The sequence below is a fragment of the Nitrobacter sp. Nb-311A genome (assembly GCF_000152905.1).
Classification (GTDB): Bacteria; Pseudomonadota; Alphaproteobacteria; order Rhizobiales; family Xanthobacteraceae; genus Nitrobacter.
In genome coordinates, this window is record NZ_AAMY01000008.1 from 1 (window position 1) to 114,449 (window position 114,449).

The 114,449-nt window shown below is 60.9% G+C and carries 104 protein-coding genes, 1 tRNA gene and 4 pseudogenes (1 of these 109 running past the window's edge); 58 read left to right on the forward strand and 51 right to left on the reverse strand.

Going from position 1 to position 114,449, the window contains the following annotated elements; translation table 11 throughout:
• Positions 1–526, reverse strand: a pseudogene (locus tag NB311A_RS04190) (IS21 family transposase); the annotation flags it as partial.
• 90 nt (positions 527–616) lie between these two features.
• Positions 617–2,068, reverse strand: a complete 1,452-nt coding sequence (istA, locus tag NB311A_RS04195; protein WP_009797212.1) for an IS21 family transposase — start codon at positions 2,066–2,068, stop codon at positions 617–619.
• Between the two features lie 108 nt (positions 2,069–2,176).
• Between istA and NB311A_RS22400 the strand changes: the two are divergent.
• Positions 2,177–2,441, forward strand: a pseudogene (locus NB311A_RS22400) (flagellar protein); the annotation flags it as partial.
• A 288-nt stretch (positions 2,442–2,729) separates the two neighbouring features.
• On the opposite strand, the gene NB311A_RS04200 reads toward NB311A_RS22400, so the two are convergent.
• A complete protein-coding gene (locus tag NB311A_RS04200; protein WP_009797213.1) occupies positions 2,730–5,129 on the reverse strand; it encodes a heavy metal translocating P-type ATPase in 2,400 nt (799 codons plus the stop codon).
• A 54-nt stretch (positions 5,130–5,183) separates the two neighbouring features.
• Here NB311A_RS04200 and NB311A_RS04205 point away from each other — a divergent pair, with 54 nt between their 5' ends.
• The 7 genes and pseudogenes from NB311A_RS04205 to NB311A_RS04235 all read left to right on the forward strand — a co-directional run bounded on the left by NB311A_RS04205 (position 5,184) and on the right by NB311A_RS04235 (position 11,662).
• Positions 5,184–5,459 carry a metal-sensitive transcriptional regulator gene (locus tag NB311A_RS04205; protein ID WP_009797214.1) on the forward strand — a complete coding sequence of 92 codons (276 nt, stop codon included), beginning with the start codon at positions 5,184–5,186 and terminating at the stop codon, positions 5,457–5,459.
• Positions 5,460–5,556: 97 nt separating this feature from the next.
• Complete coding sequence (locus tag NB311A_RS04210; RefSeq protein ID WP_009797215.1) at positions 5,557–5,925, forward strand: hypothetical protein; 369 nt, start codon at positions 5,557–5,559, stop codon at positions 5,923–5,925.
• A 97-nt stretch (positions 5,926–6,022) separates the two neighbouring features.
• Positions 6,023–6,415, forward strand: a complete 393-nt coding sequence (locus NB311A_RS04215; protein WP_040673956.1) for a FixH family protein — start codon at positions 6,023–6,025, stop codon at positions 6,413–6,415.
• 80 nt (positions 6,416–6,495) lie between these two features.
• The gene (locus tag NB311A_RS04220; protein WP_040673957.1) at positions 6,496–7,917 is read left to right on the forward strand and encodes an efflux RND transporter periplasmic adaptor subunit; all 1,422 of its coding nucleotides are present in this window, start codon (positions 6,496–6,498) and stop codon (positions 7,915–7,917) included.
• A complete protein-coding gene (locus NB311A_RS04225) occupies positions 7,914–11,087 on the forward strand; it encodes an efflux RND transporter permease subunit (RefSeq protein ID WP_009797218.1) in 3,174 nt (1,057 codons plus the stop codon). The genes NB311A_RS04220 and NB311A_RS04225 overlap by 4 nt, the downstream gene beginning before the upstream one ends.
• 58 nt (positions 11,088–11,145) lie before the next feature.
• Positions 11,146–11,477: pseudogene (locus tag NB311A_RS04230) on the forward strand (DUF3597 domain-containing protein); the annotation flags it as partial.
• Positions 11,459–11,662 (forward strand): cold-shock protein, encoded by a 204-nt coding sequence (locus tag NB311A_RS04235; protein WP_040673935.1) that lies wholly within the window; start codon positions 11,459–11,461, stop codon positions 11,660–11,662. The pseudogene NB311A_RS04230 and the gene NB311A_RS04235, both read left to right, overlap by 19 nt.
• 234 nt (positions 11,663–11,896) lie before the next feature.
• On the opposite strand, the gene NB311A_RS04240 is transcribed toward NB311A_RS04235, so the two are convergent.
• The 4 genes from NB311A_RS04240 to NB311A_RS20010 form a co-directional block, all read right to left on the reverse strand.
• Positions 11,897–12,424 (reverse strand): DUF488 family protein, encoded by a 528-nt coding sequence (locus NB311A_RS04240; protein ID WP_009797221.1) that lies wholly within the window; start codon positions 12,422–12,424, stop codon positions 11,897–11,899.
• A 1,215-nt stretch (positions 12,425–13,639) separates the two neighbouring features.
• Positions 13,640–13,918: a hypothetical protein gene (locus NB311A_RS04250; RefSeq protein ID WP_009797224.1), complete on the reverse strand. Its 279-nt coding sequence runs from the start codon at positions 13,916–13,918 to the stop codon at positions 13,640–13,642.
• A gap of 386 nt (positions 13,919–14,304) precedes the next feature.
• Positions 14,305–16,287, reverse strand: coding sequence for an ATP-binding protein (locus NB311A_RS04260; protein WP_009797225.1), 1,983 nt, complete (start codon positions 16,285–16,287; stop codon positions 14,305–14,307).
• A gap of 188 nt (positions 16,288–16,475) precedes the next feature.
• The gene (locus tag NB311A_RS20010; protein WP_083780376.1) at positions 16,476–16,688 is read right to left on the reverse strand and encodes a hypothetical protein; all 213 of its coding nucleotides are present in this window, start codon (positions 16,686–16,688) and stop codon (positions 16,476–16,478) included.
• Between the two features lie 254 nt (positions 16,689–16,942).
• On the opposite strand from NB311A_RS20010, the gene NB311A_RS22870 reads away from it, so the two are divergent.
• The 20 genes and pseudogenes from NB311A_RS22870 to NB311A_RS04375 all read left to right on the forward strand — a co-directional run bounded on the left by NB311A_RS22870 (position 16,943) and on the right by NB311A_RS04375 (position 32,121).
• Complete coding sequence (locus NB311A_RS22870) at positions 16,943–17,353, forward strand: DUF3489 domain-containing protein (RefSeq protein ID WP_040673943.1); 411 nt, start codon at positions 16,943–16,945, stop codon at positions 17,351–17,353.
• A 3-nt stretch (positions 17,354–17,356) separates the two neighbouring features.
• A complete protein-coding gene (locus tag NB311A_RS04280; RefSeq protein WP_009797228.1) occupies positions 17,357–17,851 on the forward strand; it encodes a DUF2924 domain-containing protein in 495 nt (164 codons plus the stop codon).
• Positions 17,848–18,762, forward strand: a pseudogene (locus NB311A_RS04285) (recombinase family protein); the annotation flags it as partial. The gene NB311A_RS04280 and the pseudogene NB311A_RS04285, both read left to right, overlap by 4 nt.
• A 126-nt stretch (positions 18,763–18,888) precedes the next feature.
• Positions 18,889–19,182 carry a hypothetical protein gene (locus NB311A_RS04290; RefSeq protein WP_009797230.1) on the forward strand — a complete coding sequence of 98 codons (294 nt, stop codon included), beginning with the start codon at positions 18,889–18,891 and terminating at the stop codon, positions 19,180–19,182.
• Positions 19,179–19,361, forward strand: a complete 183-nt coding sequence (locus tag NB311A_RS04295; protein WP_009797231.1) for a hypothetical protein — start codon at positions 19,179–19,181, stop codon at positions 19,359–19,361. The genes NB311A_RS04290 and NB311A_RS04295 overlap by 4 nt, the downstream gene beginning before the upstream one ends.
• Complete coding sequence (locus NB311A_RS04300) at positions 19,358–19,540, forward strand: hypothetical protein (protein ID WP_009797232.1); 183 nt, start codon at positions 19,358–19,360, stop codon at positions 19,538–19,540. The genes NB311A_RS04295 and NB311A_RS04300 overlap by 4 nt, the downstream gene beginning before the upstream one ends.
• Positions 19,541–19,590: 50 nt before the next feature.
• Positions 19,591–20,499: a hypothetical protein gene (locus tag NB311A_RS04305; protein WP_131522877.1), complete on the forward strand. Its 909-nt coding sequence runs from the start codon at positions 19,591–19,593 to the stop codon at positions 20,497–20,499.
• Positions 20,489–20,815, forward strand: a complete 327-nt coding sequence (locus NB311A_RS04310; protein WP_009797234.1) for a hypothetical protein — start codon at positions 20,489–20,491, stop codon at positions 20,813–20,815. The genes NB311A_RS04305 and NB311A_RS04310 overlap by 11 nt, the downstream gene beginning before the upstream one ends.
• Before the next feature lie 210 nt (positions 20,816–21,025).
• The gene (locus tag NB311A_RS04315; protein ID WP_245256924.1) at positions 21,026–21,232 is read left to right on the forward strand and encodes a hypothetical protein; all 207 of its coding nucleotides are present in this window, start codon (positions 21,026–21,028) and stop codon (positions 21,230–21,232) included.
• A complete protein-coding gene (locus NB311A_RS04320) occupies positions 21,229–22,605 on the forward strand; it encodes a phage portal protein (RefSeq protein WP_009797236.1) in 1,377 nt (458 codons plus the stop codon). Before NB311A_RS04315 ends, NB311A_RS04320 begins: the two co-directional genes overlap by 4 nt.
• A complete protein-coding gene (locus NB311A_RS04325) occupies positions 22,602–24,419 on the forward strand; it encodes a prohead protease/major capsid protein fusion protein (protein ID WP_009797237.1) in 1,818 nt (605 codons plus the stop codon). The genes NB311A_RS04320 and NB311A_RS04325 overlap by 4 nt, the downstream gene beginning before the upstream one ends.
• Positions 24,420–24,421: 2 nt before the next feature.
• Positions 24,422–24,643, forward strand: coding sequence for a phage head-tail joining protein (locus tag NB311A_RS04330; protein WP_009797238.1), 222 nt, complete (start codon positions 24,422–24,424; stop codon positions 24,641–24,643).
• Between the two features lies 1 nt (position 24,644).
• Positions 24,645–24,968 carry a DUF2190 family protein gene (locus NB311A_RS04335; RefSeq protein WP_009797239.1) on the forward strand — a complete coding sequence of 108 codons (324 nt, stop codon included), beginning with the start codon at positions 24,645–24,647 and terminating at the stop codon, positions 24,966–24,968.
• A gap of 142 nt (positions 24,969–25,110) precedes the next feature.
• On the forward strand, positions 25,111–25,461 hold the full coding sequence (locus tag NB311A_RS04340) for a hypothetical protein (protein WP_009797240.1): 351 nt from the start codon (positions 25,111–25,113) through the stop codon (positions 25,459–25,461).
• Positions 25,462–25,597: 136 nt separating this feature from the next.
• Positions 25,598–27,517, forward strand: coding sequence for a phage tail tape measure protein (locus tag NB311A_RS19575; RefSeq protein ID WP_050752061.1), 1,920 nt, complete (start codon positions 25,598–25,600; stop codon positions 27,515–27,517).
• Positions 27,518–27,698: 181 nt separating this feature from the next.
• On the forward strand, positions 27,699–28,262 hold the full coding sequence (locus NB311A_RS04355) for a phage tail protein (protein WP_009797243.1): 564 nt from the start codon (positions 27,699–27,701) through the stop codon (positions 28,260–28,262).
• A gap of 253 nt (positions 28,263–28,515) precedes the next feature.
• Positions 28,516–28,971, forward strand: a complete 456-nt coding sequence (locus NB311A_RS04360; RefSeq protein WP_009797244.1) for a hypothetical protein — start codon at positions 28,516–28,518, stop codon at positions 28,969–28,971.
• A gap of 98 nt (positions 28,972–29,069) precedes the next feature.
• Positions 29,070–30,746 (forward strand): phage terminase large subunit family protein, encoded by a 1,677-nt coding sequence (locus NB311A_RS04365; protein ID WP_371256457.1) that lies wholly within the window; start codon positions 29,070–29,072, stop codon positions 30,744–30,746.
• Positions 30,746–31,279, forward strand: a complete 534-nt coding sequence (locus NB311A_RS19580) for a hypothetical protein (protein WP_009797246.1) — start codon at positions 30,746–30,748, stop codon at positions 31,277–31,279. Before NB311A_RS04365 ends, NB311A_RS19580 begins: the two co-directional genes overlap by 1 nt.
• Positions 31,280–31,722: 443 nt before the next feature.
• Positions 31,723–32,121 carry a hypothetical protein gene (locus tag NB311A_RS04375; RefSeq protein WP_009797247.1) on the forward strand — a complete coding sequence of 133 codons (399 nt, stop codon included), beginning with the start codon at positions 31,723–31,725 and terminating at the stop codon, positions 32,119–32,121.
• Between the two features lie 22 nt (positions 32,122–32,143).
• On the opposite strand, the gene NB311A_RS04380 is transcribed toward NB311A_RS04375, so the two are convergent.
• The 3 genes from NB311A_RS04380 to NB311A_RS04395 all read right to left on the reverse strand — a co-directional run bounded on the left by NB311A_RS04380 (position 32,144) and on the right by NB311A_RS04395 (position 34,399).
• Positions 32,144–32,434, reverse strand: coding sequence for an STAS-like domain-containing protein (locus NB311A_RS04380; RefSeq protein ID WP_009797248.1), 291 nt, complete (start codon positions 32,432–32,434; stop codon positions 32,144–32,146).
• Positions 32,428–33,333 carry an ATP-binding protein gene (locus NB311A_RS04385; RefSeq protein WP_009797249.1) on the reverse strand — a complete coding sequence of 302 codons (906 nt, stop codon included), beginning with the start codon at positions 33,331–33,333 and terminating at the stop codon, positions 32,428–32,430. The genes NB311A_RS04380 and NB311A_RS04385 overlap by 7 nt, the downstream gene beginning before the upstream one ends.
• A gap of 682 nt (positions 33,334–34,015) precedes the next feature.
• Positions 34,016–34,399 carry an Arc family DNA-binding protein gene (locus NB311A_RS04395; protein WP_009797251.1) on the reverse strand — a complete coding sequence of 128 codons (384 nt, stop codon included), beginning with the start codon at positions 34,397–34,399 and terminating at the stop codon, positions 34,016–34,018.
• Between the two features lie 114 nt (positions 34,400–34,513).
• Between NB311A_RS04395 and NB311A_RS20015 the strand changes: the two genes are divergently transcribed.
• From NB311A_RS20015 to NB311A_RS04415, 5 genes are read left to right on the forward strand one after another with little or no spacing between them, the layout of a single operon-like run.
• On the forward strand, positions 34,514–34,735 hold the full coding sequence (locus NB311A_RS20015; protein ID WP_040673948.1) for an Arc family DNA-binding protein: 222 nt from the start codon (positions 34,514–34,516) through the stop codon (positions 34,733–34,735).
• Positions 34,716–35,453, forward strand: coding sequence for a hypothetical protein (locus tag NB311A_RS04405; protein ID WP_009797252.1), 738 nt, complete (start codon positions 34,716–34,718; stop codon positions 35,451–35,453). Before NB311A_RS20015 ends, NB311A_RS04405 begins: the two co-directional genes overlap by 20 nt.
• Entirely contained in the window at positions 35,450–35,656 is a 207-nt protein-coding gene (locus NB311A_RS04410; protein WP_009797253.1) for a hypothetical protein, read from the forward strand. Before NB311A_RS04405 ends, NB311A_RS04410 begins: the two co-directional genes overlap by 4 nt.
• Complete coding sequence (locus NB311A_RS21510) at positions 35,634–36,101, forward strand: helix-turn-helix domain-containing protein (protein ID WP_131522878.1); 468 nt, start codon at positions 35,634–35,636, stop codon at positions 36,099–36,101. The genes NB311A_RS04410 and NB311A_RS21510 overlap by 23 nt, the downstream gene beginning before the upstream one ends.
• Positions 36,098–37,114, forward strand: coding sequence for a hypothetical protein (locus tag NB311A_RS04415; protein ID WP_131522879.1), 1,017 nt, complete (start codon positions 36,098–36,100; stop codon positions 37,112–37,114). Before NB311A_RS21510 ends, NB311A_RS04415 begins: the two co-directional genes overlap by 4 nt.
• Positions 37,115–37,138: 24 nt before the next feature.
• Here NB311A_RS04415 and NB311A_RS04420 read toward each other — a convergent pair.
• Positions 37,139–37,213, reverse strand: a tRNA-Val gene (locus NB311A_RS04420).
• A gap of 73 nt (positions 37,214–37,286) precedes the next feature.
• Positions 37,287–37,649, reverse strand: coding sequence for a cell cycle two-component system response regulator CpdR (cpdR, locus tag NB311A_RS04425; protein WP_274533938.1), 363 nt, complete (start codon positions 37,647–37,649; stop codon positions 37,287–37,289).
• Positions 37,650–37,820: 171 nt separating this feature from the next.
• Here cpdR and NB311A_RS04430 point away from each other — a divergent pair, with 171 nt between their 5' ends.
• Together NB311A_RS04430 and hisN are read left to right on the forward strand one after the other, a co-directional pair.
• Positions 37,821–38,708: an N-formylglutamate amidohydrolase gene (locus NB311A_RS04430; protein ID WP_009797256.1), complete on the forward strand. Its 888-nt coding sequence runs from the start codon at positions 37,821–37,823 to the stop codon at positions 38,706–38,708.
• A gap of 521 nt (positions 38,709–39,229) precedes the next feature.
• Complete coding sequence (gene hisN, locus NB311A_RS04435; RefSeq protein WP_009797257.1) at positions 39,230–40,015, forward strand: histidinol-phosphatase; 786 nt, start codon at positions 39,230–39,232, stop codon at positions 40,013–40,015.
• Positions 40,016–40,148: 133 nt separating this feature from the next.
• On the opposite strand, the gene NB311A_RS04440 is transcribed toward hisN, so the two are convergent.
• Positions 40,149–41,093 (reverse strand): alpha/beta fold hydrolase, encoded by a 945-nt coding sequence (locus tag NB311A_RS04440; RefSeq protein WP_009797258.1) that lies wholly within the window; start codon positions 41,091–41,093, stop codon positions 40,149–40,151.
• Between the two features lie 213 nt (positions 41,094–41,306).
• Here NB311A_RS04440 and NB311A_RS04445 point away from each other — a divergent pair, with 213 nt between their 5' ends.
• The 4 genes from NB311A_RS04445 to NB311A_RS04460 all read left to right on the forward strand — a co-directional run bounded on the left by NB311A_RS04445 (position 41,307) and on the right by NB311A_RS04460 (position 49,136).
• Positions 41,307–41,768 carry an Hsp20 family protein gene (locus NB311A_RS04445; protein ID WP_009797259.1) on the forward strand — a complete coding sequence of 154 codons (462 nt, stop codon included), beginning with the start codon at positions 41,307–41,309 and terminating at the stop codon, positions 41,766–41,768.
• A 467-nt stretch (positions 41,769–42,235) separates the two neighbouring features.
• Complete coding sequence (gltB, locus tag NB311A_RS04450; protein WP_009797261.1) at positions 42,236–46,984, forward strand: glutamate synthase large subunit; 4,749 nt, start codon at positions 42,236–42,238, stop codon at positions 46,982–46,984.
• 136 nt (positions 46,985–47,120) lie between these two features.
• Complete coding sequence (locus NB311A_RS04455; RefSeq protein ID WP_009797262.1) at positions 47,121–48,575, forward strand: glutamate synthase subunit beta; 1,455 nt, start codon at positions 47,121–47,123, stop codon at positions 48,573–48,575.
• A 225-nt stretch (positions 48,576–48,800) separates the two neighbouring features.
• Entirely contained in the window at positions 48,801–49,136 is a 336-nt protein-coding gene (locus NB311A_RS04460; protein ID WP_009797263.1) for a hypothetical protein, read from the forward strand.
• A 208-nt stretch (positions 49,137–49,344) separates the two neighbouring features.
• On the opposite strand, the gene NB311A_RS04465 is transcribed toward NB311A_RS04460, so the two are convergent.
• Positions 49,345–50,958, reverse strand: a complete 1,614-nt coding sequence (locus NB311A_RS04465) for a DUF459 domain-containing protein (protein WP_040673965.1) — start codon at positions 50,956–50,958, stop codon at positions 49,345–49,347.
• 321 nt (positions 50,959–51,279) lie between these two features.
• Positions 51,280–52,716, reverse strand: a complete 1,437-nt coding sequence (locus NB311A_RS04470) for a lytic murein transglycosylase (protein ID WP_009797265.1) — start codon at positions 52,714–52,716, stop codon at positions 51,280–51,282.
• A 333-nt stretch (positions 52,717–53,049) separates the two neighbouring features.
• Between NB311A_RS04470 and NB311A_RS04475 the strand changes: the two genes are divergently transcribed.
• The 5 genes from NB311A_RS04475 (at position 53,050) to NB311A_RS04495 (ending at position 56,175) form a co-directional block, all read left to right on the forward strand.
• On the forward strand, positions 53,050–53,925 hold the full coding sequence (locus NB311A_RS04475; protein ID WP_009797266.1) for a UTP--glucose-1-phosphate uridylyltransferase: 876 nt from the start codon (positions 53,050–53,052) through the stop codon (positions 53,923–53,925).
• A 4-nt stretch (positions 53,926–53,929) separates the two neighbouring features.
• On the forward strand, positions 53,930–54,199 hold the full coding sequence (locus tag NB311A_RS04480) for a hypothetical protein (RefSeq protein WP_009797267.1): 270 nt from the start codon (positions 53,930–53,932) through the stop codon (positions 54,197–54,199).
• Positions 54,200–54,429: 230 nt separating this feature from the next.
• Positions 54,430–55,149 carry a peptide-methionine (S)-S-oxide reductase MsrA gene (msrA, locus tag NB311A_RS04485; RefSeq protein ID WP_009797268.1) on the forward strand — a complete coding sequence of 240 codons (720 nt, stop codon included), beginning with the start codon at positions 54,430–54,432 and terminating at the stop codon, positions 55,147–55,149.
• A 17-nt stretch (positions 55,150–55,166) separates the two neighbouring features.
• Complete coding sequence (gene msrB / locus NB311A_RS04490) at positions 55,167–55,580, forward strand: peptide-methionine (R)-S-oxide reductase MsrB (protein WP_009797269.1); 414 nt, start codon at positions 55,167–55,169, stop codon at positions 55,578–55,580.
• A gap of 307 nt (positions 55,581–55,887) precedes the next feature.
• Positions 55,888–56,175 carry a hypothetical protein gene (locus NB311A_RS04495; protein WP_009797270.1) on the forward strand — a complete coding sequence of 96 codons (288 nt, stop codon included), beginning with the start codon at positions 55,888–55,890 and terminating at the stop codon, positions 56,173–56,175.
• A gap of 167 nt (positions 56,176–56,342) precedes the next feature.
• Here NB311A_RS04495 and NB311A_RS04500 read toward each other — a convergent pair whose 3' ends face one another.
• On the reverse strand, positions 56,343–56,888 hold the full coding sequence (locus NB311A_RS04500) for a DUF4112 domain-containing protein (RefSeq protein WP_040673966.1): 546 nt from the start codon (positions 56,886–56,888) through the stop codon (positions 56,343–56,345).
• A gap of 282 nt (positions 56,889–57,170) precedes the next feature.
• Between NB311A_RS04500 and NB311A_RS04505 the strand changes: the two genes are divergently transcribed.
• Positions 57,171–57,386 carry a hypothetical protein gene (locus tag NB311A_RS04505; protein ID WP_009797273.1) on the forward strand — a complete coding sequence of 72 codons (216 nt, stop codon included), beginning with the start codon at positions 57,171–57,173 and terminating at the stop codon, positions 57,384–57,386.
• 146 nt (positions 57,387–57,532) lie between these two features.
• On the opposite strand, the gene NB311A_RS04510 is transcribed toward NB311A_RS04505, so the two are convergent.
• Together NB311A_RS04510 and NB311A_RS04515 are read right to left on the reverse strand one after the other, a co-directional pair.
• Entirely contained in the window at positions 57,533–59,065 is a 1,533-nt protein-coding gene (locus tag NB311A_RS04510) for a hypothetical protein (protein WP_009797274.1), read from the reverse strand.
• A 50-nt stretch (positions 59,066–59,115) separates the two neighbouring features.
• Positions 59,116–60,408: an adenylosuccinate synthase gene (locus NB311A_RS04515; RefSeq protein WP_009797275.1), complete on the reverse strand. Its 1,293-nt coding sequence runs from the start codon at positions 60,406–60,408 to the stop codon at positions 59,116–59,118.
• 419 nt (positions 60,409–60,827) lie between these two features.
• On the opposite strand from NB311A_RS04515, the gene NB311A_RS04520 reads away from it, so the two are divergent.
• Entirely contained in the window at positions 60,828–62,381 is a 1,554-nt protein-coding gene (locus tag NB311A_RS04520; protein WP_009797276.1) for a S10 family peptidase, read from the forward strand.
• A gap of 149 nt (positions 62,382–62,530) precedes the next feature.
• On the opposite strand, the gene serA is transcribed toward NB311A_RS04520, so the two are convergent.
• The 14 genes from serA to NB311A_RS04590 form a co-directional block, all read right to left on the reverse strand.
• Positions 62,531–64,120, reverse strand: a complete 1,590-nt coding sequence (serA, locus tag NB311A_RS04525; RefSeq protein ID WP_040673968.1) for a phosphoglycerate dehydrogenase — start codon at positions 64,118–64,120, stop codon at positions 62,531–62,533.
• A gap of 201 nt (positions 64,121–64,321) precedes the next feature.
• Positions 64,322–65,494: a phosphoserine transaminase gene (locus NB311A_RS04530; protein WP_009797278.1), complete on the reverse strand. Its 1,173-nt coding sequence runs from the start codon at positions 65,492–65,494 to the stop codon at positions 64,322–64,324.
• Between the two features lie 212 nt (positions 65,495–65,706).
• A complete protein-coding gene (locus NB311A_RS04535; RefSeq protein ID WP_040673949.1) occupies positions 65,707–66,537 on the reverse strand; it encodes an outer membrane protein in 831 nt (276 codons plus the stop codon).
• A gap of 201 nt (positions 66,538–66,738) precedes the next feature.
• Positions 66,739–67,590 (reverse strand): outer membrane protein, encoded by an 852-nt coding sequence (locus NB311A_RS04540; RefSeq protein WP_009797281.1) that lies wholly within the window; start codon positions 67,588–67,590, stop codon positions 66,739–66,741.
• A 313-nt stretch (positions 67,591–67,903) separates the two neighbouring features.
• Positions 67,904–69,151 carry an MFS transporter gene (locus NB311A_RS04545; protein ID WP_009797282.1) on the reverse strand — a complete coding sequence of 416 codons (1,248 nt, stop codon included), beginning with the start codon at positions 69,149–69,151 and terminating at the stop codon, positions 67,904–67,906.
• Positions 69,152–69,382: 231 nt separating this feature from the next.
• The gene (gene glmM / locus NB311A_RS04550; protein WP_009797283.1) at positions 69,383–70,729 is read right to left on the reverse strand and encodes a phosphoglucosamine mutase; all 1,347 of its coding nucleotides are present in this window, start codon (positions 70,727–70,729) and stop codon (positions 69,383–69,385) included.
• 230 nt (positions 70,730–70,959) lie between these two features.
• Entirely contained in the window at positions 70,960–71,139 is a 180-nt protein-coding gene (locus NB311A_RS20020) for a hypothetical protein (RefSeq protein ID WP_009797284.1), read from the reverse strand.
• 350 nt (positions 71,140–71,489) lie between these two features.
• Positions 71,490–73,370 (reverse strand): ferrous iron transporter B, encoded by a 1,881-nt coding sequence (locus NB311A_RS04560; RefSeq protein ID WP_009797286.1) that lies wholly within the window; start codon positions 73,368–73,370, stop codon positions 71,490–71,492.
• Complete coding sequence (locus tag NB311A_RS20025; RefSeq protein ID WP_009797287.1) at positions 73,367–73,684, reverse strand: FeoA domain-containing protein; 318 nt, start codon at positions 73,682–73,684, stop codon at positions 73,367–73,369. The genes NB311A_RS04560 and NB311A_RS20025 overlap by 4 nt, the downstream gene beginning before the upstream one ends.
• Positions 73,685–73,807: 123 nt before the next feature.
• Positions 73,808–74,665 (reverse strand): shikimate dehydrogenase, encoded by an 858-nt coding sequence (locus tag NB311A_RS04570; RefSeq protein WP_040673971.1) that lies wholly within the window; start codon positions 74,663–74,665, stop codon positions 73,808–73,810.
• Positions 74,666–75,174: 509 nt separating this feature from the next.
• The gene (locus NB311A_RS04575) at positions 75,175–75,993 is read right to left on the reverse strand and encodes a formate/nitrite transporter family protein (RefSeq protein ID WP_009797290.1); all 819 of its coding nucleotides are present in this window, start codon (positions 75,991–75,993) and stop codon (positions 75,175–75,177) included.
• Between the two features lie 239 nt (positions 75,994–76,232).
• On the reverse strand, positions 76,233–79,475 hold the full coding sequence (locus NB311A_RS04580) for an ATP-binding protein (protein ID WP_009797292.1): 3,243 nt from the start codon (positions 79,473–79,475) through the stop codon (positions 76,233–76,235).
• A 464-nt stretch (positions 79,476–79,939) separates the two neighbouring features.
• On the reverse strand, positions 79,940–80,227 hold the full coding sequence (locus NB311A_RS04585) for a hypothetical protein (protein ID WP_009797293.1): 288 nt from the start codon (positions 80,225–80,227) through the stop codon (positions 79,940–79,942).
• Positions 80,228–80,350: 123 nt separating this feature from the next.
• Positions 80,351–80,977, reverse strand: a complete 627-nt coding sequence (locus NB311A_RS04590) for a DUF2478 domain-containing protein (protein ID WP_245256925.1) — start codon at positions 80,975–80,977, stop codon at positions 80,351–80,353.
• Positions 80,978–81,316: 339 nt separating this feature from the next.
• Here NB311A_RS04590 and NB311A_RS04595 point away from each other — a divergent pair, with 339 nt between their 5' ends.
• Positions 81,317–82,303 (forward strand): nitronate monooxygenase family protein, encoded by a 987-nt coding sequence (locus tag NB311A_RS04595; protein ID WP_009797295.1) that lies wholly within the window; start codon positions 81,317–81,319, stop codon positions 82,301–82,303.
• Between the two features lie 48 nt (positions 82,304–82,351).
• On the opposite strand, the gene NB311A_RS04600 is transcribed toward NB311A_RS04595, so the two are convergent.
• The 5 genes from NB311A_RS04600 to NB311A_RS04625 form a co-directional block, all read right to left on the reverse strand.
• Entirely contained in the window at positions 82,352–83,668 is a 1,317-nt protein-coding gene (locus NB311A_RS04600; protein WP_009797296.1) for a DUF3422 family protein, read from the reverse strand.
• Between the two features lie 244 nt (positions 83,669–83,912).
• Positions 83,913–84,125 carry a SlyX family protein gene (locus tag NB311A_RS04610; protein WP_009797298.1) on the reverse strand — a complete coding sequence of 71 codons (213 nt, stop codon included), beginning with the start codon at positions 84,123–84,125 and terminating at the stop codon, positions 83,913–83,915.
• A complete protein-coding gene (locus NB311A_RS04615; protein WP_009797299.1) occupies positions 84,118–84,885 on the reverse strand; it encodes a rhodanese-related sulfurtransferase in 768 nt (255 codons plus the stop codon). The genes NB311A_RS04610 and NB311A_RS04615 overlap by 8 nt, the downstream gene beginning before the upstream one ends.
• 232 nt (positions 84,886–85,117) lie before the next feature.
• The gene (locus tag NB311A_RS04620) at positions 85,118–85,333 is read right to left on the reverse strand and encodes a CsbD family protein (RefSeq protein ID WP_009797300.1); all 216 of its coding nucleotides are present in this window, start codon (positions 85,331–85,333) and stop codon (positions 85,118–85,120) included.
• A 207-nt stretch (positions 85,334–85,540) separates the two neighbouring features.
• A complete protein-coding gene (locus NB311A_RS04625; protein ID WP_040673974.1) occupies positions 85,541–87,637 on the reverse strand; it encodes a methyl-accepting chemotaxis protein in 2,097 nt (698 codons plus the stop codon).
• A gap of 404 nt (positions 87,638–88,041) precedes the next feature.
• On the opposite strand from NB311A_RS04625, the gene NB311A_RS04630 reads away from it, so the two are divergent.
• From NB311A_RS04630 to glpD, 6 genes are all read left to right on the forward strand, one after another.
• Entirely contained in the window at positions 88,042–90,324 is a 2,283-nt protein-coding gene (locus NB311A_RS04630) for an acyl-CoA dehydrogenase (RefSeq protein ID WP_009797302.1), read from the forward strand.
• A complete protein-coding gene (locus tag NB311A_RS04635; RefSeq protein ID WP_009797303.1) occupies positions 90,324–91,607 on the forward strand; it encodes an acetyl-CoA C-acetyltransferase in 1,284 nt (427 codons plus the stop codon). The genes NB311A_RS04630 and NB311A_RS04635 overlap by 1 nt, the downstream gene beginning before the upstream one ends.
• A 7-nt stretch (positions 91,608–91,614) precedes the next feature.
• Entirely contained in the window at positions 91,615–93,705 is a 2,091-nt protein-coding gene (locus NB311A_RS04640) for a 3-hydroxyacyl-CoA dehydrogenase NAD-binding domain-containing protein (RefSeq protein ID WP_009797304.1), read from the forward strand.
• 43 nt (positions 93,706–93,748) lie between these two features.
• A complete protein-coding gene (locus tag NB311A_RS04645) occupies positions 93,749–94,183 on the forward strand; it encodes an acyl-CoA thioesterase (protein WP_040673976.1) in 435 nt (144 codons plus the stop codon).
• Positions 94,184–94,389: 206 nt separating this feature from the next.
• A complete protein-coding gene (locus NB311A_RS04650; RefSeq protein WP_040673952.1) occupies positions 94,390–94,626 on the forward strand; it encodes a hypothetical protein in 237 nt (78 codons plus the stop codon).
• Positions 94,627–94,905: 279 nt separating this feature from the next.
• Positions 94,906–96,444 (forward strand): glycerol-3-phosphate dehydrogenase, encoded by a 1,539-nt coding sequence (gene glpD / locus NB311A_RS04655; RefSeq protein ID WP_009797308.1) that lies wholly within the window; start codon positions 94,906–94,908, stop codon positions 96,442–96,444.
• Between the two features lie 79 nt (positions 96,445–96,523).
• Here the strand turns inward: glpD and NB311A_RS04660 are convergent, their stop codons facing one another.
• Both NB311A_RS04660 and NB311A_RS04665 read right to left on the reverse strand, forming a co-directional pair.
• Positions 96,524–97,027: a DUF1993 family protein gene (locus NB311A_RS04660; protein WP_009797309.1), complete on the reverse strand. Its 504-nt coding sequence runs from the start codon at positions 97,025–97,027 to the stop codon at positions 96,524–96,526.
• 310 nt (positions 97,028–97,337) lie between these two features.
• Positions 97,338–98,789 carry a short-chain fatty acyl-CoA regulator family protein gene (locus tag NB311A_RS04665; RefSeq protein ID WP_009797311.1) on the reverse strand — a complete coding sequence of 484 codons (1,452 nt, stop codon included), beginning with the start codon at positions 98,787–98,789 and terminating at the stop codon, positions 97,338–97,340.
• Positions 98,790–98,974: 185 nt separating this feature from the next.
• On the opposite strand from NB311A_RS04665, the gene aceA reads away from it, so the two are divergent.
• From aceA to NB311A_RS04680, 3 genes are all read left to right on the forward strand, one after another.
• A complete protein-coding gene (gene aceA / locus NB311A_RS04670; RefSeq protein WP_009797312.1) occupies positions 98,975–100,282 on the forward strand; it encodes an isocitrate lyase in 1,308 nt (435 codons plus the stop codon).
• Between the two features lie 26 nt (positions 100,283–100,308).
• Positions 100,309–100,515 (forward strand): hypothetical protein, encoded by a 207-nt coding sequence (locus NB311A_RS04675; RefSeq protein ID WP_040673977.1) that lies wholly within the window; start codon positions 100,309–100,311, stop codon positions 100,513–100,515.
• 226 nt (positions 100,516–100,741) lie between these two features.
• Positions 100,742–101,287: a hypothetical protein gene (locus NB311A_RS04680; RefSeq protein ID WP_040673953.1), complete on the forward strand. Its 546-nt coding sequence runs from the start codon at positions 100,742–100,744 to the stop codon at positions 101,285–101,287.
• Positions 101,288–101,416: 129 nt separating this feature from the next.
• On the opposite strand, the gene NB311A_RS04685 is transcribed toward NB311A_RS04680, so the two are convergent.
• The 4 genes from NB311A_RS04685 to NB311A_RS04700 all read right to left on the reverse strand — a co-directional run bounded on the left by NB311A_RS04685 (position 101,417) and on the right by NB311A_RS04700 (position 105,067).
• The gene (locus NB311A_RS04685) at positions 101,417–102,595 is read right to left on the reverse strand and encodes a PQQ-dependent sugar dehydrogenase (protein ID WP_116394710.1); all 1,179 of its coding nucleotides are present in this window, start codon (positions 102,593–102,595) and stop codon (positions 101,417–101,419) included.
• 53 nt (positions 102,596–102,648) lie between these two features.
• Positions 102,649–102,828, reverse strand: a complete 180-nt coding sequence (locus NB311A_RS20030; RefSeq protein ID WP_083780377.1) for a hypothetical protein — start codon at positions 102,826–102,828, stop codon at positions 102,649–102,651.
• Between the two features lie 148 nt (positions 102,829–102,976).
• On the reverse strand, positions 102,977–103,627 hold the full coding sequence (locus tag NB311A_RS04695; protein WP_009797317.1) for a glutathione S-transferase family protein: 651 nt from the start codon (positions 103,625–103,627) through the stop codon (positions 102,977–102,979).
• A 222-nt stretch (positions 103,628–103,849) separates the two neighbouring features.
• Positions 103,850–105,067 carry a glycosyltransferase family 87 protein gene (locus NB311A_RS04700; protein ID WP_207382343.1) on the reverse strand — a complete coding sequence of 406 codons (1,218 nt, stop codon included), beginning with the start codon at positions 105,065–105,067 and terminating at the stop codon, positions 103,850–103,852.
• Between the two features lie 234 nt (positions 105,068–105,301).
• Here NB311A_RS04700 and NB311A_RS04705 point away from each other — a divergent pair, with 234 nt between their 5' ends.
• On the forward strand, positions 105,302–106,504 hold the full coding sequence (locus tag NB311A_RS04705) for a pyridoxal phosphate-dependent aminotransferase (protein WP_009797319.1): 1,203 nt from the start codon (positions 105,302–105,304) through the stop codon (positions 106,502–106,504).
• A 204-nt stretch (positions 106,505–106,708) separates the two neighbouring features.
• A complete protein-coding gene (locus tag NB311A_RS04710) occupies positions 106,709–107,257 on the forward strand; it encodes a DUF992 domain-containing protein (RefSeq protein ID WP_009797320.1) in 549 nt (182 codons plus the stop codon).
• Positions 107,258–107,752: 495 nt separating this feature from the next.
• Here the strand turns inward: NB311A_RS04710 and NB311A_RS04715 are convergent, their stop codons facing one another.
• The 8 genes from NB311A_RS04715 to NB311A_RS04755 form a co-directional block, all read right to left on the reverse strand.
• Positions 107,753–108,439: a hypothetical protein gene (locus NB311A_RS04715; protein WP_009797321.1), complete on the reverse strand. Its 687-nt coding sequence runs from the start codon at positions 108,437–108,439 to the stop codon at positions 107,753–107,755.
• A 334-nt stretch (positions 108,440–108,773) separates the two neighbouring features.
• Positions 108,774–109,397, reverse strand: a complete 624-nt coding sequence (locus NB311A_RS04720) for a GNAT family N-acetyltransferase (protein WP_009797322.1) — start codon at positions 109,395–109,397, stop codon at positions 108,774–108,776.
• 36 nt (positions 109,398–109,433) lie between these two features.
• Positions 109,434–110,723 carry a pitrilysin family protein gene (locus tag NB311A_RS04725; RefSeq protein WP_009797323.1) on the reverse strand — a complete coding sequence of 430 codons (1,290 nt, stop codon included), beginning with the start codon at positions 110,721–110,723 and terminating at the stop codon, positions 109,434–109,436.
• Positions 110,720–112,138 (reverse strand): threonine synthase, encoded by a 1,419-nt coding sequence (gene thrC, locus NB311A_RS04730; protein ID WP_040673954.1) that lies wholly within the window; start codon positions 112,136–112,138, stop codon positions 110,720–110,722. Before thrC ends, NB311A_RS04725 begins: the two co-directional genes overlap by 4 nt.
• 483 nt (positions 112,139–112,621) lie before the next feature.
• Positions 112,622–113,476 (reverse strand): cytochrome c oxidase subunit 3, encoded by an 855-nt coding sequence (locus tag NB311A_RS04740; protein WP_009796679.1) that lies wholly within the window; start codon positions 113,474–113,476, stop codon positions 112,622–112,624.
• A gap of 94 nt (positions 113,477–113,570) precedes the next feature.
• On the reverse strand, positions 113,571–114,221 hold the full coding sequence (locus tag NB311A_RS04745) for a cytochrome c oxidase assembly protein (RefSeq protein ID WP_009796678.1): 651 nt from the start codon (positions 114,219–114,221) through the stop codon (positions 113,571–113,573).
• A gap of 6 nt (positions 114,222–114,227) precedes the next feature.
• Entirely contained in the window at positions 114,228–114,398 is a 171-nt protein-coding gene (locus tag NB311A_RS04750; RefSeq protein ID WP_009796677.1) for a hypothetical protein, read from the reverse strand.
• Positions 114,399–114,413: 15 nt separating this feature from the next.
• Positions 114,414–114,449, reverse strand: partial view of a heme o synthase gene (locus tag NB311A_RS04755; protein ID WP_040673752.1) — the 3' end only. Its footprint extends 903 nt past the window's final position; the window shows 36 of its 939 coding nt (coding positions 904–939); the start codon falls outside the window, past its right edge; the stop codon is at positions 114,414–114,416.

The window sequence follows — 114,449 nt, forward strand, 5'->3', positions numbered from 1 at the left end:
CCATCTCCTGCGTCTCCCGCGGATAGGCCCGCACGAACAGCATGCGGCTGTGGCACAGCCGGACATGAGCGACCTTCACGATCGCCGTCACGCCGTTGAGGAGAACGATCTCATGGCTCCAGTCGAACTGGTAGGCTTCGCCCGCCGCAAAGCTCAACGGAACATAGGCCGCCGCGGTCGATTGCCCGCGCTCCTTGCTCCAACGCCTGGCGTAACGCCGTACGGCATCGTAGCCGCCGTCATAGCCGCGTCCGCGCAACTCTTCGAAGATCCGGATCAGCGTCAGCTGTTCGCGAGCCGATTTGGCCGCGTTCGCCGCCAGCAGTTCATCAAGCTCCGCCGCCCAACGCCCGAGTTTGGGGCGCGGCTGGATCGAACGCTCATACTCGAACAAGGTCTTGCCCGACCTCAGCACCTTCCGGACCGTGTTCCGCGACACCTTCAGGTCACGGGCGATCTCCTTGATCGTCTTGCCCTTGATGAAGTGTTCGCGCCGTATCCGCGCAATCGTCTCCACGATCAGCATCCCCGACCACCTGCTTCATGACAAAGCAGGCAGCGCAACAGCCAACCTGTAGGGGGTCAATTTTGGACGCCGATCCCCCGGCTTACGGGGTCAATTTTGCATGCCGAATGACAGATACGGATAGATCGTCATGTCGAGGCGTGGCGGACGCCGCTCGATACGGCACAGCACCAGATGCTTCACGGCATCGAAGCCGACCGCACCGCGCGCGATCGCGTCGCGCACGGCGGCGGCCACGTCGTCGATCTTGAACACCTCCATCAATCGCAGCACCTGCACGAACTCGCGTTTGCCGGACTTGCCCATACGGGCCTCTAACAGGCGGCGCAGCGTCGCGAACTCCTCGGGCAATTGCCAATCGGCGAGCGGAGCGGCCTGGTCGAGCGCATTGGTTTTCTGTTCGATGAGCGCCAGGTAGTGCAGCGGATTGAACACGAAGTCCGCACGCTCGTAGGAGCGCAGATGGCGCGCAATCACCTCGACCCCACAGGAGATGACGACCTCGTGCACGTAGCCACGGACCAGCACCTTCTGGTGCCCATAGGCCGTCGGCACCGAGTAGTCGTTCAGCCGATAGCGCACCAGCGAGAGCGAGTTGACGCTGCCCGGCTTCTTGTCGCAAGCGTCGTAGGGAGCCGGCAGCGGCTTCTGGAAGGTGGCGAGATCGTGCTCCAGGCGCTCACCGATGGTGCCGTCATGGCCGCGCAGTCGGTCCGCAAGGCGCTTCCGACACCCCTCCAGAAGATGCGCGTTCAATGCCGCGAAGTCAGCGAACACGGGGATCGGCACCAGGAAGTTCCGCCGCGCGTATCCAACAAGCCCCTCGACCTTGCCCTTGTCGTTACCCTTGCCCGGGCGGCCAAACCGATCCGTGAACAGGTAGTGCGATTGCAACTCGCTGAACACGCGCGTGCGCTGGCGCTTGCCGTTGCCGAGAATGCGGGCAACCGCGATCCTGGTGTTGTCATACAGGATCGACCGCGGCACCCCGTCGAAGAACGCGAACGCTCGCACGTGCCCGTCGCAAAACGCTTCCGTCGTCTCTGCCGGATAGCCCACCACGAAGATCGCGTCGGAGTGCGGCAGGTCCATCGCGAAGAAGTGGATCTTGCACTCGACGCCGCCGATCACACCGATCGCTTCGCCAAAGTCCGCCTGGGCATGCCCCGGTGGATGCACAAGCGGAACGAACATCTCCTGTGTCCGCTGGCGCCAGCCGGCAACGTAGTCCTTCACGATCGTGATCTTGCCCGTAAACCCGTGCTCGTCGCGGAGCCGTTCGAAGATCCGCTTTGAAGTATGCCGCTGTTTCTTCGGCCGCTCCCTGTCGGCCGCCAGAATCCCGTCAATAACGCCGGTGAACTCGTCGAGCTTCGGCCGCAACGGCGGCTTCCTGCGCACGTATCCTGGCGGCACTGAGAACTTCAGCATCTTCGAGACCGTTCTGGCGTTGATGCCGAACCGATCTGCCGCAGCACGCTCGCTGATCCCCTCGATCAGAACGGCGTGCCGGACCCGCGCGTAAAGCTCCACTGTCTTCATCCCCCGCCCCCTGCCGACTCAGGCAAAGGACTCTAACTGCCGCAGTTTTACTCCGGCGCAGCCAAACCAATCGGCCGTTTCAGTGAGGGATTATTGCTCCGGCTTTTACACAATGCGGTGATCAACCAGATCAAGACTACCGCGTAGGGATTCGTCCTTCAACGGCATCAACCTGATCAACGGCGATCAGCTCAAGCTGGGTGTTCAACGAAACCGGCAAGTCCACCCTGACCATACAGGGCGTGACCTTCGATCCGGCGGCCTCGGCCTGGCATCGCTGGTCAAAGGCACCGACTTCCTCGACAACGCCTCGACTAACAAGGTTTTGGACTCGCTAAACAACGCGTCCGGCACACTGCGCTCGCAGGCTTCGACGAGAAGAACCGCTCCAGTAGCCGGGAATGATCGTCTAGCTAATTTTCAGCGTTCAAGAGCGGCTTAGCAAAGCAAGACGGCACCTGTTTCAGCGGTTCCGTTAAGGTACCTTCTGTGGCGATAAATCCCTGCGAAGGCCCATTGGACAGGGCGGGTGGGAAGCGTTACGGAACGAGCTTTTCAATGCGTCGTCGGTTTTGTCCGCGCACCTGCGATGCGTGCTGATCATTTGCTGCGCGTACACGCTCGTCCATTGAATCGAGCGCTAGTTTGCCGTCCGAGTATGTCAGACCCGCGCCGTCCGCAGCCGCAGGGCATTACCCACGACACTGACGGAAGAAAGAGCCATCGCCGCCGCCGCCACAATCGGCGAGAGCAGGAGACCGAAGGTCGGATAGAGCACGCCAGCCGCGATCGGAATGCCCGCGGCGTTGTAGGCAAAGGCGAAGAACAGATTCTGCCTGATGTTCCTCATGGTCGCGCGCGATAGCCGCCGCGCGCGAACGATGCCAGTGAGATCACCCTTTAGCAGCGTGACGCCGGCACTCTCCATCGCGACGTCGGTCCCTGTACCCATCGCGATCCCGACCTCGGCAGCAGCCAGCGCCGGCGCATCATTCACGCCGTCGCCCGCCATCGCCACGATCCGACCTTGCTTCTGCAGCCTCGCGACAACCGCGCTCTTTTGATCGGGCAAAACTTCGGCTTCCACGTCGGCAATGCCTAGTTGCCGCGCCACCGCCAGGGCGGTGGTGCGGTTGTCACCTGTGAGCATGATCACCTTCACGCCGTCGGAAGCTAGGTCGCGCAGGGCCTCCGGAGTTGAGCTCTTGACCGGATCGGCAATTGCCATGATGCCCGCGAGCTGGCGGTTCACCGCCATGTTGATGACGGTGGCACCTTCCCCGCGTTGACGTTCCGCCTCGGCTTCCATGGCGGAGGTGTCAACTCCCTGAGAGCGCATAAACGCTGCATTACCAAGCAGCACTTTCCTGCCTTCGACCGTCCCGAGCGCACCCTTGCCCACGGGCGAGTCGAAGTCCTGGACGTCGGCGACCTGGATGCCCCGATCCCTAGACTCGTTCACGATTGCGTCGGCGAGCGGATGCTCGCTAGCGCGTTCGACGCTTGCGGCGAGCCGCAGCACCTCGGCCTCGGTGTAATCCGAGGTGGCTTTTACAGCGACAACCTTCGGCCTGCCTTCGGTCAGCGTGCCGGTCTTGTCTATGACAAGGGTATCGATGCGCTCCAGGCGCTCGAGCGCTTCGGCGTTCTTAATAAGTACGCCGGCGTGTGCCCCGCGTCCAACGCCAACCATGATCGACATGGGAGTGGCCAGACCGAGCGCGCATGGGCAGGCGATGATGAGGACGCTGACGGCGGCGACGAGACCGAATGCGAAGCGTGGCGCAGGACCGTACGCCGCCCAAACCGCGAAGGCCGCGACCGCGACCACGATGACCGCCGGCACGAACCAGCCTGCGACCTGGTCGGCGAGACGCTGGATGGGAGCGCGGGAGCGTTGCGCCTGCGCGACCATCTGCACGATCTGAGACAGCATAGTGTCGGCGCCGACCTTCTCGGCGCGCATGATGAAGCCACCGGAACGGTTAAGCGTACCGGCAAGGACATTCCCGCCGACCTCCTTGCTGACCGGCATGGATTCGCCCGTCACCATGGACTCATCGAGCGACGAGCGCCCCTCGGCGACTTCGCCATCAACCGGCACCTTTTCGCCTGGCCGGACGCGAAGCCGATCGCCGACCTGCAGGGCTGCGATCTCTACCTCTTCGTCAGTCCCGTCGGCCCGGATCCGGCGGGCCGTCTTCGGCGCGAGGTCTAGGAGCGCTTTGATCGCGCCCGAGGTCGCCTCTCGCGCCCTGAGTTCGAGCACTTGGCCAAGGAGAACCAGTACGGTGATCACCGCGGCCGCCTCGAAGTAAACGGCAACGGCGTCATGAGCCTTGAAAACAGCTGGGAAGACACCGGGCGCGACGGTGGCGACGATGCTGTAAACCCAGGCGACACCAGTGCCCATTGCGATCAGCGTGAACATGTTGAGGTTGCGGGTCATCAACGATTGCCAGCCTCGCACGAAGAATGGCCAGCCTGCCCAAATCACCACCGGCGTCGCGAGAACCAACTGAACCCAATTCGACAGCGTTTGGTCGATCCAACCGTGGCCCCCGACGAAGTGGCCGCCCATCTCCAAGATGACGACAGGTACGGAGAAGGCGAGGCCGACCCAAAAGCGGCGGGTCATGTCGATCAGCTCCGGATTCGGGCCGGTCCCCGCCGTCGCAAGCTCGGGTTCGAGCCCCATGCCGCAGATCGGGCAATTGCCAGGTCCGACTTGTCGGATCTGAGGGTGCATCGGACAGGTATAGATGGTGCCTGCCGGCGCGTGTGCGACCGGTTGTTGCTGCGGGTTTCCGTTGATGTACTTGGCCGGCTCAGCTTCGAATTTCGTACGGCAGCGTTCCGAACAGAAATAGTAAGTTTGTCCGCTGTGCTCGAGCTTGTAGCGAGCCGTCGCTGGTTCGACCTTCATGCCGCAGACCGGATCAACCGCGCTCGCTGCGGCATGATGATGATGAGTATGCCCGGCATCGTCATCCCCGGCCGAATGCGAATGCCCGCAGCAGCTTCCACGAGCCTCTTCGGATTTGTTATGCTGCTCGTCCATTGCGACTCCATATCATCTCTTGCGGAATGTACCCTATGGGGGTATATACGAACCATGAGGAACGACATCAAGGCTTCGTGCCAGAAACGCTTGAACCGCATCGAAGGCCAAGTTCGCGGGCTGGCGAAAATGGTCGATGAGGACCGGTACTGCATCGATATCGTCACGCAGATCTCAGCGGTCCGTTCTGCCCTCCGGCGGGTGGAAGAACAGATCCTTAAAGATCACGTGGCCCACTGCGTGGAACACGCCATCAACAGCGGCGATAAGGCCGATCAGCGCCGCAAGATCGCGGAACTGATGGACGTAGTGGGGCGGGTGGATAGGTAGCGATGGCGGTGGTCACAAATACCTGAGCGGGATCGAACTGCAGTCCTCGCCGAAATATGCTACTCAGATTAGGTCGGCTTGAAAGGTAAGTAGCCAAATGCGGCTCGTCCGCATCATCCTTGCACTCGCGGTCGCCATTTCGCTGGCGATGTTGCCGCTCGGCGCATCGGTCGCCGTCGGTCACGCAATGCCGTCGAACAACATGCAGAACGCCATGCACATGGCAGATCACGGCGACATGTCGATGGACGATTGCTGTCCGGACAACATGCAGGGAACGATGTCGCACAAGGACGGCAAGTGCGGGATGGGTTTCTGTTGCATTGGCGGAGCCTTCGCGATCGGCGACGTTCGTCCCGGTGCACTCGCGCTCTTCGCTGTCGCCGCGGCAGAGATCGCCATTCCCGTCGATCAGGTCCTGTCCTCCTGCGTCAACAGTCCTCCCTTCCGACCTCCTCGAAGCTGATCTCGCAAAATCCGCGCGCGCACGCTTGCTCGCGCAGACGACTGACGTGCGGGCTCTAGAAGCGCCACGGCGGGAGATCAATTATGAGGACAAGACCATGCTTTCCAAATTCACGACCGCGGCTGTTGCTGCCACCCTTTCACTTGCCGCTTCTGCCACCATGGCAGGCGCCGACGACTACTCTTTCGAGCCGGTCAATCCGGAGATGAAGAAAGGCGACGACGTCACGCTCGCCGTCCGGCTGACCAACAAGCAGACCGGCAAGCCGGTGTCGGACGCCGTTATCTTCAAGACCCGCGTCGATATGGCTCCCGACGGTATGGCGGAGATGGAGTCGCCGGTCACACCGCTGCCCTCGAAGGAGCCGGGGGTCTACGCCTTCAAGACGGACCTGCCAATGGTCGGCCGATATCAGTTGACGCTCTCCGCGAAGGTGCAGGGCGAGTCGGAGACCGTCACCGGCAAGGTGATTGTCAAGGCGACCAAGTGAGCCTCTGGGCGCCGCTCGACGGCGCCCGCAGTCCTCTTTCCGATTCACATAATGCGCGCTTGGGCGCGCTGGATAACGCCATGAACACGCAGCGTCTTCTGACGGCACTCGCACTCACGAGCAGTCTCGCCTTCGGCAGCTTCTGGTACTGGGCCGGCGAACACTGGTCCGTATACGCGACCACCGCGGCGGCCACGGACCGAACTCCGCTCTATTATCGCGATCCGGACGGCGCGCCACTCTGGTCGGCAGGTCCTAAGAAGAACGACAGCGGGCGGGACTACCTGCCGGTCTACGACGACGACAAGGCCACCCCAGCCCCCCTCAAGCCGAAGCAGCAGGCGGAGGATACGTCGCGAAAGGTTATGTACTACCGCAATCCCATGGGCCTGCCGGACACGTCCCCAGTACCGAAGAAGGATTCGATGGGGATGGACTACGTTCCCGTCTACGAAGGCGACGACACCGACGACGGCAGCGTCAAACTATCGCTCGGCAAGATCCAGCGCACGGGAGTGAAGTCGGAGCCTGCCGAGCGGCTTCCGATCCGTGTCTCAATCAAGGCTCCCGGCACCATCCAGCTCGACGAGCGCCGGGTGTCGGTGATCGCGATGCGTGCCGAAAGCTTCGTACAGAAGGTCGCCAACGTGACCACTGGCACCCACGTGAAGGCGGGACAGCCGCTGATGGAGATCTACAGTGCGGCGGTTGCCTCCGCGGCGGCGGATTATCTGGCGACGATCACCTCAGATAAGGTGGGCCAGGTAGAGAAGTACAGGAGCGGGTCGCGACAACGGCTGACAAATCTGGCCGTGCCAGAGCAGGTCATCTCCAAGATCGACAAGTCTCATGTTGCGCCAGTGACCGTGCAGTGGTCGTCGCCGCGCGACGGCATCGTGCTGGAGCGCAACGCCATCGAGGGGATGCGGGCCAATCCGGGCGACGTGCTGTTCCGGATCGCTGACATCTCGGCGGTCTGGGCTTTGGTCGATGTTGCCGAACGGGATCTCGGCAGCATCGAGGTCGGCCAGCCGGTTTCGATACGCGCCCGCAGCTTCTCGGGCCGAACCTTCTCGGGAAAGATCTCTGTCATCTATCCTCAGGTGAACCGCGACACGCGCACGGCCCGCGTCCGGATCGAGCTGGACAACCCGGACTTCGCGCTGCTGCCCGACATGTACGTCGATGCCGAAATCGACACCGCGGATGGTGCGCCGGTGCTGGCGGTGCCGGAGAGCTCCGTGCTTGACACCGGCAGCCGCCAGGCCGTTCTCGTCGATAAGGGCGAGGGGCGTTTCGAACCGCGGGTAGTGAAGGTCGGCCGTCGCGGCGGCGGCTTCATCGAGATCAGAGACGGCCTTGCCGCGGGCGAGGCGGTAGTCACCTCGGCCAATTTCCTGATCGACGCGGAAAGCAATCTGAAGGCCGCGCTCAAGGGTTTCGCTGAGGCGACGCAGCAGCCGTCGAACGGCGCGTCAGACGCGATGGGAGATCATAAATGATTGCCCGCATCATCGCGTGGTCGGCCCGCAACCTGGTGCTGGTGCTGTTCGGCACGGGTTTCGCGGCCGCCGCCGGCCTGTATGCACTTGTTCATCTTCCGCTGGACGCGATCCCCGATCTCTCCGATACGCAGGTCATCGTCTACACTGAGTACCCTGGGCAGGCGCCTCAGGTCATCGAGGACCAGGTCACGTACCCGCTGACGACGGCCATGCTGACGGTGCCGAAGTCCAAGGTGGTGCGCGGCTTCTCATTTTTCGGCGTGTCGTTCGTTTACGTGATCTTCGAGGACGGCACTGATATCTACTGGGCGCGGTCGCGCGTCATGGAGTTTCTAAACGGCGCCGCCTCGAGACTTCCGGCAGGCGTCACGCCGACGATCGGCCCAGACGCGACCGGCGTCGGCTGGGTGTACCAGTACGCCGTCATGTCCAAGGAATTGAACCTGGCGGACACGCGCACGATTCAGGACTGGAACCTGAGGTTCGCCTTGGCCAAGGCGGAAGGCGTGGCCGAGGTCGCTAGCATCGGCGGCTTCGTCAAGCAGTACAACGTCGTCCTTGACCCGCAGCGGATGCGCGATCGCGGCATTAGCTTGCAGAAGATCCGCGACGCGATCCGTTCTAGCAACGCCGACGTCGGCGGCCGCACCGTCGAGCTCTCGGAGTTCGAATACGTGATCCGCGGCCGGGGGTACATTAAGAACATCAACGATCTCGGCAACATCGTGCTGAAGACAAGCAACGGTACACCCGTGCTGCTGCAAGACGTAGCCCATGTCGAGCTCGGCCCGGACGAGCGGCGGGGCATCGCCGAACTCAATGGCGAGGGCGAGGTCGCGAGCGGCATCGTGCTGCAGCGCTTTGGCGTCAACGCTCTCGACGTGATCGAGAACGTCAAGAAGCGCTTTAAGGAGATCGCGAGCAGTCTACCGAAGTCCGTCGAGATCGTGCCGGTCTACGACAGGTCGAACCTGATCTACTCCGCCATCGACACGCTCAAGCATACGCTGTTGGAAGAAAGCATCGTCGTCGCGCTGGTCTGCATCGTGTTTCTGCTGCATGTCCGCAGCGCGCTGGTCGCGATCCTCATGCTGCCGGTCGGCGTGCTGATGGCCTTCGGCGCCATGAAGCTGTTGGGGCTAGGATCCAATATCATGAGCCTCGGCGGCATCGCGATCGCGATTGGTGCAATGGTGGACGCCGCCATCGTCATGATCGAGAACGCCCATAAGCACCTCGAACGGGCCGAGCCCGAGCAATCGCGGGTCCAGGTCCTGATCGACGCGGCGTCCGAGGTAGGGCCGGCACTGTTCTTCAGCCTCTTGATCATTACCGTGTCGTTCATGCCAATTTTCACTCTAGAATCACAGGAAGGTCGGCTGTTCAGCCCGCTCGCGTTCACCAAGACATTCGCAATGGCCGCCGCGGCCCTGCTGTCAGTGACCCTGGTGCCGGCGCTGATGGTGATCTTCGTCCGCGGCAGGATCGTTCCGGAGCACAGGAATTTCATCAACCGCTTCCTGATTTGGATCTACCGGCCCGTGATCAAGGCCGTGCTGCAGGCGAAGACCCTGGTGATCCTCGCCGCCGTAGCGGTACTGGCTGTCACGATCTGGCCCGCACGGCAGCTCGGCACCGAATTCATGCCGACGCTCAACGAGGGCACGCTGCTGTATATGCCGACGACGCTACCCGGCATCTCTGTCACGAAGGCGGCCGAACTGATGCAGACGCAGGATCGGATCATTAAGTCGTTCCCGGAGGTCGCCTCGGTCTATGGCAAGGCGGGACGCGCCGCGACCGCGACCGATCCGGCGCCAACCGAGATGTTCGAGACAGTGGTCAACCTGAAGCCGAAACAGCAGTGGCGTCCTGGCGTGACCCTCGACGGCCTGGTCGCCGAGATGGACAAGGCGCTGCAATTCCCCGGCGTCTCAAATGCGTGGACGATGCCGATCAAGGCCCGCATCGACATGTTATCCACCGGCATCCGCACGCCGGTCGGCATCAAGGTTATGGGCACAGATCTGGTCGAGATAGACCGCCTAGCCAAGCAGATCGAGAGCGTCATCAAAACTGTGGCCGGCACATCGTCGGCCTACGCCGAACGGGGCATCGGCGGGTACTATCTCGAAATCATCCCGGACCGCGAGGCACTTGCCCGTTACGGGATCCTGGTCCAGGACGTCCAGGACACCATCGCGGCCGCCCTTGGTGGGCAGACGGTGACCACGACTGTGGAGGGCCGGCAGCGCTTCACGGTGAACATGCGCTACCCGCGCGATCTCAGGGACAATCCAAAAGCTATCGCTACCGACATCCTGGTGCCGATGCCCGCAGGCGGCGCCGTGCCGCTCGGCGAAGTGGCCAAGGTTGAGCCGGCGCGGGGACCGACGTCAATCCGAACCGAGAACGGACAGCTCGCGACCTACATATACCTCGACGTCCGTGATCGGGACCTGGGCAGCTATGTCGCCGACGCTCAGCGCGCCGTTACCGAGAACATCCAGTTTCCCGCCGGTTACTATGTGGTCTGGAGCGGTCAATACGAATATCTGCAGAGGGCTGCCGCTCGCTTAAAGATCGTGGTCCCGGTCACGCTCGCGGTCATCTTTCTGCTGCTGTACCTAAACTTTGGGGCGATGACTGAGACCCTGATCGTCATGCTCTCGCTGCCCTTTGCCCTGGTCGGCGGACTTTGGATGATGTGGTTGCTCGGCTTCAATTTGTCCGTCGCCGTCGCTGTGGGCTTTATCGCGCTCGCTGGCGTCGCCGCCGAGACCGGCGTCGTGATGCTCATTTATCTCGATCAAGCGCTTGCCGAGATGAAAGCTAGGCGCGACGCCGAGAGCCGAATGTTGACTCGGCAGGATCTCCACGATGCCATTATGCTGGGTGCGGTCGAGCGTGTTCGCCCCAAGATGATGACGGTCGTCGCCATCATGGCGGGCCTTCTGCCTATCATGTGGAGCACCGGCAGCGGATCGGAGATCATGCAGCACATCGCGGCGCCGATGATCGGCGGGATGACCTCCTCGACGCTCCTCACCCTCATCGTGATTCCGGCGATTTTTGGCGTCGCGAAGGGGCGCGGACTACCCCGCGACGGCAAGGCCGCCGACACGCTGTCGAATGGTACTCCGCAAAACGTACCAAAGGCGGCATGAGCGAGAGTATCGAGCAAAAATAGATTTCCAGAGAGCATGACTTGCAAATGCAGCGGCCGCCGGCAGCAATATTGGCGTTGCAGCCATTCTCCACAAGGCTTTAGCCAAGAAAAGCGAACAGCTAGCCTGGCGGACTTCGATCGTTGATCTCATGAAGGCACTTGATGTCGATTCTAACCTGAGCGCTCCAAGGAACTGGCGAAGGATCTGGGCTATCCAGGCGACATGAATGACTCCGCGACGATGAACATTTGGCTGCATAAGCAAATGATGGCACAGCCGGCGGCTAACGGCGGCAAATTACTGCCGATCTTACCCGCGCAGCTTAGCGAGGGTTCGCATCGTTATTCATTCCAACAGGAGTTCGGCAAGTGGCGATCGGTACTGTGAAGTGGTTCAACGGGCAGAAGGGCTATGGGTTCATCGAGCCTGAGAGCGGCGGCAAGGACGTGTTCGTCCACATCTCGGCGGTCGAGCGAGCAGGCCTTGGTTCGCTCAACGAAGGCGACAAGGTTTCCTACGAAGTGGTGACGAACCACGGCAAGGAAAGCGCGGAGAACCTTCGGGTCGGTTGATCATTGACCCGGCGAGCTGAGCCGGATGTACGCTCGCTCGCGATGTGGATGGCCCCGGGCAATGCTTCGAGCCATTTGCATGTTCGGGTGACGTGATGGCGGCGCTCTCCCGCCTCCAAACCATTTTTTAACGGATCTCGTGGCCGCTTTGCGAGAGGGTCGGATTCGTTCTTGAGAACGAAGGGGAGTCAAACGGAGAACTCTCGGCATAACCACCAGCATCGCGCCGGAGTCCTACGCAGGGTAGCTTATGACCGCTCCTCGGCGCTCCGCAGAGAGCGTCATCTGAGCCTCAACAATCTTGCCGGGTCCGAGTATATGCCGCACCGGAATCTGACGTGAGATGAGGTAGTCGGCGATAATTCGGCGGTGACATCGCCACCAAACGGCTTCCGCACACATGATCGCGGTCAATTCGTGCTGACTCGTTTCAATGATACGTTCCAGGCCGGCTAGGAAGGCCTCGCTCATCGCGTAATCGGCGTAGTTGTGAAAGCTTTGATTTTCCCAGAACGCGTTGATCTCTTGAGCAATCATCTTGCTCTTTCCTCGGTGGCCGCCCAACGCGGCGCAATAGACATATCCGATCTGGAGGCTTTCCAGAGCATCCGAGAGAGGCTCGCGGTTGAAATGCGGAAACCTATGCGACGATGGCGAGCTTCGGACGTCAACCAATGTGCAAATTTCCGCAGCAATCAAGAGCTTGGCAAACTCGTCGATGGTTCGGGTGGAATGTCCAACGGTGTAAACGGGATTCGTCACGCTTGCCAACCGCGCCCCGCTGAGAAAAGTTCCTCGCCTTCTGCCCCGACGTTGCTGTCGAACCAAGGGGGTCGCGTCGGCGCGCATGCGAGAAGTTGCGTCTTCGCCGTCACGGTCCGGGTTGGTCGTGCTGATCGAGCTGTTGCTTGTGGCAATTCTTCCGGGAGCCGTCTGAAGTTTCAGCTGTACGAGCCCGCATTAGCGAAGCGCGCTTACGCAAGACTCCTATTTTACCCGACCGACCATTACATTTTCCGCGTCGCATGTGGAGTATCGCGATGGCATACCGCAGTCCGAAAGATTTGGCCGATCGGACGATGAAGCGGCTGCTGAGCGCGGATTAAGAGCGTTCGGCCCCAAAAAGGAGACCCGCCAGTTTCCCGGCGGGTCAAGTCTTGGGGTCGAGCTCCGGACAGGCTGATGACCCGTCCGGGGCGGATAATGCCTGCGGGAGATGACCCAGTCAGACTAAACTGTGTGCACAAAAATCCCGCTGAACATGGCGGGATGAGGTTTGATGCTGATCGAAAGGATCGGCAGCAGCGGCTTCTTCGGTAATCGCGTAAACCAAACCCCGCGCTCCGCCGGTTTTCTTATGAGAAAAAGGCCGCCCGTTGGGCGGCCTTCTGTAAGGTGGATGGGACTGCACGACGCTATTAAGTGCCGCCGCTGTAACCAACTTTTTCCTGCCCCTGCGATTTGTTGTCCGGATTATCTTCCTTTACGGCCTTCCTGATTTCGGCCTTTCGGATGTCTTCATTCTGCTGTTGCTGAACTCGCGGCCTCTCGCCTCTGTTCTGTCGTTGGTCGGGATTTTTTTGGTTTATGGTCATTTGGTCCGGATATCCAGGATCCGGATTTGGCCCACCGGCGGGAGCCGAGTTGCTGGACGGCCGCATATTATCGGGAGCGGGCGGTGGATGGCGACCGCGCGGGTCCTGGTATACGTCTTTGCCTACACTGGGACGCGTTTCAGATCGTAGCTCATCGAGAGCTCCTTTCATTCTGTTTTCCGCGGGATGTAGACCAACCGACGTGCTTCCGACACGTTCCGAAAGAACTGCTGTTCCTTCGTTACAGTTGGTTCACCTTTCGTATTGTGACGCAGCTGCGTTGCCGGCTTAGTTGATCGCTTCGGCATTCTGCAGCCACGAAATGAGCGCATGAAAAAGCCCCGCCGGCGAGAGAACCGGCAGGACTCAAAATGGATGCAGCTCAATCGTCGTCGTGGTCGTTCACCGGCTCGTCCGTCTCGCAGACTTCCATGGTCTTCATGCCGGCCTCGGCTTCGGTCCGGGTGCCGAAGATGCCGTGGTCGACGATGCTCGTCGTAACGGTTGGCTTCTGGTCCACGATGGTGCACCGCTTGGTCGCCGGATCGCGCACCGCGTAGTATTCCTCATGAACTGTCGCCGTTTGCGCCAGCGCCGACGTGGTCGCCAATGCCGCGCTACCCAGCGGCGAAACTTCAATTTCGGGGGCTTCGTCAATCATGCGTCGAACTCTATTGCTTGCGCGCCTTCAGCCCCAGCTCGACCAGGCGGATGGATTCGGAGCGGGAAACATCGTTTATTTGTCGTCCAAGCATCTACCGCCTTGGTGGTCTCAGGCGTCAGCCTGGCTGGAATGTTTTCCGTATAGGCAACGCCAGGGGGGCGACCTCGCGTTTTTTGTGGACAGTTTTTTTCTTGCTTTGCCATGATTATTAGCCGGGGCAAGGCTGTCACCTCGCACCCCGGCCAATGGCTCAGGCTACCCAACGACATACCACAAAACGGTCTTCAGCGGCTCAGATCATCAGCGAGTGCAAGCCGTCCGCGTTGCCAACGTTCCCGCCGAGCCACGGTGACGCCGATGCTGCTCGCTAGAATAGCGCCGCGTTACATCAGCCCGATCTTTTCGAAGAAGGCTTTGTTTCGAAGCTTGGCCGAATCCAGCACGTCCTTAAAGGACGAGATCTCGATGAAAATGTTGAAGGCGTCGTCCCAGCGGTAATAGGTGCCTGACCCGACTTTCTGATGGAACGGCCCCAATGCCTTCATGACCGTCCGGAGCGAGGGCGTTACGTCGGCGATGACGTGGCAAACAAATGGAGTTGTTTCGGCAATTTGACGAAGCGGAGTGCCATCGTATTTGATGGCCTCGCCAGACTTTCTCATATCATCGACGTATTTTCTCACTTGAGTGATCGGATTTTTCTCAAGGGTGTAATCATCTCTTTTTGGGCGCTTGAACTCAATGATCGTGATCGGCTGCGACTGGTCGATATTCTGGAATCCAAGGCTAACGTCGAAAACCGAGATATCGGGGCGATCAACAGGGTTGGCGGGGTTGGCGATTTGGGTCTTCATTTGTTTATCGGAATTGAAATATGAGAAGAAGGCGAGACGGTCGTCGACAATCCAGAGATTGTGATCTTCATAATCAAGTTCTTCTGACGTCGATCGCAGCGGGCACACGATGTCATGAACAACGTCTTCATAGTCCGAAAGTTTGGCCTGGATATCAGTGTATTTGAGGCTCTCCTCAAAGACTTCCAAGATCATTTTGCGCTTCATGACGTACTCGGCCAGCGAAGAGACCGATTCACTCTGAAGCCCGGCCACATATTCTTGAGCTTTGGCCGTGATGTCCGGCAATTTCTTCTTAACGGACGTCAGGAATGCCTTTTTGCGCCGTTTGTATTGCCGAAGCGATTGCCGTGAAAGTTCGACGAATACATCCTCTTCCTTCTGCATAGAGAGGTGCAGATTGTTGGCGAACTCCTTGCTGTCGCGTGCAACACTTAGAAATCGAGGATGTTCGACCCTCAATGATGCGACAACTTTCTCCTGCCGCTCGCGAATATCCGTGATCTCCGGCGCCAGGAACTCCCTAGCTTTCGCCTTGGCAGCGTTGACGATTATTTCGAGATCATCGTCAGAGAGCGAAAATTCAGTGCGGGTGTCATTGGCCGTGTCATTCAAAATCTCAGACTCAACGTAACTGAGATAGGCATATTTATCGTCGATTGCTCTCATGCCCAGAACCGCATCCAGCTCGTAGCGTTTAACCGCCCGGCCGTTAGCACCCAGATACAAGGCGTTCGTGCTGTTCTCGTCGTCTGAAATCGACTTGGGAAGAAGAAAGCAATGGCAGACAAACTCAAACTCTCCTGTCGAGAGTGTCAGCACAAATCTGAAATCTTGATCGCGTTCAGTAACCGATGTGAATTGATCGAACAGATCGATGCTTTTGGCGCCGTCGATAATCTCGATCTTTGGCTGACTGATATTCACGAAATAGCTGATGAAATGGGCAAGCACGCGGCTAGCGATCGTTGCGACCTTTCGCGGGATCGGTCTCGCGTAGGTGTCCTTATAGGGAAACAGTTCGATGGTCGTTCCGATATGTTCGACCGCCGCGCCATCGGAGTACTCAATATTCCGAATAGGGTCGTCGAGGCAGAAGTCGAAGACCACACGGCTTACGCCCTGTGCGTCAGAGAAGAGGCTTTCAATTCGAACAGAGTCGACGACTTTCAACCATAAAAGCCGCCCGACGCCTTTGCCGCCTATGGACGCCTTCTTTTGAGAGTCCATTTTGACAAACGAATCGAGGTTTTGCTGATTGAATCCGATTCCGTTGTCGCTGACTGTGAAGCCTGTACAGTCCCCATCCCCAGTCCGGATGACTGTAACACGAACATTCCCCGACGAAATCTGGTCGCGACCGAAACGCTCCTCGATCGCCTGAATCGAATTCATGATCGCTTCGAAAAGCGGAAACAGGGAGTTCTTCTGGTTGGGAGCCAGAGATATGTTGGCGATTCTTCCAGCCGGATCGTTCCGCCAGTTGTTACTGGTCCCAACAATTGCATCCATAAGTTACAGCCCCCGCGAAGGACACGGAGTATATCGCGTGACCACACTGGGGCAATGCGGGCTTAGCCGAAGATACAATGCTAATGCGAGATCCGAGGGCAGCGGCTTGCTCTTCTTGGCGTTCGCCGTCGATACGAAAACCGGGGCGATTCGCTAACAGGGGGGCAAACAATGTCTTGAGAACAGTATCACGCCGCCTCCAAACAAGGGCGGTAAAGACCTGCCACAAGCTTTTCGGCCGAAGTCATAAGATGCGAAATCTCAGGATCGTTCGGATAGGCACGAACGGCTTCAAACATTTGAGGATACTCGAAGACCTTGCCGGCGTAGTAAGCGTCGGCGCGCTTGATCTCCTCCCACTCCAGAGCCGATAGGGTAACCAATTCGTGGAGATCATGCATGGCGCGCCCGAAGAGATTCGAACTCCTGACCCCCAGATTCGTAGTCTGGTGCCGGTCCGAGATCGCCGACATCAAATCCAAGAAACGCGCAACAAGATTGCTAAGAAAGGACTGGCTTTGCTGTGGCAACGGAGCGTTACTACGGCTGTTATAGCGAGCGAATAGGCTCGTCAGGATCCTGACCCGCCGGCCTTGGCCATTGCGGGGCCGCGGCGGTGGGGCGCGATGGATGCCCCGCAATGTCGGAGATCCCCATGACGAAGGCCAAAGCAAAGCAGCCAGCCGCGACCAGGCAACCTGCCTCAAAATTAGCCGCGACCCGATCGGCCAAAGCCAAACGAGTTGGCACTAAGATAAAGAGGCCGGCGGCATCGAAGGCATCGCCGACTGCTGGCTCATCCGCCTTGCCAACCAAAGCATCGGAAGCTCGCACTGATTCCAAGCAAGCTCGAGTGCTCGCTCTGCTGCGATCGCCAGACGGTTGCACGATCGACGCCATCGCAAAGGCGACGGGTTGGCAGTCGCATTCGGTGCGCGGCTTCTTTGCCCGTGTCGTTCGCAAGAAGCTGAAGCTCAATCTTGAGTCCGAACTGGTTGACGAGGTCCGGCGCTATCGCATCAAACCTGCAGCGGATGAGGTCGGCAAATCGGCTACGGCCGCCTGATCGATGGCGCCGCGCAGACAATCACGTCGCACCGTCGATGCAGCCTCTCTTGAGATCGAAATCGAGCGTCTCCGTGATCTCGATCTCAAGGCCCTTCGTCTCCGTTGGCAGGGCGTGGCGGGTCGCTCAGCTCCCGTTCACCTGCCCAAACATCTGTTGTTCGCCATGCTCGCCTATCGCATTCAGGCCGATGCCTTCGGCGACCTCGATGCGGGGATGGTACAGATCTTGAAGACTGTCGTAGGATCAGAGGGATCGGCTGCAATCACCAGGCTGACCGACAAGGTCGATCAGCGCAACCAGGAGCTCACGCCGGGCGCCATCCTGACCCGCGAATGGAAGGGCCGTGACCATCGGGTCATGGTGCTCGCCGATGGCTTTGGGTTTGAGGGCAAAACCTATGACAGCCTGTCCAAGGTCGCCCTTGCCATCACCGGGACCAGATGGAACGGGCCGAGGTTCTTTGGCCTGCGAGCTGCAACTGCGAAGCCGCAATGACGTCTGGTAAATCGGTGTCTGGCAAATCCGTCCGGTGTGCGATCTATACCCGGGTTTCGACCGATGCCGGGCTCGATCAGGAATTCAACTCGCTCGATGCTCAATACGATGCATCCGAGGCCTATATCCGTAGTCAGACGCATGCGGGCTGGACGCTGATCAGGGCGCGCTATGACGATGGCGGGTTTTCGGGCGGATCAACCGACCGCCCTGCCCTGCAAAAGCTACTCGACGATGTCCGGGCCCGCAAAATCAATGTCATCGTTGTCTATAAAGTCGACCGCCTGACACGCTCTCTGGCCGACTTCGCCAAGTTGGTTGAGCTGTTCGATGCTCATAACGTGTCATTTGTCTCGGTGACCCAGCAGTTCAACACCACAACATCGATGGGCCGTTTGACCCTGAATGTTCTTCTGTCCTTCGCCCAGTTCGAGCGCGAGGTCACTGCCGAGCGCATCCGCGACAAGATCGCCGCCTCCAAGCGCAAGGGCCTCTGGGTTGGAGGCATTGTGCCGCTCGGTTACGCGCTGAGCGATGGCAAGCTCTCCATTCACCCAAACGAGGCAAAAACCGTTCGGCTCATATTCGAGCGCTACCTTGAACTAGGAAGCGTCAATCGCCTGGTCGCCGATCTCAAGAGCAAGGGACTGACCTCCAAGGTCCGCAAGCTCTCGACCGGTGCCGTCAGGGGCGGCGTTCCCTTCACCCAGGGGCCGCTGTTCTACATGCTGCGCAACCGGTTCTATATCGGCGAAGTGGCATTCAAGGGTGAGGTGCTGCCCGGGCCGCAACCGCCTTTGCTCGAGCGATCCCTGTTCGAGGCCGTCCAGGCGAAACTGACCGAACAATGGTCTCATCGGACCAGAGCCAGGCAAAAATCCAAAGCACTTCTCTCCGGATTGCTGTTCGACGGAACTTAGGGCCATCGCAGAGGCTACCCGGCGCGGTCCTAATAGGAAGTGGCCCTCGTACCGTTGCTTGAGCTTCTGGGCCGATCTTGCCGACCGCCTTGACCGTATCGCGGCGGAGGCGTGGTCATGAGCGAACAGCGCAAAAACGTTCGCGAGATGCTGGAACTGAAGTCCGGCGCATTCATACGGACGCGCGAAATTAAGGACGCGGCCACGGCCAATAGCGCCTTAGCGGTCGTGAAAATGGAATTGAAGGAGGCTCTCTGCGGATTGTCTCCGCTGTTCACAAAGGAGGTGCTGCTGGCGGTCTGCATGGCGGTGATGGACGAGGACGACGACCCCGACGGCCCGCAGACAAAACTCTATTGTGATCACAGCGACGAGCAGGCCGAGGCGTTGGCCAATGGGGCGACGCCATGAAGCGCACCGCCTCAAAGGTCATTGTCGACCTTGCTGTCTACGAGGGCCGCCAGCTTCTAGGCCACGTCCTCGAAATGGACGACGGGGAGCACCAGGCCGTCACTGTAGACGGTGAGATCATCGGCTCATTCCGATCCCGCATTGAGGCCTCCAAGGCCATCAGTGGGGTGGCGGCATGAAGGCCAAACCCGACGTCATCGGCAGCTACACCGTAGCGTGCGACAACCAGATCGTCGGCTTCATCGTTGCCTTGGATGACGGCACCTTTCGGGCCGTTGACTCGGATGGAGAGACCCTTGGCACGTTCAGGAAGCTGAAGGTCGCGTATCGGCGCGTCGCAGCGTTGCTGGTCGCCTGATCATGGTCCCTTCCCTGGAATCAATGGCAGCGAGGGCCGGAGGCCGCGTTATGCGCGGTCGGAAGGCGTATGTCGCCGCGCCGTTCCCGGGGAAGAAGAAGACCGACCGCAGCGTCCACATCTGGGACAATGGCGACGATATCGGGATCAAGGTGTTCCGCGACAACGTCGATGAGATTGCCTTGAAGGACCACTACCGCCGTCTGTTCGGCATGCCCGCGTGGCAGCCCAGGCGCCGGAAGCCTCGCAAGCCCAAAGCCGTTCCGTTTGCCGTCAGGAACCACTTCTTTGGCGAAACGCTGGCCGTGTGTCGCTTCCGCAAGAAGATAACCCCGGACCAGTTCGCGCTACTCATCAACGACCTGCGGCTCCGTGGGGATGCCAGGGACGCCATCAAATACGTCCGCGAGTTCGGTTTGCCGATGTCAGACCTCGAGCAGTGCATGCGCGCGACGCCTCGGCATTACACCGCCGACGAGCGCGCGAAGATCCTCAACCTCACCTATGCGGAGCGGCAGCACCTGGGGTTGCGCCGGACTGGCTCCATTGATCTCGACAAGGCCGGACGCGAGCGTGCCCGGCGAGACCGTTACAACGAGAAGCGACGCGCTATCCGCGCAGGCGCTCGACGTGCTGGCGTCAATAAGACCAGCCAAGTTCAGGGAAGACTACCTAAGAAGAAGGTAGAGGTTAAATCATCAACAATCAGGATCGTTAGTATGGATGATTACCGAGAGGATAGGCCGAAAGAGCAGCCGTTGCCGGCAATTCCGCATGAGCAGCTTGCCGAAATGCGATTACTCGACGAATTGGGCGACGGAGATCCGGATCGAGGCGTTCGAATTGCGATTGCCATGGGCGACGCGAAGTTCTGTTGGCTGCGGCGAGAGTTGATGCGAGGGTCGCTGTACCCGAGCACGATCCGGGCGGCCGCGAGAGGTCGACGGCATGCAGCATGAGGCCCTCCTCCCGCTGGATATTTTGCCCCCGGCCCCGATCCTCGTCGAGAACGACGACGTGATCGTGTTGAAGAACGCTGTGCGGCTTGTTGCTCGGAACGAACGAACGATCCGCCGGTGGTGCCATCGTTACGGTATCGCCCGCCAAGCTGGCCCTGCCGCTCCGCTGGAGATCAGCGCTCCGGCGTTGGTGATGGTCGCACATGGTGACATCGTTGCCTTAGAGCTTCTCCGCTCCGGTGACCGAGAGCATCCCCGCGTGCGCCGCTATTTCGATCACGTCGGCATGTCGGTGCACCGGCCTCGGCCGCTCTAAATGAATGTGTGCCAAGCGTGGCACACTTTCGCAGGCCCCGGTCAGACTATTTATCAAACTTGATAAACATATCCCGCTCCCCCATCCGCCGAACTGCCCTCTGAAAGTTTGCAGAGCTCTGCAAACTCTCCGATGTCGCCCTCTAAATCGTCCGAACGTGTCCACACGTGTCGAGTATGCGCGCCAAAGATGATGTGTTCGATTGTGGCCATGAGCCGTCGGACATCAATCGTCAATCTCTCACTTGCCGGAGCGCGCGTAACAGCGCCATGCCGCGATGCGATCTTCGCCGCCGCTGATCGCGTTGGCGTCGGTGTTTCCGAGTTTTGCATCAGAGCCGCTGCCGAGAAGCTGATCGAAGACGGCGCCGAGATTCCCGGGGTGTTCGAACCCGGCGATGTGGGCGGCATTCGATGAAGATGCCGCGCCTGATCGCCAGGATCTTTCAGCGCAGTTACGAAGGAGCCGCCGGTGGTCGACGCTGGCGCGGTCAGCCGGACATGCCGGTCACCTTGGCCGCGATGAATGCGGCACGCGGCCCTCTCGCTCGACGCGCTCGGTATCTCGCCGCCAACAACGCACTAGCAGCGTCCGGCGTTGAAGCCTGGGTCTCCGCACTGGTCGGCAGCGGAATTAAGCCACAGAGCGGACATGCTGATCCCGCGGTCCGTGGCCGCCTTAATCTCGCGTTCGAAGCCTGGACCGATGATGCCGACGCCGACGGCCTCACCGATTACTACGGACTGCAAGGCGTCCTTGTTCGCCGCATGGTCGTCGACGGTGAATCCTTCGCTCTGAAATTAAACGCCCCCGAGGGCCTGCGGCTTCGCCTGATCGACTCCGATCAGGTCGACGCAAGCTTGAACCGCGAACTGGCGGGCGGTGCGCGGATCATCCAAGGCGTCGAATTCGATACCAGCGGCCGGCGGGTCGCCTATCACATCCTGCCAGACCGATCGGGAGCCCCATTCGCTCAACTGGCGCTGACGCCACGTCGCGTTCCGGCGGAAGATGTCGTGCATATGTTCAGGCCGGAAACGCCCGGACAGGTACGCGGCATCAGCTGGTTTGCGCCGGTGTTGCTCCGCATGGTGGACCTCGATAGTTGGCGCGATGCGCAGCTCGTCAGACAAAAGATCGGGGCTCTGCTCACCGGCTTCATCACCAACGGCGACGGAAGTGGTCAGCCATTCGAAGGCGAGCAGAACGGATCGAACCTGGTCGGAGGTCTGGAACCTGGCACCCTGAAATTCCTCGATCCGGGCCAGAGCGTGACGTTCAGCACGCCGGCCCGCATCGGTACAGAAGTTATTGACTTCGCGAAAATCACCGAACGTGAGATCGCGGTTGGCCTCGGCCTGCCGGCATCGGTACTGACCGGCGACCTATCAGACGTGAATTACAGCAGCATCCGCGCTGGCTTGGTCGAGTGGCGTCGTCGCGTCGAAGCCATCCAGCACAATGTCATTGCGTTTCAGGCTCTCCGCCCAATCTGGCGCCGATGGGCGGCAACCGAAGTCCTGAGCGGTCGCGTGGCGACTACGCTCGATGCCGTGATGCCGGTGAAATTCATCACTCCGAAACAGCAATGGGTGGATCCGTGGAAAGACGTCCAGGCCGAGCTTGATGCCATCGCCGGCGGCCTGATGTCCCGACGCGAGGCAGTCACCTCCCGCGGGGTCGACATCGAGGCGCTCGACGCTGAAGTTGCCGCCGACAATGCCAGGGCCGATGCGCTCGGCTTGACCTTCACCGCACCGACGAAGCCTCAAACAGTGGTGGCCGCATGACGGAAATTCTCACCCGCGAAGCGCCGGTCAAGGCATCGAGCTGGAACGCCGAGCAGCGCACGTTCGACGTCGTGCTCTCGGTCGGCGTCGCGGTGGAGCGTCACGACTTCTCCGGTCCGTACGACGAGATCCTGGACTTGCGCGGCGCAACGGCGCCTTCGCTCTTGCCCCTGCTCGACAGCCACAACCGGTCCGGTCTGGAAGGCCGGCTCGGCGAGGTCAGCAATGTCCGCCTCGAGCGAGGCAAGTTGATCGGCACGGCGCGGCTCTCGGCTCATTCTCCAATGGCACAGCGCATCGCCGCAGAGCTTGGCGACGGAACGAAATACGGCGTCTCGATCGGCTACAGCGTGTCGGCCTGGGCCGAGCAAATGAACCCCACCACCAAACGGCGCGAGAAGCGGGCGACGGCCTTCAACGTGCTCGAAGCTTCACTCGTCGCCGTGCCGGCCGATCAGGCCGCTACAACTCGGAGTCTTCCAATGCCTGAAGCGAACGCAAAAACCGAACCCACGCCGGCGGCGGCCACTGTACCGGCCACGACGGAGCCCACCACCATGACGCGCGCTGCCATTAACGTCGAGATCCGCAGCATCGCTCGCACCGCGGGATTGGATCAGGCATGGATCGATCGGCAGATCGACGCCGACGCCAGTCTCGATCAAGTCCGCGCCGCCGCGTTGTCGGCGATGTCGGAGCGATCGTCCGCAGCGGCTTCAATCCGCAACACGGGCGCCGTCATCATCAACGATCACACCGATCCGGTGGCGATCCGCTCGGCTATGGCCGACGCTCTGGCTCACCGTATCGCACCGGCCGCCTGTAAGCTGGAAGGTCGATCGGTGGAGTTCCGCGGTCACCGTGTGCTGGATATGGTCGGTGACTTGGCCGCCGCTGCCGGCGAGCGCATCAACCTTCGCGACCAGGACGCGCTCCTGCAGCGAGCGGTCGGCGCTCATTCGACCAGCGACTTCCCGCTGTTGCTCGCCGATGCTGCGAACAAGGCGCTGCTCGCCAACTACCAGGTTGCGGCGCCGACCTATAGAAAGTGGGCGGCTCGCAAGCCGTTCTCCGACTTCCGCGATCACAGCTTCCTGCGCGTCGGCGATTTCCCGTCCTTCAAGGAGATCAACGAGGGCGGCGAGGTCAAGTACGGCACGATCAGCGAGAACGCGGAGAAGGTTCGGGCGAAGGAGTATGGTACCGGAATCGCCATCGGCCGCCGCGCGCTGATTAACGACGACCTTTCCGCGCTGTCGGACTTCTCAAGCATGATCGCCACCCGAGCGGCGGCTGACGAGAACGCTAAGGCCTACGCGGTCCTCGCGACCAACGCGGCGCTGTCGGACACGAAGGCGCTCTTCCATACCGATCACGCCAACCTCGCCAGCTCGCCTTCGACGATCGATACGACGAACGTCGCACTGGCGGTGGCGCAGCTTCGGGCACAGACAAGCCTCGATGGCCTGAAGCTCAATTTGCAACCTACCTATCTCATTTGCGGGCCGGCAAAGGAAGTCGCCGCCCGTCAGCTTCTCGCCGCGATCGTGGCCGCCAAGGCGTCGGATGTAAACGTTTGGTCAGGCTTCGCCGAGTTGGTGGTCGACGCGAACATCACCGGGAATGAGTGGTACATCTTCTCCGCTCCCGGTGTCGCGCCGACCGTCATCTACGGCTATGTCGCAGGCTCTGAAGGTCCGCAGGTCCGCACCGAACGTGACTTCGACACTCAGGCGATCAAGGTGGCCGCGTCGCTCGACTTCGCAGTCGGTGCGATTGACTTCCGCGGCGCCGTGAAAAACGCTGGCGCATAGCGATGTCGGTCGACGTCCTCCAGGCGCAGCTTGAGACGCTCCGTAAGGCTCGCGCCTCTGGTGTGCGGCGCGTGGAGGTTCGCTCGGCCGACAGCACCCAGATCGCGGAATACAAATCGGACGCCGAAATGGCCGCCGCGATCTCTGATCTCGAGCGACGGATCGCGGCCATGACCAACACCCGCGTCCGAACGTTCATGCCCTTCACCTCCAAAGGACTCTGACATGAAGAATTTTATCCAACCCGGAGACATCGTCCCGGTGACTGCGCCCGCCGATGTTGCATCCGGTGATCTTGTCGTCGTCGGCACGTTGTTCGGCGTCGCCACCGCCGACGCTGCGAACGGCGCTGTCGTCGAGATCAAAACCACTGGAATATTCGTGCTCCCGAAGACCAGCGCGCAAGCCTGGACGCAAGGCGCGAAGGTTTATTGGGACGCTGGGAATAGCGTTCTAACGACGACCGTCTCGACAAACTTATTTATTGGCAACGCCGTTGAGGGCGCCGACAATCCCTCGGCCACCGGCGTCGTTCGGCTCTCGATCTGACCTGATTTCGCGCGGAGCCTTTCTTGACGGCGACGCAGCCAGTCGAACAACGAAAAGCTGGCCTCCTCTTTCCGCGCGATGGCGTACTCAGTGAGGTCAAGGCCGGCAAGGCTGCAATTCATTCTCACGTGGCAGGATAGTCATGGCTGAAAGCGAAACCAAAGAGCGATTTAGCATCGAACCGGACGGCACGCGGGTTTGCCGCCTGCACGTACCGATGCGGGCGCATGGTGGACGAACCATTGATGTCGTTCGCCTCCGGCCGCCCAAATACAGAGACATCATGAGCTTTGGCGATCCCGCCGCAATGATCGTCTTTAACGGCGCGATCCTCCCGCACGAAGACATGGGGATTATCGAGAAATACCTCAACGCGTTGTTGCTCGATGACAAAGGCGAGGTGATCGATACGGGGCTCCTGGCTCAAGTCGACTACCGGGACGCTCTGGCGCTGAAGGATGCTGTCCTCAGTTTTTTCAAGGCGGCGGCGTAGGAGACATCTTCGACGCCGCTGACATTCTCGTTTTCGATCTCGGTTTCGATCCGTTCTCCGTGCAGGGGATGACCGTCACCGAAATCTTCAACTGGCTTGATCGCGCGATTGCGTTCAGGAAAAGGAAGTCCGCCAAGTGACCAGAGTGATCGAGGCAAAGGCCGTCATCACCGCCAAGGACGCGACGGGCGGAGTCTTCGATCATGTCGCGCGACGGCTTCGCAATCTGATGCATACGGCCGAAACGGCCAACCGCAGAGTGAACAGTGCGGCCATGCGCGCAGGTGGTGCAGGCAGAGCCGCGGCCGGTGTAGTAGGCGCGCGTGGGATGTCACGCCGCGAAGGCGGTGTATTCCCGCCGATCATCCCGCCGATTGGACTCGGTGTGCTTGGCCCCGCAGCGGCGGCCTATGGCGGCGTTCAGGCGGTCAAACGCTATGCCGACACCGACCTCGCGCTCACCCGCATCGGCATCACCGCGGACGCCACGAAAGAACAGATCGACGGCCTCAATAAGTCGGTCCGTGACCTGGCTTATGGCAGCGGCAAGTCCTTCGACGAAGTAACGAAGGGTCTCGAAAGCCTGGTCGCCGGCGGCCTCGATCTCGACAAAGCGATGCCGGCGCTACCTGCCATCGCCAAGACGGCTCAGGCGGCCGGCGCCGAAGTTCAAGACATGGCGACCACAACGCTGGCACTCAATCAGTCTCTCGGCATCTCGACCACCAAGATGCAATCCGCCTTCGACGTCTTGGTCACGTCAGGCAAGGCCGGAAAGTTCGAGCTGAAGGACATGGCCAGGTATATGGCCTCGATCGCACCGGCAGCGGCAGCGATCGGCCTCAAGGGCGAGGAAGGTTTGAAGCGCATTGTCGCGGTGCTGCAGACCATTCGCGCCGGTACCGGCTCAACGGAAGAAGCCGCGTCGTCCGTCCAGAACATCTTCGCCAAGATGGAGAGCGAGGAGACATCCAAGCGGTTCAAGAAGTTCGGTATCGACCTGCGCAAGGAGATGAAGGAGGCGCGTAAAGAAGGCAAAGACCTGCTGACCGTGTTTACCGAGCTGACCGAGAAAGCCACGAAGGGCGATCTGTCCAAGATCCCGCAGCTGTTCAGCGACATGGAGTTCGCTCGTGGCATGCGGGCGCTTCTGACCTTCAAGGACGTTTTCCAGGACGTGATGAATCGCGTCTCACACTCGGCCGGATCGGCGATGAAGGACTTTGACAAGGTCATGGAGCGCCCCCAGGCCGCGATCAACCGAATGGCCGAGAGCTTCGACCGGTTGAAAGAAAGCATCGGCAAGGCAATGGCTGCTGCCGGCGCCGCGAAGGCGATGGACTGGTTTTCCAGCAAACTTGAGGAAGGCGCTCGAATTAAAAGCCTGCCGGCGGCTGAGCGTGCGCAGTTTGAAGCCGATAAGCGCAAGCGCCAAATCATCGATCCGCAGATCCGCGAGCTGGACGATAAAATCAGGCAAAAGGAAGAGGCGGAGCGCAAAAAGACGGAGCCATCATGGTGGGAGAGGATGCGAGGCAAAAAGAAGCTCGATCCCCTTGAGGACCGTCTGCGCAACGACCCTCAGCTTCAAGAATGGCGGATGAAGCGGTTCAACCTCGATGCCGGCCGCGTCGCTCTGCATGGCGGGGAGATGCCGCCCATCTTTACCGACGACGAAGTCAAGAAGATGCGGGAGGCCGAGGCCGAGAAGGCCCGCGCCGCCGACAACGCGAAGCCTGAGCCGCTGCCGTCCGGCACTTCACGCATGATCCCCAGACCAGACCTGCGCGAACGGCCGAAGCGGCTGGAATTGCCGCCCGTGCAGGGCCTCGATGCCGGTCCTAGCAAGGTCGACGTTCAGGGAACGGTAGACGGCGAATTGAATGCCAAAATCACGATCGAGGACGGCACGGGGCTGCTGAAGATGAAAAGCGACCTTGAACGGGTCGTGAAGGTCGTCGGCTCGCTTCAAGGCGCCAGCAATGGACCTGGCTCTGCAGGTCACTCCTCCCCTGACGCGGGTGCGGCTTCGGCAGGATCGGCAGGTGCGCAATGAGCTGTGGAGGCTGCGCAGAGCGCGCCAAGGCAATCAGCACCGGCGTCAAGGCCCTCGTTCGCGGTGACGTCAGAACGGCGGCGGAGAGATCGCGGTTCGTCGTCAAATCAGCGGCGACCGACGCAGCATCCTCTCTCAGGATCAAGGTAAGCGCGGCTCGCGCCAGATTGGGGAGGCACAAATGACGCTCTCGATCCACTTCGACGCCTCATCGATCGTCCGCGCCAGCAACCTATTCCATGCCGCAGGCAAGGACGCGCCTAAGGCTCTCGTGCGAGCGATCAATCACACCGGCGACAAGGCCCGAACCCAGATGCGCCGAGTGCTCGTCAAGCAAACCGGCTTGCCCATGAAGACGATCCGAAAGGCCATCACATCGAAGAAGGCATCGTTCGCCGGTGGATCGTATGAGATCAAATCGGAGGGCGGCAACGTTCGTTTGAAATATTTCAAGCCGCGAGAGACCCGCAAGGGAGTAACTGCAGCGCCGTGGGGCAAGCGGCAACTTTATCCCGGCACCTTCATGAAAGGCGGCGCTTTCCCGAACCGTAAGGTGGTCGCGAAGTTCGACGGCCACGTCTATCGGCGACTCAACAAGTCGGGCACGAAAATCACGCAGAAGCGATCCGGTCTCTTCATCCCGACCGAGATGGTCACCGGCTCGTCCGGGGCCGCGTTCTATTCGACGCTCGATCGCGAACTGCCCAAGAGGATCGCGCACGAGCTGTTCAGGGTGATCGGATGACCAGCGCGACCGCAGCACAGCGAGGACGTGGCGAATGGGCAACACCGTTGCCGATCTGCCTCGCCCGCGTGGGTCCTTCCCAGCCGCCTGGGGGAGCGGGGACGCGTCAGCCCGAGATTTCACTCAGTGCATAAATTCCTAGAGGAGGTTTTTCATCATTGAAATGATTTGAGTTTTCTGAGTTGGCTCTTTCAGCAATGGGATCAATATCCTAATCAGGGCTTGATCCGCCGGCAACGATGCGAGTTATGCGATGGACAACGTGGTGACCGCGAAGCAATTGGCCGATCTGATCGGCATCACCACGGAGCACGTCCGGCGGCATCAGCAGGCTGGCGTCGTCTTCAAGACGGGGCGCGACAAGTATCTCCTCCGTGAGAGCATCCGTGGCTATTGCGAGCATTTGCGGGGCGTGGCCTCAGGCCGGGGTGGTGATTCTGCGGTTGCGACCTTGACCGCAGAGCGGGCAAGGCAGGCCCGGGAGCATGCCGACAACACCGCGCTGAAGAACGCCGCTCTCAGGAAGGAGCTTGTCCCAGCCACCGACGTCGTCCGAGGCTGGGCAGATATCCTAACCAAAGTGCGAGCGGCCTTGTTGGCGGTGCCTTCGAGGGTGTGGCAGCAGGCGCCGCACCTCACCGCCGAAGACAAAAATATAATCGACGCTGAACTGCGGCTCGCCCTGGCTGCCCTGGGAGAGGGCGAATGAGCGAGCGTCTGACACGCGCGGCGCTGCGATCGCTGATCCCGCCGCCCCGGCTACAGCTTTCCGAGTGGATCGAGCGAGAGATTTGCCTGCCAGACGATGTGTCGGCGCTTCCGGGACCTATTCGGCTCTACCCGTTCCAGCGTGGCATTGCCGACGCCATCAGCGACCCTGCGGTCGAGAGAATCACCGTCGTGAAGTCGGCGCGCATTGGCTACACCACGCTGCTGATCGGAACGCTTGCCGCTCACGTGGTCAACGAGCCGGCCGCGGTGCTGTTTGTTCTGCCGACCGCCGATGACTGCCGCAACTTCATGGTCAGCAACGTCGAGCCGACGTTTGAGGCTTCACCCTCCCTTGCCGGCAAGCTGTCAGGCGACCAGCCCGGCAAGAATGACAGAAATACCATGCTCTCGCGCCGCTTCCTGGGCGGCTCGCTCAAGATCGTGGCGGCGAAGGCACCTCGTAACCTTCGGGCCCACACCGCTCGCGTGCTGATCGTCGACGAAGCCGATGCCATGGAGGTTACGGCCGAGGGCTCGCCGATCATGCTGGCTGAGAAACGGACGCTCTCGTTTCCGGATCGGAAGATCATCGTCGGCTCGACGCCGGTGTTCGAGGATACCTCTCACGTCCTGCGCTCCTATGCCCGTTCGGATCAGCGGATCTTCGAGGTTTGCTGTCCGGAGTGCTCAGGCTTTCACGAGGTCGCATGGAAGGACATCCAGTGGCCGGAAGGTGAACCGGACAAGGCGGCCTGGTGCTGCCCGGGCTGTGGTGTGGTGATCGAGGAACGGCATAAGCCAGCGATGGTCACGGCGGGCCGGTGGCGCGCCACCGCTCCCGAGGTGAAGGGGCACGCAGGTTTTCGGATTAACGCACTGGTGAGCCCGCTGGCGAACGCGTCGTGGCGAAAACTGGCAGCCGAATTCCTGCAGAGCAAAGACGACCCCGCGACACTGCAGACGTTCGTCAACACGATCCTGGCCGAGGGGTGGCGCGAGGCCGGCGAAGAGCTGGACGACAGCGCCCTTGCAGAGCGCGCTGAGAACTTCTCCCTCAATGACCTGCCCATGAACGTGCTGATGATCACGGCAGGCGTCGACGTGCAGCGCGACCGACTGGAGATCACCTTCATCGGCTGGGACAGCGGCGGGGCCGCGTACGTCCTGGGCCATCGCATCATCTGGGGACTGCCGACGGACGATCTGACCTGGCGCGATCTGGACGATCTGCTGAAGGAGCGCTTCCGCCATCCTTTCGGAGGATCGCTCGGCATCGAAGCTGCGGCCATCGATAGCGGCGACGGCGAGACGATGGAGCGCGTGTATCGCTTCTGCTTCCCCCGCGCACGCCGTCGGATCATGGCCATCAAGGGCGTCGCCGGGAATCGGCCGTGGATCGAGAGATCGAAGCAGAAGATCCAGGGCGGATGGCTGTGGATCGTCGGCATCGATGGAATCAAGTCACATCTGATCGCGCGGCTATCCCGCAGCGGGAACGTCCGGTTCTCGAACAGCTTGTCGGCCGCTTGGTATGAGCAGCTGGCCTCCGAGCGTGTGGTGGTGCGCTACAATCGGGGCCAACCCATGCGCCGGTTCGAACGGATCCCCGGCCGCCAGGCGGAAGCCCTCGACACCGTCGTCTACGCCATCGCCGCCCGGCAGCAGGTCAACGTCAACTGGTCCGCGCGCGAAGAGCAGCTTCGCAATCCCATCGTAGCCGAGCAAGTCGCGCAAAGACCGCGCGTTGTGCAGTCAGACTGGATGGCCCGCTGATGCTGATGCGAACGCCAGGGCCCGAGGACAAATTGCCGGATTTTCCGGCAATAAGAATTGCGCCCAAGAAGAAGCGCTTCAAAGTCAACAAGGATCGCCGGGCGCATATCGTGCGCGTGGTGACATCCATCCTTGCTGGCGGTGAGCCCACGCGGTTCGCCTTCGAGGCGACATGTCGGCACGCCGTGAGGTCGCGTCTGTGCCTCAACGGCTGGTCATGGGCGGCGGCAGACGACCTGGCGGCGGACGTCGTGAAGGACGCGCTCAGGCGGCTCGGCGCGAGGCGGCCGACGTGGAAAGAGGGCCAGCCGGAGTGGGCGCAGGATGGGTTCGCGCCGATCCTCCGAACGCGCTGCATCCGTTGCCATCGCACCCTAGAGGGCGAACGATGGAAATTTTGTAGCGAGCTTTGTGACCAGTCGCATCGAGCTTTGATCTATCGAATTCGCGATGCCGAGCAGTTGGCGGCCTACGATATCGTTGCGAAGGGCGTGACCAGCTTAACCAGCGCGCGAGGTCCCAATGCGATTTGATGACCTTCGGGGGAGCGCGTGCGAGTGGTGCGGCAAGCCGCTCCCGGACAGTGGCAGGATCGACAAGGTATATTGTAATAACCGATGCTTTCACCAGCACGTGGGGGCGCTCAATCGCGAAGCCCTTCGAGAATCCAAGCGGGGGCGGATCTGCATCGTTTGCCAAAAGCCAATCTCCGTGGAGCTGAAGGCGGGGGCTGTATATTGCGGCGACGTGTGCGGCCGGAGGTTCAGGGGCAGGAGATCCCGGTCCCGTGAACGCGATGCTGTTCGAGCCTCCCGGGCCGATCGGACTTGTATTGTCTGCAAAGATCCGATGCCGGTTGAGCGGCCTAAGAACGCTCTGTATTGCGCGTCATGCAGACGTCGGAGGATCAACGAATTCCGAAAGCTCGCTCATGCACGTGATAGACTGCGGGCGGCGAGCAGCAAGGATGTGAACCATGACAACGCCGTTCGATGATCTTGCTGCTATGCTCTCGGACACCGTGAACGACTGCTTCGGCGAGACGTTTCGGTTCGAGGCGTTCAAGCCCGTCGATGACGTCGACCTGCCGACGGTTGCGGATGCTACCCGGCCAACGTTCGAGGCCGTCGGCATCTGGGCTGATCAGTCATCCTCCGAGCTGCCGCATGCCAGAATGGGGCCGGATCGTCGCGCACACGGATGGACTGCCGGGCACCCGACGGTGCTGATGGCAGACGCAAGGATGCCATGGCGTCCCCGAGCAGGCGATCAGATCACGCGGCTCGCAGACGGCACCGTCTACCGGATCAGTAAGCCGCCTCGGCCTGATGGGATGGGCCACACCACGATTCCGCTCACGGATAGGAAGCGGTGACGACTAAGCCGGTGGACGCCCGCTAGGCGTCCACCAAAGCCACCCGCTCGAGGCGGGTTTTAATCATCTGGTTGATTTGTCGAGTTGAGTCAGTAACCCGTATCTGCGCCTTGATGGCCGCGAGCGAAAACTCTTTGAGCAAAGGCACAAATGACGCGTTGACGAACGACGAAGTCGCGGTCTGAACCTTACTGAACGACACAACGAAGGGTTCTCCGGCCGCCATGGCTGATCGAAGGTGAGGCAACACGTTGGCCCCTTGGTCGGCGGTATTTGCACCGGCCACGAGATCGTGAATCTGAATTGTTACCATTCCAGCTCCTCTCTCTCTTCCGGAAGTTCCTCGATTAGATCCGTACGAAGGTTAATATCTATGGTCGTTCCCGGACTAAAACCTGCAGTTTTAAGGGCCCGATGTTCAATTTTACCTGATCCGTTACGGTAGAACGTCACCATCGCATAACCGGTGTATATAGTCACCTGTCCGGCATTGGTTCCAATGACAACTTTTAGCAGTAGATCAAGGCCCAATCCCGCATTCCCGGGGATGGATTTGGTAGTGAATCCTTCCTGAACGGCCAAAAGGACGGTATCAGGGTCAGGAAGCCCTGGCCGCACTTCTCGGACCTTGGCGGGGATACCCAACCCAAAATCCGCCAACGAAATGTTGATCCGATCCTGCCTGGGATAGTGCTGCACGAAGATGCTGCCGATATCCAACCGGGTGTGTTCCCGAATGTTGTTGAACAGCTCGGATAGACATGTTTTGAGATCATAAAACGAGGCTTGTGTCTTCCCGACTCTACTTGAGAGCCACGGCAGGAATGTGTGCTCCAACCAGTCGTGGCTTTGATTGGGGGCAATACGCTGCAACGGAATGGTCGTCTCTCGCGGGCACGAATTTTCCCGAACTTTGGCGCCGCAGTGTTGTTCGAAAAAGCGGGAGTCGTCGAGATACCGCAGGGCCCCTACGTTTTTGTCGATGCTCGTCAGGCGCACAACGGTTCCATTTTGATGAAGCCACCAAATTAGGTTGCTGAGAAAAACCACTCCTGCCGGCTGAATGAAGTTTAGCCTCTGAAAATCCAGGACGAGATTTGAGGGAAGCCCGCTTGGGCAGCCCGAGGCAATCGACTCGGCTAAAGTAGAAAGAGTAGCGCCTTCAAATTTTGTAGGGATGAAAAAGCTCGGTACTGTCGCAGAATCATTCATCCGGCGACTTTACGGCAAGAGGTTCATTTGACGAAAGATCCCGAAAGCTACCGCTCCGCCTCAACCCGCTCCGGCGGGTTTTTATTGGAAGGTCGCAAAAAGGCCCGCCGGAGTTGGAGGCCACAGCGGGCCAATTCGGGTCCGGGATCGATGGGTGCGGAGCTCCCGTCCGGTGAATCAATGCCGCACGCGGGAGAGCGTTCCTCAATCCTTCAATAGTGAGACGTTTGGGCGCCGGGGTTTTGAACCCCTAGTTGCGATTATTTTTTTTGTGCGGAAAGTTGGGAAATCCCATGTTAGCGGGAAAATCGGAGCGTCTTCAGCTCTGTGCAGGCGCGAGCCATTCACCCGCCCAAGTCATTCCACTGTGAGATGTCTGCCGGTAAAATCTCCGAGGCTTTGAAGCCGAGCTCTTTGTCGTAAGAGCCGCTATAGAGGTTTGAAGCATCACTGGAGATGAACCCGCCTCCGTATCCGAGGGGCCTATCGTTGAAGAGTACTTCGGTAGTAGGAGGCTGCCCTGGCGTGCACGGGCGGATTGTAAACGTGCCGCGCGATGTCCAGTGCGTAATCTTCGGCGCTGGATCATCGCCATTCCAGTACCAAAACTGCTTGGCTTTCCGCTCTAGGTCCGCACTTGAAAGTCCCGGCGTGTTCATCGACCCTTACCTTCAGCCCTCGCTCATTTGTCGAAGGGCGGTGACCGCTTGATGGCATAGCCTTTACTGGAAAGATAATCGCGCATTATAAAATCGACCGCCTCGGCTCGAAAATGCATCTTGTTTCCAGCTTTCGCCTGATCCGCCATGAACTGTTCGAGATCGAATTCTCGTATGTTGTAAAAGACGCTTTCTAGGGCTTCAGTCGTGGCCTGCATACGCGTTGCGAGCGCCTGAATGCCCAGGGCGTTCAACACTTCTTCGAAGGTATACTCGAGCCTCGCGACAATCTCAGCGTTCAGTGATCGCCCGTTCTGTTCCGCCTCAGCCTTCAGAGCATCGCGCATCCCTTCCGGAAAGCGGACAATATACTGATCCAACTTTCGGCTCTTTGACTTCTGGGCCATCCGGATTCTCCTGACTGGAGTATATCGCACTAGGCGATAAAGTCCCTTGACTCAATTATCGCACTAGGCGATAAGGTTAATCGTTATCGCATTAGGCGATATCGGAGACCTTTTATGTCAAGAGCCGACCCGCAGGTAGCTGTGCGCCTGCCGCCCGATGTCAAAGCCTTCATCCAGGCCGAGGCCCGGGAAAACTCCAGTTCTCAAAACTCAGAGATTGTCCGCGCCATTCGGGAGCGGATGAAAGCAAAAGGCCCGGCCAGCGTTGGAGCGCTGCCGAGCCATGGTTCCAGCCAAACCCACGAAGGTAAAGCCAATGAACTCATCAGAGAATAGCACACCAAATCGCAGTCGCGCAATCAGAACCGTTGCCGAGCCGCTTCGCGCACTCACCGAGTTCACCACGCTGCCGCACGGCCATATGACTTTCCGGATCGAGGAGGACGGCTCCGAACCGCACCTCAAGGAAGGCGAATACGCTGTCATCGACATGACGGACCGCAGCGTCCAGAACGGCGAACTTTTTCTGATCCAGTACCAGAGCGGCAACCGGGCGCGGCGTATCGTTCAGGTTAAATCGACGATGACGCAAATCACTCCGCCCCCGTCGCCAAAACGGCTGGTGTGGTGGTGCTGCAGTCTGCGAGGCTTCCGGCCGCTTCATATCCCGCCGGCCGGTTCGGGAGGAATCCCCGAATACACGGGCTTATCTGACGGGCCATATCTGGCCGAGGGCTTAGAGAAGAAGTTGCTCGGCCGGGTTGTCGGCTATTCAACACGGTCGCTGAGCAAGGCTCTCTCTCAAGCTGCAGGCTATGAAGACGAAGACATCGGCAACGCTCAATTCGATGCCGGAGAATACATCGATGTGCTGACGCGCTGCGGTTACAGGCTCGTGGTGGAGCGTGACTATTACTGGGAGCATCTGCCCGATCGCGCCCTGACCAAAGAAGAAGACGCCGCCGTGACCGAGGTGCGGTGGAAATACTGCAGAGCTTCCAAAGCGCTGCAACTCCTAAAGGACGAATGCGAACGGCGAGGACTGGTCGCATGATCATCGTTCCCCCGCGCCCCGTCGAGGCGATTGACTTGGTCGACGAAGTCATCGCGGCGGTCCAAACCATCCACGTTGCATTGAACGCACCGGACATGATCGACGACGACGCGCTTCGTAGTCTGGTGGTGGCCCACGAAGATGTGCTCCGAAAACTGATCCCTATAAGGGAAATGATCAATGAGCAGCATGCGCGCTCATAATCCCGGCCACGCAACGTTAGACGGGTTTCCGGGCAACCCGTCTAACGCGCTCGCTCGATACGATGAGCTGATGACGGAGGCGGAAGTCTGCCGCCGCTACGCCCATCTGGTAAGCGAGAAGGAGTTGCGGTGCGCGAGGCAGCGCGGAGAGATTCCCTTCTACAGCGGCAAGCGCGGGATGGTGCTGTATCACCCCGACGCCATCGCCAGCTATCTGCAACGAAAGGAAAGCCCGTGTCGTCGAGAATGTGGGAGTACGGCGGCTACTGGATCGGATCTGCGAACAACACCTCAAAGCTCTACGCCTATTGGTATGACAAGCGAACAGGCGCAACTCGTCGCCGAACGCTTGGGACAGAAATACTCTCCGAAGCGCAAGAAAAGCTCATCGAGCTTGTCGGAGAATCTCGGCTCGACGGAAGCAAATCTCCGAGTAGTGTCATGATCCGCGTTGCGCTGGACCACTACTACGAGAACGACGCCAAGAATAAGCCGTCCGCAGATCAGGCTTTCAGAGCCATTGTCTTGGTCAACGAATATCTGTCGGAGAAGATCGTGCCGATGGCTGCGGTGTCGGCATTCGGGCCGCTGAGGCAGAAAGAGTTTATGCTGTGGTGTGCGTCGAAGCACAGCCATACAGCCGGCACCATCGCGCGCAATCTCGCCGTCGTGTCTGCAGCCTTCCGGTTCGGTCGACGTCTGTCCGTCGTAAGGGATGGCTTCGGCAACGAGCATGAAATCCAACTTCTCGAGTCTGCTCCCGACATCGTCACCCAGCCCAAGCGCGTGGCCGAGCTTACATCGCTGGCACCATCGGCGCCGCGCGACTGGCTTCCCAGCTTCCAGCAACTCGGGCAATTCATCGATGCGATCGACAGGCGGCAAGAAAACCTCTTCCGCTTCGTGATCTTGGCGCTGAACACCTGGGCGCGACCGGAGGCTGTTTTAGATTTCCGACCTTCCGTGCAGGTCAATCGAGAGTTCGGGACGCTGAACCTCAACCCGCCGGGTCGCAGGCAGACCAAGAAATATCGCCCCACGATTCGGCTCACAGACAATCTGACCGGCTGGCTGGATGAGTGGGGCGAAGGTGCGCCGATGATTTGGGACGGCAAGCCGGTCACGACCATGAAGCGGACCTTCAAACGACTGGCCGTCGACTGCGGGATGGATCGCTTCACGCAAGACACCCTCCGCCACTTCATGGCGACGTACGTTCGCAGGTCAAAAAACCCGCCAGTGTCACAAGAACAGCGAGATATGTGGCTCGGTCACGACGAGAGCCGGACGGCCAATTGGTACGAGCACAATGACCCGGACTACCTGTCCGAGGCCATGCAAGCCACCGACAATATCATCCGGGACCTGCAGGCGTACTGCTCCCGTTCTCTGTTTTCGTGCAAGGGACGTGCAAAAGCGCCGCTCCGCGCAATCAAAGGAGGTCGCGATGTCGCATAAAGTGCCGATGAATAGGGCGGAAAGTGGTGGGCGCGACAGGGATCGAACCTGTGACCCCTACCATGTCAAGGTAGTGCTCTCCCGCTGAGCTACGCGCCCGTAAACTCCCACAAGGGTCGCCGGTCCTATATCGGCTCCCGCGCGAACAGGCAAGGATCAGCGGACACCAGAATCAAGCCGCCAGCATCTTGTTCACTTCGCTCACCAACTCGCGCAGATGCACCGGTTTGGACAGCACCTTGGCATTCTTGGGCGCCTCGGAATCGGAATTCAGCGCGACGGCGGCGAAGCCGGTGATGAACATGATCTTGATGTCGGGGTCGAGTTCCGAAGCGCGGCGCGCCAACTCGATGCCATCCATTTCCGGCATGACGATATCGGTGAGAAGCATTTCAAATGGCTCCTCGCGCAATCTCTGATAGGCTGACAAGCCGTTGTCATAGGACGACACCTTGAAACCGGCGTTCTCCAGCGCCTTAACCAGAAATCGGCGCATGTCGTTGTCGTCTTCGGCGAGGAGGATTTTATGCATGATGGAGGTCATCGGAGCCCGGCTGGAGGAGCACTCAATATAAGCTAAATCTGGTAAATTTGGAGTGAAAACGAACTTTGGCTTGGCAGAACGGGCGCGATTATCGACAATGCAAATTCAGAAACGCCTGTCCAGACGAATTCGACAGGCGGCTGCGCAGGGACGACGCCGGCGATGAGCCAGTTTGACGGTGACCAACCGCCTCCTTTCGAGATCGCTGAGCCGGCGATGTGGCGATCCCCCATCATCTTTAACTCTCCGCATTCCGGTTCGGTCTATCCGGAGCAATTTCTGTCCGCGTCGCGAATCGATCTCGCCGGCCTGCGCCGGTCAGAAGATTCGTTCATGGATGAATTGATCGATGGCCTGACCGATGCCGGCTTTCCGGTGGTCCGGGTCAACTTTCCCCGCTCCTACGTTGACGTCAACCGCGAACCTTACGAACTCGATCCGCGAATGTTCACCGGACGGCTGCCGAGTTTCGCCAATACGCGATCGATGCGGGTCGCGGGTGGTCTCGGCACTATCCCGCGCGTGGTCGGCGACGGCGAGGAAATATATCGCGAGCGTCTGGGCGTGGACGATGCGCTCGGCCGGATCGAACTTCTCTACAAGCCCTATCATCGCGCGCTGCGACGGCTGATCTACAAGGCCCACCAGACATTCGGAACGGTCATCCTTGTGGATTGCCACTCGATGCCATCGACCGGCATCTCACCCGACGAACCCAGGCGGCCGGACATCGTGATCGGTGATCGCTATGAGACCAGTTGCGCGCAGCAGATACCGAACGTCATCGATGACGTGACCAGCAGCCTCGGCTACTCGGTCGCCCGCAACAAGCCCTACGCGGGCGGATTTATCACCGAACATTACGGCAATCCGGCCAGCGGACTGCACGCGGTCCAACTCGAACTCAACCGAGCGATCTACATGGACGAAGAGCGGCGCGAGCGCGGACCCCGCTTCAGCCAGGTTGCAGCCGATTTCCTGACGCTCGCCGATGCCCTGGCCGCCATCCCGCTCGGTGATCTCGGCTCCTTCCGGTCCGCCGCAGAGTAGATTCCCGACGCGCAATCAAAGTTCGGAAGCTGGATCGGCGAGAGCCCGAATTCCCCTGCAAAGCGGTTGCAAAGAAAAAGGGCCGCTCGTCGAACAAGCGACCCAAGTTATAGGGAGGAAACGCCCAAGGAGGGCAAGCGATAGCGCGACTTGGCTACCGCAGCGCACAATATGTAACCGCGCTGCACAAAATGCAAGGGATTTCGACCAAGGCCCCGTTTAAATTAGGTCTACTTCCATCCTTTCCATCCGGCGTTTCCATCTATCAGCCTCTGCAGGATTTCATATTTTATTATTTAATTTCAATATCTTATATTCATATTGCGTCCATCCTCCCGCGATCCGGCCCAGGCATTCAAGACCGCAACATCCGATCCACGATCGATGCGGCCGATAATTACGAGTACGGGAAAACTATGCATCGATGGAACGGCAGACGATGCGGTATCCGATCCGGCCATGTATAGGAGGCGGCTTAGCTGGCGGGCGCGACGCCCGAACATTGCCCGGTGAGGTATAGCGTGACGGTGATTGACTTTACCGCCTTTATTGACCGTCTCGCGACGGCGTCGGGCGAAACGATCCTGCCGTTTTTCAGAACGACCCTTCTCGGCGTCGAAAACAAGAGTGTCAGTCGCGATTTCGATCCGGTAACGGAGGCCGATCGCGCGGCCGAGGCGGTGATGCGACGGATGATCCAGGCGAATTTTCCGGAGCACGGCGTCGTCGGCGAGGAATTCGGCAATCGGAACGAAGACGCCGACTATGTCTGGATGCTGGATCCCATCGACGGCACGAAATCCTTTATCGCAGGTTTTCCGATCTGGGGCACGCTGATCGCACTGCTCCATCGTGGAATGCCGGTGTTCGGCATGATGCATCAACCCTACATTGGCGAGCGATTCAGCGGTGACAATCGCTCCTCTCGCTATCGAGGACCGTCGGACGGACGCAAACTCGCTGTGCGGCGATGCGCGTCGCTGAAGGAAGCAACTTCGTTCACGACAAGCCCGCTCCTGATGAATCCAGACGACCGCGCGGCCTTCAGCAAGGTCGAAGCCGAGGTGCGGCTGAGCCGCTATGGAGGCGACTGCTATTCCTATTGCATGCTGGCCGCTGGCCATCTCGATCTCGTCATCGAGACGGAACTGAAACCTTATGACATCGCGGCTTTGATACCGATCATTATCGGGGCTGGTGGCGTGATTACGACATGGGAAGGCGAGCCGGCGCAGGGAGGCGGCCGCGTCATCGCCGCCGGCGACCCCCGTATCCACGAGGCCGCGCTGAAGTTGCTGAATTGCTAGAACCTTCCCCCGCTTCACGGCGACGGTGGAAAGACTTTAGAGTCTGTTTCAACTGCACCAGACTCGTCGCTTATCTTTTTTGTTTGAACATGATCTTTTCCGAAAACCGGTTTCCACTTTTCGGGATCATGCTCTAGAACAGTGGCGTGCCAGGGACAAAGGCGTCGAAGGCTGCCCAGAACTGGGCACGATAGCGGTCCTGTTCCTGCAGGATTTCATGCTTCGATCCGGCGATCACAAGGTGCAAACCGCTGCGCAGATGACAGGCAAACTGCTCGATGGCCGGGGTGGAGACGATGGCGTCGTTGCCGGCCGCGATCAACAGCAGCGGCTGACGAATCTGCGAGGGGTAACTTGCGGCGCGAAAAGCCTGCATCGTCTGGAAGGCCGTGTCGACCCACGCCACCGTCGGAGACCCAATTCCCAGCGAAGGGTCTTCCTCAAGGATTGCGACATTGCGGGCAAACCGCACGGGATCGCTGGTCAGGGGATTGCCGGCGAAACTGGCAACGCCGGTGATTTGGTCGCTCCCACCGGGAACGTAACGGCCGCCCTGCCCCAACAGTCGCATCGCACGCAGCAACGCACGCGCCGGGAACGAGGTGCGATGTCCCGGCAGGTCGATCATCGGCGCCGACAGCACCATGCGGTCGAACCAGCGCCTACCGGCGTGCGCCACCCGCAACAGCACCGTACCTCCCATTGAATGCGCCAGCGCAAAGTATGGCGGCGGGCAATCCGGCAGCACCACCTGCTTTACGAAGGCGCGAACGTCGTTTTCGTAGTCGGAGAAGCGACGCACATATCCCTTGCGCGGATCCAGCAACTGTCGCGACGAATGCCCCTGTCCCCGCCAGTCAATCATCGCCACCGCGAAGCCCCGGTCGCGCAGGTCTCGGACGGTCTCGAAATACTTTTCGATCTGCTCGCCGCGTCCGGTAAACACGCACACGGTCCCCTTGCGCCCGTGTGTCGGCGGCCAGCGCGCGAAGCGCAACTCGACCCCGTCGGAAGTTCTCACGGCGCCGCTAACGCAATTCTCCGGAACCGGATTTGCGGGGATTGAAACAAGCCTCATGACCGAACCGGCTGGAGGAGAAGCCCGAGAGAGCGGGTCGTCTGGAGGCACGCGTGTCCCCGCCCTTGAACCTGCCTGAAGGTTCTCCCATATCACTTTCGTGCAGGCCGCTACCAGTGGTCTGAACCATGGATCATCAGGCTGCACACAGACGAAAGCCCGGCCCGACTGGCGGGCGGGTTCATTTGACGTCGCTCAATGGAGGACTGAACCATGCGTACTTTCGACCTAACCCCGTTTTACCGCTCTACTGTCGGCTTCGACCGCCTCTTCAATCTGCTTGATCAGGCCAATGGCGACGCGCCGGGCTACCCGCCCTACAACATCGAGCGCACCGGCGAGAACGCGTATCGTATCAGCGTCGCCGTCTCCGGCTTTGCCCCGAACGAACTCTCCATCGTCGCGAAGGAAAACACGCTGACGATCAAAGGCGAGAAGGTCGCCAATGAGAACGGCAAGGAAAAGGCCGAGGTGCTATATCGCGGCATCGCGGCCCGCGCCTTCGAACGCGCATTCCAGCTGGCCGATTACGTTCAGGTGAAGAACGCATCGCTGGAGAACGGGTTGCTGCATGTCGATCTGGTTCGTGAAATTCCGGAGGCCAAGAAGCCCCGGAGCATTCCGATCTCGACCAGCACGCCTGCCACACCGGCGGTCGAGAAGGCGGCCGCCTGATCCGGGCTTCGGCGATTATAAATTTGCCGAGCATGGAAAGCGCTCCGGTTCCACCGGGGCGCTTTTTATCGGGCAGCGCTTGAGGGAGGCGAGACGGCGCCCGGTCCATTTTTCCGCCGTCGCGTTTTGGGCATAACCTCCACGCCATCAGCGACTCCCTGGCGCTTGTATGATAGAGAAAAATTTGGCAATGTGACGGTTAGGACAGCAAAGCTGTCTTATATTTTGAAGATCGGCTTGGCACCGAGGTGTTGCCGCGTATACAGGCGTCTGATGTCCGTTTACGGGCATGGCAGGCTCGCTGTCCCCGCGGATGTCGGGCAGCCAGGTTTGAATTCTCAAAACTTCGGCTCGCGGCTTGCGAGTGGCGGCCCCAAGGTTGTCGATCGGGGCGCCACGGCCGCCCAAGGTGTGCCGAAGGCGCGGACATTTTCGGGATATCACATCCTGGCCGGGAAAGGACTGAGATGAGCGGGCCATCGTTCGAGCGGGAGACCATCGGGTCTCATTCACCGGCAGCGGAGTCGGCCCCGAAACCGCTTGAACCCGCGCATCAGCATGCAGGCTATGAACATACCTGGCGGCCTCCGGCAGAAGGCTTCTACGACCTCGCGCTGGAAAAAGATTCCTGCGGCGTCGGTTTCATCGCCAACATCAAAGGCAAGAAGTCCCATCAGATCGTCTCCGACGCGATCAGCATTCTCTGCAACCTGGAACATCGCGGCGCTGTCGGCGCCGATCCGCGCGCCGGAGACGGAGCCGGCATACTCTTACAGATCCCGCACGTTTTTTTCGCACGAAAGGCAAAGGAGCTTGGTTTCACGCTGCCGAAGGCCGGAGAATACGCGGTCGGAGCGCTGTTCATGCCGCGCGAAACCGCCTGGCGAGAAATCATCCGGAACATCATCGCCGATCAGATCAAGGCCGAAGGCCTGACCCTGCTCGGCTGGCGCGAGGTGCCGACCGACAACTCCTCGCTGGGTGAAACCGTCAAGCCGACCGAACCAGCCAACATGCAGGTGTTCATCGGCCGCAACGGCACGGCCGCGACCGAGGACGAATTCGAGCGGCGGCTCTACATCCTGCGCAAGTCGATCTCGCAGTCGATCTTTGAACGGCGCGAACGCGGTCTCTCCGGCTATTATCCGGTATCGATGTCGTGCCGCACTGTGATCTACAAGGGAATGTTCCTCGCCGACCAGCTCGGCAGCTACTATCCCGACCTGCATGAGCCGGATTTCGAATCGGCCTTGGCGCTTGTCCATCAGCGCTTCTCCACCAACACCTTTCCCACCTGGTCGCTGGCCCATCCCTATCGCATGGTCGCGCACAACGGCGAGATCAACACGTTGCGCGGCAACGTCAACTGGATGGCGGCGCGGCAGGCGTCAGTGCATTCCGATTTGTACGGCAAGGACATCAGCCGGTTATGGCCAATCTCCTATGAAGGCCAGTCCGACACGGCCTGCTTCGACAACAGCCTCGAATTCCTGGTGCAGGGTGGTTATTCGCTCGCGCATGCGGTCATGATGATGATCCCCGAAGCGTGGGCGGGCAATCCCTTGATGGATAAGCAACGACGCGCCTTCTACGAATATCATGCGGCGCTGATGGAGCCGTGGGACGGTCCGGCGGCGCTCGCCTTCACCGACGGGCGCCAGATCGGGGCCACGCTCGACCGCAACGGCCTGCGCCCGGCGCGCTATCTCGTCACCAGCGACGATCGTATCGTGATGGCGTCCGAGATGGGCGTGCTCAAGATTCCGGAAGATCAGATCGTCACCAAGTGGCGGCTGCAGCCCGGCAAGATGCTGCTGGTGGACCTCGAACAGGGACGCCTTATCCCTGACGACGAAATCAAGGCCACTCTGGCGAACAGCCATCCCTACGGGGAGTGGCTCGGCCGCACCCAGATTCAGGTCGAGAATCTGCCGGACGCAGCAGCAAAAACCGCCCGTTCGAACCTGCCGTTGCTGGATCGTCAGCAGGCATTCGGTTATTCGCAGGAGGACATCAACATCCTTTTGACGCCGATGGCCTCCATCGGCGAGGAAGCGTCGGGCTCGATGGGCAACGACACGCCGCTCTCGGCGCTGTCCGATCGTCCCAAGCAACTTTTCACCTATTTCAAGCAGAATTTCGCGCAGGTCACCAACCCGCCGATCGACCCCATTCGCGAAGAGCTGGTGATGAGCCTGGTCTCGATCATCGGGCCACGGCCGAATTTATTCGACCTCGAGGGTCTCGCCTCCACCAAGCGACTCGAGGTGCATCAGCCGATCCTCACCGACGCCGACCTGGAGAAAATCCGCTCGATCTCCGATGTCGCGGAGTCGCACTTCGTCTCGCGCACCCTCGATATCACTTTCCACGCCAGCGTCGGCCCAGACGGCCTTGAGCAGGTGCTCGACGAACTTTGCGCTTGCGCGGAAGCAGCCGTCCGCGAAGGCGTCAACATCATCATCCTGTCCGACCGTCTGATTGGCATCGACCGGATTCCGATTCCCTCGCTGCTCGCCTGCGCCGCCGTACATCATCATCTGATCCGCGTCGGCTTGCGTACCTCGGTCGGCCTCGTCGTCGAATCCGGCGAGCCGCGGGAAGTGCACCATTTCGCCTGTCTCGCCGGTTACGGCGCCGAGGCAATCAACCCCTATCTGGCGTTTGAGACCATCATCGCGATGAAGGAGCGCCTGCCGGGCAGCCTCGACGACAAGGAAATCGTCAAGCGTTACATCAAGTCGATCGGCAAGGGTCTGCTCAAGGTGATGTCGAAGATGGGCATCTCGACCTATCAGTCGTATTGTGGCGCGCAGATCTTCGATGCCGTCGGGCTGAAGGCCGAATTCATCGCGAAGTACTTCGCCGGCACGCATACCCGCATCGAGGGCGTCGGCCTGGCGGAGATCGCGGAAGAAACCGTGCGCCGGCATGCGGATGCGTTCGGCGATTTGCAAATCTATCAGACCGCGCTCGATGTCGGCGGTGAATACGCCTATCGCACCCGGGGCGAGGATCACGCCTGGACCGCCGAGTCGGTCTCCAACCTCCAGCACGCCGTGCGCGGCAATTCGCAGGAACGCTATCGCGCGTTCGCAAAGATCCTCAACGAACAGTCCGAGCGCTTGCTGACGCTGCGCGGTCTGTTCCGGTTCAAAACCGCCGAAGACGACAAGCGCAAGCCCGTCGCCCTCGACGAGGTCGAGCCGGCAAAGGAGATCGTCAAGCGCTTTGCGACCGGCGCCATGAGCTTCGGCTCGATCTCACGCGAAGCTCATACCACGCTCGCGATCGCAATGAACCGGATCGGCGGTAAATCCAATACCGGCGAAGGAGGCGAGGAAGCCGACCGCTTCAAGCCGATGCCGAACGGCGACTCGATGCGCTCGGCGATCAAGCAGGTCGCCTCGGGGCGCTTCGGCGTCACCACGGAGTATCTGGTCAACTCCGACATGATCCAGATCAAGATGGCGCAGGGCGCGAAGCCCGGCGAAGGCGGACAGTTGCCCGGCCACAAGGTCGACGCAACCATCGCACGCGTACGCCATTCCACGCCTGGCGTCGGGCTGATTTCGCCTCCACCCCATCACGACATCTATTCGATCGAGGACCTCGCGCAGCTCATCTACGACCTGAAGAACGTCAATCCGGAGAGTCTGGTCTCGGTGAAACTGGTCTCCGAGATCGGGGTCGGCACGGTCGCTGCCGGCGTGGCCAAGGCCCGCGCCGATCACGTCACCATCGCGGGCTTCGAGGGCGGCACCGGAGCGTCGCCGCTAACCTCGATCAAGCACGCAGGCTCTCCCTGGGAGATCGGGCTGGCGGAAACCCACCAGACGCTGGTGCGGGAGAAGCTGCGCTCACGCATCGCGGTCCAGGTCGACGGCGGATTCCGGACCGGGCGCGACGTCGTGATCGGCGCGCTGCTGGGAGCCGACGAATTCGGCTTCGCCACCGCACCGCTGATTGCCGCCGGCTGCATCATGATGCGCAAGTGTCATCTCAATACCTGTCCGGTTGGCGTCGCGACCCAGGATCCGGTGCTGCGCAAGCGCTTCACCGGTCAGCCCGAGCACGTCATCAACTACTTCTTCTTCGTCGCCGAGGAAGTGCGCGAGATCATGGCGCAACTCGGCTACCGCACCTTCAACGAAATGATCGGCCAGGTACAGATGCTCGATCAGACCGCGCTGGTGAAGCACTGGAAAGCCAAGGGACTCGACTTCTCAAAGCTGTTCTACCGGCAGAAAGAAGCGGTAGGCCAGAAAATCTATCACGCGGAGGCGCAGAACCATCACCTTGAGAAGGTGCTGGACCGCAAGCTGATCGCCGAGGCGAAGCCGGCGCTCGATCGCGGCGCACCGGTGAAGATCGAGACCGAGATCAACAACACCGACCGTTCAGCCGGCGCGATGCTGTCGGGCGCGGTCGCCAGGATCTATGGCCATTCCGGCCTGCCGCTCGACACCATTCGCGTCCACCTCCAGGGCACGGCGGGACAGGCGTTCGGAGCCTGGCTCGGGCGAGGTATCACCTTCGACCTCGAGGGCGAAGGCAACGACTATGTCGGCAAGGGTCTTTCCGGTGGGCGCATCATCGTGCGGCCGCCGGAAAATTCCGGCATCGTGCCGGAAGAATCGATCATCGTCGGCAATACTGTGATGTACGGCGCGATCGAGGGCGAATGCTACTTCCGCGGCGTCGCCGGCGAACGTTTCGCGGTGCGCAACTCCGGCGCAGTCGCCGTGGTCGAGGGCGCCGGCGATCATTGCTGCGAATACATGACCGGCGGCATCGTCGTCGTGCTCGGCAAGACAGGGCGCAATTTCGCGGCCGGCATGTCCGGCGGCGTCGCCTACGTGTTCGACGAAGCCGGCGATTTCCCGAAACTGTGTAACCTCGCGATGGTCGATCTCGAGCCGGTGTTATCAGAGGAGATGATCAATGCCGGGACCTATCATCACAGCGGCGACCTCGAGGCGCACGGGCGCGTCGACGTATTCCAGGACCTGCTGAATTCCGATGTCGAACGGCTGCACGTGCTGGTCACACGCCACGCCAAGCTTACCGGGTCCAAACGCGCCACCGATATTCTTGCGAACTGGAAAGTTTCCCTGCCGAAATTCCGTAAGGTGATACCGGTTGAGTACCGCCGTGCATTGAAGGAAATGAAGGCCAACGCGGACGCCGAACCGAAGATCGCGATAGGCGCGTAACCAAGGCTATGAACATAAGACGAGAACGCGCGAGTTCGGCCGCCTCTTCCCTGGGGAGAGGGAGCATGTTTCCGTCGCAGCACCGCGCGACACCACAACTTGGTTTTTGAATTCAGGTTTCGAGGCATCAGGTCCGATGGGCAAGATCACGGGTTTTCTGGAAATCGAGCGTCGCGACCGCAAGTACGCGCCGGTCGCGGAGCGAGTGAAGAACTTCAAGGAGTTCGTGATCCCGCTATCCGAGAAGGAAACGCGCGACCAGGCCGCGCGTTGCATGAACTGCGGCGTTCCCTATTGCCACGGCACCGGCTCGGTCGCCCCGGGCACGCCCGGCTGCCCGGTCAACAACCAGATTCCGGATTTCAACGACCTCGTCTATCGGGATGACTGGGAAGAGGCCTCGCGAACGCTGCACTCCACCAACAACTTTCCGGAGTTCACCGGCCGCATTTGTCCGGCACCTTGCGAAGCTTCTTGCACGCTGAACATCGACGACAATCCGGTCACCATCAAGACGATCGAATGCGCCATCGTCGATCGCGCCTGGGACAACGGCTGGCTGAAGCCGCTTGTCGCAACGCAGAAGACCGGCAAGAAAGTCGCCGTCATCGGCTCGGGTCCCGCGGGGCTTGCCTGCGCGCAGCAACTCGCGCGCGTCGGTCACGAGGTGCATGTCTATGAGAAGAATGCCAAAGCCGGCGGGCTGCTGCGCTACGGCATTCCCGACTTCAAGATGGAAAAGCACATCATCGACCGCCGCCTGGAGCAAATGCAGGCCGAAGGCGTGATCTTCCACTACGGCAAGCCGGTCGGGGGGAACACAACAGGCGTGATCGATCCGGCGCAACTCGTCAGAGACCATGACGCGGTGGCTCTGACCGGCGGCGCGGAAGCGCCGCGCGATCTGCCGATCCCCGGCCGCGATCTCGACGGCATTCACTTTGCGATGGATTTCCTGCCGCAGCAGAACCGCCGCAATGGCCATGAGTCGTTCGACGCGCCGGACATCCTCGCGACCGGCAAGAACGTGGTGGTGATCGGCGGCGGCGACACCGGCTCGGACTGCATCGGCACCTCGTTCCGGCAAGGCGCGAAGTCGGTGACGCAGCTCGAAATCATGCCGGCCCCGCCGGAGCATGAGAATAAGCCGCTGACCTGGCCCAACTGGCCTTTGAAGATGCGCACATCGTCAAGCCAGGCCGAGGGCGCCAAGCGCGACTACGCCGTGCTGACACAGAGTTTTTCCGGCATCGAGGGCAAGGTGACCAGGCTGCACTGCGCCCATGTCGACAGCAAGTTCCAGCCGATCGCAGGCAGCGAATTCGAGCTGGAAGCTGATCTCGTGCTACTGGCGATGGGCTTTGTGCATCCCGTGCACGAGGGTCTGCTCAAGACCCTTGGCCTCGACCTCGACCAGCGTGGTAACGTCCGCGCCAATACGCAGGACTTTCAAACTTCGCTACCAAAAGTGTTCTCGGCCGGTGACATGCGCCGCGGCCAGTCGCTGGTCGTGTGGGCGATCCGCGAGGGGCGCCTGTGCGCTCGCGCCATCGACCAGATGCTGATGGGATCTACCACCCTGCCACGATAAGCCGTACGGTTGTTGCTCCGCGACGTCCATTTTGGTCGCGAATCATCAAGGCAATCCCGGCAACCAATCTCGTCTTGGAATTAGCCGATTTGTAGGCTCCATCGGCAGCCATCCACATGCCCCACGTAACCGTGCACAGAGACAATCTGTGAATTGATCACCGTCCCCCGCGCGTTACTGTCACGACAAATTGGGGGGACGGCGAAAGTGACGACATCGCGTTGGATGGTTTTCTTGATCGCCGCCATCCCGATCGTGCCTGCACAGGCGATGTCTCGTCACGTCGCCGTCAGCGCCGGCTCGTTCTTCGCCGCCGCTTCGCGCTGCGAACAGCAGAACCTGATTACGCCGGGTCAGACCGACGAACTCCTGACAGCGCTGGACGCCTATCTTTCGAAATCCGATAAAATCAATATGGCGGCCGGTCGGGCGCGCGGCACGAAGGACTCGCAGGTGTTCGTGGAGGCGGAAAAAAAGTGGGTGAGCTTCACGCCGGACGCAACGAGCTGCTACCGCGTGCAGGGTGTGCTCGACGACTACAGGGCGCAGCTCGGGCATTAGGTCATGATGCCGAAAGGTGGAAACCGGTTTCGGAAAAGATCGTGCTCAAACAAAAAAGATAAGCGACGGGTCTGGTTCAACGCAGTTGAAACACGCTCTCGAGCCTATCCGCTTCTGATGGAATCAGAAGCGGGGCTCTATGATTTTGACCTGACGCGTTTTCCTCGCGCAAACCGGTATCGCTTCGCTTGAAAACGCTGTGGGACAATTACCGCGAGAACAGGTCCGAGAAGAATCCGGGCAGTCCGGAGTTAGGAGGCGGACGAGATGGCGCCTGCGATCTTCCCGCCTGTGCAGGCGGGAAAGGGCGAACTCCCGGCGATCCATTCGACCGCTGAGCAGAAGAAGCGGGTAGCGGCTTCTTCGACTTAGCGGCCGAAGCAGGCGTGACACCATCCGTCACGACCGGCGCATCGGCCTTGGCCGGTTCAAGGTTGACCTCGCGGCGCGGCCAGACGAAATCGTCGGCACGTCCGGCAGGCGCGGACAACGGTTCGCCCCTCACCAGCGTTCGCACCGCCAGCGCGTCGATCGCTGCGGGGCGGCTGCCGGGACCGCCGAGCAACCGGTCGGTCCCAAACGACGAGGCCACCAACGGCAAGATCGGTCCAGCCAGCGGACGCGGCGACGACTGCCCAGGTTTGACGTCGGTGTCGGGCGTGTCAGGCTCAGTGGGGATTGCGATCGGCCCCGAACGCGCCGTCAGCACGCGCGTGATCTCGCGCTCGACATAATGTGCAAGCTTGCGCGCGCCCGCCTTGGTGAAGAATACGCCGTCGTATGAGCGAAGACGACGGATCTGACCTTCAAAATCCGGTCCCTGCTGGATATAACGGCCCGCCTCGTCGACGAACCCATCCCAGATATCGACGTAAGTGATACCCGCCTTATCTGCGGCGCCCCGATAGAGTGAGTCGAGAAACAGCATATCGGCCGTTGATTTTGTGCCGCGCACAGCAGGCAGAGCGACCCAGAACACCGGCACGCCCTTCGACTTAAGCACCGCGATCATTTCATCGATCTTCCTGCTGTAGAGTTCGGCCCAGCGATCGCTGCGGAACTCGGCAACCCCGGTAGGCGACCGCGTGCTTTTCTCCTTGGCTATAACAGACTGATCGCCGGCGGCATCATCCGGAGATAGCTCAGAGTCGGCCGGCTTGCCGGACTCGGCAACTTCATCAGCCTTGTCGTTCTTGGCTCCCTCCTTCTTCTTGTCCGCATCGGCCTTTTTCTTGTCGTCCGGCTTGCCGCCCTTGTCCTTTTCCGGCGCTTCACGAATCGACATGCGGTCGTGCAAGCCCAGCATGACCACGATGGCGGCCGGGTTTTCGGCCGCAAGAATGGCTCTCGCCGCGGCCGTCCAATCCGCGGGCTCGCCCTTCGGCTGATAGCGAATGAGGCCGGAGATAGTCTTATGCTTTCGGATCACGCCCATCTCGGGCGTCTCGCTGAGGGCATCCTCGAGGCCATAAGCAAGCCAGTCGGCCATGGCGTCGCCGAGCACCAGCACATTGCGCTCAGGCACGGTGTCCCGCTTTTCAGGTGGTGGCGCGTGCGTATAGTTTTCCGTCGGACGCGACCGCTGCTGTTGTACTTGCTGTCTTGGCGGCGGTTGTTGAAAGGGCGCGAAGAAAGGATTGTCCGATCCGAACCAGCCTCCTCCGCCGCCGCCGCCGCGACGCGCCGGCGCCGGGCGGTCAAAGCCGAAATTGAAAAACTGCGCCGAAGCGGGCGCGGCGACCAGCGTCGCAACAACGACCACCAGCGCGATGCATGGTCCACGGCCGATTAGTCGGCGAAGCAGCGATTCGGGTCCGGACATACGCTCAATCGCAAAGGAACCTCCAAGCGTTTTCGAGCGAAACATGTCCTCCGGCTTGACCCGAGGATGAATACTGGTTCGCGTGAAGAAAACGCGTCAAATCAGAATTATGGAGCCTCTCTCCTCATTCTATCAGAAGCGGAAAGACCCTAGCCATGCCATAATAGCGAAATTGGGCCGCAAGCGGGCGACCTTCGCGCCAAAAGCGACGTGTAAGTCTGGGGCTTCACAGGCAGGTCGCACGCATTCCCTTAGCAATACCTGCCCTTAGCAATACCTGCCGAGCCGCCCGCCCTACCCCCCGGCGGACTTTAACGGGCCCTACCGTCGCCGCAGCCGTTCCAGCACGTCGGATGACGCAAAACCATCGGCAGGCGCCCCGACCGAAGCCTGAAAGCTGCGCAACGCTTCCCGTGTCCGGCTACCGATCTGGCCGTCGGGAGTTCCGCGATAGAAACCCTGCCGCGCCAGGAGTTGCTGTAGCTCAAGCCGTTCGGCGCGGGACAACACCCGCTCCTGCCGCGGCCACGGCTGCACGAAGGATCCTCCGCCACGCAACCGGTCGGCAAAATGGCCGATCGCCAGCGCATAGGCTTCCGCCGGGTTGTACTTCATAAAGACCCGGAAATTCTGCAACATCAGGAAACCCGGCCCTCCGGCGCCAGCGGGCGCAAGCAGATAGGCGCGGTCGGCGGAATGCGGGAACGCCTTGTTGCCGGCGCGCCGGATGCCGAGCTGCTCCCACTGCGCAAGTGTCATCGCCTTGGCGCGATCCGCCAGCATGTAGTTGAAGTTGTTGGGTACGACCACCTCGTACCCCCAGGTTCTGCCGGTCTGCCAACCGTCTTTCTTCAGGTTGTTGGCGGTGGATGCGATCAGGTCAGCCGGATTGTCGACCACGTCGCGACGGCCGTCACCATCACCATCGACGGCATAACGTTTGAATGCCGTCGGCATGAACTGCGTCGGGCCGAATGCGCCCGCCCATGAGCCGCGCATCTGCTCCGGCCGCAGATCACCCCGATTGAGGATCTCAAGTGCGGCCAGAAACTCATCCCGAAAGTACGTCTGGCGACGGCCGACGCACGCCAACGTCGCCGTTGACTGCAGCACGCTGCGGTCACCTATCCGCGTCGAATAGTTCGATTCGATGCCCCATATCGCAGCGATCGCGTAACGATCGATGCCATAAGCCTTCTCGACGGCATCGAACTGCGGCTTGTAGGTCGCGAGAATTTCGCGACCGCGTGCAAGGCGTGCATCATTGACCAGAATATCGAGATAATCCCAGATCGCCTTGGTGAACTCCGGTTGCGAATCCATCAGGTCCATGATGCGGAGATCGGGCGACAGCCCCGCCGTAAAGCGCTCGAAGTTCTCGCGCGTGATGTGCCGCCGCGCCGCATCGGGCCACATGGCCGCGACGCAGCTCGAAAAATTCGCCGCGGCCCGACGAATCGCGGCAGCGGTCATCAGCGGATGACCGGACGCGCCGTCCTCGCCGCTCCAGGGCGTCGCGGCCGAACTCGCCGGCTGTTTCGGCGCGGAGAGAACTTCCTGCGATCCAACGCGCGGCGCCAGGGACGCGTTTTGCCCGCCATTCGCGATCGAACCGGTGAAGAGGTTGTCCAGAAAACCCTGGATGCCGTTGCCGTTCGGCGCCTGCGCGCGCGTCTCGTCCGGCAGCACAAGCACCGCAAGCGCCACGACGACCGCCGCCATTCCTATTCCGCGCGTCCATCCCTGCGTCGCAACCATGCCTGACCTATATCAAATGAAGAGTCCCGATCTCAGGAGGCCCTGTCACAGTTTCTATCAGCTTAACAACGGGTCTTTTTCCAGCCGGATAAGGACAATCGGTCGCGGCTTGCCCCTGAGGGGTTCATGCGACGACGAATTCGTCCATTGCGGCCCTGAATCAGGGAACCGGCAACCGGCACACATTCACCGCATCCGGTTTTTATCGTGCTTCGCCGCTGCGGGCCAGCCGGAGGGCGACCACATATCCGTCTTTGTTCCCTGTTGCAAAACCGGCTAACTACACACCAACAGACCGTCTCATCCCACCTGCAAAACAACCACAGAATCGATATGAAAATCCGCAAAGCCGTTTTTCCGGTTGCCGGCCTCGGCACCCGCGTCCTTCCTGCCACCAAGGCGATGCCGAAGGAAATGCTCACGATCGTCGATCGGCCGTTGATCCAATATGTATTCGACGAAGCCAGGGAAGCGGGCATAGAGCATTTTGTTTTCGTGACCGGCCGCAACAAGAGCGCAATCGAGGACCATTTCGACCGTCAGTTCGAATTGGACGAAACATTGAAGGCGCGCGGCAAGAAGGCAGAAACAGATCTGCTGGCGCAATTCCAGCCCGATGCCGGTGCGGTGAGTTTTACCCGACAACAGGCGCCGCTCGGGCTTGGCCACGCGGTGTGGTGCGCCCGCGACATCGTCGGCCACGAGCCTTTCGCGGTGGTGCTGCCGGACGAACTGGTGCTGAACACGCCGGGCTGCCTCAAGCAGATGATGCAGGCTGCGGAGACTCTTGGACCGAAGTCCAACGTTGTCGCGGTGGAAGCGGTGCCCGACGACATGACCCATAATTACGGCATCTGCGGCGTAGGCAAGCGCAGCAGCAATATCTTCGAGATCGATGGCATGGTGGAGAAGCCGCCGAAGGGCACCGCGCCGTCAAATCTTTCGATCACCGGACGCTATATCCTCCAGCCGGAGATCTTCGAAATTCTCGGAAACCAGGAACGCGGCGCCGGCGGTGAGATCCAGCTCACCGACGCCATGATCGGTCTGTCGAAATCGCAGCCCTTCTACGGTCTCGAATTCGACGGTGAGCGCCACGACTGCGGCTCGCGCGCGGGTTTCCTGCGCGCGAATATCGCGTTCGGGATGGCGCGCCCCGATCTTCGCGAGGGCTTGCGCGCGGAAATGAAGAAATATCTCAGGACCTAACGCGGTGCCGAACTACGATGCGTTGCGCAATTACCTGAAACAACAGACGCAGGTCGAATTCGTCTTGAGCTTCGCGCAGATCGAGCAAATTATCGACGACGATCTGCCGCGCGCGGCGCAGCGCGCGTCGTGGTGGGACACGGCGCGCGCACCCGAACAACGAATGCCGCAACGTGAAGCCTGCATCGCGGCCGGTTATGTCGCGACACGCCTCGGCGACAATGAGGGTGTCCGATTCCGCCGCGCGGACGCAAAGCGGCCGCGCTTCCGGTAGCCAGCAGTGACGCGAGTCGTGCCGGCTTCCCGCGTTGGAGCCTTTCCGCTTCCACCCCCCTGCGGTCACCTCAGGACGTCGCTCACGAATTCGTGGCCTGCCATATCACCACAGCCGGTAACAAAACGGCCATCTCAACGTATCTTGAGCACGTACACGCTGCAAAAGCGGCGCTGTTGTGAAGCATACCTTTTGAGAGCGACCTTTTGAGGCTGTGCGAAGGACCATGCATGACCCGCAATCCGTTCAAACGTAAGGTCTTCGTCGCGGCTTTTGTCGCGGGCGCAGCAGCGTTGTCGTGGCTCCTCCCCGGAGCATCCCGCGCCGAAGACGCTGTGATTATTCCGCCGTCGGCTCTGGATGTGAGAGCTGCCAACGGCATCCAGACCGCGGTCATCGCCGGCGGCTGTTTCTGGGGCGTCCAGGGCGTATTTCAGCACACCGCCGGGGTGGTCAACGCGGTCTCGGGTTACGCCGGCGGCGCGAAGAAAACCGCCAAATATGAATTGGTGAGCACCGGCACCACGGGACACGCGGAGTCGGTTGAAGTCAGGTTCGATCCAAAGCGGATCAGCTATGGAAAAATCCTGCAGATATTCTTCTCGGTAGCGCATGATCCGACCCAGCTCAACCGCCAGGGGCCAGACACCGGCACGCAATATCGCTCCGGAATTTTCGCGCTCAACGACGAGCAGAAGAAAGTCGCCGATGCCTATATCGCTCAACTCAACGCCGCCAGGGTCTACAATAAGCCGATCGTGACCAAGGTCGAAACGCTGCAGGGATTCTTTCCAGCCGAGGCCTATCATCAGGATTACCTGACGCTGCATCCTGACGAACCTTACATCGCAAACTATGACCGTCCGAAGATCCGGAATTTGCAAAGGGTTTTCGTGCCAAACTATATCGAGAAGCCGACGCTGGTCGGCAGAGCCAGGGCCACGAACTGAAGAATAGAGGAGAAGTCATGGCAGACAGCAAGACTGTGCCAGCCAAGATCACGAAGAGCGACAGTGAATGGCGCGAGGTGCTGACGCCGATGCAATATGCGGTCCTGCGCGAGAAGGCGACCGAACGGCCGTTCTCCGGCGAATACGAACACGAGCGCCGCGCAGGTACCTATGTCTGCGCCGGCTGCGGACAGACGCTATTCGAATCCGACGCCAAGTTCGATTCGGGGTGTGGCTGGCCCAGCTTCACCGCGCCCGCGGTCGACAGCCACATCGATGAGGAACACGACACCAGCCACGGCATGAGCCGTACCGAGGTGTTGTGCTCCAGGTGTAGCGGCCATCTCGGCCATGTTTTCAATGACGGCCCAGGGCCCACCGGTTTGCGTTACTGCATCAATTCGGCGGCCCTTAAACTCGAACCCAAATAACGATTTGGGGAGCTTGCCTCGAAATTCCACGCTTCCCGCGCCACGAGCCCCCGGGGATGGATATCGACCCGTGATGAAGGCGGGAACATCAGCTCGCCCCCGTGGCCATATTATTGATCACCTAACCTTTATCGAGATACCGGGTCCGGACGCCGGATTCATGATTCCGGCCCGGGACGGTCGCAATTTCCGCATTTCACCCTATATAATTGGCGCATCACGGACATGCTGCCTGTCGGGAGCCCATCGGGCCCTCGCTTGAGCATTGCTCGTTCTTAAGAAAGCAAAAATTGTAGAGGTTCCCGCCATGGCCTTCAGCTTCAAGAAATCCGCCGAACTGTTCCCCGCCGCGGTTCGCAGGAAAAGGCGTGCCGGTTTTGCCTACCGCCGTTTCGATACCGCGGCTGACGCCGTACGCTTCGCAATCGAGGAATTGCCGGCCGACTCGCTGAATGGCGCGTATCTTCAGGTGGATGAAGCCCGTTTCGATCAGAACGGTATTCGCTCTCTCTATGAGAGCCGCGATTTTCCGCTGCCTCGCCGCAAACTCGACACCGCATCCGCGGAAACGGGAACCTCAAAGGACGCTGCGTGATACGTCCGGCCCCGATTCATCCGATTCAGACGGAATTGAATCGGGCTCTCACCTCGACGTCCTGATTAAAGTGTTTTCCGGCGAAGTGGAGACCGGTTCGCCGCGAGGGATGCGACCAGACAATAACTGTCAGAGCATGGTCTGATTCAATTTGATCGGATCACGCTCTAACGCGGATGCCGGTCGAGCCAGCGCTTGAGCATCCGCACGTTGCGCATGTTGGCGCGAAACATCACGTCGAAGGCATCGCCTGCAACGGGCACCAATCCGACCACCCCGTCAACTGCGACATTGCTCAGCATCCGTGCGGTGATGTGCCAGGGCGCACCAAGCGCCCGCGCTTCGCGCACCAGCCATAGCGAGAACGCGGTGGTTATGATGTCACCGATCACCGGTACCAACCCGATCAGGCCATCGATGCCATAACGGATGTTCGTTCCCGGCACGACAAAGGCAACGTCAAGCAGCTTCGCAATCGCGTCCAGTCGCGCCAGCCGTTGCTCGCGGGTGAGCGGCTGGAACGCGGCAGTGAACTCAAAGCCGGATGCCCCCGCGCTTTGCCTGAAGGCCCCGAACGCACCAGCCTCGAAACCACCGCCAGGCGGGTCCATGTGAATCTCACGGCCGTCCTGATCGATAATCTTGGCGCGCGCCGATGCCCGGGATCGGAAGGCATCACGCTCAAACAGATTGTCGTTCGACATGGATCTCATGGCCTTCCACATGGGCTCTCCCGGCGGCTTTCGCAAGCTGCCTCACGTAGCCGCGCAGGATCGTGATGATCGCGCCATCATGGCTCACATTGCAATATCGTCATCAGTCGCTTCCCATCTACACAGGCGCTGCGGGAGAAACATATTCGCCCTGCAATTTCCCTATCCGAGACTCAACTCCGCCCCATTGCGTCGCCACTTTCTCCGCTCAAGAATCCGGCATGATCGCATCAGAATTCGCCTCACTGCGTTTCGCGATGATGTCGATGAGGAGGGCATTGCATGAGTCAGGTTCCGTCGCAGAAGTTTGGTGCCGAATATGTTGCGCACTTGCGCAATTTGCTCGACATCGCAGCCGAGCAGATCGGGCCTGAACATCGCACCTCGGCGCCCCAAGCAGAGATAGCCGAGACCCGCCTTCGCGATACGGAGAATGTTATCGAGGCGCACCAACTCACGAACGCAGCCTTGCCCGCAGGTGAGGACCGCACTGCATAATATCAGCTGCCCATGCAGAGCGGCGCGGAGTATTCCCTGCGTCCGTCAACCCGGTTAGGTGCCGACCTCTCCCGGAAGAAGCATGTCCCGATGAACGGCGATTGATCCCAACAAACGCGCTTCACAATACAGCAACAGCCGGAGCGCTACTCGCCCCACGCCGTGAAGGCTTCGTTGAATGCGCGCTCGCCGGGCGCCCCCTTCTCGATGGCGATGATCGCACGACGTTGATTTGTATAGACCAGCGGCACGTCAAACCATGAGCGCTCTTTCAAGAGCTGGAGGTTGCGCACGCGATCGGACTCGACGTTCGATAGCCCAACCAGGAAGAAGCCGTCGGTGACTTTGACGGCGAGTCCCGCCAGGGGCGTGCCGCGGGACTGTTCGTTCGACTTCATCAGGATGCCGGGTACGTTGGAAACTCCGCCGCCATCGAAATCCTGCGGCAATACGAAGGTCAGCTCTGCAGTATGACTGGCCGGCAGCGAGGTATCGGTGTTGCGGCGGAACGACATCGTCATCTTGAACTTGCGTTCGGGAATGTCGATCTCGGCGCGCACGGCAATCTCCGGCTTGTTGCCAGCCGCGCCCTTCACTTCTTCGGTACGCCACACCACCGAACCGACATATTGCTTACCCTTAGGGTCCGACGGATCCTCGTCATACAGCACGACGCGCTGCGCCACCGGCGCAATCGTTTCGGATGAGGCAGGCTGACCGACCCGGTCAGCGATCTTCGGCTTCAATCCCGGCGTTGCCGGCTTCGCAAGCTCGGCCGTTTTGTGTGAGGAGTCGAACAGCCCGCGCACGGTGGAGACCGCATTCGGACCCCAGACAATTCCAGCTCCGGCGAGGATCAATACGAGGCCGACCACGATCGCGCTCTTGAGCGGAAAGCCGCCGCCGAAGCTGAGCTTCGGCCTGTCGCGACCAGGCTGCGGCCACGAACGCGGCAGCGGCGGCGGTTGGTCGTCCACGTTCCCGCCGAAGGGCGGTTCATGAGGAGGGTACGCCCCCTCGAACCCGCCGCGATCCTCAAGGCTCGGCTCAAGCCGGTCGAATTCCGGTGACTGCGATCGCACATTGGCATAGGTACGCCGGGCCAAACGATTGGCCTGCGCCGCAGCGCGGCCGAGATCGTCAGCATCCGCAGTCACATCTCGAAAACCAGGAACCGGCGGCGGCGGGCGCTCGGGCTCGGAATTGCGGCGCAGATGCTCCTGGCTTTGTCGCTCGCGGGCAGGCGGTTCATCCTGTAATGAAATTGGCGGCCCGGGGGGCCTCCAGGACGGAGGCGGGCTGGGAGCCGGGTCGCCTCGCAGATTGCGCGGTTGGGGCGTCGCGTTAGCGCGCGAGCGGATCGGCGGCTGGGTAGCCGTGTCCGGCGACTTCATCGCAGCGCGGGTCGCGGCACGGAACGCATCGCCGGAGCGCGAACCGCCGCTACGCGAAGCCTCGCGGGCGCGCTGGGCGGCCTCGGACTCGACCTTGCGCACAGCCTCTTCCAGCGCCAACCGCTCGCGGGTGATCTCGGATTCGCTTAAAGGCGGCTCGACACCGCGAAGCTGAGCGATCAACGCCGTCCTTGCCCGCTCATAGAGCGCGCGCCGTTGCTCGCCGGGCGCGTTGACGTCCAGTCCTGAGATGGCGCGTGCGATCAGCGGGTAATAATCAGCCATGTCTCCTCAATGCACGACATTAACCTTGAACGCATTCCGGTAACACCCCGTTAAGCCTCGAACGGGTTCTGAACCAAAATAGTGTCCTCGCGCTCGGGGCTGGTGGATAGCAGAGCGACTGGACACCCCACCAGTTCCTCGATCCGGCGAACGTATTTGATGGCCTGAGCTGGCAGGTCCGCCCATGAACGCGCGCTGGCCGTCGGCTCCTTCCAGCCCTCGATCGTTTCATAAACTGGTTCGATGCGAGCCTGCGCCCCCTCTCCGGCCGGCAGATGGTCGATCTCCCTGCCGTCGAGACGATAGCCCGTGCAGACCTGGATCGTGTCAAAACCGTCGAGAATATCGAGTTTGGTCAGAGCGAGGCCATGTATGCCGCTGGTCCGCACTGTCTGCCGCACCAGCATGGCATCGAACCAGCCGCAGCGCCGCTTGCGCCCGGTGTTGACGCCGAATTCCTTGCCGCGCTGACCGATGAGTTCGCCGATCTCGTCCTCGAGTTCGGTCGGAAACGGCCCCTGGCCGACCCGTGTGGTGTAGGCCTTGCAGATACCGAGTACGTAGCCGAGCGCGCTCGGCCCCATGCCGGTACCGGTGGCCGCCTGAGCTGCAACGGTGTTGGAGGAGGTGACGTAAGGGTAGGTGCCGTGATCGACGTCCAGCAACGCGCCTTGCGCGCCTTCAAACAGGATGCGCTTGCCTTCGCGGCGCTTGTGATCGAGCAGATTCCACACGCTGTCAGCATAGGGCAGCACCCGCGGCGCAATTGCGGCGAGTTCCTTCAACAGCGCGCCGCTATCCACTTCCGCGATGCCGTGACCGCGACGCAGCGCGTTGTGATGGGTAAGCAGCCGCTCGATCTTGTGCGGCAGGGTCTGCGGGTCGGCGAGGTCCATCAGGCGGATGGCGCGACGGCCGACCTTGTCCTCGTAGGCCGGACCGATGCCGCGTTGGGTGGTGCCGATCGCGGTCGCCGCGCTCGCATTCTCGCGCAGGCTGTCCAGTTCGCGGTGCAACGGCAGGATCAGCGTGACGTTCTCGGCAACACGCAGGTTGTCGGGGCCGATCTTGACGCCCTGCCCTTTCAGCTTCTCGACTTCATTGACGAAGGCTTGCGGATCGAACACGACACCATTGCCAATGATTGACAGCTTCGACGAGCGGACGACCCCCGAGGGCAACAATGCCAGCTTGTAGGTATGACCATCGATGACGAGCGTATGACCCGCATTATGGCCGCCCTGGAAGCGAACGACGATATCCGCCTGCTCCGACAACCAGTCGACGATCTTGCCCTTTCCCTCGTCACCCCATTGGGCGCCGACGACGACAACGTTGGTCATTTCCGCGGAAGTTCCTTGCAAAGTGGGCGCGTCTATACAGCGCCTTCGGTAACGAACCTCGAATTCGAAGGGCCCCGGCAACTCGTGATTGTAGCAGTGGTGTGGCTCGGAAGCTCGCTTGAGAAAAACCGCCGCGAGAATGAAGCGATCTTCCGGACCACCCCGCTAGCCGAAACACGACAGACGCAAATACAAGATCGCCAGCATGCGAGGCGTCACATCGGATAAAGGATGCGTGCGGTTGACGCAAGCCGGAAGGGCCGCGAACTGCCCCCGTTCCAAACCGTTGATTCATCCGGGCAATCCAAAACATGGTGCCCAACCGCTTGCATGCGGTCCCGTGCCCGCCACAGTTTTCGAGCACATTAGATAATCAATGTTCGGAGCACCGCTCGACGGCCAGGCGAACAGGAGGAGTGATGCGCTGTCTGATGATCCGCGAGTTATGCGCCGGAGCGATACTGCTGGCGATACTGGCCCCGACTGCCGCTTACGCGCGCGAGGAAGCGCCCGGTACGCCATCGCACCACGCCAAAACCATGCCCGCCGGCCCTCGAAAAGAGGGCGGCGAGCCTGCCCTGGTCCCCGACAATCGCCGGCTGCCGCCGGATTCGACCACCAAACATAAGCTCGTCCTCCCGGACCGCACGCTGGCCTTCACCGCAACAGCGGGGACGATTCATATTTTTGACGACAAAGGCGAGCCGCAAGCCGATATCGTCACCACGGCCTATGAACTCGACGGCGCCGATCCCCGCAGCCGCCCCGTGACCTTCGTTTTCAATGGCGGTCCCGGCGCCTCTTCGGCGTGGTTGCAATTCGGCAGCAACGGCCCCTGGCGCATCGCGATGGACCGCGCGATCTCCCATCCCTCCCTTCCAATATCGCTGGAGCCGAACGCGGAAACCTGGCTCGACTTCACCGATCTGGTTTTCATCGATCCGCTGGGCACCGGCTACAGCCGCATGGTGGCGCGCGGCGAAGAGGCGCGGAAACGCTTCTTCACCGTCGATGGCGATGTGGCCTCGATCGCGCTGGTGATTCGCCGCTGGCTGGAAAAGGCGGACAGGATGCAGTCGCCGAAATTCATCACCGGCGAAAGCTATGGCGGCATTCGCGGACCGAAGATCGCTCGCAATCTGCAGACCCGGCAGGGCGTCGCCGTCAACGGGCTGGTCCTGATCTCGCCAGCGCTCGACTTCGGCGACGTCCTGGGCATGGGCTTGACCCGGTTCGTGGCAAGCCTGCCGAGCATGGCGGCGGTTGCGCGGGAAAAGGAAAAGGGCGGAACGCTGACCCGCGCGGACATGGCCGACGTCGAAGTCTATGCGCGGGACGATTTCCTGACCGATCTCGTCAAGGGACAGGCCGATGCGGAAGCGACGCGACGGCTTGCCGACTGTTTCGCGGAGCTGACGGGAATCGATCAGGCGGAGAGCCGTCGCCTCGCCGGACGATTCGACGTCAGCGAATTCCGCCGCGCCTTCGACCGTAGCCGCGGCAAGGTGACCGGACGCTATGATGCGTCGGTGCTCGGATTCGACCCCTACCCGGACTCAAGCGCCAGCGACTTCAACGACCCCTCGGAGGAGCCGCTGCTGTCCGCGCTGACATCGGCGGCATTCGAACTCTATGCACACAAGCTGAACTGGCGGCCGACTGGCTCCTATGAGCTGCTCAGCCGCAACGTCAACCACCAATGGGATTTCGGTAAGAGCCGGTCGTCTGTCGAGTCGATGACTAACATCCGCGAACTGCTCGCTGCGCAACCGGAATTCAAGCTGCTCGTCGCGCATGGGTTATTTGATCTGGCGACACCTTATTTCGCCTCACGGATACGTCTCGATCAATTGCCGGCCTTCGGCTCGCGCGATCGCGTCAAGCTTGTGGTCTATCCCGGCGGCCACATGTTCTATTCACACGACGGCTCACGCCGGGCGCTGCGCGACCAGGTTCGCGCGCTGATGAAATGATGCAGCACCAGGTCGATTCATGGTGCTCTCAGGCGAATCATGTCCTCGGGACCTGACCGGAGGATGTTTTCATATTCGCCTGAAAACAAGGCATCAAAATCAGAGTCCGAGGCCCGCTTCTGATGTCATCGGAAGCGGGAGGGTAGAGGTCAAAACGTCAGCGCCTTGGCCTGCTTGACCTGCGGCAGCGCCTGCACCTTGGCGAGAACATTTTCAGGCACGCTGCCGTCGACCTCGACCAGCGCAATGGCGTCGCCGCCCTGGCTGTGACGGCCGAGATTGAATGTCGCGATGTTGAGGCCGGCATCACCCAGCAGGCTCGCGAACCTGCCGATGAAACCGGGCTTGTCCTCGTTGGTGACGTAGATCATCGACTTGCCGAACTCGGCATCGACGCGGATGCCCTTGATGTCGACAAGGCGCGGATGACCATCGGCGTATACCGTTCCCGATACCGAGCGCTCCTGCCGTTCTGTAAAGACGGTGACCGTGATCAGGCTTTCGTAGTCGCTCTGCGCGGCGCGTACGACCTCGTCCACCACCATGCCGCGCTCTTTGGCGACGACCGGAGCGGAAACGACGTTGACATCACCCAGCATCGGTCGCAGCAGGCCCGACAACGCCGCCGACGTCAGCGCCTTGATCTTCATTTCGGCGACCTGACCCTCGTAGGTGATGGTCACCTTGGATATTCCGGTCTCGGTGAGCTGGCCTGCGAACGAGCCGAGTTTTTCCGCAAGCGACACGAACGGCTTCAACTTCGGCGCTTCTTCCGCCGTGATCGAGGGGAAGTTGATGGCATTTGTAATGGCACCGTTGAGCAGATAGTCCGACATCTGCTCTGCGACCTGAAGCGCGACATTCTCCTGCGCTTCCGTGGTGGAAGCGCCGAGATGCGGCGTGCAGATCACACCGGGATGGCCGAACAGCACGTTCTTGGTCGCCGGCTCCTCAACGAATACATCGAACGCCGCGCCTGCCACTTGCTTGGCGTTGAGCGCATCGACCAGCGCCTGCTCATCAACCAAGCCGCCGCGCGCGCAGTTGATGATGCGCACGCCTTTCTTCATCTTGGCGATAGCAGCGGCGTCGATGATGTTGCGGGTCTTGTCTGTGAGCGGCGTGTGCAGCGTGATGAAGTCGGCGCGCTTGAACAGATCATCAAGCTCGACCTTCTCCACACCGATATCCTTGGCCCGCTCCGGCGACAGGAACGGGTCGAACGCTATCACCTTCATCTTCAGACCAAGCGCGCGGTCCGCGACGATTGAGCCGATGTTGCCGCATCCGATCACGCCGAGCGTCTTGCCGGTGATCTCGACGCCCATGAAGCGGTTCTTCTCCCACTTGCCGGCCTGGGTCGAAGCATCGGCGGCAGGGATCTCACGCGCCAGCGCCAGCATCAGGGTGATCGCGTGCTCGGCGGTCGTGATCGAATTACCGAAGGGTGTGTTCATCACGATGACGCCCTTGGCCGTGGCTGCCGGAATCTCGACGTTGTCGACGCCTATGCCGGCACGGCCGATCACCTTCAGCCTCTTGGCATTAGCGAGAATTTTCGCGGTCGCCTTGGTGGCCGAGCGGATGGCGAGGCCGTCATAGTTGCCGATGATCTCGGCGAGCTTGTCCTTATCCTTGCCGAGCGCGGGTTGGAAATCGACATCGATGCCGCGGTCCTTGAAAATTTGCACGGCGGCAGGGCTTAGAGCGTCAGAGATGAGAACTTTCGGTTTGGTCATGGGATGTGATCCGTTGATAGCAATGTGGGCGTCATCCGCGGGCTCGGCCTGCGGGTCCATCCCTTGAGGATGGATGGCCGGGCCAGCACGGCCATGATGACGGCGAGTGAAACGAGATTGAGCTTGATGAGACCTGGAGCAGGACAGGAAGGCCTCCCCGCTCTCTCGCAAGGAGATGGGAAGGAGCATTCAGCTTCGAAACTATGCCGCCTTCGCAAGCGAGGCCTTGGTCTCAGCGAAGGCCCAATCAATCCATTGCGTCAGCAGCGCGACATTGCTCGCTTCCACCGTGGCGCCGCACCAGATGCGCAGGCCCGGCGGCGCATCGCGGTAGTACCCGAAATCGTAGCCCGCGCCTTCCTTCTCGATAGCGGCGACGAGCTTCTTGGCGAAATCGGCTTGCGCTTCTGACGGCAACGATGTGATCGCGGAGTCGACGACCTTCAGGCAGACTGATGTGTTGGAGCGGATCGCCGGATCCAGGGCCAGAAAATCGATCCACGGCGTTTTCGCCACCCAATCGCTCAAAACTTTGGCGTTAGCGTCGGCGCGCGCGATCATGCCGTTGAGGCCGCCGACTGACTTCGCCCAGTTCAGCGCATCGAGATAGTCCTCGACGCACAGCATCGACGGCGTGTTGATGGTCTCGCCAGTGAAGATGCCTTCGATCAGCTTGCCGCCCTTGGTCATGCGGAAAATCTTCGGCAGCGGCCAGGGTGGAGTGTAGCTCTCAAGCCGCGCCACGGCGCGCGGGCTAACAATCAGCATGCCGTGCGCCGCCTCGCCGCCTAGCGCCTTCTGCCACGAGAAGGTGACGACATCGAGCTTGGCCCAATCGAGCGGCTGCGCGAAAGCGGCTGAAGTCGCGTCGCAAATGGTAAGGCCTTCACGCGTGGCGCTGATCCAGTCCGCGTTCGGCACGCGCACGCCGGACGTCGTACCATTCCAGGTGAAGATGATATCGGAGGCCGGATCGGCCTTGGCAAGATCTGGAATCTCACCATAGCCCGCCGTGAGTTTGGCGACGTCCTTCAGCTTCAGCTGCTTGACGACATCGGTGATCCAGCCCTCGCCGAAAGACTCCCAGGCGATCGCGGTGACCGGACGCGGACCGAGCAGCGACCACAACGCCATCTCGACCGCTCCGGTGTCGGACGCGGGCACGATGCCGATCCTGTAGTCGGCTGGAATTTCCAGAACCTCGCGCGTCAGATCAATGGCCAGCTTAAGCCTGGTCTTGCCTATCTTCGCGCGATGGGAACGGCCGAGGGCGGCGTCCTTGAGATTTTGGGGAGTCCAGCCGGGGCGTTTGGCGCAGGGGCCGGAGGAAAAATGCGGCACATCGGGCCGCGAAGCAGGCTTCGCAACGGTCATAATCTATCCTTCCAGATAGCAAGCCTCCCGTTGGGGGGAGGTGTCCCGCCGCCGTGGATATGGGAATCAGCCGATCTCGTCAAGAATATTCCCGGCTGTAACGCCGGATAACGATGCCTGGGAACGCGAGCCATCCCCTCGCGAGTTCAACGGGTACGCCCGTGGGATCAAAGCCGTCTTCGCCCCGCGCATGATTTAGGCGCGTCTCCCGCTCAGAACCTGTAGCCCACGCCCGCGCGCACGGTGTTGACGATGGTATCCACCGGAGCCGTAAACCGCAGGAATTCCCATTCGGCGCGCAAGAACAGACTGTCGAAGATCATCATGTCGATACCGAGTCCGGCTGCGTAGCCGTAGATGAAATGCGCATTGGCATTATCGGACAAAGAGCTTGAGCCCGAAAGGTCGGGAAGCGGTGGAATCTGCGTCCCAATATACTGATAATACAGGCTGTAACTTGCGTTGCGCCGAATATCGGCCCGCCCCATCGCGACGCCGGCAAAAGCATACGGCAGGAAGCAGCCGAACGAATACCCCCCGCGGACCCGGAGCGAACCAAAATCCGTGATCTGCATGGAGGCGTTCGATTGTACGAACGCCGACGTCAGATAATTGGTTGGGTAATTGAACGATCGGCCCTGACTGCCACTCGAGGCACCGAAGAACTTACCGTGGGTGTAGTTGGCCTCGACGCCGAAGACGGCGTCCTCCATCTGCACGTTATAGCCCAAGAATCCGCCAAATCCGCTGCTACGGTTTGAGGACGTTCCGCCCAGCGGCCAAGTCGAAAGATGATACTGTCCTTCGACATCGAGGTTGTTCAGCAGCCGCTCCAGCAAATCTTTTCCAGAGTTCTTGAAGTCCATGTCGGCTGAACCGTAGCTCGCTTGTCCGCCGATATAAAAGCCCTGCCACACAGTCCGCACCGTGCTGAGGCCCGCTGGCTGCGATCCGCGCAAGAAAGGAAGGTCATCCGGCATATCGGCTGCGTATGCGCCCTGCGCCGCCCCGCAAATGACCGCCGCCAGCAGAAGTCTACGCATCGTGAACGCTCCATCGACCACAACTTAAGGTGATGGTGATCATCGCCTGTTAACCTTAACCAATCGTTGTTGCGCGGCATGATTGCTTCACATTGTCGACGAACATCGATAAGACCTTCGCCGCGATCGCAATGCCCATCGCACAGCAAAACGGCGCGGGAAAACTCCCGCGCCGTTTTCAACCGTTCAAGGTGAAGGAATTCAGCCCTTGGTAACCAGCGGCGGCGGAGAGTAAACCGGCGGAGTGTTGAAATACCAGCGCACGCCGAGCTTCACGTCATGCGATGTGATATCGTTGAACTGCATTGGAACGCCCCGCGTGAATCCGGTGTAATCGGAAACGGCGCCCGTCATTCCCGAGCCTAGATTCACATAGCTGTAGGCCAGTTCAACTGTGAGGCCCGGATTGACCATGTAGGCCAAACCTCCGTGAAGCGCCCACGCGAAATTCCACCTCGACGCAGCCGGCGCGTTTGCAAAGCTTGGGAAGGCGCCGAAGCCAAATCCGTTATTGTTGACCATGCCGGTATCGGTGTAATTGGCAATCGTCACGCGCGCCGCGCCGACGCCTGCGCCGATGAATGGCGTCACGCCCCACCAGGTGCCGAGATCGACATAGCCGTTCGCCATCGCGAGCCATTCCGACTTGGTGGCGTTATAGTTGTTGATACCATTTCCAACGATGCCGCCGCCTGCTGGATAGGTCAGAAGATCGGTGCCCTTGAAATTTGAATTCCCGCGATACTGGCCTATGAAATCGCCGCGGAACCAGTTGTTGAACTGATAGCCGATACCGACGCCGTAGATGCCGGCGGCATCGAAGGCAGTCGTCTGTTGCAACGACAGCAGTTGCGCGTTGCGGCCATCCGCCATTGCGATGTTGTTCACGCGCTGATTGCTGAATCCGATGTCGCCTCGCAGATACCAGCCGCCGAAACCCACGACCGGCGGGGCGTAATAGGGCGGAGGCGCGATGGGCAGGTCGGCGGCAAATGCGGCAGATGATAACAGCGATGCCGCTGCGGCGGCTAAGAGCAATTTTACACTACGCATCGGCTTGGTCCCTTTGTGCCGTGAGGCAGTGCGGCCCCACTCCAATTTCGGAGGGACGATGACACCAAATACTTAAGAGCCTCTTAACCCTAATTTTTAAGGTTGATTTTTGGTGAGCTCATTCTGACCCGGAGCGCCGCGCCGCGAACCGTCAACGTTAGACGCAACCACACGAGCTTGGGCATGATTCCGAAAAGTGGAAAGCGGTTTTCGGATAAGATCATGTTCAAATAAAAAGATAAGCGACGAGTCCGGTTCAACGCATTTGAACCAGACTCTAATCGTCCATCGACGGGCGATCATACGGCGGCGATTACAAGGGCCGGATTTTGGGCATTTTCGGCAGGAACATCGCCAGCAACCCGATCGCTGGCAGGAACGCACAGACTCGATAGACAAACTCGATGCCCTTCGCGTCCGCGATCTCACCGAGCAGCGCTGCACCAAGTCCCGCGGCGCCGAACGCAAAGCCGAAAAACATACCTGATATCATGCCGAGCCGGTGCGGCATCAGTTCCTGCGCAAACACAATGATCGCAGGCATCGCGGATGAAAGGATGACACCGATGATGACCGTCAGCGCCACGGTGCCGGCGAGATTCGCAAACGGCAACAGCAGCGTGAACGGCAACACCCCGAGAATCGACAGCCATATCACATAGCGACGTCCGAAGCGGTCGCCGATCGGACCGCCGAAATACACGCCTGTGGCGACGGCGCCGAGAAACACGAACAGCAAAAGCTGTGATGTCTGCGTCGAGACATGGAACTTCTCGATCAGATAGAAAGTGTAATAGCTCGTCAGGCTCGACATGTAGATGAACTTCGAGAACACCAGCACGATCAGGATTGCCAGTGCGACCATGATTCGTGCGCGCGTCGGCACCTCCGGCGACCGGATCTGCGCCGCGCTCTTGCGAGGCGCAATCCTCGGCTTGTACCAGCGGCCGATCTGAAACAGCAGAACGATCGCGACAAAGGCGATCGACGAAAACCACGCGATGCTGGACTGCCCGAACGGCACGATGATCAGCGCCGCCAGAAGCGGCCCCATCGCCGCGCCGAAGTTTCCGCCGACCTGAAAAACCGATTGCGCGAAGCCGTAACGGCCGCCGGAGGCCATTCGCGCGATGCGCGCGGACTCCGGGTGAAACACGGCCGAGCCAAGACCGATCAGCGCAGCGGAAACAAGGATCATTCCATAGACATGAGCACCGCTCAGCAGTAGCAACCCCACGAAAGTAAAACCCATGCCGATCGCAAGCGAGAACGGCTGGGCCTTTTTGTCGGTGACATAGCCGACCACGGGTTGCAGCAGCGACGCCGTCACCTGAAACGCCAGCGTGATCATTCCAACCTGCGCAAAGTCGAGCGCGTAGTTTTCCTTCAGGATCGGATAAACTGAGGGAATCAGCGACTGCATGGTATCGTTGAGAAAATGCGAAAAGCTGATGCCGCCGAGCACCAGATAGGCGGGGCCCGCTGCAACAGCCTTTTCCGTGATCTCGGGAACCACGACCGGCGCGGTCAGGGTCTCCTCGGAGATGACAGGCTTGTCCACGGACGGCTTTCCGATTTTTACAACCGGCGCCTGTTATAGCCTTTTCGAGCGAAGTGGATAGCGGTTCGCGTGAGGGAAACGCATCAAATCAAAATCATGGAGCTCCCACTTCTGGTTCGTCGGCAGCGGAAAGGCTCCGGGACGGGCGCGGCCGATCACCGGCAAGGACGCATAACAAGGACGCATAAGGAGTACTCGCCAAAGCAGTCTGGCGGCCCATCTTGTTGCAGATCACGCCGCCGCCGGATTCCCCAGCGCAGACACGATCGTGTCCACGACTTCCTCGACCAGAATACGGTCGTCGCCCTCGCCCATGACGCGAATGACAGGCTCGGTTCCGGAAGAACGGACCAACAGCCGGCCATGGCCGTTGAGACGCTTCTCGCCCGCTGTAATAGCTGACCTCACCTCCGCGCGATCCAACGGCGTGCCGTTGCGATAACGGAAGTTCTTCAATATCTGCGGCATCGGCTCGAACTTGTGGCAGACTTCCGAGACCGGGCGTCCCAGCTTCTGCACGACGGCAAGCACCTGAAGCGCAGACACGAAGCCATCTCCGGTGGTCGCATAGTCGGACAAGATGATGTGTCCTGACTGTTCGCCGCCGAGATTGTAGCCATGCTTTAGCATCTGCTCGAGCACGTAACGGTCTCCGACCGGTGTTCGCACGAGCGATAACTCATGACCTTGCAGGAATCGCTCCAGGCCGAGATTCGACATCACGGTGGCAACGATCCCCGGCCTGGTGAGCCGCCCATCTTCCTTCCAACTCTCGGCTATCACGGCGAGAAGCTGATCGCCGTCGACGACATGGCCACGCTCATCGACGATGATGACGCGGTCAGCGTCGCCGTCGAGCGCGATGCCGATATCGCCGCGCATCTCGCGGACCTTGCGGCACAATGCTTCCGGCGCGGTGGAGCCGCATTCCTTATTGATATTGAGGCCGTCGGGTTCGACGCCGATCGGAATCACGTCAGCGCCCAATTCCCACAGCGCTTCCGGCACCACTTTGTAGGCCGCGCCGTGAGCGCAATCGACCACGACCCGCAACCCTTCGAGGCTAAGTTCGCGGGGCAGCGTGCGCTTGGCGAATTCGATATAGCGATCATGCACGCCATCGATACGACGGGCGCGCCCCAGGTTTGCGCTTTGTGCGAGTTTCTTGTCGAGATTTTCATCGAGCAACTGCTCAATCTTTTTTTCGACCTCGTCGGACAATTTGAAGCCGCGCGGGCCGAACATCTTGATGCCGTTGTCCTCGAAAAGGTTATGCGAAGCTGAAATCATGACGCCGAGGTCAGCACGCATCGATTTTGTCAGCATCGCAACCGCCGGCGTCGGCATCGGACCGAGCAGGAGGACATCCATGCCGACCGAGGTAAAGCCCGCGACCAGCGCGTACTCGATCATGTAGCCTGACAGCCGCGTATCCTTGCCGATCACGACGCGATGACGATACTCGCCGCGCTGGAACACCAAACCAGCGGCCTGGCCAACTTTCATCGCCAGTTCCGGCGTAATCAGGCCGTTGGCTCGACCGCGAATACCGTCAGTTCCAAAATATTTGCGGCTCATTCCCCCCCCCCCCACGACGTGCCCTGATGCTCGCCGCCGCGCTTGAGGCCGGCTCATCGAATCGTTGGGCGTCGAGCATATCGCATGGCCGCTTATAACGCCCCAAGGGATAAGACCACTTCAAAAAATATAATGAACCGTTACCGGAACTGTGGGGAAAACCAGATCCACAGCCTGTTGCAGGTCACAAGAGGGACCCGGGCACACCATGCGACGCTTCATGCAAGACCTTAATGGCGAGGATTGGTTTGATCCTTGTTAGGTTTTTCGGTCGGCTTTTCTGGAGCTGGTTGGGTAACGCTCAACGGGTCCGACCCGGGAAACGACTCTTCCAGGCCGCGTTGGAGTTCCTTGTCCAGTTCTTCCTTGGTTTTTTGGCGTCGATCGTCCGTTTCACCGTCACGCGCCATAGCTTCTCTCCCGGTCTGGCAGACGAGAGTCTGTTTCAACTGCGTTGAACCGGACTCATCGCTTATCTTTTTGTTTGAGCATGATCTTTTCCGAGAACCGGTTTGCACGTCCGGGATCATGCTCCAGAGCGTTTTCGAATGAAGTGGAGACAGTTCGCGTGAAGAAACTGCGCCAAATCAAGTTCATGAAGCTCCGTTCTGATTTCAATCAGAGCGGAACCTCTATGTAACGCTAACAGGTAAGCGCCGGTTCCGGCGAAAGTGGATACCGACCCACCTTCGAACCTGCGGAGGCATCATGTTTTTCGAGGTCCGACCGAAACGACGGAGGCGCGCACGCCGAACGGCGATCAGCCCCAACCCATCGCCAGCGCGACGCGATAGGTGACGAACGCCGCCAGATACGCCATCGACAGCATATAGAAGAACGTGATCAGCACCCAACGCCACCCGCCGGTCTCGCGCTTGATGACGGCAAGCGTCGAGGCGCATTGCGGCGCAAAGACATACCATGCGAGAAACGCCAACGCCGTCGCGAAACTCCATTGCCCGGCCAGCATGTGACCGACCTGCTCCGCCGCCTCGTTGCCCCCTTCGATGGCATAGACGGTACCGAGTGAAGCGACCGCCACCTCGCGCGCAGCCATGCCGGGAATAAGAGCGACGCTGATCTGCCAGTTGAAGCCGATCGGCGCGAGCACAGGTTCGATCCAGCGGCCGATCATGGCTGCAAGGCTGAAATCGATCGCAGGCTCGGTGGCGCCCGCGGGTGGACGCGGGAACGATGCCAGAAACCAGATCAGAACCATCATGGAAAAGATCGTCGTGCCGGCGCGCTTCAGGAACGCCATCGCGCGCTGATAAAGATTCATCAGCACGCTGCGCAACTGCGGCAGCTTGTAATCCGGCAGTTCCAGCATGAAGGGCGGCGTCGCGCTGTCACGCCAGAAAAAGTGGTTGGCCACGAACGACACCGCGAGCGCGCTGAAGATGCCCGCTGCATAGAGGCCGAACATCACGAGCCCCTGCAATCCGAGAATGCCGAGCACCGGCTTGTTCGGCACAAAAGCCGCGATGATCAACGTATAGACCGGGATGCGCGCCGAGCAGGTCATCAGGGGTGCGACCATGATGGTGGTCAGCCGGTCGCGCTTGTTGTCGATCACCCGCGTCGCCATGATCCCTGGAATCGCGCAGGCAAAACTCGACAGCAGCGGGATGAAGGCGCGGCCGTGCAGTCCGGCGCCGCCCATGATGCGATCCATCAGGAAGGCCGCGCGCGCCATGTAGCCGAGGTCTTCGAGCAGCAGGATGAACAGGAACAGAATAAGGATCTGCGGCAGGAACACGAGGACGCTGCCAACGCCCGAGATCACGCCGTTCTGGACGAAACTCTGCAGCAATCCTTCGGGCAGCACGGTCGCCGAAAACGCGCCGAGCGCGTCGAAGCCACCAGAGATCAGGTCCATCGCCGGTTCGGCCCAGGCGAACACGGCCTGGAACATAACGAATAACAGCAGAAGCAAGGCGACCATTCCCCACACCGGATGCAGCAAAACGGCATCCACCCGCGTGGTCCATGTATCGGGCTTGGCCGGCTCGCTGACCGCGGCGCCGATCACGCGATCGGCCTCTCGCTGCGCTGCGCGCAGGTCGGATACGGCGGGCGTGGTCCACTCGCTCGCGACAATCTCCCCGGTCGGCTTGCCGGCGATGTCGTCGATCCGGCGCAGCAAATCGTCGATACCGCCGCGTCGCACGGCAGTCGATGTGACAGCCGGCACGCCAAGCTCCGCGGAGAGTTTGTCCAGATCAATGTCGACGCCGCGACGCCGCGCGATGTCGATCATGTTCAGCACCAAAAGCATCGGCCGGCGGACGCGCTTCAATTCGATCACGAGTCGCAGCGCCACGCGAAGATTGGTGGCGTCGGCCACGCAGAGCAGAAAGTCCGGCGGGCTTTCGCTGGCAAGCTTGCCGAGAATGACGTCGCGAGTGATGTCCTCGTCCGGGCTCCGGCCCCGCAATGAATAAGTCCCCGGCAGGTCGATCAGATCGACCCGGTGGCCGGATGCGGTGTGCAAAACTCCCGACTTACGCTCCACCGTGACGCCGGCATAGTTGGCCACTTTCTGGCGGCTGCCCGTGAGCGCGTTGAACAAGGCGGTCTTGCCGCAGTTGGGTGTTCCAACCAGCGCGATGCGCCAGTCATTCACATCGATTGCAGTCATGGAACGGTTTTCGCGGCTCGGTCATGTTCACCGACCATGATCGCCATCGCTTCGCGCCGGCGCAGCGCTATCGTCGTGCCATTGACCCGGACCGCGATCGGATCCCGGCCTATTGGTCCCTCATGCAGGATCTGAACCGACGCACCCTCGACGATGCCGAGTTCAAGAAGACGCCGCTCGATCTCGTTCGCCGACACGCCGAGGTGGTCACCGCCGACCATGATGGCGCTGACCCGGCCGCAAAAGCCGCGCTGCGCGAGGCCGAGCGGCGTGGTCTGCATGGCTTCAAGAGTTCTGGTATCGGGATCGGACATGATGCTCGCTGACTGAGGGGACGACGCCGTGACTTATCCTATCCAGTGGATCAAGCTCTCGTGGGGGTCAAGACACAGAGCATTGATTGAACTTTGCTAGAATGATTAAAAACAAAGGGCATCTCAGGTCGCAGGCTGAGATGTCCGGAGATCGGTCTCGACCAGCTTACGCAACTCCTGCGTCACCGCGGGACGCAACTCGAACCACAGTTCGAATCCGCGCACAGCCTGATGCAGCAGCATCCCGAGGCCATCCGCGGTTCTAAGGCCTCGCGCCCTCGCCGCCGCCAGCAATGGCGTTTCCAGAGGAACATAGACGAGATCGGCGACCACCGCCTCCCGCGGCAGCAGCGGCAACTCGATATGAAGTGGCGGCTGCCCGGTCATGCCGAGCGACGTGGTATTCACGAGCAGACCGATGCGCGGCAACACATCGCCAAGCGTGTTCCAAGCCGCCGGGACAACCGTCGTCCCGAATTGATCCGCAAGCAGTTGCGCTCTTTCCATCGTGCGGTTGACAAGATGGATGCGCCTGATGCCCCGCTCGATCAAGCCAAACACCACGGCCCGCGACGATCCCCCGGCGCCAAGCACCAGCGCCTCTTCGATGCGGTCCCAGCCCGGCGCGACGGCATCCAGATTGCCGATGAAACCCTCGACATCGGTATTGGTGGACCGCAGGGTAGTGCCTTCATAATAAAGTGTGTTGGCGGCGCCGACGGCTCTCGCGCGCTCGTCCGGCTCCGTTAATTGCAGCGCACGTTCCTTGTGCGGGATCGTGACATTGGCGCCGACAAAGCCGCGCGCCGAGAGATGCATGACGAATTCGGCGAATCCTTCAGGCGGAATCGCCTCAATACTGTAGCCGCCCTTTATTCGGTGCAAGCGCAGCCAATAGTGATGGATCAGGGGCGAGCGCGAATGCGCCGCGGGCCATCCGATCAGGCAGGCGGCCCGGCCTGTTGTCTCGGCTGTCATCATGGGTTCCATTGTATGATACGCCCGACCATCAGGCGAACCACCGGATGACATCGTGAAAGCTGCGGCGCCTGTCAATGCCGGTCGGCGAAGTCGTCCGTGCGGCAACATAGGCCCCGACATGGAGCACGGCGGCAGGCTGCGCGCTCATCGCGAGACGTCTTGATATCAGCGGCCACCAGGGGTGGCTTCCCCGTGTCGATGGCGGCCGCGACGCCGTGGGTCAGGAACTCCAGCGCACCGCAGGCGACGCGGTCGCGCGGATCACGCCCTCTTAGTCAGATTATCACTGACCGATGACGCGCTGGGAAGGCGGCGCACTCTCGACGCGAGAGCCCCGCTTCTGAATGAAGCAGAAGCAGGGTTCAGGATAGCGCCTTCGGGCTCAACCCGATAATTCTTCTGTCGATAACGGGATGCGCGGGCCATAGGCGGCCGAACAACATCGCTGTTCGAACAGGCTATCCCCCGCGCATATTGCAAAGCACGGACACGGAGCCGCGCAGTCGCGCCTACTCCCGCTGTAGGGTATGCGTGAAGTACCACAGGGTGCCGTTGAGCACCATCGCGCCCAGGATATTGCCGATGGTGACCGGAACCTGATTCCAAATCCACCACTCGTAAATGGTCACGTTGGCGCCGGAGAGAATGGCGGTTGGGAAGAGCCACATATTGACCACGGTGTGCTCGAAGCCCAGCGCAAAGAACATCCCGATCGGGATCCACATCAGCACCACACGGCCCACGGTGCTGCGCGTGGCTTTGGACATGACAGACCCCAGGCTCACCAGCCAGTTACAAAGCACGCCCTTGCCAATCGCGGCGCACCAGCCAATTACGCCGTAATGGACATAGCTCACTTTGGTTTCCGCAACGTGGGCGATGACTTTGAGCATGCTGTCCGGCGGGATGGCGCCGCCCTTCGTTAAGGAGAACCACAACAGCCAGCCGAAGAATATGCCTCCGAGCAGATTGCCGCCGAGGGTCCAGAACCAGTTGCGGACGAGTTGCATTGGCGTGATCGTCCCGGCGTACATGCCGATCGGCATTGTCGCAAAACTGCCGGTCGCCATCTCCAGGCCGAGGAAGCTCAGCGTGACGTAACCCGCCGGGAAGACAAGTCCGGCTACCGCGAGCGGTATGCCTGCTGCAACCATGGCGAAGGTCACGCAGGCTCCATAGGCCAGAAAGGGTGTACACAAGAAACCGCGAATGAGTAGGTGAATAGTACCGAACTTGGCCTTCTTGGCGGCATCCGCCGCCAGCGCCGCACCCATGTCGGACGGCGGCACCGTTTCGATTACAACGCTGGCGTTCGCATAATCGGCCATTGCGTTCCCCCCTGCATTTGATTTTTCCGGTCGCCGCCGAGCAGGCGCCGCCGCTATCGCTCAAATGCATATCAGATATCTGAATATCGCGCAATGTCGAGACGAAGTGTCACAGGCGAATCGAACTTGACGCGGCGCAGAAACTCGTCGGGCGCTCCAAACACCACGCGCGGCCGATCCGCAGCACACGACTGCGGAGCGCGGCGCACTCATCTTCGTTTATCTGCGGGGCGAACCGATTAATCCGTCAATGTCGCAATCTGTTCGGTGAACCAGTCCAGATCTTTTTTCCAACCGGCATTGTCGGGTGCGCGCATGACAACCCGTTCCATGGCAGCTTGTCCCTGCCGCAACGCGGCCAGCGCGTTGTTGTGATCGTTGGACCGGCGATACATCTCCGCCAAGTGCCCCTGGCTTACGGCAACACCCCGCTGCAGATCGACGTTACCGGGATCGGCAAGCGACAGCCGCTCCATAATCGCAAGTCCTTCAAGAAAGGATTTCTCGGCCTCCTCAAGATTGCCCTGCGCTTCCAGCACTTCGCCGATACGATCGTAAGATACCGTCAGATCGCGCTGCCAGCCGATGTTGTCAGGATCGCGCTGCGCCAGCTGTTTCCTGATCTCAAGCCCCGCGCGGAAGGATTTCAGCGCCTCATCCGGTTCGCTCTGTGCTTCCAGCACGTCGCCGATACAATCGTGCGACACCGACAGACTGCGCTGCCAGTTGACGTTATCGGGATCGTTGCGCGCCAGCCGCTCTCTGATCGCGAGGCCCGCGCGATAGGATTTCAGCGCCTCGGGCAGATTACCCTGCGCCATCTGCACGTCGCCGACTTTCTCATAGGAAACGGACAGATCGCGCTGCCAGCCGGCGTTGCCCGGGTCGATCCGCGCCAGTCGCTCGGCAATCGCGAACTGGTCCTGGAAGGATTGCAGCGCATCGCCCATATTGTCCTGAGCCATCAGCACGTCGCCGATGCGATCGTAGGACACCGCCAGACCGCGCTGCCAGTCAACATTGTCGGGGTCGGCATTTGCCAGACGTTGCCTGATCGTCAGACCTTCATGGAAGGATTTCAACGCGTCGGACAGACTGCTCTGCGCCACATGCACGTCGCCGATCTTGGCATGCGACACCGACAGATCACGTTGCCACCCGACATTTTCGGGCTCGGTGCGCACCAGCTGCTGGGCGATCTCAAGCCCTGTGCGGAAAGATTTCAACGCGTCGGCTAGCTTGCCCTGCGCCACCAGCACGTCTCCGATACGATCATGAGAGATTGACAGACTGCGCTGCCAGCTCGTGTTATCGGGATGAGCCTTGGCGACCCGCTCTTTGATCGTGAGCCCGTTGCGGAAGAATTCAAGAGACTCCGGCAGCTTCCCCTGCGCCAACAGCACGTCGCCCACGCGGTCGTAAGCGAGCGTCCGGTCGCGCTGCCATTTATTGTCGTCTGTGTCGGCGCCGCGCGCCAGCCGCTCGGTGATTTCGAGCTGGCTTTGGAACGCTCCCAGGGCCTCCGGGAGATTGCCCTGCGCCATCAGCCCTTCACCGATCTTCTCGTAACACAGCGACAGCTCGCTCTGCAGGTCGGCGTCGCCCGGGGCGCCGTTCGCCAGCCGCTCGACAATGGCAAGCTGCTTGCGGATTGACTCCAGCGCCTCGTCCAGTTTGCCTTGCGCCGCAAGCAGGTCGCCAATCTTCTCGTGCGAGATCGACAAATCGTGCTGCAACCCGGCATTGTCGGGATGCGCGTTCGTCAATTGCTCTCGAATCGCCAATCCATCACGGAAGGGCTTCAGCGCTTCAGGCAGTTTGCCCTGCGCCACCAGCACGTCGCCGACACGATCGTGCGCGACCGACAGATTGCGCTGCCAGCCGGCGTTGTCGGATTCGGCGCGCAGCAGTTGCTGGAACGTTTGTTCGATAGCATTCAAGACAATCAGGCGAACATCGGAAGGAATGTGCCGGCCCGCGACATCGTCAAAATTGACAAGCAACCGCTCGGCCACGCCTGCGCGGACAGAATTATCGGGGTTCTCCAGCAAACGACATATCTCTCGGGCCGCGTTCGCCGGAGTGCCGGTCGCCGGCGAGATGATCGCATCAGCGAGCGCGTGCGTGGCGCCCCGCAGCTCCTTTTCACTAAGCGATGGATCGCCATAGTAGCGAGCCGCGCGGACCTTGTCGTTGCTTGCCAGAAGATGAACCATGGTTTCAGTCGCCCGCAGCGGGTCATCGGGCGCAAGCGTCAGAAGGTGATCTGCGATCAGCAGGTGCAGTTCGGGATTCGAAACGCGCAGCGCGGCAAGGCGCGAGCGCGCGGCGGCCCGCGCCTGGGCGTGGTTGAAATCCAGTTGCGCAAGATCGCCATGCTGCTGGATTTGGCTTCGGAACGAATTGCGCAGCGCAGCGAAACGCTTCTGGTCCCAGGCTTCGCCGCTGACCTGAGGCAACAATTGACGAAAGTCACTCTCGCGCCATCCCGTCCGGCCTGCCGAAAGCAGACCGATAAACGCAGCCGCGGTCGCCGGACCTAGCAGCGCGGCCGCGCTATCGAATGTCGCGCGATAGAGGAGCAGGATGTCCGTAGGCATTGCACCGACGGCGTCCAGCATCGCGTTCTGCAGGCGCTCCTCCGGAGGGCCAGCATATTCGCGCTGCATATCGGCAAAATCACTGGTATCGAGCAGCGCGAGTTCCTCGAGCGCGACCATCAGCCACAACGGATTGGCCCAAGCCGACCCGCCCGCATGCTTCTTCGCGAGCAGCGCGTCAATCACCGGGGAGGCTAGCTTGCGCTGGTTGCGTTTGCACACCGCATCAATGATCGCTTCGGGCGCCTCCAGCGGCGGGAGAGTCAGCGCTTCCACGCCCGAGCGTTCGGTCAGCGCCTTGGAGGCGCCTCCGGCAAGGCCGGTGGCGACCAGGCGCGCATTGATCGGCCAGAGCCGCGGCAGCCAGGTCGTAAACTTCCCCCGCGAGGTCTTCTTGAACTGATCGATCGCGTCGATCAGGATAATGACGCGCCGTTGCGAGGCCATCCGCACGAGCAGCGACGCGAAAGCCCCCTCGACAATCTCGGGGTCGATATTGTCGGCGAGGTCAACATCGCCAGCGCCGAGGGCGCTGCCGAGCTCGACAATCCAGCGGCGCAGCATGGCATCGATCGATGAAGCCCGCGGGGTGGCTTCCACGGCATGAGCGAGAACAAAAGCATCCGTTTCCTTCATGCGGCGGAGAAGCTCGCCGAATAGCGCGCTTTTGCCCGAACCCGGATCGCCAGTGATGCAGATCCCCCATGGCGCGCCTTCTTTCGTGGGGGAAAGCTCTCTGGCGGGGGAAAGACAGAGCTCGGTGACGCGAGCAAGGACCGACTGCCTGCCGACAAAGTCGCGGGCGCGATCATTGGCAAAGCTTTCGAGCGCGTTGCGCTCCGCCTGCATCTCCTCGATCGTGCTGCTAACGGATACCGACATCGTGGAAACCTCACTGAACAACTAGAGCCCTTCCGCTTCCAATGGAATCAGAAGCAGCCCCTATGATTTTGATTTGACGCGTTTTCTTCACGCGAACCGGTATCTCTCCTCGGGTCGAGCCGAGGACATGCTTCGCTCGGAAACGCCATGGTTTATAACATCGTCGTGGAGCTGGACAAATCCGAGGCTCGGTCTGTACGGGCTTGAAACCATGGCGTCAACGTGCCTGGCCAAGCTGGAAATCAGAACAGCGAGGGAAAAGGCGCAGCACCCCCTGGCTCCCGCAAGCGGAGCGAGGCGGCCGGCAAACCGCCGTTGCATCGCACCATTATCGGGACGGCGGCCGAAAACGGCCGCAGATGCGAGCAGCGTTTTCGAGCGGAGCGGACACTGGTCCGCGTAAAGAAAACGCGTCAAATCAGGCTCATGGAGCCCCACTTCTGATTCGATCAAACGGGAAGGCCCTAGAAGTCCCGCCCCCTGGCGATCGCCGCGTCGAGTAGCTTCTCCGCGTTCTCGACGGCCTGCCTGAAGATTTCCGCCTCGTCCTGCAACGACATGCCGGTGATCGTGGAATTCTTGAGATCGCGGAGGCAGTTGTCTCGCAGCGCCATGAGGGACGTATCATCGAGGAGGTGCCCGCTGAGGACATATCGGATCAATTGGGCGGTAAAATTCTCGAACACAAGCGTGATCATGCCCGCCTGGGCCGCACTGCGAGTTGCATTCTGGAGGATCTGCTTATCATCCATCGCGTCGCTTCATCTGTTTTGTGCCAGAGAACTAAGATGTACGCCGGACTGTAAGACTAGCCTTTTCCAGCTCATCCAGCCAGCAGCCTTTCTTCGCCGATCCGTTGCAATCTGGCTTTTGACTTATGCTCCCACCGATGGAAGTCCAGGCTCGCATTGATCGTGAGCGCGCCGTTCGATCGCGTTGCGGCACCAGGCCGTCATGGTCTCGATGTCAGGCCTCAGACGCGTGGCGGAATCTCCGGCAAATGCCAGGAAATCCGCGAGATTCTGCGAGGAAACGCCGATGATAACCGGAATATCGGCGATCAAGGCTTCGGCGATGACCGCGCGCAGTCCCCGGCCCTGGGCTTCTTCCCTGCCGAATTTGTTAATGATCAGCAGATCGACATGTTCGAGCACCGCACGCTCGATCCAGGCGTCGATGCGCGCGAACGCATCCTGGTCGAGCCGGCATCCCCTCGCCTCGTTGCCGCGGTCCTGCGAGATCTTGACTTCATCGCCGCCCAGCAGATCCTTGACATACATATCGCATCGCCGCCGGCCTTCCCGGTGCGGATTTGATTGGACGATGCCTCCGAGCCTGTAGCCTGAGGTGGCCAGGTCGGCCGCGCATTGGGCCATGAGAGCATCTCTGACAAGGCCATCATCATAGGCCACGACCCCGATCGGATTCGTGTCGGGGCCGGACTCGGCGGAAATGTGGGGAGCACGGCGTTGCTCCATCGTTTCCTCTTCTGCATCAGCCATGTCTTGAGTTCTTGTCTCGATTTTGATCGCTGCCGGTTTTCTTGCGGCGCTCATTATCCCGGCCCGCGCCATAAAATCCGGCGCGGAGAAAGCCGCAGGTGCTGTTTCAAAGCGGCGTCACGATCAGCAACATAGGCTGCCTCATTGCGACAGGCAGGCCACGGAATGGTCTATGAAAGCAAATGAAACCGACCTCAAGCGGCCTGTCAAGTGATCCCCCTATGGAGGATCCACCTGCCACCGCGTAGATCCGGCGCGCTGAATGCAGCTTGTCGGATTGACGGCAGAATGGGAGCTTGCCGGGAGCGTCTGCCACCGCCAGCGAATCGGGAGCTTTGCGTGAAAACGGCCATTACGGAACTGTTCGGCATCCAGCATCCGATCATCCAGGGCGGCATGCATTACGTCGGCTTCGCCGAATTGGCGTCGGCGGTCTCGAATGCGGGCGGACTCGGCATTATCACCGGCCTGACCCAGAAGACGCCGGAATTGCTGACAAAGGAGATTGCTCGCTGCCGCGGCATGACAGACAGGCCGTTCGGCGTGAATCTGACGTTCCTCCCCGCGTTCACCGCACCGCCCTACCCTGAATATATCCAGGCGATCGTGGAAGGCGGCGTCAGGATCGTCGAAACGGCGGGCCGCAATCCGGAAGCCCACATGGCCGCGCTCAAGGCCGCCGGCGTCAAGGTGATCCACAAATGCACCTCGGTGCGGCACGCGTTGAAAGCGGAGCAAATCGGTTGCGATGCTGTGAGCGTCGACGGCTTCGAGTGCGGCGGCCACCCGGGCGAGGATGACATCCCCAACATGATCCTGCTGCCGCGCGCCGCCGACGAACTCAAGATTCCGTTCGTGGCTTCGGGCGGCATGGCGGATGCGCGCAGCCTGGTCGCCGCCCTGGCGCTCGGCGCCGACGGCATGAACATGGGCACCCGCTTCATAGCGACGAAGGAGGCGCCGGTGCATGACAACGTGAAGAAGGCGCTGGTCGCGGCCTCCGAACGCGACACCCGGCTGATCATGCGTGCGCTACGAAATACCGAGCGCGTGCTGAACAACCGCAAGGTCGAGAGACTGATGGAGATCGAACGGGAGAAAGGCGAAAGCCTCAAGATCGACGATATCATCGAGCAGGTCGCCGGCATCTATCCCAGGGTCATGATCGAGGGCGACATGGATGCGGGAGCCTGGAGCTGCGGCCTGACAGTCGGCCTGATCCATGATGTGCCAAGCTGCAAGGAGCTGATCGACCGCGTCATGAGCGGCGCGGAGCGCATCATCCGTCAGCGCCTGACATGTCTGCTTGACGGCAGAGCGGCGTAGAGTGGATTTGCGGAGATCACCACGTGGCTGGCCGCTTGTTTTAGAGTATCAGCGGTCGTGGCCGATGTGCTTGTGGCGAATGCGGCGCACGATAGACCAGATCGCCAGCGCTGCTACCGGAATGAAGCCCGCGGTCAGGTAACCCGGCTCGATCGCGACCATCCCGGACTCATGGAGCGCCTTGGCAAGGTAGCCGAACAGGCTGACGACATAATAGGTGATGGCCGCAACCGATAGCCCCTCGACCGTGGTCTGCAGCCGGAGCTGCATCCGGGTGCGGGCGTTCATCGATTTCAGCAGTTCCTGATTTTGCTGTTCGAGTTCGACATCGACCCGCGTGCGCAGCAGGTTTGCCGCTCGCGACAGCTTGAACGACAGGTTTTCCTGACGCGCCTCGGTGGTGACGCAGGTTCGCATCGCCGGCGCCATTCGCCGCGCCAGGAACGACGTCCATGTCGGCAGCCCGGACACCTTGCGCTCGCCGATAGTGGTCAGCCGCTGCTGCACGATCTCGTAATAGGCGCGGCTGGCGCCGAAACGAAACACGCTGGCCGCCGCGCCGGCCTCGACCTCAGCAGCCAGCGCCGTCAGTTCGTCGAGCAGGTGGCGGTTGTCCGCGAGATTGCCGTTATTACGCATCTTGTCGGTCACTTCCGCGAGGCGCTGCTCGACCGCGCTGATGGAAGGCGCGAGCCGCTGCGCCTCGGGCAAGCCGAGCAAAGCGAGCGTGCGATAGGTCTCGATTTCGATCACGCGTTGCGCCAGTGCGCCGGCGCGGTCGGGATTGAGCTTGCGGTCGACTATCAGAATCCGCACGAAGCCGGAGGGATCGGGCTGGAAGTCCGTGGCGTAGATCGCCGCACCGTCGCTGTTTTCGGCAAGCGCCAGGCTGGTCCGCTCGAACAGCCGCTCCGGGGGCTGGGTGGCGGGGCCGTCGGCGAGCACATGCATGTCGATCGCAACAAGCAACGGTCCGGGTTGCGGCACAAGTTGCATCGGGGCAGCCAGCGCGGCGGCGGGCGGGTGAAACGGAATGCCATCGGCGGGAGAGTGCAATTCCCAGGTGTAGGTCGTGAATTCGGAATGCTGCTCCCACCGCAGCGCCGTGGTGCCGAAGGCCACGCGGTAGTGCCTTTCAGAGAAGGTCGGGACGGGCAGCCCGCGCGCCGAGCAGAATTTCGCCAGGTTGACACGATCCGCTTGCGCTCGCTCGCCGGCCGTGTCGAACGCGAAATGCAGGATGCGGGCGGGGACAGTCAGCGGCGTGAAGGGCCGCGCATGGAGCTCGCCAAGAATCGCGGTTCGGAGCGGGTGCGGCGTAAGCCGGGCGGCCTCTGCGTCCCCAATCGAGACTTCCGCGCTCATGCGATCCTTTCCGGCGTTCGCGCTTGTCCTAGAGCCCGTTTCAACCGCGTTGAATCAGACTCATCGCTGATCTTTTTGTTTGAGCATGATCTTTTCCGAAACCGGTTTCCACTTTTCGGGATCATGCTCTAGTGAACGGTGCGTGAGCAACGACCGCGGCAGGGACGCGCGGTGTCGCGCTTCCTGATAAGCCCAGAGCGGCTGCCGATCAACGGCGATGCGGAGAAAACGGGTTACGCCCATCTCAATAATGCGGCGGCGGCTCGCTGGCCGACACTGGCCGCCCGGCTTCCGCCTCCCGCAAGCGCTCGCCGAATTCGGCGATCTGTCGCATCAGCGCGTCGATCTGCTTCCACTGCGCGGTGACGACCTGATTCAGGGCCTCGATGGTGTCCTCCTGATACGTTGCGCGCATCTCCAGCGCGGCGATGCGATCGGCGAAAGTCTCGTCACTCATCGCGGGGCGCTCCGTCCATCAGCCGGACCGCGTGTTGGGATTCCTTCAGCCCGTGGCCGAGGGCGATTCGGTCATCGAACACGAAACACTCGCCGCGCCAGCGGCTCTCGCTTTCAGGAATCTCCTCGAGATATTTCAGGATGCCGCCCTTGAGATGATAGATTTCCCCGAATCCGCGCGACAGCAGATACGAGCTTGCCTTCTCGCAACGAATCCCGCCCGTGCAAAACATCGCGATCCTGCGATGCTGGCGAGGATCGAGTTTTTGCGCGGCGAAATCCTTGAATTTTCCGAAACGGTCAAGTTGCGGATCGACCGCACCTTCGAAGCTGCCCATCGCCACCTCGAAGGCGTTGCGAACATCGATCAGAAATGTGTCGGGCGCGGCGATCAGTTCATTCCAGTCCCTGGGGTCCACGTAGACGCCGACCGCACGGGTCGGATCGGTCGCAGGGTCGCCCAGCGTCACGATTTCTTTTTTGAGCCGGACCTTCATCCGTGCGAACGGCATCGTCGAGGCGCGCGAGAATCTCAGCTCCAGATTATTCAGCCGACCAGAGAACAACGAGCCGGTGTGTAGTTCCGACACCAGCCCATCGATTGCGTCGGGCATTCCGGCGACGGTGCCGTTGACGCCCTCGGCAGCGAGCAGGATCGAACCCTTGATGGACCACCGGCCGCACAGCGCGCGCAACGGTTCGCACAACTCGCGAAAATCCGGCAGCGGCGTGAATTGATACAAAGCGACGACCTTGAGCATGAGACGGGTTTAGCAGCCCGCATCGCGTCGCGAAACCCGCGCGTGAACCGAAATAGAGAGATAGATCGCGGATGCAAAGTCCTTTTAGCTCCTTCGACATGCGGACCAATCTCCCCGTTGCACAGGAAGCTCGGCGCGCCGCTGCTCGACGGTCAGGGATTAACTCGCCGCATTGAAAAACCGGCCCACCAAGGGCCGGTACACTCACGTCAAAACGCGACGTATTATTATATCAGAGTTTCTTGTTGATCGCGGCGGCTGCTTTGTCAGCGGCGTCCTTGGTCGCTTCCTTGGCATCGCCAAGCGCGTTCTGGCCCTTGCCCTTTAATTCCTGAATCGCGCCTTCACCCTGAAGTTTCTCCGAACCGATTGCTTCGCCGATACCCTGCTTGGCCTTGCCGATTGCTTCGTTGGCGGTACCCTTGATCTTGTCGGTGGTGGAACCCATAAGTCTTTCTCCTTCACGTCAGACTGCATCATAACGTGCAATGCGCTGAAGGGTTCCTGCGACGGAAAGGCATGTACCGTTCCGCCTTCAGTCAGATTCAGATAAAGAGTCCCAGAAGAAAAGTTCATGAGCGGGTCGAGGAGACGATCCGCTCATGATTCACGCTCCAGCCCGGAGGCGGCTATCGATCGAGAAGACCGAATGCCACTAGGCGGCTCTGACCGTTGCAAGAAATTTTTCGACCTCCTGCTTGAGACGGCCGGTATCCCCGGACAGCGACTTCGCCGCCGCGAGGGCCTGCGTAGAGGCGCTACCTGTCACGGAAGCTCCGTTGCTGACCTCGATAATATTGGAGGACACTTCTGAGGTTCCAGCCGCAGCCTGCTGGACGTTGCGCGATATCTCCTGAGTTGCGGACGCTTGCTCCTCCACTGCCGAAGCGATCGTGGCGGAGATCTCCGCGATCTTGCCGATGACGAGACCGATTTCCTTCACGTTATCGACAGAGTCGTCAGTCGCCGACTGGATGCTTGTAATCTGCTGACCGATTTCGGCGGTGGCCTTCGCGGTCTGCTCGGCCAACGCCTTAACCTCGGACGCTACGACGGCAAACCCCCGGCCGGCTTCACCTGCGCGAGCGGCTTCGATCGTCGCATTGAGTGCCAGGAGATTGGTCTGGCTGGCAATCGTATTGATAAGCTCAACCACGTCTCCGATCTTCGCGGATGCCTGCGACAGCGAATTGATTCGCTTGTCGGCGCTGTCAGCCTTCTGCGCCGCATCGTTCGCGATCTTCGAGGCTTCCTGCACTTGCCGGCTAATTTCGTTCACCGAGGCCGCCATCTCTTCGCTTGCGGAGGCCACAGACTGAACGTTGACCGTCGCCTCCTCGGAGGCCGCCGCCACAGCCGATGACAACTGATGGGTCTGCTCGGCCGTCTGGGTCAAAGCGGTCGCCGAATCCTCGAGCTGGGTCGCCGCCGAGGATACGGTCTGGATCACCGCGCCGACCGCCGCTTCGAAACTGTCGGCAAGCCGGTGCATTTCCGCTTTGCGCTCCTGCGCCGCAAGCTGATCCTGCTGCATCTTCGCTTCCGCTTCATCGCGCGCCTTCTGCTCGGCCTTGACCTTGAAGGTTTCGACCGCCCGCGCCATGTCGCCCATTTCGTCCTTGCGCTCGAGCCCGGGCAGAACGACGGCGAAATTGCCTTTTGCAAGTTCGCCCATCGCCGTCGTCAGCGCCGCCAACGGCCGCAGGATCCGCGAAAACGCTATCCAGAAGCTGATAAAAGCGAGAGCAATACAGCCCAGCAATATCAGTCCGGCGACGAGCAGTTTAGATGTGCTGTTGGCTGCCTCCCTGGCCGCCTCCTGATCGGCTGCCTCGCCGACCGCATTGGCCAGCCGAAGTATCGAATTGATCGCGGTCGTCGCCTGCGCGACATAATCATTGCCGGTGATCTTGTATTCACCTGTCTCGGCCGCCGCGAGCACGGCGTCGCGGGTCTGGCCGTAGAGTTGGAAATAATCCTTCTCGACAGCCGAGATCGCGTCTGCAACTTTTCTTGGCAAGTCGGCGCGCATCCGGGCCGGTGAGATGGTTTCCCATGCCAATTCAACATTTCCGCGGAAACGAGCGATGGTCCGCAAGCCACTCGTGGAAATCTTGGCGCGGGAGCTGACAATCCCGCCGAAGAGCGCGCGCTCCCTTCCGGCGTTCTCCGCCATCTGCGCCGTCAGATGACGCAAGCTGACCAGTTGCGTCAGAGCCGCTGTCGGCGGACGGGTCAGCGTTTCCAATGTGAGCCGTAGCCTGTTGCCCGAGACATCGATCAGCTTGGTGATGGTCGGCGCGAAGCTCTCCACAATCTCCGGGTTCCGATCCGCTCCCCGCTTGGGAAGATTCTCGTCGAGACGCGTGCGAAAGCCGACGAACGCCTGAAGAGCATTCTCGGCCTCCGAGACCTGCGATTGCGCAGATTTCATCGCCGGATTTTCGTGAAGCAGTTGAGCGGCCTCCGAAAATGCGCGATCGGCTGCTTGCCGTGTTTCAACGATCCGAGGGCGGCGCTCCGCCGGCAGGGCGTCGGGCGACTTCAGCGGCGCGTTCGTCAATCCGCGCTCCACCGCCCATTGTCCCGCGCTTCGCAACAGCAATTGCGAGATGTGGTTCACTTCCAGGAAGGCTTCAGATTGCTGTCGCTGTTCATACGCTTGATAGGCTGCGATACCCGCGGAAAGCGCGCCTATCATGACGAGCGCGGAGACGATCGCAGGCAGTATAACGCTTATCTTCGCCTTCATTTTCGGATCCTTCCGATGCAGGTGAAACTCTTCGCCGATCAACCGTTCTCGATCGAGGCTGGTCTTGGTCTTCTGTAGTAGAGGTCAGGACGTTGTGCTTTGATGCGCAGCGGAGTGGCGGGAAAGCCCCGCGGTACACATGAACCGTTCCAATCTGCGGTATCTTCGAACGGCTGGATTAAAATTTTACCAATAAACGCGAGTAAATGATGTCTCGCAACCAAACCTTGCGTTCGCCCTCGGGTTCCGGCCGCGCTTTTTCGTTTAATTTTCAACGATGAAACATGAAATGAGCTGGCCTTTCCCTATTCTAAAGATATTCCCCTTATAGGTGTAGGATCATTGCCTGTAGCAATCCCGAACCGGATCGACGGCGTCGATTACCCGAACAAGAGGACATTGCGATGAGTTTTCGCCGTGACGTGATCTCCAAGCTGATCTTCTCCTGGGCGCGCCGTGTGTTGCCCTCGATGTCCGATACCGAGCGCGAGGCGCTGGAAGCCGGAGACGTTTGGTGGGATGCCGACCTGTTCACCGGCGATCCGGAGTGGGCGAAGCTCCTGGACACTCCGCCGGCGACTTTGACAGCAGACGAGCAGGCATTCCTCGACGGGCCCGTAGACGAACTGTGCGCCATGCTCGACGATTGGAAAATCAACTGGGAATGGCGCGATCTACCGCCGGAGGTCTGGGATTTCATCAAGCAGAAAAAATTCTTCGGCATGATCATTCCGACCGAGCATGGCGGATTGGGCTTCTCGCCTTATGCGCATTCGGAAGTGGTGCGGAAGATTTCATCGCGCTCGCTGGTCGCTGCGGTCACGGTGATGGTGCCGAATTCGCTCGGCCCCGGCGAATTGCTGATGCGCTTCGGCACCAGGGATCAACAGGCCAAATGGCTGCCGCATCTGGCGGACGGCCGCGACGTTCCGTGCTTCGGCCTCACCAGCCCGGAAGCCGGCTCCGACGCGGCGGCGATGACCGACAGCGGCATCATCTGCAAAGGCATGTTCGAGGGTCGCGAAGTCATTGGGATCAGGCTGAACTGGCACAAGCGGTACATCACGCTTGGCCCGGTCGCCACACTGCTCGGCCTCGCCTTCAAAGCCCTTGATCCGGATCATCTGGTCGGCTCGCAGGAGGACCTCGGCATCACCGTGGCGCTGGTCCCGACCGACCTGCCTGGAGTCTCGATCGGCCGTCGCCATCTTCCCGCGATGCAGGTGTTTCAGAACGGCCCGACATGGGGCAAGGATGTCTTCGTTCCGCTCGACTACGTCATCGGCGGCAAGGAGCGTCTGGGTCAGGGCTGGAAGATGCTCATGACGGCGCTGGCCGCCGGGCGCGGCATCTCGCTGCCCTCGTTGTCGGCCGCAGGCGCGGCGTTTGCCGCGCGGACGACCGGCGCTTACGCATGCATCCGCGAACAATTCGGCATTCCGATCGGCAAGTTCGAGGGCATCCAGGAGCCGCTGGCGCGGATCGCCGCCACGGCCTATCTGATCGACGCGGCGCGGCGGCTGACTTGCGCCGCGCTCAACGAGGGTCATCATCCCGCAGTCATCTCCGGCATCATGAAACTGCATGCCACCGAGCGGCTGCGTACCGTGATCGATGACGCGATGGACATTCACGGCGGCAAGGCGGTGATCGACGGACCTCAAAATTACCTTGGTAATCTTTATCGGGGGGTACCGGTCGCGATCACGGTGGAGGGCGCCAACATCCTGACGCGCAATCTCATCATCTTCGGACAGGGCGCGGTCCGGGCGCATCCCTATCTGCTGCAGGAAATGAATGCGCTCGGCGACACCGACAAGGCCCGAGGCCTGGATGCCTTTGACAAGACGTTCTGGGATCACATCGTCCACAGCTTCAAGACTTTGTTCCGCGCCTGGGGCCGCAATTGGAGCGGCGGGGTGTTCGCGCCGGCGCCGGAGGATGCCGGCGCGGTAACCGGCTTCTACCGCCAACTCTCGCGCTATTCGGCGGCGTTCGCGTTATGCGCCGACATGGCGCTCCTGACGCTCGGCGGCAAGTTGAAGCGCAAGGAGATGCTGTCCGCGCGGTTCGGCGACATTCTTTCCGAAATGTATCTCTTGTCAGCCGTACTCAAACGTTGGCAGGAAGAGGGCCGTCAGGAGGCCGACCTGCCCCTCGTCGAATGGTGCATGGCGAGCGGTTTCCGCACCATCGAGCAGCGGTTTGCGGATATCCTGGCCAACCTTCCGAACCGCGTTGTCGCGATCATGCTCAAATTCATGATCCAGCCGCTCGGCGCGCAGGCGCGCGGACCGAGCGACAGGGTCGTCCACGCCTGCGCGCAACTGGTGCTGGAGCCTTCCGTGGCGCGAGATCGTCTGACGCAGGGGCTGTCGCATGTCGATGATGACGGCGGGCCGGCCCGGCTGGAAAAGGCGTTCCTGCTGGTGACCGCCGCCGCGGACGTGTTCAAGCGGATGCGCGCGGCGCGCCTGCGCGATGCGGATGCGGCCGTCAAGCAGCGCGTCATCAACCCGGCCGAAGCCGAGCAGTACAAGGCGGCGCAAGAGGCAGCGGCCAGGATCGTCGAGGTTGACGATTTCGCGGCGGAAGCGCTGTCGCCTCGGAAGAAGCCCGTCGGCGTGCAGGTCGCGCAGGAGCGGACCGACGTGCAGGAGCCGGCCGAGACGGGGGCGGCAGGCTGATGGCGCGCCCGGTCTATATCATCGACGGCAGCCGCACGCCGTTCCTGAAAGCGCGCGGCGGTCCGGGACCGTTCACGCCGGTCGATCTGGCGGTGCAATGCGGCCGGCCGTTGCTGGCGCGGCAGCCGTTCGCGCCCGACGCGTTCGATCAGGTTATCCTCGGCTGCGTCAACGTCATCGCCGACGAGATGAACCCGGCTCGCGTCGCCGCATTGCGGCTCGGCATGGGCGAGGCGATGGTGGCGTTCACGGTGCAGATCAACTGCGGCTCCGGCATGCAGTCGATGGACACCGGCTTCCGCTACATCCGCGATGGCGACGCCAACCTGATTCTGACCGGCGGCGCGGAGGCGCTGAGCCATGCGCCGCTGGTGTGGCCGCAGCAGGGCGTGCGCTGGTTCGCAGGCGTCGCCGGCGCCAAGGGCATTGTCGAGAAGATCAAGGCGATCGCCAAAGCGCGCCCACCCTACTTCAAGCCGGTCATCGGGCTTGAGCGCGGGCTGACCGATCCGATCACCGAACTCAACATGGGCCAGACCGCCGAAGTGGTCGGCCATCTTTTCGGGATCACGCGCGAGCAGTCCGACGCCTACGCCGTCGAGAGCCACAAGCGTCTTGCGAAGGCGCAAACCGAAGGCTGGCTGAAGGGCGAATTGGAGACCGCTTTCGCGCGCGACGGCAAATTCTACGATCACGACGACGGCGTGCGTCCCGACTCATCGATGGAGTCGCTGGCCAAGCTGAAGCCGGTGTTCGAGCGGCCGTGGGGCCAGGTTACTGCGGGCAACTCCTCGCAGATCACCGACGGCGCCTGCTGGACCATTCTCGCATCAGAGGATGCCGTCATCAAACACGGCCTGAAGCCGAAGGCGATGATCATCGACAGCCAGTGGTCGGCGCTTGATCCCTCTGTCATGGGACTGGGGCCGGTGCTGTCGGCGACCGAACTATTGAAGCGCAACAAGCTGTCGCTGCACGACATCGAGACCTGGGAGCTTAACGAAGCGTTCGCGACGCAGGTGCTCGGCTGCCTCGCCGCATGGGAAGACGAGAAGTTTTGCCGCGAAGTGCTCGGGCTCGAGGACGCCGCCGGCAGGATCGACCGAACCAGACTCAATGTCGACGGCGGTGCGATCAGCCTCGGTCATCCCGTCGGCACCTCGGGCAACCGCATCATGTTGCACCTTGTCAATGCCATGAAGCGGCTCGGTACGAGGCGCGGGATTGCCACCGAATGCATCGGCGGTGGGTTAGGCGGCGCCATGCTGGTCGAGATGGTGTGAGGGCGTCATGAATTCAAAGGTATTGGACGTTCTCAAGGATCGCGTGCTGGAGCTGGGGCCAAAACCCGACGCCAGCGGCCCCTATCGCAACTTCAAGCTGACCCGCGACAGCGACGGCGTGGCCTGGGTTCTGTTTGACCGCGACGATTCCAGCGCCAACACGCTGTCGTCGGAAGTAATGGAAGAGTTCTCCGCGATCCTGACCGTGCTGGAGAACCAACTTCCCGCGGGCATCGTGATCCGCTCTGCTAAGATGTCCGGCTTCATTGCCGGGGCTGATGTCAACGAATTCCGCGGCGCCGCCGATCCTGGCGAGGTCGAAACGACGATCGGTCGCGCGCACGGCATCATCGACCGGCTCGAGGCGCTGAAGATCCCGAGCGTCGCCGTGATCCACGGCTTCTGCCTCGGCGGCGGGCTCGAGGTGGCGCTCGCGTGCCGGACCCGGATCGCCATCGACAATGCGAGGTTCGGTTTTCCCGAAGTGATGCTCGGCCTGCATCCTGGCCTCGGCGGAACTGCGCGCTTCACCAGGCTGGTCAATCCGATGCAGGCGATGACGCTGATGCTGACCGGCAAGACCATCGACGCGCGGAAAGCGAAGTCGCTCGGGCTTGTCGATGCCGTGACGCAGGAGCGCCACGTCCGCAACGCGGTGAAGGATGTGATGGCCGGCCGGCTGAAGCGTGGCCGGCCAAGCGTGCTCAATGGGCTTTTGAACCTCGGTCCCGTTCGCGGCTTTCTCGGCAAGCGGATGCGTCAGGAGGCTGCGAAGGCTGCGCCGCTGGAGCATTATCCGGCCCCCTATGCGCTGATCGATCTCTGGGAGAAACACGGCGGCAGCAAGGCCGCGATGCTGGCGGCCGAGAAGCGTTCCTTCGCCGAGTTGATGGTGACTTCCACGGCGCAGAACCTGATCCGGGTGTTCTTCCTCCGCGAACAGATGAAGAAACTCGCGGCCGGCGACAACGTGGCGAAGCATCTGCACGTCATCGGCGCCGGCGCCATGGGCGGCGACATCGCCGCATGGTGCGCGCATCAGGGCATCCGCGTCACCCTTGCGGACATGAAGCCGGAGCCGATTGCCGCCGCGATCAAGCGTGCGGCCGGCCTTTACAGCAAGATCGTCCGCAAGCGCACGGAGATCCGCGACCGACTCGACCGCTTGATACCCGACCTGAACGGCGAAGGCGTGCGCCAGGCCGATCTTATCATCGAGGCGGTGTCCGAGAATCTCGAACTGAAGCAGAAAGTCTATGCCGCCATCGAGCCAAGGATGAAGCCGGGCGCGATCCTCGCCACCAACACATCGAGCATTCCGCTGCAGGAGCTGCGCACCACGTTGCAACGCCCTGAGCGTCTGGTGGGCCTGCATTTCTTCAATCCGGTCTCGCGGCTGCAACTGGTCGAGGTGGTCAGCCACGATGCCGCCGACCCGCAGGTGCTGAAACAGGCCATGGCGTTCGTCGGGGCAATAGACCGGCTGCCGCTGCCGGTGCAGAGCTCGTCGGGCTTTCTCGTCAACCGCACGCTGACGCCGTATATGCTCGAAGCCATGGTCATGCTCGACGAGAAGATCGACAAGATGGTGATCGATGCGGCCGCGGAGAAATTCGGCATGCCGATGGGACCGATCGAGCTTGCCGATCAAGTGGGGCTGGACATCTGCCTCGCCGTCGGCGACGAGCTGCGCGCGAAGTTCGGCGACGCCCTTCCGCAACCGCCGGACTGGCTGCGTGAGAAGGTTGCAAAGGGCGAACTCGGCCGCAAGACCGGCAAGGGCTTTTACAACTGGCGCGATGGTAAGGCCGAAAAGGGCGATGCCGGGAATTTACAGGTTGAGCCGGGAATGATCGACCGCCTGATGCTGCCGATATCGAACGTCTGCGTCGCATGCTTGCGCGAAGGTATCGTCGATGATCCCGACCTTGTCGACGGCGCGATGATCTTCGGCACCGGCTACGCTCCGTTCCGCGGCGGTCCGCTGAAATATGCGCGCACCCGTGGCCCACAGAATGTCGCCGCCAATTTGCGCGGGCTCGCGGAGAGATTCGGCGCTCGCTTTGCACCGGATGACGGCTGGGAAACATTCAAATAAGACGACGCGTGACGTTGTTTCAAGCCAACGAATGACAGACAGCATGACCGACCCGACAGCCGTTCACACGCTCCCGAACGCTGACGCCGCGCCGCTCGGCGAACTTTGCACGCGCACGCTGGCAATGCCCGCCGACACCAATCAGAATGGTGACATTTTCGGTGGCTGGCTGCTAAGTCAGATGGACATCGGCGGCGGCGTCTTCGCCTCCAAGCTCGCAAAGTCCCGCACCGTGACGGTTGCAATCGACGCCATGAATTTCCGCAAGCCGGTCTTCGTCGGCGATCTCGTTTCCGTCCACGCCACACTGGTTCGCATCGGCAGGACCTCGATCACGGTGCATCTGGAAGCCTGGGTGATGCGCCGCAAGGAGAAGCTGTTCATCCTCGTCACGGACGGCAAATTCACCTACGTCTCCATCGACGATAATGGCCGCCCCCGGGAAATCCCGCAGGATGGCCGGCCGGCTACGGCATAGCCGGCCTTCCGGCAAGACCCGATCGCTGAACCGGAACGGTTTCCGCCGTCCGCCCGCCATTTGTCGATTCGACCGGCGCCGAATCTCGACCGATTCTAGTTGCGAACGTCAAACCCATGTCCATATCTTGTCGGTGCGACAGGGAACGCTTCCCGCCCTTGCCCGTTATCGGCGCGGCCCTTCGGGCCGGAAAAATGCGAGTGGACATGTCGAAGACCTATATTATCGAAGTCGGTTCTGAATCCGCCGGCATCGTGGTGCGTGATCGCGCCGGGTTCCGGTTCTTTTCGGCCTCGCAGCGGTTCAGCTGCCTCGACGGCAAGCTGTTTCGTAGCGCCCGTGAAGCGGAGCGCGCGGCAAAAAACCGTGCGTCGTCGAAAAAATCCACCTGTCCCGAGTTTGTGAAATCCCTTCGGCGCGCTTTACCTAAACTTCCCTTTTGACGTGGACATCGGCTGGCGCAGGAAACTGCGTTGACGGCTTCGTCCAATATCAGCACCATGACATGTTCTGCGGGTCTTGGGTGCTGTCGCTGCGAATATCGCCCTCCTCGCATCGGGATGATCGTCGGCCGCGCCCCGGTTCGACGACGCTCATATCGCATTTCAGCTTCGCTTCCGCTTTAATCGGAAGCGAAGCTGAAGATTTATTTTGACGCGTCCACGCGAACCGGTATCCACTTCGCTCGAAAACGCTATAGGGACGATGTAGAGGGCGCGCCCGTGGGCCAGGTTTTCGACCTCGCTGTCATCGGCGGCGGCATCAACGGGTGCGGGATCGCGCGCGATGCCGCGGGACGAGGCAACTCGGTCTTCCTGTGCGAAATGAACGATCTCGCCAGCGGCACGTCGTCGCGGTCGACCAAGCTCGTGCATGGCGGGCTGCGCTATCTGGAGTATTACGAATTCCATCTGGTTCGCGAGGCGCTGATCGAGCGCGAAATTCTCTGGCGGATCGCGCCTCACATCATTCGTCCGGCGCGCTTCGTGCTGCCGCACCATGCCGGACTGAGGCCGGTCTGGCTGCTGCGGCTCGGCCTTTTCCTTTACGATCATATCGGCGGTCGAAAACTGTTGCCGCCGGCGCGTTCCGTCGATCTTGCGCGCGACAATGTCGGCAAGCCGCTAAGCCCAGGCCGCTATAGCAAGGGTTTCGAATATTCCGACTGCGTCGTCGACGACGCCCGTCTCGTCATTCTGACAGCGCGCGATGCGGCCGATCGCGGAGCGGATATCCGGACCCGAACGTGCGCGGTCGAGACCCGCCAGTCCGACGGCCTCTGGCGTCTCACGGTCAAGGATACGCTCAGCGGCGAACGCAGCACGATCGGCGCGCGGGTGCTGGTCAACGCGGGCGGCCCATGGGTCGAAGAGGTGCTGCGGCGGGGCGCGGGCGTCACCAGCCGCGCAAGGGTGCGGCTGGTGCAAGGGTCGCATATCGTGGTCAGAAAACTCTACGATCACGACCGCGCTTACATCTTCCAGAACGGTGACGGGCGGATCGTGTTCGCCATTCCATATCAGGATGACTTCACCCTGATCGGAACCACGGATCGCGACTATGAGGGGGACCCCGCCGGGGTGAAGGCCTCGGACGAGGAAATCGCCTATCTCTGCGCGTCGGTCAGCGAGTATCTGGCGAAACAGGTCGCGCCGCAGGATGTGGTCTGGTCCTTTGCCGGTGTGCGGCCGCTCTACGATGATGGCGCCAGCGAAGCCAAGGCCGCCACCCGCGAATACGTCTTCGAACTCGATACGCCCGGCGGCGTGCCGCTGCTGTCGGTCTACGGCGGTAAGATCACGACCTATCGCCGGCTGGCCGAAGAGGCGCTGGAGAAACTGTCGCCCTATCTGAGGGGAACAAAGGCGCGCCAGGGCTGGACGGCGAAGGCGGCGCTGCCCGGCGGCGACATGAAGGTGTCGGCGGTCGCGGCGCTGACGGCGGATCTGCTGCGCAGCTATCCCTTTCTGACCGAGGCACACGCGAGCCGTCTCGCGCACGCCTATGGCACCCGCGCGGTCAAGATGCTGGGCGCGGCGAAAACGATGACGGATCTCGGCCGGGACTTCGGAGCCACGCTCACTGAACGCGAGGTCCGCTACCTTATGTCCGACGAATGGGCATGCACAGCGGAGGATGTCATCTGGCGGCGCTCCAAGCTCGGCTTGCGGATGTCGGCGGCCGAGATAGCGGCGCTTGGGGCCTGGTTCGCGGAGCGAATGAAGGCCGGTCGTCCGAGGGAAGCGGAAGCACGGCCATGAGAATCACCTCAAGGTCATTCATAGCGCGCGCGAAGCCGGAAGCGATCCCATTAAATGAACGCCAACCGGGCAAGTCTTCTTATTTCACGCCCATGAAATCCCGCTTGCCGAGTTCGACGCCGTTGTGACGCAGGATGTCGTATGCGGTCGTCGCGTGGAAATAGAAATTCGGCAATGCGAAATGGCTGAGATATTGCTGCCCCTTCAGCGTCATTGTCTGGTCGCGACCCGCGGGGAAAGTGACATCGCGATGTTCCGCGCCCTCGAATTTATCCGGCGCTGCATTCCTGACGTACTCCGTTGCCTTGGCAATCCGCTGCTGCAACTCGTCAAAGGTTTTTTCAGTATCCGGCGTGCTCGGTATCTCTGAACCGGTCAGCCGCGCACAGGTCTTCACCGCGAAATCGCAGGCGATCTGAATCTGACGCGTCAGCGGCAGCATATCCGGATAGAGCCGCGCGGTGAGCAGCGTTTCGGGGGCGATCTTCCGGGCGCTGGCATGGGCTTCGGCTTTCCTGAGAATGTCGGAAAGAGCACCAAGCGTTTGCAGGAAGGCAGGCGGAGCGGAATCGTAGAATGACATGGAATGCCTTTGCCTGTTCTGGAATGCGAACGTGATGGTGAGACAGTAGAATGCGATGCGCGGTGCAGATGGGGGCTCTCATCGCAAGCCGCAACCCCGGCCATCGTCGGAATAATCCAGCCCATAATAATTCGCGACCATTGGCCTGCCCCATCCGGCTGCGCGTCCGAGCATGCCCGAAACAGCGTTCACCCAGCATGTCGCTTCCCCGCTGAGATAGGAAGTCTTCATCTCATGCTCTATTGACGCCGGATCGCCGCTGCGCGCCTTCCGAAATAGCGGGACTAAGTGTCTTTCACAGGTCGGATTCTCAAACCTCCCGCGCATTGGAAAACGCAAAGCTGGTCATGCGCCGGGTGTTTTCATCCAGCATCAGCGTGCGCGTGAGCGGGGGTTCGGCCCGCTGGGCACAGTTCTCGCGCTCGCAAAGGCGACAGTTGATACCGATCGGCGTGCCTTCGGACTTGTCCAGATCCATCCCGGCCGCATAGACGAGCCTCGCGGCGTGGCGGATTTCGCAACCCAGCCCGATCGCAAAGCGCGGCTGCGCCAGCGGATGCGGCGCGACCGGCCGGCGCACCATCTGTGCGACCGAGAAGTAGCGGGCGCCGTCCGGCAGTTCGATCACCTGCGTCAACAGACGGTCCGGCGTGTCGAACGTGGAATGGACGTTCCACAGCGGACAGGTGCCGCCGAACTTGGAGAACGGGAACGTGCCGGAGGAAAATCGCTTGGAGACATTACCGGCGTTGTCGACGCGCAGCATGAAGAACGGCACGCCGCGCGCGTTGGGCCGCTGTAGCGTGGTCAGGCGGTGGCACACCTGCTCGAAGCTGGTGTTGAAGCGCTGCGCCAGTACGTGAATGTCGTAGCCGAGCGATTCCGCCGCGGCAAGGAAGGGTTGATAGGGCATCAGCGCGCAGCCGGCGAAGTAGTTCGCGAGCGTAATGCGATAGAGCCGGCGCGATATGTCGTCGAGTGCGCCGGCGCGTGCGACGATCGTATCGATAGCAGGCGCGCATTCTGAAAGCGCGATCTGAAACGCAAGCTGAAAAATGCAGCCGGGGCTGTCCACCAGCTCGGAGATCAGGAGCTGGCGGCGGTGGCGGTCGAAGCGGCGCAAGGTTTCGCGCATGACATCCACCGGCATGATGCGAGTCTGAATCGAATGCTTTTCGCGCAATCGCGTGCTGAGCGCCGCGAACAAGTCCTGTGCGGGAACGGTGATCTCGTCGCGCAATATTTCCGCGGCCTGTTCAAGTTCGGGAAAGTAGTTGCGGTTCGCTTCGATCAGATCGCGAACCCGCTCGATCGGATTGGCCTCGAAGCGTCCGCCCGCGTTTTCGTCACGGCCGGCGAACTGCGCCGCCGCCAGCGTTTCACCGCGCCTCGCTTCGGTATAGGCGGCATAGAGGCGTTGCAGCGCATGGGTCACGCCGGGGCACAGCTCCGCGAGATCTCGCAATTCCTGCTTGGGAATGTCGATCTGTCGAAACAGCGGATCGGAAAAGACCTCGTTCAACTCGGCGAAGAAACGGTCTTCATCGGCGGTGGCGAGGTCACGCAGGTCGAGATCGTAGGCCTCCGCGAGGCGAAGAAGGATTTGCGCGGTGACGGGGCGCTGGTTGCGCTCGATCAGGTTGACGTAACTCGGGGAAATGCCGAGCCCCTCCGCAAGCTGGGTCTGCGACAACCCGAGCTGTTGGCGGATGCGCCGGAATCGCGGACCGACGAAGAGTTTTTTGCCGGGATCAGGGGCCATCCTTGTTTGCGCTCGATTGTAACAATTATTACAATATAACGTATCTACAAGTATAGTATGTTACATGAAATCACCATTTAAGATCAAGCTCCCTATACTAATTGCTTCGTTGAGCGTTATCTTACGGGCCACGATTGCAGTGCCGATTGCGATGCAATGTCATAAATGTGGTGTCGGAGATAAAAATGGCCAGGACCTTTGAGCAGCTCGTTCCCGCCCTCGAGGGCCGGTTTGAGGGGATCAGCCGTCCCTACGGCCCGGCGGAGGTTGAGCGGCTGCGCGGCTCGGTCGAGATCATGTATACGCTGGCCGAGAGAGGCGCGAACCGGCTGTGGAAACAACTCAACGAAATGCCTTATGTGAATTCGCTCGGCGCCGTTACCGGCAATCAGGCGATGCAGCAGGCGCGAGCCGGTTTGCCCGCGATCTATCTCTCCGGCTGGCAGGTCGCCGCCGACGCCAACACCGCCGGCGCGATGTATCCGGACCAGAGCCTCTATCCAGCCAACGCCGGTCCTGAACTCTGCCGCCGCATTAACCGCACCTTCCAGCGCGCCGACCAGATCGAGCACGCCGAGGGCGGGGCGACGATCGACTGGTTCGTGCCGATCGTGGCTGACGCTGAAGCGGGTTTCGGCGGACCGCTCAACGCGTTCGAAATCATGAAGGCCTATATCGAGGCGGGTGCGGCCGGCGTCCACTTCGAGGACCAGCTCGCATCGGAAAAGAAATGCGGCCACATGGGCGGCAAGGTGCTGATACCGACCGCGGCGCATGAGCGCAATCTGATCGCGGCGCGGCTTGCGGCCGATGTCTGCGGAGTGCCGACCCTCGTGCTGGCGCGCACCGATGCGGAGAGTGCGAAGCTGATCACGTCAGACATTGACGAGCGCGATCACGCGTTCATCACCGGCGAACGCACGGCGGAAGGCTTCTATCGCCTGAAACCTGGCACCGGCCTCGACCACTGCATCAAGCGCGGGTTGTCGTTCGCGAAATACGCCGACCTGCTGTGGTGGGAGACCTCGAAGCCGGATCTGGAGGGCGCGCGCAGGTTCGCGGAAGCCGTCAAGAAGGTCCATCCGGACAAGATGCTGGCTTACAACTGTTCGCCCTCGTTCAACTGGGAAGCCAACCTCGACAAGGCCGCCATCGCGCAGTTCCAGAAGGAGATCGCGGCGATGGGCTACAAGTTTCAGTTCGTCACGCTGGCGGGCTTCCACTCGCTCAACCACGGCATGTTCGAATTGGCGCGCGGTTACAAGACCGAGGGCATGGCGGCCTATTCCCGTCTCCAGCAGGCGGAGTTCGCCTCGGAACAGTTCGGCTACTCGGCGACGCGCCATCAGCGCGAGGTCGGCACCGGCTACTTCGATCTGGTTTCGACCACGATCACGGCAGGCCAATCGTCGACCACCGCGCTTCACGACTCCACGGAAGCCGCACAGTTCAAATCTCAGGGCTCACCGATCAACGTTCAGGCGGCTGAGTGAAAGCGGCGGAACAGAAGGAGGTTCTCATGACCGGCAGCAATTTCTGGGTGATCGGCGGCGAATTTGGTTCAATGAACTTCCACAAGCTGGTGGAAGGCTCGGCTCAGGTGCAAGGACCGTTCAAGACGCGGCAGGAAGCCGAGGACGCCTGGAGGGTCGTGTCCGAGAAAAACCGTCACCGCGCCGGCGTGCGCTTCTCGATCGTGGAAGAGCCGAATCGCATGGCGAGCTGACGCACATCCGTTTCAAAAAAGAAGAAGCGTCCAAGGAGCAACGGCCCTGCCCGGCAGATCGGACAGGGCCGTTGCTCGTTCCGCAAAAGGGATTGTGGCCGCTCAAGAAGGGAATGCGTCATAAGTCTTTGGAGCTGAACCGTGTTTGCTCGAAATGGAGGACCTGCTAAGTTGCATGGTTACCGTCAGGTTAAAAAGGCGGCAGCGTCTGCGGGAAAGGCTACCGATGTCGGATGCACCGAACATTGGAAGGGAAACGGCGAAGCCGCTGCGGCTGCGCGACGCGCTGTGGCAGGCTCGGATCGAGGCCGCCGATCGCACCGGCGTCGTCGTTGATCTGCGCGATGCGGAAGTGGCGCGGCTTGAGATCCTGAACGAGGCGCTCGATCCGCTGTTCGCGCAAGTGCCGGATCAGATCGACCTGTTCGATCGAGGCATCAGCAAGGGAGACACACCGCGGCTGTGGGTCGACATTGTCGCCCATGTCGTGATGGGACGCGACAAGCGTTTGTACCGTTTCGTCCGGGATACCCGGCACGGCCGGATTGTGCTCGCGGAATCTCATGAGTCGGCCGCGATCGTCAAAGCTGTCACGGATTATGTCGCTCGCCGCATGATCGAACGCGAGCGTGCGCTGTCGGCAATGCCGCCGTGGGACCAAGCGGAGGCAAGGAAGCCGCGCCACGGATTCTGGACATTCGCGTTTGGATTCATCGCCGGCGTCGTCGTGCTTTTCGGCCTCGCGCTGTTCGCAGCGCTCAGGACTCCTTGAGGGGACAGCGTTTTTCGACGTCGATACCGGTTGGCGTAAAGAAAACGAGTCAAATCACAGAGCCCGAGTCTTGCGCCGCTTCCGTGGAGCGTTGAAAGATTCGAGCCGCCGCGATCGCGATAGTCAGGGTCATTTCCCCGCCGGTGTGATCCGCAGGAGGCGTCCGGCGGCGCTATCGGTCAAAAGCCACAACGCGCCGTCCGGCCCTTGGCGGACGTCGCGGATGCGCTCGTTAAGGTCCTGGAGAAGGCGTTCCTCGCCCGTGACTTCATTGCCCTTGAGCGAGAGCCGCACCAACATCTTGCCCGAGAGTGCACCGATGAAAAGGCTCCCTTTCCACGACGGAAACAGCGTGCCGGTATAGAAGGCCATGCCGGAGGGCGAGATCGACGGCACCCAGTACTTCACGGGCTGCTCCATGCCCTCCTTTGCGGTGCTGGCATGAATCCTCGCGCCGTTATAATCGATTCCATAGCCGATCACCGGCCAGCCGTAGTTCTTTCCCCTGCCGATGATGTTGACCTCGTCACCACCGCGGGGGCCGTGCTCAACCTCCCAAAGGTCACCGGTCGCCGGATCGATAGCGAGCCCCTGTTCGTTACGGTGCCCGTAGCTCCAGATTTCTGGTTTGGCGCCGGCGCGACCGACGAACGGATTGTCAGCAGGCGCCGAACCATCGGACGCGATACGAATCACTTTGCCGAGGTGGTTGGCGAGATTCTGCGCCTCATCGCGATGATTGAAATGCTCACCGAGCGTCACGAACAGGTTGCCGTCGTCAGCTTGCGCGATGCGACAGCCATAATGGTTACCCGACGACAGCGGACCCTCCTGGCGGAAGATGATTTCGACGTCCTGAAGGCGATCCTCGCCCAATTTGGCGCGTGCAACGGCGGTTCGCCCGCCGCCTTCCGCCCGCTCCGCGAAGCAGAAATAGAGGGTCCGGTTAGCCGCGAACGACTTGTCCAGCACAACGTCCAGCAGCCCGCCCTGACCGGAGGCCCAAACGGCCGGCACATTCTTGAGCGGCTGCGATAGATCGCCATCGCGGCTGACGAGACGCAAGCGTCCTGGCCGTTCCGTGACCAGTATCCGCCCGTCCGGCAGCAAAGCCAGTCCCCAGGGGTGGACGAGGCCACTGGCGATGGTTGAAACCTGGATCGGCCCGGCTGACGACCGGAACGATTTGCTTTCACTGTGCGCGTCGGCAGCGAAGACAGTCGCGAGGACGACTGCGGTCAGTATGGCCGTCGTCCGTCCGATTGGTGTTTTGATCGAGCGGCGCCGCGAGGTCACGCGGAGAGACATGGGATCGCCGTCACAAAATCGCGAGGAAGCCATGTGAACTGCACGGGAGCGCTTCAGATCCCGATCGGCATCGCTATCGCGACCTTGATCGACATCATCGCGAAAGCGACGGAAAGAACCACTGCAAAGGCCGCAATCGCCAGTGAAGCAGCTACCGCATTGGTCAGACGTGCGGACGCGACCGGTGCGAAGCGTCCTCCAAACCATCCGCTCGAACCCGACGATCGCATCATGTCGAATCTCCACAAGCACTGGCGAATCACCCCAGCCTGGACAAGCTTTCACCAAGCGCGGGCAGGATTGGGGCAAGTCGAATGAGGCCAAACGGTTCCCCCAGCTGCGATATCGAAGCCAGCTCTTAAGCCCGATGCGGGTGGCGGATCAGGTCCTGGCGATTCCGACCGCGGCCTCGCCCGAAGGAACCGCGTTGCCAACCATGGTCACAAAGCCGGGCTGCTGTTCAATCCGCTGCAGCCAGGCGCGGATCGATGGGAACGCCGCGAGTTCGAAATCACATCGGTCCGCGACATGAGTGTAGGCGTAAAGTGCGACATCGGCGATGGTAAGCCGGCCGGCGGCGAAAAAGTCATTGGTTCTGAGATGGTTTTCCATGACCTGGAGGGCGGCATAGCCGCGCTCCATCCAGTCTTCCAACGCGTGAGTCTGCAGATCGCGGCCACCTTTGACCAGCGACAGCCAGAAATAGGCAGCGCCAATATTGGGCTCCAGCGCATGCTGTTCGAAGAACATCCATTGCAGTGCTTCGGCGCGCTCGATCGGCGAATCCGGCTCCAATGCAGTTCCGATCGCGACATACCACAGGATGGCATTTGACTCCGCGAGGTAGCGCCCTTCTGCCACCTCCAGCAACGGCACCTGTCCGCTCGGGTTCTTCGCGAGAAAATCCGGCGTGCGGCTTTCGCCGCGCAGGATATCGATTTCGATCGTATGATAAGGCACGTCAAGGAAAGTCAGCGCGAGGCGAACCTTATAGCTGTTTCCCGAACGCTGCATCGAATAAAGCTTGTACATTCGCGTGGCCCTGATGTCGCGGTGAGGCTACCCGTTCGTATCTGACAATGAGGATGGCGTCGAACCGACGCAAGACCTCGATGGCGCATCTCGAGGTAGGCGACAAGCCGCGCAACACGACGAGAGCATGATCCCGATTCAACGAAGTTGAACCAGGCTCTAGCCGGGAACTGCTGTCATCCGGGGATCTTTCGGAAAATCATTCCGTCCGCAAAGCGCCGATCACAACATTGCGTTGGAAGCGCCACTGTCCAAACGTGAGCTGTCTGCCCTGGCGGCGCGATCGCGATATTGAATGATCCCGTAAAGTACGATCATCGCGATGAGCGCGAGAGGAATGCCGGTCGCGCTGCTGACTCCCCGCGTCACCAGAGGCGCCAACCATACCGCCGCCAGCGCCGTGATCTCGTAACGTCTCGCGCCGTGCTTCGCGATGGCGACTGCCATGAAAGCGATCGCCGGTCCCAGGATCATCAGGTCGTAATCGAGGACGTGTGGCGAGGCCAACGCCGTGGCAACGCTGAGCGCCGCAGCCTTGATGTCATTGTCGCGCGAGCTGCGCCAGACCTGCGCCACGCTGCCGATAACGACGGCCGAGAGCACACCTTGAACCGCATAGGCAAGGGACACGCTGCCGCCCCACATCCGTACGGCCGCAAAGACGCTTTGCAGCTTTTCGAACCCCACGTCGCCATCCTGCAGCAGCATCTTGCGAGAGAGTTCGGTGGACGCCGCGAAAGCCGTCCAGATATCCGGCCCGAATACCGCCATCGTTCCCAAGATCAACGCTGCCACGGTCATCGCTGCCGCGCCGATGCTTCGCCATTGACCGGCGGCGAGCAGGACGACAGGGATCACCAGTCCGAACTGCGGCTTGTAGGCCAGCAGGCCGAACAATATGCCGGCCAGAATCGGCCGGCGCGGCAGTACGAGCAATGCTCCGCCCAATAGCGCTGCTGTCAGAAAGCCATTCTGACCGTGCCCCAGATTGATGAAGACTGCCGGAAAAGCGGCGGTCGCCAGCAGGCCGAGAACGGTATGGCTACGTTTCAACGGCCCGGTCAGCAAGATAGCGCATATCACGGCAAAGTAGAGCGCGAACGTGACGAACTGCCAGACCGTCAGCGCGGACAGATAGGAAAACGCGGCTAGCGGCGCTGCGATAAGCAAAAAAAAGGGAGGATAGAACCACGCATAATAGGGCGCATGCGTTCCGAACAACTGACGTTCGCGGGCATAGTGGATCGTCATGTCGTAGACGCTTACGGCGCGATCATCGAGCGCTAATGATCCCGCGGCATAAAAGCTGGCGAAATCCGTGCCGAGCGGCTTGCCGTTGATGTCCAACAGGCCGCGGGACAAAACGATCCAGCTGATGATGGCCAGTGCGTAAGCAATCAGCAGGATCAGGCTGTAGGTGCGCAGCCGCGCCGCCGTCAACCACCCGCCGCTTTGAAATTGTCTCCAGAAAGACGCCATCGGGCCGCGACGGGAGCGAGTGAATACGGGGCGGACATTAGGCGTCCCCGCTTAATTTTCCCTGAAACGGCATTGTCGCGGGGCGTCCATCGCAAGCTTCTTGCGGTGCAACTTAACGCACACTAATGTGTTGCGATCCCAATCACTGAAATTGCGTGGGAAAGGGTGATCGACCACGCTTGCTAGGAGATGACGATGTCGTTCCTGTCCGCCGCGCTCGATCGCGTGAAGCCGTCCGCGACTATCGCGGTTACGGATAAGGCACGTCGGCTCAAGGCGGAGGGGAGAAACGTGATTGGCCTCGGCGCGGGCGAGCCGGATTTCGATACACCGGCCAATATCAAACTCGCCGCGGTTCATGCCATCGAGGCGGGCAAGACCAAATATACAGCGGTCGACGGGATCCCCGAACTGAAGCAGGCGATTATCGCCAAGTTTCAACGCGAGAACGAGCTGACCTACAAGCCGAACCAGATCATTGTCGGCACCGGCGGCAAGCAGGTGCTCTACAACGCGCTGATGGCGACCATCAATCCGGGCGACGAGGTCGTCATCCCCGCGCCGTACTGGGTTAGCTATCCCGAGATGGTGGCGTTAGCGGGAGGCGAACCCGTGCCCGTGGTCTGCACGGCGGAATTCGGCTTCAAGCTGCAACCTCAGGCGCTGGAAAAAGCGATCACGCCGAAGACAAAATGGATCATCCTCAATTCGCCATCGAACCCGACCGGCGCGGCCTACACGCGGGCCGAATTGAAGGCGCTGACCGACGTGCTGGTGAAGCATCCGCATGTCTGGGTGATGACCGATGATATGTACGAGCATCTGATCTATGACGCGTTCGAATTTACCACTCCGGCACAGGTCGAGCCAAAATTATTCGATCGCACCCTGACAGTGAACGGCGTGTCAAAGGCCTACTGCATGACGGGCTGGCGCATCGGCTATGCCGGGGGCCCCGCGCAGCTGATCAAAGCGATGGCAACGATCCAGTCGCAATCGACCTCCAACCCCTCGTCCATCTCGCAATGGGCGGCGGTGGAAGCCCTGAATGGTCCGCAGGGGTTTATCGAAGCGAACAATAAGATGTTCAAGGAACGACGCGACCTCGTGGTGGCGATGCTGAACCAGGCCAAAGGCATTGATTGCCCCCGGCCGGAGGGTGCGTTCTACGTCTATCCGTCCTGCGCCGGCACCATCGGCAAAACAACGTCGTCGGGCAAAAAGCTCGAGACCGACGAGGATTTTGTCACCGAACTGCTGGAGGCGGAAGGCGTCGCGGTGGTGCAAGGGTCGGCATTCGGCCTCGGACCGGCGTTCCGCATCTCCTATGCGACGAAAACGGCGGATCTCGAGGAGGCCTGCAAGCGCATCCAGCACTTCTGTGGCGATCTACGCTGAGTCCTAAATTCTGTTCAGAATAGATTCATGTCCGCGGCAGCAATACTCGCCCAAGTCTGGAGAGGCTTCTTGATGTTCATTAAGTTTTAGCAACGTGCCAGCATGTTGATGAGATAAATGTGGCGATCGCCTTGTTTTGGACACGGCGGTTCCATCATGTCCCACGCCTTTACCGATTCCCAACCGATTCCAGTGGAGACCGTTATGAACTTCCCAAAACTTCTTGCCGTGGCCGCCGTGACGCTCGTCGCGTCCGTTGCGGGCGCCCAAGCCCAATATCGTCCCGTTCAGGCCGGTGTCCTCGAATGTGAGGGCGGCCAGAACGTGGGCTATCTGGTTGGTTCGAGAACAGAGCTGCAATGCATTTTCCGCAGCAGCACCGGAGCGCCGCCTGAACCTTACATCGCGCGCGTCCAGCGCTTTGGCCTTGACCTTGGCATCACCCAGCAGACGGGCTTGGCATGGATGGTCCATGCGCCGGGTGGCCGGCTGGGCCGCGGAGCGCTTGCCGGTCACTTCGGCGGGGTCGGCGCCAACGCGACGGTCGGAGTCGGAATCGGCGCCAACCTGCTGGTCGGCGGCTCCAACAATTCGATCTCGCTGCAGCCGCTGAGCCTGCAGGGCCAGACCGGTCTTGGCGCCGTGGCTGGCATCGTCGATGTCGATCTGCGCCCGGCGGATCTGCGTATGGCGCCGCGCTACAGGCGGCATCGGCATCACCATCGCCACCATCATCATCGGCACCATCACTGACCGGATCTGACGACCATAGGGGCCCGCGAAAGCGGGCCTCATTGCTTATGGCTTACGGCTTTATAGCGTTTTCGAGCGAAGTGGAATCCGGTTCGCGTGAAGAAAACGCGTCAAAGCATAAAGATAGAGACTTTCACCGTTTCCATGAAGCGGTGAAAGTCTCTAGGTGTTTAATCCCAGCATGTGATGGCTTGGCTGACGGGATCAGAAGCGAGCCTCTATGGCTTGATTTAACATGTTTCCTTCACGCGAACCGGGATCCATCCTCGGATCAAGCCCGAGGATATGTTCGCTCGAAAACGTTACAAGCTCTCCCAAGCGCGACGAAGGCGGGCGCGCGGCACGCGGCGAGTTTTTGTTTCGTCGGCTGTGCCGGTAGGCTGCCGAACAGCGGGCGCGCCGGCTTGGCGAAAAGCGTAACGAACCCAGTGTATCGATATTCGCGTGGCGAGTATGACTACGGACCAACCGAGCACAGCATAACCGCTGCGTCCGTTATTTCTGCCGTTTGCGGCCCGAGCGCGGCTCGGGCTTCAGCGCCTGCGGATCGAACCCGACATAAAATACGTAGTGGTCAGCAGCCGCGCCCTGCGGCGCAGGATAGGAGATGTCGTCTGAAACAAAGCTATAGTTCCCGCCTTCATCGCCCGACAGACTCACCGTAATCGTATAGGCCTTGGTGGCGATCGTTTTCGGGGAGACGCCATCCTCGACCACAGCGACGCGCAACGGCACTTCCACGGCCGGCGGCGCTCCCGCCGGTCCTACGATGACCCGCCCGCGTATACCGACCTTGATCGCGATCTGATGAGTGTCGGTATTGTAATCGCATTCTCGCGCGGTCTCGCGGATGGTCGCCTGGTAGCGAACATCGGTCCCGCTCGCCGGTTGGCCCGGCACGCCGACCGCATAGGTCGATGCGCCGGAACGGATGGCGACGGGCGGACAGGTAAGATCGTCAGGCGCAGAAGCCATGTCGCCGGACGCCGGCACCGCGCGCTCCGGTTGCGACTTGATGCCAAACATTTCCTTGAAACGATCGGCGAGCGACTGCGATTGCGCAGGCGAAGCGGCAACCGTGCAGCAGACTGCGACCATGGTCATCAGGCGCAACGGAAAGCGACCCAAGTGCCCGACAGCAGCCGGTTCATTCACTTCGGTGATATCCGCAACATCAACCATTCACGTCATCCGATCGTTTATTTCCATATGCGGCTTTATAACAAGCCAATGGCAGCAAGCCAAAGGTGCGAGAGCACGATCCCCAAAGCGCAAACCGGTTTTCGGGATCATGCTCCAACGTCGAATGCATGGGGCTTCCTCAGCCGGCAATGACGGGCAGGCCGGTTCCGTCGAAGCACTCACCCGGACTGAACTGCCCGATGAAACCCCAAAAAGCGGGCGACGCGCTTTGCGCATTTTCGACAGAGGGCTCGACGCGAGGCAATAATGCCGCTTGAACGAGGGAACCCGTCAAACGATCCGACCGCCTCCAATTCCTTCTGAAGAAGAGGTTCTATAGCGTTTTCGAGCGAAGCATGTCCTCGGCCTTGACCCGAGGATTGAAATCGTCGTGCAGCATGCCGAACAGCAGGTGATCCTGCCAGATTCCGTTGATGCAAAGATAGCGGCGCGCCAACCCCTCCGGCGTGAAGCCGCACTTTTCCAGCACGCGAATGGACGGCGCATTGCTGGGAATGCAGGCAGCCTCAATGCGATGCAGGTTCAGTTCGCCAAACAAGGTCGGAAGCAGCACGCGCAGCGCCACGGTCATGTAGCCTCGCCCTGCATAGGGTTGGCCTATCCAGTATCCGATGGTGCCAATCTGCGCGATACCGCGACGGACATTGGCGAGGGTGACCCCACCCAGCATGACGCCATCGGATTCGCGGAACACAATGAAGGGATAGGACCTGTCGCCGGCGATATCCTCGGCGTAGCGGCGTAACCGCCGCCGAAATCCGCTGCGGGTCAGATCATCCGAGGGCCAGATCGGTTCCCAGGGAGTCAGATGGGCGCGGCTGCATTCGCGAAGCTGTCTCCATTGCAGAAAATCGGACATCTCGGGCGCACGCAGCAACAAACCGTGCCCTCGCGGCACAAGCGCGGGCGCGCTCGACGGCAGACGAAACAGAGCCATGCCTTTTCCTCGACCCTGAATCCCCCCAGCCTCTGGCTAGTGGAGCAAAATCCGGGCCTTCGACTGCGCCAATCCTTCCGCAAAAGCGACCGCAGTGTCCAGCCCCCTGCCGCTGCCAAGCGCGACAACAGCAGGACGGCTGCGCGCCAGCAGGATGCGCGCCGCATCGCACGTTGATTCGACGCTGACGGCATCGATCCTGGCCATCAATTCCGGAACGCTTTGGGGCCGTCCGTAGACGAGCATATGCCGGGCCAATTGTTCGGCGCGGGCGCTGCAACTCTCCAAAGCCATCAGCAGGCCCGCTTTCATCTGCGCTTTCGCACGCGCGATCTCCGCTTCCGTCAGCGTTTCCACAGCCTCGCTGATAACGTCGACGACGACTTCCATCATTTCCGGCGCGTCACTCGGATCGGTGCCGGTGTAGAGCCCAAAGAAGCCGGTGTCGGCATAGGGTGCATGGAAGGTGTAGATTGAATAGCACAGACCGCGCTTCTCACGGACTTCCTGAAACAATCGCGAGGACATGCCGCCCCCCAGAATATTCGTGAACACCTGCAGCGAGAATAACGAGGCATCGGTCTGCGACACCCCTTCCAGCGCAAGCGTCAGATGCGCCTGCTCCAGGTCGCGATGCACCACTCTGGAACCGCCTCCGCCGAACTTCGCCGACGGCGGTTGCGGAGCCGGCGTGTCATCGAAACTTGCAAAACGTTGCTCAACCTCGGCAACGACTGCCTTGTGCTCGATCGCACCCGCCGCCGCTACCACCATGTCCGGCCCGCGATAATGCGCCTTGAGGTATCCATGCAGCATGTCGCTGTTGAATCGCTTCAGCGTCTCCGGCGTACCGAGCAGCGAACGGCCGATCGGCTGGTCGGGATAACAGAGTTCGTTGAGATGCTCGAAAACGACGTCGTCAGGCGTGTCCTGCGCCGCACCGATCTCCTGCTCGATGACGCCCTTCTCGCATTCGAGTTCCTTCGTTTCGAAGCTCGGATTGGACAGGATATCGCTCAGCACGTCGAGCGCGAGCGGCACGTCGGCCTTCATCACCCGCGCGTAATAAGCCGTCGTCTCGACACCGGTCGCGGCGTTGAGATCCCCACCGACTGCCTCGATCTCCTCGGCGATCTCTCGCGCTGAACGCGTAGTGGTTCCTTTGAACGCCATATGTTCAAGAAGGTGCGAGATGCCATGCTCATCAGGCTTTTCGTCGCGTCCACCGACCCCCGTCCAGACTCCAAGCGCGGCGGTTTCCAGATGCGGCATGTCATCGGTTATGACCGTGAGGCCAGAAGACAGCTTCGTCACATCGACACTCATCCGGCAACTCCGTGCTTGGCGGCGCGGCTGACGGACCGCACGAACCGTTCGATTTCTGGCTGATCGTTGTTCACGACCGTGATCCGCTCGGGCCGGGTCATCAAGCCGTCGAGCCAGGCCGGCAACGGCGGCCGCACACCGCAAGCGGCCTCAACCGCGTCCGGGAATTTCGCGCCATGTGCAGTCGCCAGCACGATGTTTGGAACGGATGAGTCGGGCGCGTCACGATCGGCCACTGTCAGCGCAACAGCCGTATGCGGGTCGACCAGATCTCCGGCTTCGCGCCACGCCGTGCGGATCGCGGCGGCGGTCTCCGTTTCGTCGGCACGTCCGGCATCGAAATCGGCGCGCATCGCGGCCAGCACCAAATCCGGCAGCGCGAAGCGACCGGATTGTCGCAGCGACGCCATCAGCCCACGCACCTGCGCAGCGTCGCGGCCTGTCGCTTCGAACAGCAGCCGTTCGAAGTTCGACGACACCTGAATGTCCATCGACGGCGAGGTGGTGGCGTGAACCTGGCGCACCTCATACAAGCCGGTCTTCAACGTACGCGGCAGGATATCGTTGACGTTGGCGGCGATACGCAGCCAGCGCACCGGCAAACCCATGCGCTTTGCGACATAGCCGGCAAAGATGTCGCCGAAGTTTCCGGTCGGCACGGTAAAATCGACGGCCCGCGCCGGTGCGCCGAGCGCGACCGCGGAGGTGAAGTAATACACGACCTGCGCAACAATTCGCGCCCAGTTGATCGAGTTGACGCCGGAGAGCGACACCTCGTCCCGAAAGCGGTGGTTGTTGAACAATCCCTTCACGATCGCCTGGCAATCGTCGAAGGTGCCTTTGACAGCGAGCGCATGAACATTTGGCGCAGCCGTGGTCGTCATCATGCGCCGCTGCACTTCGGAAATGCGGCCGTCCGGAAACAGTACGATCAGATCGACATTGACGCTGTTGGCGAATGCATGGACCGCAGCGCCGCCGGTATCGCCCGAGGTTGCGACGACAATCGTGGTACGCTGGCCTCGTTGCGCCAGAACATGGTCCATCAGTCGCGACAGCAACTGCATCGCCACGTCCTTGAACGCGAGCGTCGGACCGTGAAACAGCTCCAGCATGAACTGTTGAGGGCCGATCTGATCGAGCGGCACCACTGCAGGATGCCGGAACGTCGCATAAGCCTCGTTCGCCATGCGGCCGAGATCGGCATCGGCGATATCTCCAGCCACGAACGGCTGGATCACCTTCACGGCCACTTCCCAATACGGCCGGCCGAAGAAGCCCGCGATAGTGTCGGGCGACAACTGCGGCCAGATTTCGGGCACATAAAGACCGCCGTCGCGCGCCAGGCCAGCCAGCATCACGTCGGAGAAGCCGAGTTTCTGGGTTTCCCCCCGTGTCGAAAGATAATGCGTCAAGCGGGCCTCCAGCGACGGAGCATGTTGCCGAACATTTGAAGCTGCGAGTTATTCGTGCCGCCGTCGGCGATAGTCCCCGCGTACCATAAAGCGTTTCGGGATGAAGAGGAAATCGAAGGGGAGGGAAAGCCGTCTCGCGCAATACAGCCGGAGCATTTTTCAGCGAAGCGGGTACCGGTTCGCCGCAAGTCAGTGCGGCCGGACACTAACTTCCAGAGCATGGCCTGATTCAACTTGATCAGATCATGCTCCAAGCGCCGCCTTGAGGCGTTTCGCGCCTTGATCCGACCGCGAGGCCGCCGCAGCGCGGGCATTTGGAAGCGATTCCGCGCAGGATTGTCTGGGAGAGTGTTGGCCGGGCATGGAAGCTGGACATTGGTATTCTCCGAAAGAGACGTTGTCCGAAAGAGACGTTGTCCGAAAGAGAAAGGGCGGCCCGGCGGCCGCCCTTGTTGGTGATGGTGTTGATCGTGCGGGTCCCGGTCAGTGCGCGGCGTGCGCCATGGCCGCGGCGCCGTTGCCCCAGACATAGATGCAGACGAACAGGAACAGCCACACCACGTCGACGAAATGCCAGTACCAGGCGGCGAACTCGAAGCCGAGGTGCTGGGAGGGCGTGAAGTGTCCGGCATTGGCGCGGAACAGGCAGACGATCAGGAAGATGGTGCCGACCAGCACGTGGAAGCCGTGGAATCCGGTCGCCATGAAGAAGGTGGCGCCGTAGACGTTGCCGGCGAAGCTGAAGGCGGCGTGATGATACTCATAGGCCTGCACGCAGGTGAAGATGGCGCCGAGCGCGATGGTCAGGATCAACCCCCACTTCAGCCCCTTGCGGTCGCCATTGAGCAGGGCATGGTGGGCCCAGGTCACGGTGGTGCCCGAGGTCAGCAGGATCAGGGTGTTGAGCAGCGGCAGGTGCCAGGGATCGAAGGTCTGGATGCCCTTGGGCGGCCAGACGCCGCCGAACAGCGCCTCGCGCGTCACATGCACGGGATCGCCCGGGAACAGCGCGGAGTTGAAGAAGGCCCAGAACCAGGCGACGAAGAACATCACCTCGGAGGTGATGAACAGGATCATGCCGTAGCGGTGGCTGATCTGCACCACGCGGGTGTGATCGCCCTTATGCTCGGCTTCGCGGATCACATCCGCCCACCAGCTCGCCATGGTGTAGAGCACGCCGACCACGCCGATGCCGAAAATGATCGGCGCGGCCGCGGTCATATGATGCATCCACAGGATCGCGCCGACGGCCATGATGAAAGCCGCGGTCGCGCCTACGATCGGCCACGGACTCGGGTCGACCAGGTGGTAATCGTGCTTGACTTGCGCCGTAGCCATTGCGGTCTCTCTCCCTTAGCGGTGCCGGCGGTATTGGGCACCTATTGATCTCAAAACAAGACGCGCGGTAACGAAACGCGTCGGCCCTCGAAGGTCAGATGCTTCCCCCTGACCTGTCCGGCTCGTTTGCCGCCACCGGCTTGGGCGTGGCATTCTTCACCGGAAAGAAGGTGTAGGACAGGGTGATGGTGTTGACGCCGTCGTTCTCGCTGTCGGCGGCGAAGGCCTGATCGACATAGAAGACGACGTCCATCTCCCGCTTCTCACCGGGCGCCAGGGTTTGCTCGGTGAAACAGAAGCAGTTGATCTTGGTGAAATAGGATCCGACCGTCAGCGGCGTGACGTTATAGGCCGCCTGTCCCATCGTGGTCGCCGCCGACTCGTTGGTGATGGCGTAATGCACGGTGGTGACCTCGCCGATCCGGACCTTTATCTCGGTCTGTTCCGGCTCGAACTTCCAGGGCAGCCCGCCGGAGACGTTGGAGTCGAAGCGCACCGCCACCGTTCGCGCCAGCGGCGCGGCCCGCGGCGCCGTCGCCGCCACCTGCGTCGTTCCGTTGAAGCCGGTGACGCGGCAGAACCAGTTGTAAAACGGCACCGCCGCATAGGCGGCGCCGACCATCAGCGCGACCAGCAGGCCGCAGGCGGCGCCGATCTTCACGTCGCGGCCGACGCGCGGCGCAGCCTTCGGCGGCGCCGGGGCTGCGGTGGCGGGTTGCTGCGGATGGTGCGGCGCGTCCGTCATCTCAAATCACATCGGACGGACGAGAACGCCCGGCCCCTTGATGAAGGTGACCGCGAAAAACAGCAGGACCAGGACCCCAAGCGCCCAGGCGATCGCGATCGACCGCTCGCGCCGCCGCTTCTTCTGGGCCTCGGTGAGAACGATTCCGTCTCCGTCCGGCTTGTTTTCGCTGTCCATCGGACCATACGCCCTCTACCAGATCAACGGCGCGAGGGCCTTCGCAACCAC

What these genes read in the sequence shown, in the direction of transcription:
- istA (WP_009797212.1), bottom strand. Translation starts at nt 2,068, where the DNA reads ATGAAGACAGTGGAGCTTTACGCGCGGGTCCGGCACGCCGTTCTGATC.
- NB311A_RS04200 (WP_009797213.1), bottom strand. Translation starts at nt 5,129, where the DNA reads ATGGACGAGCAGCATAACAAATCCGAAGAGGCTCGTGGAAGCTGCTGC.
- NB311A_RS04205 (WP_009797214.1), top strand. Translation starts at nt 5,184, where the DNA reads ATGAGGAACGACATCAAGGCTTCGTGCCAGAAACGCTTGAACCGCATC.
- NB311A_RS04210 (WP_009797215.1), top strand. Translation starts at nt 5,557, where the DNA reads ATGCGGCTCGTCCGCATCATCCTTGCACTCGCGGTCGCCATTTCGCTG.
- NB311A_RS04215 (WP_040673956.1), top strand. Translation starts at nt 6,023, where the DNA reads ATGCTTTCCAAATTCACGACCGCGGCTGTTGCTGCCACCCTTTCACTT.
- NB311A_RS04220 (WP_040673957.1), top strand. Translation starts at nt 6,496, where the DNA reads ATGAACACGCAGCGTCTTCTGACGGCACTCGCACTCACGAGCAGTCTC.
- NB311A_RS04225 (WP_009797218.1), top strand. Translation starts at nt 7,914, where the DNA reads ATGATTGCCCGCATCATCGCGTGGTCGGCCCGCAACCTGGTGCTGGTG.
- NB311A_RS04250 (WP_009797224.1), bottom strand. Translation starts at nt 13,918, where the DNA reads ATGATTGACGAAGCCCCCGAAATTGAAGTTTCGCCGCTGGGTAGCGCG.
- NB311A_RS04260 (WP_009797225.1), bottom strand. Translation starts at nt 16,287, where the DNA reads ATGGATGCAATTGTTGGGACCAGTAACAACTGGCGGAACGATCCGGCT.
- NB311A_RS20010 (WP_083780376.1), bottom strand. Translation starts at nt 16,688, where the DNA reads ATGCATGATCTCCACGAATTGGTTACCCTATCGGCTCTGGAGTGGGAG.
- NB311A_RS22870 (WP_040673943.1), top strand. Translation starts at nt 16,943, where the DNA reads ATGACGAAGGCCAAAGCAAAGCAGCCAGCCGCGACCAGGCAACCTGCC.
- NB311A_RS04280 (WP_009797228.1), top strand. Translation starts at nt 17,357, where the DNA reads ATGGCGCCGCGCAGACAATCACGTCGCACCGTCGATGCAGCCTCTCTT.
- NB311A_RS04290 (WP_009797230.1), top strand. Translation starts at nt 18,889, where the DNA reads ATGAGCGAACAGCGCAAAAACGTTCGCGAGATGCTGGAACTGAAGTCC.
- NB311A_RS04295 (WP_009797231.1), top strand. Translation starts at nt 19,179, where the DNA reads ATGAAGCGCACCGCCTCAAAGGTCATTGTCGACCTTGCTGTCTACGAG.
- NB311A_RS04300 (WP_009797232.1), top strand. Translation starts at nt 19,358, where the DNA reads ATGAAGGCCAAACCCGACGTCATCGGCAGCTACACCGTAGCGTGCGAC.
- NB311A_RS04305 (WP_131522877.1), top strand. Translation starts at nt 19,591, where the DNA reads ATGCGCGGTCGGAAGGCGTATGTCGCCGCGCCGTTCCCGGGGAAGAAG.
- NB311A_RS04310 (WP_009797234.1), top strand. Translation starts at nt 20,489, where the DNA reads ATGCAGCATGAGGCCCTCCTCCCGCTGGATATTTTGCCCCCGGCCCCG.
- NB311A_RS04315 (WP_245256924.1), top strand. Translation starts at nt 21,026, where the DNA reads ATGAGCCGTCGGACATCAATCGTCAATCTCTCACTTGCCGGAGCGCGC.
- NB311A_RS04320 (WP_009797236.1), top strand. Translation starts at nt 21,229, where the DNA reads ATGAAGATGCCGCGCCTGATCGCCAGGATCTTTCAGCGCAGTTACGAA.
- NB311A_RS04325 (WP_009797237.1), top strand. Translation starts at nt 22,602, where the DNA reads ATGACGGAAATTCTCACCCGCGAAGCGCCGGTCAAGGCATCGAGCTGG.
- NB311A_RS04330 (WP_009797238.1), top strand. Translation starts at nt 24,422, where the DNA reads ATGTCGGTCGACGTCCTCCAGGCGCAGCTTGAGACGCTCCGTAAGGCT.
- NB311A_RS04335 (WP_009797239.1), top strand. Translation starts at nt 24,645, where the DNA reads ATGAAGAATTTTATCCAACCCGGAGACATCGTCCCGGTGACTGCGCCC.
- NB311A_RS04340 (WP_009797240.1), top strand. Translation starts at nt 25,111, where the DNA reads ATGGCTGAAAGCGAAACCAAAGAGCGATTTAGCATCGAACCGGACGGC.
- NB311A_RS04355 (WP_009797243.1), top strand. Translation starts at nt 27,699, where the DNA reads ATGACGCTCTCGATCCACTTCGACGCCTCATCGATCGTCCGCGCCAGC.
- NB311A_RS04360 (WP_009797244.1), top strand. Translation starts at nt 28,516, where the DNA reads ATGGACAACGTGGTGACCGCGAAGCAATTGGCCGATCTGATCGGCATC.
- NB311A_RS19580 (WP_009797246.1), top strand. Translation starts at nt 30,746, where the DNA reads ATGCTGATGCGAACGCCAGGGCCCGAGGACAAATTGCCGGATTTTCCG.
- NB311A_RS04375 (WP_009797247.1), top strand. Translation starts at nt 31,723, where the DNA reads ATGACAACGCCGTTCGATGATCTTGCTGCTATGCTCTCGGACACCGTG.
- NB311A_RS04380 (WP_009797248.1), bottom strand. Translation starts at nt 32,434, where the DNA reads ATGGTAACAATTCAGATTCACGATCTCGTGGCCGGTGCAAATACCGCC.
- NB311A_RS04385 (WP_009797249.1), bottom strand. Translation starts at nt 33,333, where the DNA reads ATGAATGATTCTGCGACAGTACCGAGCTTTTTCATCCCTACAAAATTT.
- NB311A_RS04395 (WP_009797251.1), bottom strand. Translation starts at nt 34,399, where the DNA reads ATGGCCCAGAAGTCAAAGAGCCGAAAGTTGGATCAGTATATTGTCCGC.
- NB311A_RS20015 (WP_040673948.1), top strand. Translation starts at nt 34,514, where the DNA reads ATGTCAAGAGCCGACCCGCAGGTAGCTGTGCGCCTGCCGCCCGATGTC.
- NB311A_RS04405 (WP_009797252.1), top strand. Translation starts at nt 34,716, where the DNA reads ATGAACTCATCAGAGAATAGCACACCAAATCGCAGTCGCGCAATCAGA.
- NB311A_RS04410 (WP_009797253.1), top strand. Translation starts at nt 35,450, where the DNA reads ATGATCATCGTTCCCCCGCGCCCCGTCGAGGCGATTGACTTGGTCGAC.
- NB311A_RS21510 (WP_131522878.1), top strand. Translation starts at nt 35,634, where the DNA reads ATGAGCAGCATGCGCGCTCATAATCCCGGCCACGCAACGTTAGACGGG.
- NB311A_RS04415 (WP_131522879.1), top strand. Translation starts at nt 36,098, where the DNA reads ATGATCCGCGTTGCGCTGGACCACTACTACGAGAACGACGCCAAGAAT.
- NB311A_RS04430 (WP_009797256.1), top strand. Translation starts at nt 37,821, where the DNA reads ATGAGCCAGTTTGACGGTGACCAACCGCCTCCTTTCGAGATCGCTGAG.
- NB311A_RS04440 (WP_009797258.1), bottom strand. Translation starts at nt 41,093, where the DNA reads ATGAGGCTTGTTTCAATCCCCGCAAATCCGGTTCCGGAGAATTGCGTT.
- NB311A_RS04445 (WP_009797259.1), top strand. Translation starts at nt 41,307, where the DNA reads ATGCGTACTTTCGACCTAACCCCGTTTTACCGCTCTACTGTCGGCTTC.
- gltB (WP_009797261.1), top strand. Translation starts at nt 42,236, where the DNA reads ATGAGCGGGCCATCGTTCGAGCGGGAGACCATCGGGTCTCATTCACCG.
- NB311A_RS04455 (WP_009797262.1), top strand. Translation starts at nt 47,121, where the DNA reads ATGGGCAAGATCACGGGTTTTCTGGAAATCGAGCGTCGCGACCGCAAG.
- NB311A_RS04460 (WP_009797263.1), top strand. Translation starts at nt 48,801, where the DNA reads ATGGTTTTCTTGATCGCCGCCATCCCGATCGTGCCTGCACAGGCGATG.
- NB311A_RS04465 (WP_040673965.1), bottom strand. Translation starts at nt 50,958, where the DNA reads ATGTCCGGACCCGAATCGCTGCTTCGCCGACTAATCGGCCGTGGACCA.
- NB311A_RS04470 (WP_009797265.1), bottom strand. Translation starts at nt 52,716, where the DNA reads ATGGTTGCGACGCAGGGATGGACGCGCGGAATAGGAATGGCGGCGGTC.
- NB311A_RS04475 (WP_009797266.1), top strand. Translation starts at nt 53,050, where the DNA reads ATGAAAATCCGCAAAGCCGTTTTTCCGGTTGCCGGCCTCGGCACCCGC.
- msrA (WP_009797268.1), top strand. Translation starts at nt 54,430, where the DNA reads ATGACCCGCAATCCGTTCAAACGTAAGGTCTTCGTCGCGGCTTTTGTC.
- msrB (WP_009797269.1), top strand. Translation starts at nt 55,167, where the DNA reads ATGGCAGACAGCAAGACTGTGCCAGCCAAGATCACGAAGAGCGACAGT.
- NB311A_RS04495 (WP_009797270.1), top strand. Translation starts at nt 55,888, where the DNA reads ATGGCCTTCAGCTTCAAGAAATCCGCCGAACTGTTCCCCGCCGCGGTT.
- NB311A_RS04500 (WP_040673966.1), bottom strand. Translation starts at nt 56,888, where the DNA reads ATGAGATCCATGTCGAACGACAATCTGTTTGAGCGTGATGCCTTCCGA.
- NB311A_RS04505 (WP_009797273.1), top strand. Translation starts at nt 57,171, where the DNA reads ATGAGTCAGGTTCCGTCGCAGAAGTTTGGTGCCGAATATGTTGCGCAC.
- NB311A_RS04510 (WP_009797274.1), bottom strand. Translation starts at nt 59,065, where the DNA reads ATGGCTGATTATTACCCGCTGATCGCACGCGCCATCTCAGGACTGGAC.
- NB311A_RS04515 (WP_009797275.1), bottom strand. Translation starts at nt 60,408, where the DNA reads ATGACCAACGTTGTCGTCGTCGGCGCCCAATGGGGTGACGAGGGAAAG.
- NB311A_RS04520 (WP_009797276.1), top strand. Translation starts at nt 60,828, where the DNA reads ATGCGCTGTCTGATGATCCGCGAGTTATGCGCCGGAGCGATACTGCTG.
- serA (WP_040673968.1), bottom strand. Translation starts at nt 64,120, where the DNA reads ATGACCAAACCGAAAGTTCTCATCTCTGACGCTCTAAGCCCTGCCGCC.
- NB311A_RS04530 (WP_009797278.1), bottom strand. Translation starts at nt 65,494, where the DNA reads ATGACCGTTGCGAAGCCTGCTTCGCGGCCCGATGTGCCGCATTTTTCC.
- NB311A_RS04535 (WP_040673949.1), bottom strand. Translation starts at nt 66,537, where the DNA reads ATGCGTAGACTTCTGCTGGCGGCGGTCATTTGCGGGGCGGCGCAGGGC.
- NB311A_RS04540 (WP_009797281.1), bottom strand. Translation starts at nt 67,590, where the DNA reads ATGCGTAGTGTAAAATTGCTCTTAGCCGCCGCAGCGGCATCGCTGTTA.
- glmM (WP_009797283.1), bottom strand. Translation starts at nt 70,729, where the DNA reads ATGAGCCGCAAATATTTTGGAACTGACGGTATTCGCGGTCGAGCCAAC.
- NB311A_RS20020 (WP_009797284.1), bottom strand. Translation starts at nt 71,139, where the DNA reads ATGGCGCGTGACGGTGAAACGGACGATCGACGCCAAAAAACCAAGGAA.
- NB311A_RS04560 (WP_009797286.1), bottom strand. Translation starts at nt 73,370, where the DNA reads ATGACTGCAATCGATGTGAATGACTGGCGCATCGCGCTGGTTGGAACA.
- NB311A_RS20025 (WP_009797287.1), bottom strand. Translation starts at nt 73,684, where the DNA reads ATGTCCGATCCCGATACCAGAACTCTTGAAGCCATGCAGACCACGCCG.
- NB311A_RS04570 (WP_040673971.1), bottom strand. Translation starts at nt 74,665, where the DNA reads ATGATGACAGCCGAGACAACAGGCCGGGCCGCCTGCCTGATCGGATGG.
- NB311A_RS04575 (WP_009797290.1), bottom strand. Translation starts at nt 75,993, where the DNA reads ATGGCCGATTATGCGAACGCCAGCGTTGTAATCGAAACGGTGCCGCCG.
- NB311A_RS04580 (WP_009797292.1), bottom strand. Translation starts at nt 79,475, where the DNA reads ATGTCGGTATCCGTTAGCAGCACGATCGAGGAGATGCAGGCGGAGCGC.
- NB311A_RS04585 (WP_009797293.1), bottom strand. Translation starts at nt 80,227, where the DNA reads ATGGATGATAAGCAGATCCTCCAGAATGCAACTCGCAGTGCGGCCCAG.
- NB311A_RS04590 (WP_245256925.1), bottom strand. Translation starts at nt 80,977, where the DNA reads ATGGCTGATGCAGAAGAGGAAACGATGGAGCAACGCCGTGCTCCCCAC.
- NB311A_RS04600 (WP_009797296.1), bottom strand. Translation starts at nt 83,668, where the DNA reads ATGAGCGCGGAAGTCTCGATTGGGGACGCAGAGGCCGCCCGGCTTACG.
- NB311A_RS04610 (WP_009797298.1), bottom strand. Translation starts at nt 84,125, where the DNA reads ATGAGTGACGAGACTTTCGCCGATCGCATCGCCGCGCTGGAGATGCGC.
- NB311A_RS04615 (WP_009797299.1), bottom strand. Translation starts at nt 84,885, where the DNA reads ATGCTCAAGGTCGTCGCTTTGTATCAATTCACGCCGCTGCCGGATTTT.
- NB311A_RS04620 (WP_009797300.1), bottom strand. Translation starts at nt 85,333, where the DNA reads ATGGGTTCCACCACCGACAAGATCAAGGGTACCGCCAACGAAGCAATC.
- NB311A_RS04625 (WP_040673974.1), bottom strand. Translation starts at nt 87,637, where the DNA reads ATGAAGGCGAAGATAAGCGTTATACTGCCTGCGATCGTCTCCGCGCTC.
- NB311A_RS04630 (WP_009797302.1), top strand. Translation starts at nt 88,042, where the DNA reads ATGAGTTTTCGCCGTGACGTGATCTCCAAGCTGATCTTCTCCTGGGCG.
- NB311A_RS04635 (WP_009797303.1), top strand. Translation starts at nt 90,324, where the DNA reads ATGGCGCGCCCGGTCTATATCATCGACGGCAGCCGCACGCCGTTCCTG.
- NB311A_RS04640 (WP_009797304.1), top strand. Translation starts at nt 91,615, where the DNA reads ATGAATTCAAAGGTATTGGACGTTCTCAAGGATCGCGTGCTGGAGCTG.
- NB311A_RS04645 (WP_040673976.1), top strand. Translation starts at nt 93,749, where the DNA reads ATGACCGACCCGACAGCCGTTCACACGCTCCCGAACGCTGACGCCGCG.
- NB311A_RS04650 (WP_040673952.1), top strand. Translation starts at nt 94,390, where the DNA reads ATGTCGAAGACCTATATTATCGAAGTCGGTTCTGAATCCGCCGGCATC.
- NB311A_RS04660 (WP_009797309.1), bottom strand. Translation starts at nt 97,027, where the DNA reads ATGTCATTCTACGATTCCGCTCCGCCTGCCTTCCTGCAAACGCTTGGT.
- NB311A_RS04665 (WP_009797311.1), bottom strand. Translation starts at nt 98,789, where the DNA reads ATGGCCCCTGATCCCGGCAAAAAACTCTTCGTCGGTCCGCGATTCCGG.
- aceA (WP_009797312.1), top strand. Translation starts at nt 98,975, where the DNA reads ATGGCCAGGACCTTTGAGCAGCTCGTTCCCGCCCTCGAGGGCCGGTTT.
- NB311A_RS04675 (WP_040673977.1), top strand. Translation starts at nt 100,309, where the DNA reads ATGACCGGCAGCAATTTCTGGGTGATCGGCGGCGAATTTGGTTCAATG.
- NB311A_RS04680 (WP_040673953.1), top strand. Translation starts at nt 100,742, where the DNA reads ATGTCGGATGCACCGAACATTGGAAGGGAAACGGCGAAGCCGCTGCGG.
- NB311A_RS04685 (WP_116394710.1), bottom strand. Translation starts at nt 102,595, where the DNA reads ATGTCTCTCCGCGTGACCTCGCGGCGCCGCTCGATCAAAACACCAATC.
- NB311A_RS20030 (WP_083780377.1), bottom strand. Translation starts at nt 102,828, where the DNA reads ATGATGCGATCGTCGGGTTCGAGCGGATGGTTTGGAGGACGCTTCGCA.
- NB311A_RS04695 (WP_009797317.1), bottom strand. Translation starts at nt 103,627, where the DNA reads ATGTACAAGCTTTATTCGATGCAGCGTTCGGGAAACAGCTATAAGGTT.
- NB311A_RS04705 (WP_009797319.1), top strand. Translation starts at nt 105,302, where the DNA reads ATGTCGTTCCTGTCCGCCGCGCTCGATCGCGTGAAGCCGTCCGCGACT.
- NB311A_RS04710 (WP_009797320.1), top strand. Translation starts at nt 106,709, where the DNA reads ATGAACTTCCCAAAACTTCTTGCCGTGGCCGCCGTGACGCTCGTCGCG.
- NB311A_RS04715 (WP_009797321.1), bottom strand. Translation starts at nt 108,439, where the DNA reads ATGGTTGATGTTGCGGATATCACCGAAGTGAATGAACCGGCTGCTGTC.
- NB311A_RS04720 (WP_009797322.1), bottom strand. Translation starts at nt 109,397, where the DNA reads ATGGCTCTGTTTCGTCTGCCGTCGAGCGCGCCCGCGCTTGTGCCGCGA.
- NB311A_RS04725 (WP_009797323.1), bottom strand. Translation starts at nt 110,723, where the DNA reads ATGAGTGTCGATGTGACGAAGCTGTCTTCTGGCCTCACGGTCATAACC.
- NB311A_RS04740 (WP_009796679.1), bottom strand. Translation starts at nt 113,476, where the DNA reads ATGGCTACGGCGCAAGTCAAGCACGATTACCACCTGGTCGACCCGAGT.
- NB311A_RS04745 (WP_009796678.1), bottom strand. Translation starts at nt 114,221, where the DNA reads ATGACGGACGCGCCGCACCATCCGCAGCAACCCGCCACCGCAGCCCCG.
- NB311A_RS04750 (WP_009796677.1), bottom strand. Translation starts at nt 114,398, where the DNA reads ATGGACAGCGAAAACAAGCCGGACGGAGACGGAATCGTTCTCACCGAG.